Below are 115,343 nucleotides of genomic sequence, written 5' to 3' on the forward strand. Positions count from 1 at the left end.
GTGGGCGTGGCCTTCTCCACCGGCGAGGAGTTCGACGCCTCCTGGAACCGTGGCACCCCGCTCGAGTTCCAGCTCGGCGTCGGCCAGGTCATCAGTGGCTGGGACAAGGGCGTGCAGGGCATGAAGGTCGGCGGCCGCCGCCAGCTGGTCATCCCGGCGCACCTCGCGTACGGCGACCGCGGCGCCGGTGGCCGGATCGGCCCCGGCGAGACGCTGATCTTCGTCTGCGACCTCGTCGCGGTCTGAGTCGCCGTCTGTCTGAGTCGCCGTCTGATCGACAGAGTCGCGGGTCGAGAGAGTCGCCGTCTGATCGTCGTACATCATCTGGCGAGGTCTGACCGGACTTGATCATCTGGGGCCCATGCCTGTCCGGGCATGGGCCCTCGGCTTTTGCCACGACACTCCGGAGCGGTACGGTCATCGGTCGGAAGCACCATAGGAAGGGCGTCGATGGCCATTGCCAAGGCCGAGCGGCTGATGAACCTGGCGCTGTGTCTGCTCGGGACACGGCGGCCGCTCAGCAAGCGCGAACTTCGCGAGTCCATCGAGGCCTATCTGGAGGCGAGTTCGGACGACTCCTTCAACAGGATGTTCGAACGGGACAAGGACGATCTGCGCGAACTCGGCCTGGTCATCGAGACGGTGGAGAACCTCGACGGTGAGGTCGGCTATCTCGCACGCCGGGACAGCAACCGGCTGCCGGCCATCACGCTCGACGCCGAGGAGGCCGCCGCCCTCGGCCTCGCCGCCAAGGTCTGGCAACAGGCCCGTCTCGCCGGTGCCGCGAGCGGCGCTCTGCAGAAGCTGCGCGCCGCGGGCCTGCCCGAGGACGTCGACCCGTACGAGCCCCATGGCGCCCTGGAACCGTACATCCCCGTGCACGAGGCCGCCTTCGAGCCGCTGATGCTCGCCTGCCGCGACCACCGCCCGGTCGCCTTCGACTACCGCAAGGCCACCGCGGTGCGCCCCGAGCCCCGCCATGTCGAACCGTGGGCCCTCGAATGCTGGCGCGGCCACTGGTACCTGGCGGGCTGGGACCGCGACCGGGGAGCCGAGCGCGTCTTCCGGCTCTCGCGGATCACCGGCAAGGTCCGCACCCGGGCGGGGCGGTACACCGCCGACGTGCCCGACGTCGTCACCGTGCGCGAGACCGTCGCGAGCTGGGCCGGCGAGATCGCCGACCGCTCCGCGCTGATCCGGCTGCGTACCGGCGCCGGCTACCCGCTGCGGGCGAAGGCCGTCTCCGTACGGGAACTCGGGGGCGGGTGGGACGAGTTGGAGATTCCGTACGGGCACGGTCTGGACGCCTGGCTGGTCGAGTTCGGGCCCGACGTGGTGGTCCTGGAACCGGCCGAGCTGCGGGCGGACGTCGTGGACCGGCTGCGCGCCGTGGCCAAGGGCTGAGGGGAAAGTTAAGAAAGTGGCAGGAAAACCGGCCAGGCCCACGAACGCGATCGACCAGACCCGGCGGATGCTCTCGCTGGTGACGTATCTGCGTGAGCGCCCCGGCGCGCGCGTCAGCGACGTCGCCCGGGCCTTCGGGATCACCGAGGACGAGCTGATCTCCGACCTCGACGTACTGCCGTTGTGCGGGACCAGCTTCCGCGGCGGCGACCTGCTCGACATCGACACCGACGGCGACCGGATCTGGTGGCGCAACCCCGGTGCCCTCGGCGCGGACGCGGCCGAGCCGCTGCGGATCGCCGCCGACGAGGCGACCGCGCTGCTGGTGGCCGCCCGCGCGGTGTCCACGCTGCCCGGCCTGCGCGAGGGCGACCGGCAGGCGCTGCTGCGCGCCACCGCCAAGGTGGAGGCCGCCTCCGGGGAGGCGGCCGGGGCCAGCTCCCGGCTCTCGGTCACCTTCGAGTCCGAGGGCGGGGTCTTCGCGGACGTCGACCGGGCCATCTCGGAGCGGCGCCGGCTGTGGATCCGCTACTACTCGCCCTCGCGCGACGAGCTCTCCGAGCGCGAGATCGACCCGATCCGCCTGGTCAGCGTCGGCCACACCTATGTGGAGGCCTGGTGCCGTCGCTCCGAGGCGCGCCGCACCTTCCGGCTGGACCGGGTAGCCGAGATCCGCATCCTGGACGAGCCGTCCGCGCCGCCCGAGATCGAGATGCGGGACCTCTCCGAAGGGCTGGTGCAGCCGGCGGCCGATGACCCCGAGGTGGTCGTGGAGGTCGGCCCCGGCGGACGCTGGGTCGCCGAGTACTACCCGCACGACAGTGCGGACGAGCTACCGGACGGCGGACTGCGGATCACCTTGCGGACCCCCGATCCCACCTCGCTGCGAAGACTGGCGCTGCGTCTGGGCCGCGACGGCCGGATCGTCTCACCGCGGGACCTCGCGGACAGCGCCCAGCAGGCGGCCCGCGAGGCACTCACGGCCTACGACGGGCCCCAGGGAGCTCAGGACGGGTCGTACGACAGGCAGGAGCAAGGGCTTTGAGCACGTCGACGATGTCTGGTGTGCCCGAGAGGACCGGCGTGGCGGATCGGGCTGCCGGTGCCTCTGCGGGCGGTCCGGAGGTGTCCGCCGTCACCGCCTTCGCCGGGATGAGAAGGGTGGTCGAGACGGTCTTCAGAGCCGGTTGTCCCGACTGCCGGGCCGCTTTCGAGCTCCGGGCGAGCGCCCTGATGCTGGCCATCGGCGCGTCGAGCCGCACCACCTTCTACTCCTTCACCTGCCCGGAGTGCGGCGCTGCCGTCCGCAAGCCGGCCGGTGAGCGCATTGTCGAACTCCTCACCGGGGGCGGGGTGCGGACACTGCGCCTGCACAGCTCCTAGGCCTGCACAGCTCCTGGCACAGGACCTGGGTCTGCACAGGTCCTGGGGGATGGCCGAGGGCGGTCCCCGGGTCAGCCGGGGTCGTCTAGGGTCGTCGTCATGTTCTGGCCGATGTTTGCGATCGCTGTGGGTTTTCTGGGAATCGCGGTTCTCGGTGTGCTGTCGGTCCGTGTGTTCCTCGAAGCCGAGCGTCTGGGCAGACAGGTTTCCGATTCCGCACAGCGCATCAACAGGGCCGCCGAGGATCTGGAGCGCGCGGCCGTGACCACGGCGCGCTCCGTGGACGCGTTGTAAGTCACGGGTTCGCCGCGCTTTGAGTGGCTTTCGCCCTGTCACCTTTGCGGGAACGGCAGGTACGCTGCTGGTCGCGGCCCCGATAAACGAGGCGCGGGTCGCGAACTGGGAGTACGCACAGGGATTGCCCCGCGTTTACCCCTGAGCGTTACGATCGCTGTCAGCGCGACGCTCGGACACATGTCCGATCGATCGGACAGCCCCCAATCCATGCCGCCTCGGTGAGAAGGTAAAGACTTATGTTCGGAAGGCTCGGAGCTCCCGAGATCATTCTCATCCTCGTCGTCATCATCCTGCTGTTCGGCGCGAAGAAGCTTCCGGACATGGCGCGCTCCCTGGGCAAGTCGGCGCGCATCCTGAAGAGCGAGGCCAAGGCCATGAAGACGGAGGGCCAGGACACGGCCGCCGCTCCGGCCGCCCCGCCGGCCACCGACGAGCAGCCCGCGGCTCAGCGCACCATCCAGGCCGCACCCGGCGACGTGACCAGCTCCCGCCCGGTCACCGAGCCGACGGACTCGACGACCAAGCGCTGACGCAGGGCCGGTGACCTCCGGCCCGCCGCACGAGATGGGAACGTGGGTTGCTGAAGCCTGCCCGCCAGAAGGAGAAGGATCCCGAGGGGCGCATGCCCCTTGCGGAACACCTTCGTGAGCTCCGCAACCGGCTTGCGAAGGCCATGCTGGCGATCATCGCTATCACTGTCGTCGCCGCCTTCTTCTACAACGACATCATCAATCTCATCACCAAGCCGATCCTCGACTCGGTCGGTTGCAAGCAGAGCTTCGAGCAGTTGGCGAAGTCGTCGTCCGCCGCGCCGTGTGCGCAGATCACCATCAACGGTCTGCTCACCCCCTTCACGCTGGCACTGAAGGTGTCGCTGACGGCCGGTGTCGTGCTCGCCTCGCCGGTCTGGCTCTACCAGCTGTGGGGTTTCGTCGCCCCCGGTCTGCACCGGCACGAGAAGAAGTACGCCTACGCGTTCGTCGGCACGGGTGCCCCGCTCTTCCTGGGCGGCGCCTACTTCGCCTACACCGTGCTGCCCACCACGGCGAAGGTGCTGCTCGAATTCACGCCGGAGAGCACCTCCAACCTCCTGCCGCTGGACGATCTGCTCGACCTCGTCACGCGCATGGTGCTCGTCTTCGGGCTCTCCTTCGAACTGCCCCTGCTGCTGGTCTTCCTCAACCTCACCGGCGCGATCACCGGCAAGCGGATGCTCGGCTGGTGGCGTGGCATGATCATGGGCATCACGGTCTTCGCGGCCGTGGCCACGCCCAGCACCGACCCGCTGACCATGCTGGCGCTCGCCGGTCCGATCTGGGTCCTGTACTTCGGCGCGGTCGCCTTCTCGCTGCTGAACGACCGGCGCAGGCGTCGGCGCGAGGCCTCGGGACCGGCCGACGACGAGGCCTCCGAACTGGACCTCACCCCCGAGGCCATCGGCGAGGTCGAGGCGGTGTCGGCCGGCCGGGCGGCCCTGCCCGAGCAGGCGAGCTCGGAGCGCGTCAACGGTTATGACGACGTGACCTGACCACGCGCGCAGAGATCATGGGGTCGGGCTCGTGACCAGCGAGATCACCCTTTTCGTCAACCCCACCGCGGGCCGCGGCCGGGGCGCCCACGCGGCGCAGCCGGCCGCTTCCGCTTTGCGGGCGGCGGGATTCTCCGTCCGTGCGGTCCTTCCCGCCGGGACGCGCACCCCGCTCGGCCTGGTCGCCGTGGGCACCGGGAACGACTTCGCGCGGGCCCTGAGCCTGCCCGTAGGCGATCCGGCGGCCGCGCGCGGATGATCGCCGAGACCCTCAAGAGCGCACGGCTGCGGGACGTCGACCTGGGCAGGTCGGCGGCACCTGGTTCGGCATCGTCCTCGCCTCCGAGTTCGACTCACGGGTCAACGACCGTGGCAACCGCATGCGTTGGCCCACCGGCCGCTTCAAGTACGACCTCGCGACGCTCGCTGAACCGGCCGCCCTCAAACCCGTCCCCTACCGGATCACGCTGGGCGACTACTAACTGTTCGATGTGACGGTGGTGGGGCCTCTTGCCTGAGCTGCGGGGACCTCCGGGTTTCGCGGGTGTGGATCCGGATATTGATCGTTGTGTTGTCAGTGGCTGCCGGTAGTCTCAAAAGCACGATGACAGAGGAACTCTCTCCGGCCGAGCGGTACGCGGCAGCACGGAAGCGCGCTGTCGAGCAGGCCACCGCTCTCGCCGGCTTCCGCGAGATGTACGACTTCGGCCTCGACCCCTTCCAGATCGAGGCCTGCCAGGCGCTCGAAGCGGGCAAGGGTGTACTTGTGGCCGCGCCCACCGGCTCCGGCAAGACGATCGTCGGCGAGTTCGCCGTCCATCTCGCCCTCCAGCAGGGCAAGAAGTGCTTCTACACGACGCCGATCAAGGCACTTTCCAACCAGAAGTACGCCGACCTCTGCCGACGTTACGGCGCGGACAAGGTCGGCCTGCTCACCGGCGACAACAGTGTCAACTCCGAGGCTCCCGTGGTCGTGATGACCACCGAGGTGCTGCGCAACATGCTGTACGCGGGTTCGCAGACCCTCCTCGGACTCGGCTACGTCGTGATGGACGAGGTGCACTACCTCTCCGACCGGTTCCGTGGGGCCGTCTGGGAAGAAGTGATCATTCACCTTCCCGAATCGGTGACCCTGGTGTCGCTCTCGGCGACGGTGTCGAACGCGGAGGAGTTCGGTGACTGGCTGGACACCGTGCGCGGTGACACCCAGGTGATCGTCTCCGAGCACCGGCCCGTGCCGCTGTTCCAGCATGTACTGGCCGGACGGCGGATGTACGACCTCTTCGAGGAGGGGGAGGGCCACAAGAAGGCGGTCAACCCCGACCTCACGCGGCTGGCGCGGATGGAGGCGAGCCGCCCGTCGTACCAGGACCGCAAACGGGGTCGCGCGATGCGCGACGCGGACCGGGAGCGCGAGCGCAGACAGCGCTCACGGGTGTGGACGCCGAGCAGGCCCGAGGTCATCGAACGGCTGGACGCCGAAGGGCTGCTGCCCGCCATCACGTTCATCTTCAGCCGCGCGGCCTGCGAGGCCGCCGTCCAGCAGTGCCTGTACGCGGGCCTGCGGCTGAACGACGACGACGCGCGCGTGAGGGTGCGCGAACTCGTCGAAGAGCGCACGGCCGCCATCCCCACCGAGGACCTGCACGTCCTGGGCTACTACGAGTTCCTTGAGGGCCTGGAGCGCGGCATCGCGGCCCACCATGCGGGCATGCTGCCGACGTTCAAGGAGGTTGTCGAGGAACTCTTCGTACGCGGCCTGGTGAAGGCGGTGTTCGCGACCGAGACCCTGGCGCTGGGCATCAACATGCCTGCCCGTTCGGTGGTGTTGGAGAAGCTCGTCAAGTGGAACGGCGAGCAGCATGCCGACATCACACCCGGTGAGTACACCCAGCTGACCGGCCGCGCGGGGCGCCGCGGCATCGATGTCGAGGGCCACGCGGTGGTGCTGTGGCAGCGCGGCATCAGCCCCGATCACCTGGCGGGACTCGCGGGCACCCGCACGTACCCGCTGCGCTCCAGCTTCAAGCCGTCGTACAACATGGCCGTCAACCTGGTCGAGCAGTTCGGGCGGCACCGCTCGCGCGAGCTGCTCGAGACGTCCTTCGCGCAGTTCCAGGCCGACAAGTCGGTCGTCGGGATCTCCCGGCAGGTGCAGCGCAACGAGGAGGGTCTCGACGGCTACAAGGAGTCGATGACCTGCCACCTCGGGGACTTCGAGGAGTACATGCGGCTGCGCCGCGAGCTCAAGGACCGTGAGACCGAGCTGGCCAAACAGGGTGCGGCGCAGCGGCGCGCGGAGGCGGCCGTCGCGCTCGAGAAGCTCAAGCCCGGCGATGTCATCCACGTCCCGACCGGCAAGTACGCAGGTCTCGCACTGGTGTTGGACCCCGGGCTGCCCGCCGGGCGGTCCAACGGCCACCGGGGGTTCGAGCAGCACGACGGCCCGCGCCCGCTGGTGCTCACCGCCGAGCGCCAGGTGAAGCGGCTGGCCTCGATGGACTTTCCGGTGCCGGTCGAGGCGCTGGAGCGGATGCGGATCCCGAAGAGCTTCAACGCGCGTTCGCCGCAGTCGCGCCGCGATCTGGCGTCCGCGCTGCGTACCAAGGCCGGGCACATCGTCGCCGACCGGCACCGCAAGAAGCGGGCCGAGGCCGCCGACGACCGCGAGATCGCCCAGCTGCGTACGGCTATCCGGGCGCATCCCTGCCACGGGTGCAACGACCGTGAGGACCACGCCCGTTGGGCCGAGCGCTACCACCGGCTGCTGCGGGACACCTCACAGCTGGAGCGGCGTATCGAGGGCCGGACGAACACCATCGCCCGCACCTTCGACCGGATCGTCGCGCTCCTCACCGAGCTCGACTATCTGCGGGGCAACGACGTCACCGAGCACGGTAAGCGGCTCGCGCGCCTGTACGGCGAGCTCGACCTGCTCGCCAGTGAATGTCTGCGGGCCGGCGTCTGGGAGGGGCTCAGTCCGCCCGAACTCGCCGCCTGCATCTCGGCGTTGGTGTACGAGTCCCGGGTCGCCGACGATGCGATGGCGCCGAAGGTGCCGTCCGGCAAGGCGAAGGCCGCGCTCGCTGAGATGGTGCGGATCTGGGGGCGCCTCGATGCCCTGGAGGAGGACTTCGGGATCACCCAGACCGAGGGTGTCGGGCAGCGCGAGCCGGATCTGGGGTTCGCGTGGGCCGCTTATGAGTGGGCCTCCGGCAAGGGGCTCGACGAGGTGCTGCGGGAGGCGGAGATGCCTGCGGGGGACTTTGTGCGGTGGTGCAAGCAGGTGATCGATGTGCTGGGGCAGATCTCGGCCGCTGCGCCTGTTTCCGGGGCGGCGGCCGGCTCTACGGTCGCGAAGAACGCGCGTAAGGCGGTGGATGGACTGCTGCGGGGGGTGGTGGCGTACTCGTCGGTGGGGTGACTTTTGGTGGGGGCGGGTGGGATCTGGCGGAGCGGGTGGGTGGGGGAGGGAGAGCGGGGGAGTTTTTCGCCCCCTCCGCCCCTGCCCTTCCCGTTCCTCTGGGGCGCTGCCCCAGGCCCCGCCAGGGGGCGCTGCCCCCCTGGACCCCCGCCAGGGGCTGCGCCCCTTGGATCCCTGCCTAGCGGCGCTGCCCCTTGGACCTCCGCCAGGGGCTGTGCCCCTTGGACCCCTGCCAGGGCTGTGCCCCTTGGACCCCTGCCAGGGGCTGCGCCCCCTTGAACCCCCGCTCCTCAAGCGTCGGAGGGGCTGAAAATTTCAGGTGTGGGCCCGGAGGTAAGAGCGCCAGCCTCCGTACCTGGTGATGTCCTCGGCTCCATCGAGCGCCGATGGTTCGCACAGGAAGCCGGGGACGTGACCGCCGTCGGCCAGTTCGACGCGGCCGAGGGTCATCGGGCGGGGCAGTTCGGCGAGCAGGCGGCCGAGGCCCTCGGCGGGGAGACGCCACACTTCGGCCTCGATGGCGGCGCCGCCTTCACCGATGTGGACCAGGCCGGGCTTGGGCGGTGTGGTGGACAGTGCGTGCAGGCGGTAGGCGGGTGCCGTGGTTGTCGTACGTTCCCACTCGGCTCCCAGGGTGAGGAGTTGGCCGTTGAGGGGCTGGCCCGACAGGTGTGCGCCCACCACCGCGATCCGGAGCTGCGGCTGGAGCAGGCGGGCGATTCGCGCGAGGCGCTCGTCGGTGAATGCCGGGCCGATCAGCATCACGCCGAAGGGCAGTCCGTCCACGGTGCCGGCGGGTACGGCGACCGCCGCGAGGTCGAAGAGGTTCGTGGAGTTGGTGAAGCGGCCGAGGCGGGCGTTGGCGCCCAGCGGGTCGGCGGCGACCTCGGCGAGGGTGGGGTGGCCCGGGGCCGTCGGCAGCAACAGGGCGTCTGCCTCGGCGAGTTGGGCGAGGGCGCGGGTGCGCAGGGCCGCCAGACGGTCCTGGTCGGCGTACAGCTGGTGGGCCGGAATGTCCCGGGCGCGGGTGATGATCCCCGCGACCGTCGGATCGAGACCCTCGCCACCCTCGCTGATCAACTTGTCGACAAAGCCCCCTACGGCGGTGTAGCGCTCGGCCACGAACGCGCCCTCGTACAGCATCGCGGCCGCCTCGGTGAAGGGGCTGAGGTCGATGGTGTGCAACTCGGCTCCCGCCGAGCCGAGTTGGTCGGCCGCCCTCTCGTACGCCGTCGCCCAGCCCTCGTCCAGCTCGCCGAGTTGTGCCGGGGTGGCGACGGCGATACGCCATGGGCCGGGCGTCCGCTGGGGGAGTGCGGGCAGGTCGCGGTCCGGCGGCGAGGTCATGTGCGCGAGGGCCTGCTCGGCCTCCGGGAGCGTACGGGCGAAGACGGTCACGCAGTCGAGGGAGGCGCAGGCGGGGACCACGCCGGTCGTGGGGACCAGGCCGCGGGTGGGTTTGAGGCCGACGATGCCGTTGAAGGCGGCGGGGACGCGGCCTGACCCCGCCGTGTCGGTGCCGAGGGCGAAGTCGACGATTCCCAGGGCTACGGCGACGGCTGATCCCGAGCTGGAGCCGCCGCTGATCCTGGCCGGGTCGACGGCGTTCCGTACGGCGCCGTGGGGGGAGCGAGTGCCGACCAGGCCGGTGGCGAACTGGTCGAGGTTCGTGGTGCCGAGGACGATCGCGCCGGCCGCGCGGAGGCGGGCGACCACCGGGGCGTCGCCCTCCGGGGTGTACGCGTATGCCGGGCAGCCGGCGGTGGTGCGGAGGCCCGCCACGTCGATGTTGCCCTTCGCGGCGAAGAGCTTGCCTGCGAGGGGGAGGCGGTCGCCTGTGGCGACTCGCTCGTCGATGACGCGCGCCTCCATCTCGACCTCTGCCCGGGGGCGCAGGTCGATCCAGACCTCGGGGCGGTCGGTTGCCTCGATGCGGGCGTAGGCCCTGTGGACTCGGGTGAGGGTGGGGGTGGGGGACGACATCGGTGGTGCTCCTTGGCTGGGGTCTCGTGCTCGACTGCGGGCCGGTGGGTGGCGTGTGCCCACCCGTTCCGCCCTGCGGAACGCCTGCCCACACGCCGTGCGCGGGATTAAGGGTCTGCCCGCACGCCGTGGGCGGGATTCAGGGTGCTGCCCACCCGCCGTGCGGGGGATTCAGGGTGCTGCCCACACACCACACCCAGGGGGACTTCAAGACACTGTCAGACTCGCCGGCGCCAGGACCATCAGAGCCGTCCCCGCCTCCACCTGGTCCCCCGGTTTTGCCAGGATCTCTGCCACCACGCCGCTCATCGGGGCGGGGACTCTGGACTCCATTTTCATGGCCTCCAGGGAGAGGAGGGGCTGGCCGAGGGTCACCTCGTCGCCGGGGCGGACGTTCAACTGCCATACGGAGGCGGCGAATTCGGCCTCGATGAGGCGGCCGCCCGCGGGGACGGTCACCTCGGTGGCCGGAGATGCCGGAGCCGACACGGCCTCCGCCCGGGTGAACTCGCCGGCCGCCTCCCAGGCGTCCCGCTCCGCGGAGAAGGCGCCGCCCTGCCGGGCCCGGAACTCCGCGATGGAGTCGGCGTTCTCGGTGAGGAAGGACTCGTACGCGGCGAGGGAGAACTCGCCCTCCTCGATGCGTGGGACGAAGCGGCCGGAGAGGATGTCGGCGCGCAGGTCGAGGAGTTCGTCGGGCTCGACGGGGTACCACTTGACGCGGTCGAAGAAGCGCAGCAGCCAGGGCGAGCCCGGCTCGAACGCGCCGCGCTGCTGCCAGGGCGACCACACCTGGGTCGTACGGCCGACGAACTGGTAGCCGCCGGGACCTTCCATGCCGTAGATGCAGAGGTAGGCGCCGCCGATGCCGACCGAGTTCTCGGCGGTCCAGGTGCGTGCCGGGTTGTACTTGGTGGTGACGAGACGGTGGCGAGGGTCCAGTGGCGTCGCCACGGGGGCGCCCAAGTACACGTCGCCGAGGCCCAGTACGAGGTATTCGGCGTCGAAGACCGTGCGGTACACGTCGTCCACCGAGTCGAGGCCGTTCACACGGCGGATGAACTCGATGTTCCACGGGCACCAGGGCGCGTCGTCGCGGACGCCCGTCATGTAGCGGGCGATCGCCTCACGGGTGGCGGGGTCGTCCCAGGAGAGGGGGAGGTGAACGGTGCGGGAAGGGACCACCAGTTGGTCGCTCGGCGGGAGGTTCTCGACGATCTGCCGTACGGCCGCGAGGAGTTCGCGCTGTGGCAGGCGTCGCGGATCCAGCTGGATCTGTAGGGAACGGATGCCCGGGGTGAGGTCCGTGACGCCGTCCAGTGCGGCTTCGGCCACCGCCTCCATGAGGGCGTGCACGCGCATGCGCAAGGCCAAGTCCAGCTGCATGGGGCCGAATTCGACCAGCAGGTTGTCGTCGCCGCTGCGCCGGTACGTCACGTCGCCGTCCCGCGCGAGGACGCCGCCGTCGACGATCGCGGCCCGCGTCGAGCCGTCCTCGGCGACCGGCGCGAACCGTACCGTGTCACCGGGGCGCAGCTGCCCCAGCTTCCAGCGTTCCGAGCCGGCGACCGTCGCCGGGCAGACGAAGCCGCCGAGCGAGGGGCCGTCCGGGCCGAGCAGCACCGGCATGTCACCGGTGTAGTCGACGGCGCCCACCGAGTAGGGCGTGTCGTGGATGTTGGACGGGTGCAGGCCCGCCTCACCGCCGTCCTTGCGTGCCCAGCGGGGTTTCGGACCGACCAGCCGTACGCCCGTGCGCGCCGAGTTGAAATGGACCTTCCAGTCGGCGGCGTAGAAGTCGTGGATGTCCTCCTCGGTGAAGAACTCCGGTGCGGCGTGCGGCCCTTCGAGCGCGCCGACGTGCCAGCGCGCGCCGAAGACCGGTCGGTCGGCAGCCGGCACCGGAGTGCCCGGGACCACCGAGCCCCCGTGCAGCACGTCGCCCGTCCGCAGCGCCCGCCCCCCGTGGCCACCGAACCGGCCCAGCGTGAAGGTGGAGGCGCTGCCCAGGAACGCGGGCACGTCCAGGCCGCCGCCCGCGAGGAGAACGTACGTGCGCAGTCCGTGTTCGGCGGGAGCGCCGATCTTCAGGACGGCCCCCGCAGGCACCGTGACCGGCTCCCACTGCGCAACTGCCTTACCGTCCACGGTGACCGGCGCCGGAGCGCCCGTCACGCACACGGTCGTGGCGTGGGTGAAGCGCAGGGCCGGCCCCTGGAGCGTGCACTCCAGACCGGGTGTGCCCTCGTGGTTGCCGAGGGCCCGGTTGCCGAGGCGGAAGGACAGGTCGTCCATCGGTCCGCATGGCGGCACGCCGACCTGCCAGTAGCCCGTGCGGCCCGGCCAGTCCTGGACGGTGGTGAGCGTTCCGCCCGAGACGACCTCGACCCGCGGGGTCGGATCGGCGATCTCGGCGAGCGTCGCCGTCGAATGCGTGGCGGCCCGGAAGGACTCCTGCGACAGCGCCGCGCGCACCAGCCCGAGGTTCGTCTCGATACCGTCGACCCGGGTCCTGGCCAGCGCCTCGTCCAGCCGTTCCAGCGCGTGCGCCCGGTCCGAGCCGTACGCGATGACCTTCGCGAGCATCGGGTCGTACGAGGTGGTGACCTCCGTCCCCGTCTCCACCCAGCCGTCCACGCGGACGCCCCCGGGGAACTCGACCCGCGTCAACAGGCCCGCGCTGGGCCGGTGTTCACGCGTGGGATCCTCGGCGTACACCCGCGCCTCGACGGCATGACCGCGCGGCGCCCCGGGTTCCCGTACGACATCCGACTCCCCGCGCGCCAGGCGCAGCATCCAGGCGACGAGGTCGACCCCGTAGATCTCCTCGGTGACCGGATGCTCCACCTGGAGACGGGTGTTGACCTCCAGGAAGTACGCCTCCTCGCGGACGGCGTCGTACACGAACTCGACGGTGCCGGCCGAGCGGTAGTCCACCGAAGCGCACAAGTCGCGTGCTGCCGAGGCGAGTTGCTTGCGCACGGAGGGAGGGAGGCCGGGTGCGGGGGCCTCCTCCAGCACCTTCTGGTTGCGGCGCTGGAGCGAGCAGTCGCGGTCGCCGAAGGTGACGACGCGGCCCCGGCCGTCGCCGAAGACCTGCACCTCGACATGGCGGGCGCGCTCCACGAGCCGCTCCAGGAACACCCCTGCCGAGGAGAAGGAGGCCGCGGCGACGCGTTGCACGCTCTCCCAGGCCTCGGCCAGCTCGTCGGCCGAGCGACAGGCCGACATGCCGATGCCACCGCCGCCGCCGGTGGCCTTGAGCATCACGGGATAGCCGATGCGCCCGGCCTCGCGCAGGGCCTCGGCCAGGTCGGTGAGCAGCCCCGTGCCCGGCGCCAGGGGCACTCCGGCCGCCTGCGCCGCCGCACGGGCCGTGTGCTTGGCCCCGAACAGCTCCAGCTGCTCCGGCGTCGGGCCCACGAAGACGATTCCCGCCTCCGCGCAGCGCCGCGCGAAGGCCGCGTCCTCGGAGAGGAAGCCGTAGCCGGGGTGGATCGCCCCGGCGCCGGTGTCCTTCGCCGCCCTGAGGACGAGTTCGGCGTCGAGGTACGACTCCTTGGCGGGCGCGGGTCCGAGCCGTACCGCCTCGTCCGCGAGCCGTACGTGAGGTGCCGAGCGGTCCGGGTCGGAGTACACCGCCACCGTGCGCAGGCCGAGTTCGCGCGCGGTCCGGATGATCCGGACCGCGATCTCGCCCCGGTTGGCGATCAGCAGCGTGTCGAAGGTCATTCCGAAGCCCCAAGGGTCATCTGGACCGCGGTCGGCTCGAAGCCGTTGCAAGGGTTGTTGATCTGGGGGCAGTTGGAGACCAGCACGAGCACGTCGCGCTCGGCGCGCAGGGTCAGTTTCAGGCCGGGGGCGGAGATGCCGTCCACGATGCCGAGGGTGCCGTCCTTCTCGACCGGCACGTTCATGTACCAGTTGATGTTCGAGACCAGATCCCGCTTGCCCAGGCCGTACTTGGCGCCCTCCGCGAGGAAGTTATCCACGCACGCGTGCTGCGACCAGGTGTGATGCCCGTACCGGAGGGTGTTCGACTCCTTGGAGCAGGCGCCGCCGACCGTGTCGTGCCGGCCGACCTCGTCCTCGACGACGGTCATCAGCGGGGTGTGCTCGTTCGACATGAGCACGCTGCCGGTGGTGAGGAAGAGGTTGCCCTGCGCGTGGATCGTGTCGGGCGCGCTGTAGCGGACGGCCGTGTCGTGGGCGTCGTACACCAGGAAGTCGACGGCCTGGTTGCCGTGCAGGTCGGTGATGGTGAGCGTCTCGCCCTCGCGCAGGACGGCGGACCAGGCGGCGCGGGCCGGTACTTCCACGGTCTTCATATGAGCCCCCTCGCGGCAAGGAATTCGGCGGTGTTCAGGAAGGCCCGGCGGCCCTCGGGTGTGGCCTCCCACAGCGGATCGCCCGGCTTGGTCGCCTCCGAGCGCCAGGCGAGCACCTCCAGCGGTGAACTGACGTACTCCGCACGCGGATCGGCCGGGTGCGGCACGTTCGCCAGCAGCACGGTGACGTCCTGCTCGGCGCGCAGGGTCATGCTGCCGCCTTCACCGGCCGAGCCGGTGAAGTCGAGGGAGCCGTCGTCGCGTACCTCCACGCCCTGGAAGAAGGAGAGCGAGGGCGGCAGATCGCGCGGTTCGAGTCCGTTCTTGGCCGCGGCCAGTTTGAACAGCTCGCGGCCGGCCGGGGACGCGGACTGCGGCGCCCCGTCCCCGTACCGCTCGGTGTTGCGTACGAGTGTGGAGGTGCCGCACAGCGCGTCGTGCCGTCCGGAGGTGTCGGCGATCAGCGAGGCGAGCACGCGGCCCTGGTCGGACAGCAGGAGCTGTCCCTCACCCAGGTACGCGTTCCACTGGACCTTGACCGTGTCCGCCACGTTCAGGCGCTCCCACGGGCGGTCGGCGACGTACAGGAGCAGATGCGCGCAGGCATCGCCGGTCAGGTCGGTGAGGCGCAGCTCGGTGCCGCGGGCCAGCACCCGGTGCGTGTAGTTGCCGCCCGCCACCGTCTCCGCCCACACCAGATGGCCCGCCTCGCAGGGCGGCGCGGGCCAGCCGCTCGCCGGGACCACGGGCATGGCCTCGGTGCGGGTCCCGTCCTGGGAGCGGGCGTGGGCGCGTGCGCCGTGTGGGGTTGCTGTCGCCATCGCGGGCCTCCGGCTCCGGTGTTTCCTTCGGTCGACGATCTCTGGTGTTTCTGTCGGTCGAAATCATTTCTGTCGCTCGACAGAAATTAGGAGCGGGGAGGGTCGGCGCCGTGTCTCATGCGTTGCCGTCCGGTTACCGATCCCTCACGATGATGGCCGCGTGACCCGGTGTGCGAGGATCGAACACATGGGAACCGGTGGTGGACGACGGGTCGGCCGACCGCGGGCGGATCAGCGGCCGGACAGTGGTCTGTCGCCGCGCGACGAACTGCTCGACGCAGCCGCCGAGTTGTTCACGACCCGGGGATACGCCGCCACGACCACGCGTGCCGTCGCCGAACGGGCGGGCATGCGCCAGGCGTCGATGTACCACTACGTCTCCGGCAAGGAGGAGCTCCTCGCCGAGCTCCTGGAGTCCACGGTCACACCCTCGCTCGCCCTCGCCCGGGAACTTCTCGCGGACGACGCGATCCCGGCGGAGGGCCGCCTCTGGGAGCTGTGCCGCACGGACGTCGAGTTGCTCTGCGACGGCCCGCACAATCTGGGCGGGCTCTATCTGCTGCCCGAGGTGCGCACCGAGCGCTTCGCCGGCTTCCATGCCGTACGGGCCGAACTCAAGGACACCTACCGGCAGTTGCTCGCGGCCACGGCGGCCGGGGGGGTGCTCGCCAAGGGTGAGCTGGACCTTCGGACGGATCTGGTGTTCGGCCTCATCGAGGGCGTGATCCTCGTGCACCGCTCCGATCCGGAACGACCGGTGTCCGCGTTCGCCGAGGCCACCGCGGACGCGGCGCTCCGCATCGCCGGAGTCTGACCACTCGGGACGCTCGGCGTGCGGTTTCGTATGCCCGTACGTCGTCACACGCCGTGTTCGAATGGACCCGTAGCGTGTAAATGGAGCCGAGAGTACTCCAGTCCCGAGGGTGATTTCAGGTGCTTGCTGAATATGACACGGCGATGATCCGGTCGGACTAAGCTCGCCCGCAGCGCACCGAGTTGAGATGTATTCGTGCGCTTGTTCCCAAAAGTTACGAAGATTCGGTTTGACCCATGCCGTTTTACCGGCAAACCTCCCCGATTCCCCAGTCGACTTGTCTCAGAGGGCATACATGGTGAGTGTTCAATCGCCTCCCGGTGGCCGCGAACTTCCCTACGCGCGCGTGCTGTTGCTGCCGGCCATAGTGATGGCCGTGGCGACCGGAGCCGCCGTCGCCGTGGTGACGGATCCGGCCCGTGCCGCCGTCGGCTGGTGCGGAGCCATCGCGACGCTCCTGGTCATCGCGATCGGCGCCGAAGCCGTCCGGCGCGGCCGCGTCGCCCGCGATCTGCGCGCGGATCTGGCCCGGCGCACCGCATACCTGCAACAGCGCATCGCCGCCCATGACCAGGAGATCCTGTTCTTCACCCACGAGGTGCTGCCCGTCGGGCTCGCCCGGCTGCACGCCGGCGCGAATCCGGCGGAGGTTCTCCGCACCCTGCACGAGACCGATCCGGACCTCGGTGAACTCCCCGGGCCGCAGCGCGAGTTGCTGAAGACCGTGCTCAAGATCATCGACCGTGAGGAGGCGATGCGCGACTCCGCGCAGCGCGCCTTCGTCAACATCGCCCGGCGCGTCCAGGCGATCGTCCACCAGCAGAACAAGGAACTCCGCGAGATGGAGGAGGACCACGGCCGCAACCCCGAGGTCTTCGACGACCTCCTGCGCATCGACCACGGCACCGCGCTGATCGGCCGCCTCGCCGACTCCATCGCGGTGCTCGGCGGCGGCCGTCCAGGACGTCAATGGCCCGAGCCCGTACCGCTGTTCAGCGTGCTGCGCGGCGCGATGTCACGCATCCTGGAGTACCGCCGCATCGAGCTGCACAACGTCGTCGAGGTCGCCGTCAACGGCGTGTCCGTCGAACCGCTCATCCACGCCGTCGCCGAACTCCTCGACAACGCCACGCGCTACTCGCCGCCGCACACCAAGGTGCACGTCACCGCCCTGGAGGTGCAGACCGGCATCGCCATCGAGATCGAGGACGGCGGCGTCAGCCTCAGCGACGAGGCCCGCGGCAAGGCCGAGGAGATGCTCCGGCAGGCCGCCCTCGGCGTCGACATGGACTCCCTCGGTGCGAACCCGCGGCTCGGCATGGCCGTCGTCGGTCGCCTCTCCAAGATGTACAACCTGCAGGTCTCGCTCAGGCAGTCCGCGTACGGCGGTGTCCGCGCCGTCCTCGTCGCGCCGCGGGTCATGCTCACCACCGACGACGCCCCCGGTCTCGCGCACGGCATCGGCATCGCCTCCGTCCCGACCATGGACACCGACGGAGTCGAGGGCCCCAACCGCAAGCCCAAGAAGCGCCGCCCGACCACCGGCCCCCGGGTCTCCACCCCGCTCGGCGCCATGGAGGACGACGTCCCGCAGGTCACCGAGTGGACGGCCAACGGCCTGCCGCAGCGCCGCAGTCGGGTCAAGGTCTCCTTCAGTCAGCGGATCGCCGAGGCCCGGGCGGACGCCGAGGCCGCGGAAGCGGCCGCCGCGGCGACGCCCGCGTGGGCGGCCGCACCCGTGCCGGAGGAGAAGGAGCCCGAACCCGGCCTGTGGGTCGAGGCGTTCATGGAAGGGCTCAAGGGCGACCCGGACCCGGCGGCCGCATCCGGCACGAACACCAAGCCGGCCCCTGTGGAGGCCGACGACGAAGGGGACCTCAAGTGATCCAGCAGCGCGCCAACTTCGACTGGATGCTGAAGGAACTCGCCGACGGCGTACCGGGGGTCCAGCAGATCGTGGTGCTCTCCGCCGACGGACTGCGTATCGCCCGGTACGGCGGTGACCCGGACGCTGCCGACCGCGTCGCCGCGGCCTGCGCGGGCCTGCAGAGCCTGGCCGGAGCCGTCGCGGGCGAGATCCCCAATAGCGACGGCCGGATGCGCATGGTCATCATCGAGATCAACGGCGGCTATTTCTACCTGATGTCGGCAGGGCCCAACGCCTATCTCGCGGTCCTCGCCAACCAGACGGCCGAGCCCGGACTGATGAGCAACCGCATGCGCGACCTGGTCGTCCGGATCGGAGCCCATCTGACGAGTCCGCCACGGCGCAACGGGCAGACCGTATGACTCCTCCGCAACGCCGACGGCGCTACCCCAAGGAAGAACCCGTTGGACCCCCCGGCGAGGGACTCCCCAGCGAGGATCCCTCGCAGGGGGGACCCCCGAACGAGGGATCTCCGCAGGAGGGCCAGGACCCGAAGAACCCCGAGCGCTTATATCTGCTCACGGGCGGGGCCGAGGGTGGCGACCGGGCCGCTCTCGACCTGGTCACGTTGATCGTGGCGCGCGCCGAGGCGCCGCCGCCCAACGCCCAGCCGGAGAAGTCGGCGCTGGTCCGGCTCTGTACGGCCCCCCTGTCCGTGGCCGAACTCTCGGCCTATCTCAACCTGCCGGTCAGCGTGGTGACCGTGCTGCTCACCGAGTTGCTGGCGGCCGAACTGGTACAGGCGCGCGCCCCGATCGTCCGCTCGGCGCTCCCCGACCGTTCCCTCCTCGAAGCGGTGATGCATGGACTTCAAAAGCTCTGACACCATCACGGGCCCTCGCGCCGAGGACCATCTGCCGCACACCACCCAGGCAGCCGTGAAGATCGTCATCGTCGGCGGCTTCGGAGTCGGCAAGACGACCATGGTGGGCTCCGTCAGCGAGATCAAGCCGCTGACCACGGAGGAGACCATGACACAGGCCGGGATCGGAGTCGACGACAACTACGGCTCCGAGACCAAGACGGCCACCACCGTTGCCATGGACTTCGGCCGTATCTCGATCACGGAACAGCTGGTGCTCTACCTCTTCGGAACGCCGGGCCAGGAGCGCTTCTGGTTCCTGTGGAACGGCCTCTTCGAAGGAGCGCTCGGCGCGGTCGTCCTGATCGACACCCGCCGTCTGGAGGTCAGCTTCGACGTGATCGGCCGCCTGGAGGAACGCGGTGTGCCGTTCGTCGTCGCCATAAACACCTTCCCGGACGCCCCCGACTACCCGATCGAGGACCTACGGGCCGCACTCGACCTGGCCGAGGAGATCCCGATCGTGCAGTGCGACGCGCGCCGCAGGGCCTCCAGCCGGGACGTCCTGATGACGCTGATGCGCTTCCTGCACTCGCTGGCGATGACCTCGTCGAGCGCCTGAGCCCCGTACGGAACCGACAAAGACGCGCCCCCGCACCGGCACGTACACCAACTCCCAAGACACCGGATCCACTTCAGCTTCGGAGCGATCACCGTGACGCCTGAATCCCACTCCCCGACCGGTATGTCCCCGACCGGCACGGACGACCTCACGCTCGACCCGCCGCCCGGCTGCCCCGCCCACGGCCTCGGTCCCGGCGGGCTGCGCCGGCTGTACGGACCCGAGGCCGAGGACCTGGGGGCCCTGTACGAGAAACTCCGCGCCGAACACGGTGCCGTCGCCCCCGTGCTGCTCCACAACGACCTGCCGATCTGGGTCGTGCTCGGCCACGGCGAGAACCTGCACATGGTGAGCACCCCCTCGCACTACGCGCGCGACAGCCGTCTGTGGACCGCGGTCCAGGACGGCACGGCGGGCCCCGACCATCCCCTCGCGCCGCACATCGCCTGGCAGCCCATCTGCTCCCACGCCGAGGGCGACGAGCATCTGCGGCTGCGCGGTGCGGTCACCGGCGCCATGTCGACCATCGACCACCGCAGTCTGCGGCGCCACATCAACCGTGCCACCCAGCGTCTGGTCAACGAGTTCTGCGAGCAGGGCAGGGCCGACCTGGTCGGCCAGTTCGCCGAGCACCTGCCGATGGCCGTGATGTGCGAGATCCTCGGCATGGCCGAGGAGTACAACGACCGCATCGTGCAGGCCACCCGCGACCTGCTCAAGGGCACCGAGACGGCGATCGCCAGCAACGAGTACGTCCAGGGCGTCCTGGCACGGCAGACAGCCCGCCGCCGCGCCCAGCCCGAGGAGGACTTCACCAGCCACCTCATCAACCACCCGGCGCGGCTCACCGACGACGAGGTCACCCAGCACCTGTGGCTCGTGCTGCTCGCCGCGTACGAGGCCACCGCCAACCTGATCGCCAACGTGCTGCGCATGGTCCTCACCGACCCGCGTTTCCGCGCCCAGTTGAACGGCGGGCAGATGACGGTGCCCGAGGCGGTCGAGCAGTCCCTGTGGGACGAGCCGCCGTTCAGCGCCGTACTCGGCTACTTCGCCAAGCAGGACACGGAGTTGGGCGGCAAGCACATCCGCAAGGGTGACGGACTGCTCTTCGGGATCGCGCCGGGCAACGTCGACCCGAAGGTACGCCCCGACCTCGCCGCCAACATGCAGGGCAACCGGTCCCACCTCGCCTTCGGCGGCGGCCCCCACGAGTGCCCGGGCCAGGACATCGGCCGTGCCATCGCCGACGTCGGTGTCGACGCGCTGCTGATGCGCGTACCCGACATCCAACTCGACTGCGACGAACACGAGTTGCGCTGGCGGGGGTCGATGTCCTCGCGCCACCTGGTGGAGCTGCCGGTGCGCTTCGAGCCGAAACCCCCGCAGGACGTCACGCAGTTGCCCGCCCTCCACGCGATGCCGCGTCAGCGGCCGAACTGGCAGGTCACGACGGAGAGCACGGAGTCGCCCGCGCCGCAGCCGGTGGCCCCGCAGCCCGCGCCGGCACCGGAGCCCGCCCACCGCCTCGGCGCCTGGCAGCGGTTCCTGCGCTGGTGGCGGGGTTACTGAGCCGACTCCGCCAGGGGGCCCGGGGACGCCCAGTCGTCGTACGAGGCCCAGGCCTTGAGCACCCGCCCGCTGACGAACCGGTGCTCGTGCCCCGTGACCGGATCGGTGAACTCCAGCCTCCGCGCCAGCAGTTGGAGCGGACGCCGGAAGTCACCGGACGGCACGGGGCCGGTCACCACCGGGTAGAGGGGATCGCCGAGGATCGGCACGCCCAACGCGTTCATATGGACCCGGAGTTGATGGGTCTGCCCGGTGCTGGGCGTCAGCCGGTAGCGCCCGACGCCGTCGCGACGGTCGCGCAGCTCGACCCGGGTGACGGCGTTCGGCTCGCCCTCGACCTCCCGGGCGGCCATCACCCCGCGCTCCTTCAGGATCCGGCTGCGGACGGTACGTGGCAGAGCGAGGCCGGGGGAGTACGGGGCGAGGGCCTCGTACTCCTTCCTGACCAGCCTCGCGCCGAACAGCGACTGGTATGCGCCGCGCTCCTCGGGCCGCACCGTGAACAGCAGGAGTCCGGCCGTCAGCCGGTCCAGGCGGTGTGCGGCGCCGAGCGCCGGGATACCGAGGTCCACTCGCAGCCGGGCGAGGGCGGTCTCCCTTACGTGACTGCCGCGCGGATTGGTGGCGAGGAAGTGCGGCTTGTCGACCACCACGATGTGCTCGTCGCGGTACACGACGTCGAGCGCGAACGGCACCCGCTCCTCGTCGGGGGGCTCACGGTGGAACCACACGAACATCCCCGGCTCATAGGCCGTGTCGCCCGTCACCGGCCGCCCGTCCGCGCCGACGATCAGCCCGTCCGAGAGCATCCGGTCGACCACCTCGGTCCGCGGCGCGAGCCGTTCCACCAGATGCTCCCGGACGGTGACCCACCCCCCGGTCTGCGGCAGCCTGATCCGCACGGGGTCGACCCCGTCTCGCTGCGGCAGGGGGGAGGGCGGGATCCGGGATTTGCGTCTCACCTGGTCAAGCGTACGAGGCCGGAACCGCGTCGTACGGCCGAGGGCGCTGCCGCCGCTACGGAGTGTCGCCTGTCGTCGGCGTCGTGTCGGCGAGGAAGTCGAAGGCCAGGCCGCTGGAGCCCTCACCGCGGCCGATACCGCGACTGGCGCTGAGCCAGACGGAGACCCGGCCGTCGTGCCAGCGCGTGCGGTTGTAGGAGACGGAGATGCGGGTGCCGGACTGCGGCACCTCCTCCTCGTTGACGAAGTACTGCTCTCCGGCGTCGAAGCCCTCCCGCAGCAGGCCGGTGCGGGGGTGGACCGGGTTGCCGTCGACCACGCCGGGCATGGCGGCGCGCTGTAGGCGGATGGCGCGGTCCTGGTCGGGGACGTGCACCGGGATGAAAGGGATCCAGTTGTCGGGGACGGAGTTCATGGCCTCGTAGGCGACGGGGGCGACCGGGTCCAGGGGCCCGGTCGGCGGGCTGAGGCGGAGGCGGTGGGCGAGGATCTCCGCCGCCACCTCGCTGCCGCGGCGGGGTTCGCCGGTGGGAAGGCGCACGGTCGTCTCCACGCCCCAGACCATGTTGGCCATCTCGTCGCGGATGAGTGCGACCTCCTCCAGAGCCGGACCGTCCGCGACCTTCGGCACGCTGGGCGGCAGCAGCAGGCCGGTGTCCGCGGGGACGTCCGCCGAACCGATGGTGTCCAGGGTGAACATCGACCAGCGCTGCCAGTCGGCGTCGCTGCCCGTACCGGCCGGCGTGATCCACACCTGCTCGCCGAACACATCGGTCATGGCCAGGCCCTGGATCGAAGCGAACGTCCCCGCGGGCAGGTCGCAGGGCAGCTGGAACCAGTCGTTGCTGTAGACGAGCGCGAACTCCAGGAAGACCAGCCGGGCCAGGTCCGTGCTGTCCGGCCGGACGGCGGCGAAGTTGGTCGCGCCGTCCTCGACCGCCCACCACCGCGGCAACGGCATCCCGGAGTACCGGATCGGAGCGGGGAAGACCGTGCGGTGGAACGAGGCGGAGGTCGGGTCCACGCCGCCGAGCGGAGCGCCCGGGTCGATGGAGAAGGCGTGCCAGTCGAGCGTTCCGCCCGGGTATTCCTGCACGGTGAGGACCTTCTCACCGCCTTCGGGCGTGGCGGCGCCGACCGAGAAGCGGTGCTCAAGACGCTGGGGATCCCAGGTGGCGTTGGTGGCGTGTGTGTCGGGGTCGACGGTGGGCTGGTCGATGAGCTGCCGGTCGAACCAGGTCACCAGTTTGGCGCCCAGTTTCACCAGTTCACCCCGGAGCAGGAGGGCCGGGATGAGGCCGGTGAGGCCCTCGTACGCCAGGTGACCGGCCTTGAGACGCAAGTAGAACTCGTACCCGTCCATCCGTCGTCCCGCGACCGCCTGCATCGTCGACCAGACCTCGGGGTGCGCCACCCGCGGTGTGTCCGCTTCCGCCGTCGGGTCGGGCAGGGCGATCGGATACAGGGCGATGTACTGCTGACGGATGTTCAGGCCGAGCACGTTGAGCAGCGTGTTCTGGCCGATGAGCTTCATCCAGCGACGGCCGATGGCCAGCCGCAGGTCGAAGGAGATCTTGTCGGCGCCGAAGGCGAACGGAAGTGCGCGCCGCTCGGCGACCGTTTCCAGCGGCCGGTCGTCCGGCAGATCCTCGACCGCGCCGTCGCCGGCCGGCTTGAAGCGGCTCGGGGAGACGGTACTGACCGAGTACGTCGCGGTCACCGGCGACCCGGCGTCCGCGCCGCGGAACTCGCCGAGTTGCCACTGGCGGGTGAGCATCCACAGCGGGTCGCGCACCTCCACCCGTAGCGCCCTGTCGAAGTCGGTGGTGCGGGGCCTGCCCTCCAGCCGGTTCCACACGCCGACCGCAGGGGGCTCCCGGTCGTCCAGCGCCTTCTTGAGGTCTTCGATCCGGATCTCGGTCATCGGCCCAGGCCTTCCACACGGAGCGTACGGGGCACGCGGGGATCAGTCATTGGCCTCGGCCTTCCACCGCAGGTTGGCCACCGCAAGATCGGTGGACAGCGTGACGGGCTGCCGGACCGCGGACATCACGGTCGCCGGCAGGAGTTGCGCGTAGGCGGTGTCGTCCAGGTGCCCGGGCTCGACGCCCCGCAGCTTCGCCAGCTCGAAGGTCTCGTGGACGGCGGCGACGAGGTCGTCCAACTGCCAGCCGCCCGGGCGCCGCACCGGCGGGACGACGAGCAGCATCGCCTGCGGGGGTTCGGAGTCGGGCCGGTCGAAGTGCACGGCGATCCCGGTGGTCTCCTTCGTGGCCGGGATGACTTCGGTCCACTCGTCGAAGAGCAGGCCGCAGCGGTTCGCGGAACCGAGCAACGGCTCGGCCGCGTAGTGCGCGGTGAACAGCAGCCGGTCCTCGGTGATCTCGGTGCCCGCCTTGAACTCCATCGCCAGCCAGGCGTCATCGGGCCGGTAGGGCAGCTGGACCGGGGTCAGCGGGGGCTCCTGCCAGCCGACGATGTTGCTCAACAGGCCGCCCGGCCCGCGCAGGGCGTCGCCGAGCGCCACCGCCTTCTCCCACAGCCGCGGCTTGTCCCGTACCCGGGCGATGCCGTGCACCCAGTCATCCACGGGGAAGTCGCGCTTGACGACCTGGGTGAGGTGGGTGGTCAGCTTGGCGCTGTCGTTGCGTGCCTTCCGCCAGTCGTCGGCGAGCTGCTGGGCGGGGGTGAACTCCGGGACGACCAGCACGTCCGTTCCGATCATCGCCTGGAGCGCGTCGGTGGCGGCCTGCACCTTGTCGGGACCGGTCACGGCCGCGTCGTACGCCTCGAAGGGCTTGACCGTGGCGCCGATCCGCCGGGTGATCCCGGCCGCCAGGGCCTGGGTACGGGTGAGCAGATCGCGGCCGTAGACGACGATTCGATCCTCGTACGGAGTCAGGTCCAGGCCGGTGGGGTCGAAGTCGCCGAGCGGCAGCAGGGCGCGCACCTTGGTGAGCAGACCGCTGAGCGTGGTCTCGGTCGTCCTGGCGATCGCCACCAGGGCCCGTAGGCGGTTGTCGAAGGCCGACCGGCGCAGCGTGACCGTCACCCTCAGCTGCGACGGACGGGCCGGACGGGGGCTGGTCGGCCTGGTGGTGAGGAGCTGTTCGGCCTGTTCCAGGAGCTTGAACCGATCCTCGTCGGGGGTCGCGGACGGCAGCGCGTCGTACTGGGCGATGAGGACGTCGGCCGCCGCCAGTGAGCGGCCCATGCGGGCCGCGGTGTCGGCGACCGCGGCCAGCACCTCGGTGAACACCCCGCGCCGCCAGGCGGTGAGTTCGCCCCACCCGCTGCGCACCATGCCGAAGCCACCGGCAGTGGTGATCAACTCGGCGTACTCGCTGAGAAATCCGTCGATCCCGGCCAGCACTTCGGCCCGCTGTGGGGTGCCGGGGTCCGGCGGATAGAGCGGGGTCAGGTCGGTCAGCAGGTCGTTCACCGCCTCGCCCAGGTCGGTCAGGGCGTCGCGTACGGCGACCGGTCGTTCCTTGGGTACGGAGACGGCCTCGTCGGCAGTCCGGTCGAGGGCGGTCGTCCCGGCGGCGGCCACCAGATCGCTGGGACGCAGCGGGCGGGACGCGGTGAGCAGCGTCCGCAGCGCGTCCACCAGCGGAGAGAGCTCAAAGAGGGTGATCTTGCCGTTGACGCGCTGGGTGTAGCGGATGGTCAGCACCGCGTCGGGGCGCGGGTGGTCGCGGTCGATGACGACGCCGATGATCCGGTCGTCGAGGTCGGTCATCGCGGACTCGCCGACCGGGCGCAGCGCCCACAGCAGGTCGATCGGCTGAAGCCCGAGGTCGGCCTGGGTGACCAACCGGCTGCGCGTCTGCCCGCTGACCGGGTCGGTCCAGCCGACCAGGACGACCACGTCCTGCTGGGCCGGCAGCAGCGCCGGCAGCCAGGCGTTGACGGCGGGCTCGGCCTGGGCGCGCGGGCCGTTGCCGCTGAACAGGCCGGAGCCGTGGTTGGGGGTCAGCCCCGGGGTGAGCTGTAGGCCGAACCGGTGGGTCAGGGTGATACCGCTGCGTGGGGTCTCCACCACGGCGGGCGCGGGCGGGAAACCCTCCTTCGCATAGGCGTCGAAGGTCGCCGAGGCGCGTTCGGGGTTGCCGAGCAGGGCCTGATGGGTGCCCTCGGCGACGGCGAGGTCGGCGAGCGCGTCATGGAGGTTCAGCAGGTTCCGCACCTCCTGGTTGATGGCGTCCTGTTCGGCGGGAAGGGGGTCGGGTCCCATGCCCGTGGCGCCGAAGGGCCACTCGGGAGTGCCACCGCGGGTCGCGCGCTGTACCAGTTCCAGACCGTCGACGACGTTGCGGGCCTCGACGATCTCGGGCTCGCCGTCCGGGTCCTGTACGTTCGACAACTTGCCCGAGCGCAGCGGGAACGCGGCCCGCAGCACCGGAAGGTACTGGTCCAGCTCGATCCCGGGGTGGTTCTCGTGCAGGCCCCGCTCGAAGCGGTAGCCGAGGAGCGCGCTCAGCGACTGCCCCTGGCGCAGCCCGTCGAGCAGGGTGAGCGCCATCCGGACCCGCTCGGAGCTGAGGTTCACCGCGAAGGCGTTCTGGTTCTGCGGGGAGCCGTTGGCGAGGTATCCGGCGCGCAGCACCGCGGCGGTACGGGCGTGGGCCGGCGAAGGGGTGTGCAGGTAGCCGCCGTTGAGGGGGTCGTGCGCGATCGAGTCGGTCTTGAAGACCTCGGCGAGCTTGCCGGTCAGGGGGACCTGGGTGAGGTTCCTGGTCTTCGGCCGGACCTCTTCGAGCCAGCCGTACGCGCCGATGTGCAGCCCTCGTTGTGGGGTGCCGCTGCCGTCCGCGCCGTAGCGGAGCTGGGCGAGCCGCTCGTTGGCCTGGCCCAGCCGCCAGGCGTCCAGGCGGTAGGTCGCGCAGTCCAGGTGTTCGGCGAAGACCCGTTCCAGACGGGCGGTGGGCAGGCCGGCGAGGAGGGCGGCGGCGTCGATCTGCTCCTTGAGCGGGGCGGTCTGCGGACCGGTGTCCAGGACGTCGGGGATGTACTGGTGGACCAGCCGGTCAGGGTCCCCGGTGATCGCGGGGTCCGGCGCGTACAGCTGCCGGTAGCGGCTCTCGCTCGGCGGCAGTTCGGTCTCGTCCCCCCGCAGCCTGCGGAGGTGCAGGAAGAGCGGGTCGGCGAAGGACGCGGGCGGGTGGCCCGCGGTGACGGCGAGGCGGCGGCCCGCGTCCTCCCAGCCGAGCAGCAGGGCGTGCCGCAGCAGCAGGTACAGCAGCGCGGCCGGCGGGCGGCCGTCGGTGAAGCCGTTCTCCAGCCGGAGGGTGTCCAGGTCGGTCCGCGCGCTCTGCACCAGCCACTGGAGGTAGTTGAGTTCCTGGGGCTTGGGGGTGTACGCGCGGACCGGGTCGGTCTCGGAGAGCGGGCGGTCGTCGATGAGCGGACCGAGCAGCGGGTACTGCGTGCCCACGAACAGCCGGCGGACCAGGTCCGGGTCGGGCACGTCCGGCGGGTTCGCCGGGTACCCGAACCGGGCCAGCAGATCCCGGATGGGCTGCGGCATCCGCAGCTCCGTCTCCAGGATCTCCGTCACGCGGGGGCCGTCGGCGCCGAGGTTGCGCCGGTTGTAGAGGTCCTCCACGCTCTCCGCGTACCGCTGGTGGAACTCGGCCGAGGTCGGGTGCAGCGCCAGGATGTCCAGCAGCTGCTGATGCGGGTCGCCGGGGACCGGCACCGGGTTCCGCGGGTCCGCGGGTGCCACGAAGGCGACCTTCCCCTTCGCCTTGTCCCAGTCGGCCTGCGCCGCGTCCAGCACCCGGTGCAGCGCGCGCCGGTGCTTGGCGGTGTCCGACTGGTCGTCGGCCGGCCAGGCCAGGCGGGAGAAGGCGGTGGTCGGCAGGATCCCGTACGGCTGCCGGCCGATCTTCACCGCGGGCAGCGGGCCGCGTCCGGAGACGTACGAGACGAAGAACGCCCGGGTCTCCTCCACCGCCTGCGGCGACAGGACGGGATGCAGGGTGGTGCGCAGGAAGTTGCCCCAGGTCGCGGGCCACAGGGCGGTGTGCGCGGCCCGGGCTTCGCGCTGGTCGGTGCGGTCGGCGTTCGGCAGGCCGGTCAGCACGGCCGTGTCCAGGCCGAGGAGTTCGGCGAACCACTGACCGTCCGTCTTCGCCGTCCAGTCGGCGGTCGCCGCCGCGGCGCGCAGCCCGGAGCGGACCCGCAGTCCGGCCGCGGCCTCCTCGGTGGGACTCTGCCCGGCCGGGGCCTGAGTGGTGTTGTTGGTCGGAGTGCCCTGCGGCAGCAGGCTGTAGCCGGCTGGGCTCTGCGACTGCCGGGTGATCAGCGCGGCCAGTTCGGCGGCGGAGACGTCCGCGGTCTGCTGCTCCCGCAGACCGATCACGACCAGCCGCTGTACGCCGTCGCGGGTCCGGTCCTCGAGTGGGACGCGCACGCCCATGCCGACCCGGACGGCCTCGTCGAAGTCGGTCAGCCAGAGCAGGGCCGCGGGGACGTTCAGCACGCCGGTGTCCTCGTCCAGCTCCAACTGGTCGCTCTCGCCGGGGTCGGGGCTCACCGCCAGGTCACCGGTGATCGGCGCACCGGTCGCGGTCAGCACCTGCTCCCCGTTCACGTACCCCATGAACACGAAACGGTCGGGCAGCAACTGTGCCTTGGCCGGTTGCGTCCAGGAGTCCGAGGCGATGGCGGCCGGGCGGGGCAGCACGAGGAAGGCCAGCACCACCGCGTCGGAGGAACTGAGCGGTGCGCCGTCGATCCCGGTGGGCAGCACGCCGCGGATGGTGGCGGCGCGTTTCGCGCCCACCGAGACCAGCAGGGCGTTCTCGGCGGCCCGCAACCGGGCCCGGTCGCCGTGCGCCCGCCAGACGGCGGTCCAGTACGTGACAGTGGGGGCGCGGTCGGCCGCGGTCGGCGCCGCGGCACCGGCGATCACCAGGACAGCGGTCCCGTCCTGCACGTTCGCCGGTTTCTCGCCGGGGTTGGCGGGCGGGTAGGTGTTCGTCAGCCAGGTCGCCCGGCCCACCGCGACCCGTCCGGTGAACTCCTGCCAGGCCGCCTGCTCGGCGAGCGGCAGACCGGCGGCCCGCCACAGCGCGGTCCAGTACGCGCGCAGCGCACCGAACTCGGCCTCGCTGGGGTGCGGTTCGGACTTGTCGATGGCCCACTCGTCGGGGAACACCCGAACCAGCAGTTCGGTCTCGGTGAAGCGGGTCTCCAGCCGCACCGGGCCGAGCAGTACCGGGAAGTCGTCACTGAGTGACATCGCGCAGCATCTCCTGTGCGTGTACGGCGATCAGGACGGGCGCCTGAAAGAGCATGTAGGCGATGTCCGCGGAACTCAGCTTGTCGTGCCAGGAAGGCAGTTCGATGTCCTCACGCCGCTGCTCCTCCTTCTCCTGGTCGTCCTCCGAGCCGTCGAAGTCGTGCAACGGGACGACCACGGCGGGATCCAGCCGGATGAAACGGGTTTCCAGCGGGTCCACGTCCTTCCAGGACAGGTCGTTCCACACTTCGACCAGATCGGTTCCCTGGCCTTCCTCGTCCACCCCGAACCGGGGGTCCCCGGGGCGTTCCTTGATCACGAAGAACCAGCCAGGGTCGTCGGGAATGTGCCCGCGCGCCACGTCGGCGGTCAGGTCGAAGCCGAGCAGGGTGATGTCCGGTTCGACCTTGGCCTCGTAGATCGGCAACTTGACCAGGTCGGGCGGCGGATGCTCCTGGTCCGGGACGGTCGCCAGCACGCGCTCCCGCTCCGGAAGGGGGGCGCCGTCCTCATCCCGGTCCCAGTCGGCCCTGTGCGCGTAGATCGCCGCGGTCGGGTACTTCTTCAGCAGGTCCCCGCGGATCACCAGGACGAGTTCCTCCTGCTGGTTGCCGGCCGCGTCCCGGTTGTCGTGGTCGCCGAGGACCGACCCGGGAGTCCAGTCGGCGATCCGCGTGATGTCGTAGAGCCGTTCGGTGCGCTCGGCCGGCTGCTCGCCGGGCAGGGAGAGCGCGGGGCGCGGATCCCAGAACTGGCGGAAGGGGGTGCCCCGTTGGTCGGTCGGGTACTCCCGCCACAGCAGTTCGCGGGCCATCTCCTGGTTGAGGCCGACCATGAACGCCTCGATGAACTCCTGGTCGGTCGCCAGCAGCGTGATGGTGTTCTGCGGCACCAGATCCAGCCGGGGCACGAAGGTGTCGACCGAGATGTCGATCAGCGACTGGAACATCGGCAGGTCGATCACCGGGTACGCCATCGCCTCCAGGAACCGTGCGGCGAACGGCTGTAGCCGCTCGGGCAGTTGCACCGAGCCGAGCAGGTTCTTCGGCACCGTGGTGTCGGACTTCAGTCCGGTCAGCAGCTGGTCGGTGGTCTGCGCCACTCCGAGTTGCCCGCGGACCTCCGTCCGCCCGCCGACGTTCGCGTCCAGCGCGCTTCGGTAGTTGTCCCGCAGGCCGTCCTTGAACCGGAGTGCCTCCAGGCTGTCGCCGCCGCCGGTCGCGGGGACGATCCCCTCCTCGGGCAGGCTGATCACGAAGGCCGTGCTGGTGGGCAGGTCCTTGGTCGGGTCCTCCTCGGGGTCCCCGGCCGCCGTGGCCGGGGCGTCCGCGCCGACTGCCTCCGGCGCCGCTCCCGGTCCGGCGGGTCGGCCGAGCCGGTCGGTGAGTTCCCTCACGGTGACCACCGCGGACGGGGTGGCCTTCGCCACCGCCGCGGTGACCGCGCCGGACGTCCCGGCCGGGCGGTCCATCTTCGGCAGCAGCTCGTCCGGTGATCCGTCGCCGAACGGCAGCGTACGGATCAGCCGCGAACCCGGCCGGAGCATCCGCCGCATCTCCGGCGAGACCGGCGCCGCGGCCACCTGGCTGCTCGCCACCTGGAACCCGACCGCGATGTTCTCGGCGGCTTCGGCCAGGGCCGCCGCCGGGGACGGCAGTTGGGTCACGCGGGAACCGGCGGGCGCGGCCAGGCGCAGTGCCCTCGCCGCGGCGGTGTCGGCGGCGCCGGCTGCCACGCCCTGGGGCGCGGGCGGCGGATCGAGGTGCTTCTGCTGGAGCACCAGCCCCACCTCCAGCGCCAACTGGGCCGCCCGGATCCGCTTGTTCGCCTCCAGTACGTCGCCCACCTGCTGCCAGGCCGCCGCCATGAACTCCTCCTGGCGGGCCTGCACCACCTGGGTGCCGAAGTTCGCGGCGATCCGGAACCGGGGGTCCAGGTTCAGCCGGTGCACCCAGTTCTTGTTCACCGGCTCGGGGATCGGTGTGCCGTCCGCACCGGTCAGCAGCCGGGAGGTCCGTGCGTGCCATTTCCCGTACAGGGGTGGGGTGATGACCGGGTCCACCTCGCCTGCCAGCGTCCGCACCTCGGGCGCCCCGGCCGCGGCGGCCAGCGAGGCGTGCGCCACGGCGGGCGCAGTCTGCTGGTACTCCTCGGCCAGGTTGACCAGCCCCGCCAGCGCCCACTGGAAGGGGTGCGGATACGGCGGCAGGACGGGCGCGGGCGGCGGCAGGGGGAAGCGGCCGTCCCAGTCGTCCCAGATGTCGAGGGGCCGTTCGGGTACCCGCAGCGCCCCGCCGAGCTTCAGCACCCCGCCGAGTTCCGGCGGCTCGGTGATCCCGGGAAGGTTGCCGCCGGGCGGGTTGCGCACGTCCACATCGCGCCGGGCCACCTTGTCGTCGGCCTTGCGCGGTTGCAGCAGCCGGACCAGGTACTCGAAGTCGCCCGCGCTCCCCGTGCCGAAGAACCAGCGGTAGTAGTACGGCAGTTGCCCGGCACCCTGCCGACCGTCGTAGTTCTCGCCCCAGCTGGAGTACAGCGCGTCCTTCCCGGCCGCGGCGACCAGACCCGGGTCGTAGCCGAGCCCGGCCAGCCGCCCGGTCTCGAAGGCCGGTACCAGGAAGGCGTGGTAAGGCCGGTTCGGCAGCAGGTGCCGCGGGCACATCAGCCGGGCGCAGGCGTTGTCCGCGTTGGTGCGCAGCACCTCGCGCAGGCCGTCCAGGGCACCCGCCATCCGCCCCTCGTCCGATACGACCGAGTCGTCGATCTGGCCGTTGACGTGGACGTGCGCCCACGCGCCCAACTGCGTGGCGTCGGGCAGAGTCGAGGCCGGGTCGGCGACGGTGATGAACGGCAGCGGCCGGTCCGGGAGCGCGCCCTCCTCGAACTCACCCGGCTGATCGTCCCGCGGCCCCTCCAGCACGATCAGCGCGAGCCACGGCAGCAGTCGGCCGGTCACCGGGTCCGGCGCCGCCGGGCTGTAGCGCCAGGGGAAGTTCTCCTCGTAGAACTCGATGTGCGCCAGGTAGTTGGGCTCCACATTGGTGATCCAGGGGCGCGGTTCGGTGCGTGAGATCGCCCGCGGGTCGATGCCCACCACGTCGCCGGGCCCGTACAGCTGGACCGGCTGCTGCACCGGCTTGTCGATCCGGTCGCCGCCGGCCAACGGGTCCGCGGAGACCAGCAGTTTGACCGGGATGGTGGCGCGGGTGGACGGGGCGACCGGTGTGTCCTTGATCTTGGTGGAGATGCCGGAGCGCAGCCAGGGCAGGAAGGAGTACGCGTTCGCGGTCACGGCGTGCCTCCGAGGGTGAACACCTCGGTGGTGGCCGCCAGTTCGGCGCTGTCCGGGTCGGCGGCGGCGATCCCCGCGGCCAGGGTGCCGCCGGTGACGAGCACCTTGCCGGCGGCCAGCGCGAGGGCGCCGAAGGCCCAGCGGCCGTCGGTCGGTCCGGTCGCGGCGCTCCAGGACTTCGCGGACTCGTCGTAGATGAGCGCGCTCTGGTAGCCGGCGCCGTCGCGGTCGTCGGCGGTACCGCCGATCACCAGGAACTGACCGGAGCCCAGTGCCACCACCCGGTGTTGGGCCCGGCCGCCCGGCGTCAGCGGCGGGCCGACCGCCGGCAGCGGCGCCCACTTGCCCGCGCCCAGCTCGAACCGCTCGCCGGTGAGGCCGCGGTACGGGTCGAAGGTGCCGTCGCCGGCGAGGCCCGGGGTGGCGCCGCCGATGACCAGAGCCGTGGTGTCCGAGGCGAATACGGTCTGGTGGCCGCTTCTGGGCTGTAGCAGACTCCCGGTCGGCGTCCAGGTCCCGGTGGTGTCGTTCGGCGTGTACAGCTCGCAGAAGGCGAGCGAGGTCCCGCCGGTGGGCGAGACCGGCGCGGTGCCCCCGGCCACCAGGACCTGACCGCCCTTGAGGACCACCGCGCTGTGGCCGCTGCGGGCATCGGTCATCGGGGCGGCGCCGGTCCAGGTGCCCGCGGCGACGTCGTAGATCTCGGCCGAGGCGAGCGCTCTCACCGAGTCCCCGGAGCGGACCGTGGTCCCGCCCGTGACCAGCACCCTCTTGTTGTCCGCGAGCAGGACGGCGCTGTGGCCGTAACGGCCTTCGCGCAGGCTGGTGACCGTCTTCCAGGAGCCGCCGGTGTCGCTCGGCGTGTACAGCTCCACGGAGGTCAGCCCGGCGGAGGTGGGCGAGGAACCGCTGGTGCCGCCGGTGACCAGGACCTTCCCGTCGGCGAGCAGGGTCACCGTGTGCAGCCGCCGCGGGGACTGCATCCGGGGCCCGGCCGTCCACTTCGGGGTGGTGCCGGTCTGGTCGAACAGAGCGGTCTTGTTGGTGGCGGCCGAGGCGGCGTCGCTGCCGCCGACGAGCAGGACCTTGTTGTTCTTCAGCAGGACGGGGCCGTCGTGCTGCCCGTACCAACTGGCGGCGGCGGGCAGATCACCGGCCTTCGTCCAGGCTCCGGTGGCCGCCAGTGTGGGACTGGTCATCGCGTCGAACCTCTCCTGGGGCTGCCCGTGGTCATGGGGTGAAGATCTCGGTGGTGGTGGTCAGCACATCGATTCCGCCGGGTGCCGCGGCCCCGGACCGTACGACCCCGCCGACGGCCAGCACCCGGCCGTCGGCCAGTTCCACCGCGGCGAAGTCCCGGCGTCCGGTGCCGAGGCCCCCGACGCCGGTCCACGCGCGCGTGTCCGGGTCGTAGACCGTCGCACTGCGGTATCCGGTGGTCCCGGCGGGGCCGGTGGCGCCGCCGAGGAGCAGGACCCGTCCGGTGCGCAGCGGCACGGCGCGGTGTCCGGTCCGGCCGCCCGCCGGGGCGGCGGCCCGGGTCCAGCTGTCCGCGCCCGGGTGGTACGACTCCGCGGCGGCCAGCGCTGCGGGATCGAACCGTCCCGCGGCCCCGGTGGCGGTCGCCTCGCCACCGGTGACGAGGACCGAGCCGTCGGCCAGGACGGTCGCCTGGTGGCCCCTGCGCGGGGTGGCCAGGCTCGCGGCCGGCGTCCAGGCGTTGGCGTCCGGTTCGTACAGCTCGCAGTACGCCAGCGCCGTCTCGCCGCCACCCGTGGCGAGGGCGCCGCCGGTGACCAGGACGCGGCCGGAGTCCGGTAGCAGTACGGCCCGGTGGCCGGCGCGGGCCTCGGTCATCGGCGGCGGCTGCTTGGCCGGGTCCGTGACCCATGCCCCGGTGCGCGGGTCGAAGAGTTCCGCCGTGGACAGCGAGCGCTCACTGTCCGCCGAGCGGGTCGCGGCGCCGCCGGCGACCAGGACCAGGCCGTTGCCCAACTGGGTCGCCGAGTGCCGGTGGCGGGCCGTCGCCATGGGCTCGGCCACCGCCGTCCAGGCGCCGGCCACCGGGTCGTACAGCTCCGCCGAGTCCAGGGGTGCCCCGTCCGCCCCGCGTCCGCCGGTGACCAGGACACGGCCGTCGGCGAGCAGGGTGACGGCGTGCCCGTGCCGGGCGCTGCCCAGTTCCGGGGCAGCCGTCCAGGTGCCCCGGACCGGGTCGAAGACGGCCACCGCGGCGAGTGCTTCGCCGGTCGGCCCCCGTCCGCCGGCGATGAGCACCGCGCCCCCGGCGAGCCGGACCGCGCCGGTGTCCGCGGCCTCGAAGGGCGCCGGGTTCGCGGCCGTCCAGGTGCCCGGGGCGGTCAGCGGGGCCGCGACCTCGGCCTCGCGGATGACGTGCAGCTTGCCCGCCAGGCTCGGATCCGCCGCGACCCACTCGTCGAGCGCGTCGGCGGCGGTGGTCTGGCTGCGGAAGGTGGTCGCTCCCCGGGCCACGCCGGCGGTCGGCGGGAGCGCCTGGAGGTTGTTGCGTACGTACGCCACCACGAACCGCTGCGCGGTGACCTGGACGGTGTCCTCGGCCGCGAAGTGCTGTTTGCGCCGGGCCTCCTGCTGGGAGAGCGGCGAACGGCTGGTGGAACTACCGCTGAGGAACTGGTTGAAGACCGCGCTGCTGACGTTCTGGAACCGCTTGGGGGTGCTGGACGTGCCTGCCCCGACCGGGGCGGCAGCGGCGGTGGCGCTCGTGCCCGGTGCGGCGGCAGCCTTGGTGCGACTGTCGAAGACGTGCGTCTCGTAGCGGGCGCTGCGGCGGACCACGCGGGGTGAGCTGAGTGCTTCCAGCTGCGCGCTGAGTTCGAGACCGGCGTCCTGGTCCTCGTACGCGGGCTTGGACAGCTTGGCCGCGTCGTCCATGTCCTGGAACTGGGCCATCGCGAACTTCTCGTCGGGTACGGAGAGTTGCACCAGGCCGCTGTCCGGGTCCGGGGCGATGGTGAACCGCTTGCCGTCGCTGGGCTTCTGGGAGCCCACCCGGTCGACCCGCACCCCGAGCGGGATGCTCCGCTGCCGGACGAAGAGGGTGCCCAGCGGGTGCAGGACCAACTGGTCGGTGTCGGGCAGGGGGCGCAGGTTGACCAGCGGGTTGGTGCCGCCGGTCGGCAGCCGGGTCTGCCAGCCCTCGGTCTTGGCGACCTCGGCCGCCAGCAGGGGCAGCACCTCGACGGGCGGGAGCGTGGTGTTGTGGTCCTCGCCCCAGCCGATGTCGAAGTCGGCGGAGATCTCGAAGAACAGCAGCGAGATGGAGCCGCGCCCCTGCGCCCGCCACGGCGACGGTCCTTCCAGCTGGAATCGCAGGTCGATACCGAACAGGCCGACGCCGAACGCCTTCAGCGAGACACTGGCGGAGATGCCGATGACGAACGCGAACGGCGAGAACCGGAACAGCGCGTCGAAGCTGAGGTGCCCCTCGATGCCGAAGTCCGAGAATCCCAGGCGCAGTTCCGCGGCGGCCCCGAACTGGGCGGTGTTGCTGGTGACCGCGAAGTAGCCGGAGACCCGGATCAGCGCCACGGACGTGTGGATGATGTCGATCGACAGCCGGGGAGGCATCGGGAACGGCAGCGCGGGCGGTGTGAACGACGGATGGAATCCACCGACTGTCAGCACCAGGTCGGGGTTGTCCCCCCAGGCGACCAGGAGCCCCATGCCGCCGTCGATCGACATGGTCAGGATGCGGGAGTCGAAGAGCTGCGCGTAGAACCAGAGCCGCGACTTGTCGAACTCGATCGCTCCGATGAAGGCGACCTGGATGACGACCAGGGGCAGTTCCTTGGTGGGCAGGATGCACTTGAGGACGCCGAGGACGGCGAGATTCCCGGGAATCTCGATGATGACGCCGAGCGAGACGCTGATCAGGGTGGGTGTGCCCCAGCCGATCTTCGCCATCGGCCCGATCAGGAACTTGCCCTGTTCCGGCGGGAAGAACAGTTGCAGGTCGCTGATGATCCGCGGCGCGTTCGCGACGACGTCCTGCGGGAACATCACCGATTCGATCCGGCCGGTGCGGACGCCTTCGGTCAGCATCCGCAGGTTCATGCTGCGGTTCAGGCCGATCAGACCGCCGACAGCGAGCAGTGTGAATCCGTACCCGAGCTGGATACCGCCGCCGCCGAACTCGGCGGTGATGATGATCAGCAGCGAGAACCCGTCGCTGCCGTCCGGCATCCGCGTACTGATCAGGCCGATCGCCTTCAGCGAGAGGAAGCCGGCGAACTCCAGCTCCAGCGCCCCCGCGTACTCTCCCCGGTCGGAGTCGACCTTCAGGTACCCGCCGCCGGAGATGACGCCGGCGTCCACCGCGAGCCCGACCCCGTCGGGCGGTTTGAACGCGAAGTCGAGATCCAGCGGCCCGAGGTTGCCGCCGTCGCGGAACCTCGCGGAGACGATCAGGCCGACCCGGTCGACGGACGCCGTGATCGGGCCGAGTTCCGCGGTGAAGGCGCCGGAGATCTCCAGCGGCAGCGCGCCGCCGGAGCCGATCCCGGCGCTGATGTACAAGGTGGTGATCTCAACCGGCCCCAGCTCCAGATGGACCGGGATCGCGAGGTCGAGTGACCCGCTGCCCTCCAGCCGGAGCCCGGCCGAGGGTGCCCACAGCGCCCGCAGCGCGAAGTCCGACTCGATCTTCCCGCCTCCCGTGATGGTGGCGATGAAGCCGTCCCCGGAGGAGAGGTCGATCAGCAGGTGGCCGCCTTCCAGGGCCAGTTGGGCGGAGGGCTCGGCGGTGACGCTGCCGCCGGCGTTCGCCGTCGCCGCCAGCCCGAGCGTCACCGCGAAACGCTGGAACTCCAGGCGGGAGGCCCCGGCCTGGCCGAGCAGCAGGACGGGGGTTTCGTCGGCGTGTTTGGCCTCCAGGCCGAGCGAGACGTTCAGGGCCAGTGCGGCGGCCGACTGGAGGGTGATGTTGAGCGGCGGGGCGAGGTGCGCGGTCGCCTCGGAGGTGACGGTGGCGCTCGCGTCGAGGAGGAGGGTCCACAGGGGGCTCAGCTCCGTCCTGCGGGAGATCGTCTCCCCCTCCATCACATGGAGTTCCGCGGTGAGGCCGGGCGGGCTGACGGACGTGTCGGCGGTCATCCGCGCCAGGTACATGTCCAGCGTCGGCGGGGTGTCGGGGGTGTCGGGCGGCCCCTTGTAGAAGTAGTTCTGGTCGTGCTTGAGGAACTGGTCGGCGAGCAGCCGGAACAGCTTCATGCCGTCGAACGCGGTGCTGCCGAAGTCGAAGACCTCGCTGAGCAGTTCGGCGGGATCGGTGAAGAGGGTGAGCAGCCGGTCGAGGTGCAGCACCTTGCGCCGTACCGGCAGCACGGTGAAGTCGTTGGGGTCGAAGAACGCCGGAAGGTCCTCGATGATGCCCACCATCGTGAGCGCCTCGACCACGCCGGTGCTCTTGCCCTCCAGATAGGTGATCAGGACGTAGTCCAGCAGCCGCTTGGGCAGCTGCTCCATCTCGGCCCGCAGGCGGGTCCGTTGGGCGTCCGTCAGGGCGGACGCGTTGGCCACCGCCGTGTCCAGCGCCGGCCTCAGCTCGGTGATCGCGGTGAGGACTTCCTTCAGGGCGCCCAGGAGGGCGCCGCCCTCCTGAATGATCGGGCCGGGCTGGCCACCCTGGATCGCGGCGCTGAGCCGCAGGATGATCGGTGACAGACCGGCCGCCTGGACGGCCACCGTGCCGATCGCCCCCGCGGCGTCGTCCAGCCCCCCGGGCAGCCACAGACCCAGATCCTGGAAGAACTCGATCCGCCGGTCGGCGCTCAAGTGCTGTTCCAGGGGCTGCAGAGCGGTGGCGATCTCGCACGCCACCAGTTCCACCGTCCCTGCCCGGCTCGCCGTCATGTCAGCTCACCCGCATCTGCTGGTCGAGTTCGGACAGCCGCGCCCCGGGCAGGGCCAGCGTGAAGTCGCGGTGCCTGGCGATGTCCGCCCGCAGCGCGGGACTTGCGACCCGTGCCAGTTCTTCCAGCAGCGCGGCCAATCCGTCCGCCACGGAGATTCCGCCGAGCCTTTTGGGCACCGGCACGTCGGGATCGAGATCGCTGAGCAGTACCAGCCGCAGGACGAGCGGCCCGTTCATCCGCTGCCAGGCCGCGGCCACCTGCTCCTGCGTTGCCACCAGCCGCCCCACCTCTTCGTGGTGCGCGGTGATCAGTGCGACCGCCAGTCGCCCCGCCGCACTCTCCTCCACCCGCTCGCGCAGGACCCGCAGCCGGGTGGCCCGCGGTACGTGGGCGGCCGGGTACGCGGCCTCGGGCAGCACGTATGACTCCTCGTCGGCGCTGGCGGCGGGGCCGGGAGGCGGGGGTTTCACCGCGTCGACCGCCAGCTTGGGACAGACCGGGCCCGCGCCCCAGCCGTCCTCCAGGGTGCGGGGCAGGGGCAGTTTCGTTTTGTCGCAGGTGGCGATAAGCGCGGCGAGGATGGCGCCGTTGTCGAGGTTCTCGTTCATCTGGAACATCAGCGCCACGACGCCCGCCACATAGGGCGTGGCTTGGCTCGTACCCCACATCAGCGTCCAGGGGGCGGACGTCCCCCCGCCACTTTTCGCCGATCTCACCGCAACGCCGGGCGCGCACACGTCCGGTTTGGGTTGGAGATCGGTGCTCGGTCCCCGGCTGGAGAAGCCGGCGAGTTGGTAGTTGTTCCCGTCGTACGCCCCGACGGTGATCACGTGGCGTGCGGCGCCGGGGGTGTTGATGGTCCGGCCCTGGTACTGGTCGGAGCGGATGAACCGGGCGGGCGGATCCGGTGATTCGTGGCCGAGCCAGATATCGAAGGGCGTCTCGAAGCCTGCGGTCTCGTGGAGCGTGATCGTCCAGGTCCCCTTGGTGATCGCCGCGCCGGTCGGCGGTTCCAGGTTGAGCATGAGGCGCCGTTTGCCGCTCGGGGCGACGGACTGCGCGTAGTCGTACCACACCGTGTGGCCGTTGGTGCCGCCGAGTTTCACGCTTTTGTACTGTGGCAGGTCGTCGCCGCCCGGATTGTTGGCAGGGTCCGGTTTGAGCACGAACGGTAGCGACGGGCCCACGGTCGGTGCCGGCGCGCCCGGCGCGGTGGGCGGCGCGGCCAGGTCGACGCTGAGACTTCCGGCGCCGGAATACCAGAGGTAGAACCAGTCGCCGCGCAAGTCGTTCTGTTCGATGTTGAAACGGATCCGCACGGCGTTGTCCGTTGGCCCCGGTGCCGGCGCCCTGCCGAACGCGTGTTGCCCGCCGCGTACCTGCGGCGGCGGGGGCACGGGCAGCGGTGGGGACGGGGTCGGCGGGGAGGGAGGAGGGGCCGACGGCGTGTAGAAGGCTCCGTCATTGCCGGCGGCTACGACGATCGACCTCCTGGTCGTGCCGACCAGTAAGTCGTCCAGCATGATCTCCATGGGGTCGGTGCCGTCATGTGCGGTGCTGGAGTCGCCGACGCTGAGGTTGACCACGGCGCATTTCTTCGGTGTCCCCGTGGCAAGCCACGGCTGGTCGAAGATGTGGTGCGCCCCTTGCAGGTTCTGTGCGGTCTGCAGGTCCGAGTGGACCACGACGAGATCCGCCTCGGGGGCGATCCCCAGAGGCTGGGCCGCCGTGCCGATTCCCGCGGCGATGCCCGCGACATGGCTGCCGTGGCCGTTCACGTCACGGGAGATGAAGGGCGCGGGCGTCGCCGCCTGGAGTGCGGTGTTGATCTCGGCCTGGGTGATCATCCGGCCCCGCCTGATGAGCGCCTTGGGGTTGGTGCCTCCGGTGAGGGTGGGGATCGGGCGGATGGCAGCGATTGTCGCGCTGTCGATGACAGTGCTGTCGTACTTTCCGGTGAAGTCGATCTGGATCGGGGTCCCCGGGAGCGGTCCGCCCGTCACGTTGACGTCTCCAGGGGCGATCGAGTTGAACCCTTGCAGGGCGGTCTGCACCGTGGCAGCGGTCAGCGGGAGGTTGAGCGGCCCCGTCGTCTCGTCCGGCAGCGCCGGCGCCTGCCACTTCAGTTCGACGGCGCCACCGGTGGGGTTGCCCTGGAATTCCAGGGTCTGCCGGAGCGTCGCATCGAACAGGGAGGTGATGCGGGTCTGCGGGGGGATGGTGCCGGTACCGGTGCCGGGCTGGATGAACGCCGGGTGGAAGATGTCGATCCCGGTGTCGATGATGCCGACGACCACGCCCTTCCCGGTGAATCCCGCGGGCAGCGGGGGGAGTACCTGGGCCTGGAGAGTGTCCGGGCCGTCGGTCGTCCCGGTGCTTTCGTTCAGTCGCATTCGTCGGTTGCCCTGGATCGACACCACGTCCGCGACCGCGGCGACCCGTTCGAGATCGGCCACCTCGATCGTGCCGACCGCGGCCCGTGCGGTGTGGAACTCGGTGCAGAATCCGGCCGCTTCGACTGCTTCGAGATTGCCCTCGAAATGCAGGATGACCTGGACCGGCTCCCGCCGCTCGGACTCCACGGCCCGAGCGGCATCCGCAGCCGCGACCCCCTTGGCGCCCTCCGGGGCTGCTGCGGCTGCGACAGCTTCCTCAGCGGCGCGGGTGAGTTGCTTCAGCGCATGCACACGCATTGCCAGCGGCCCGTCGAATTTGCTGCTCACTTACCCGAACCCCCCATGCCCAATTCACCTGATCTCGGATCAAATGTTTTCGGACAGAAATTCGACTGACGTTCCGGGTGGTCGACCGGAACGCGAAATGCGGCGAGGGGAATATGCCGCAAGCTTCCCGTCATCGCAAAGCCGACCTTGGGGCTCACGAAGTCGGGTGTCAACGCGTCGGTAGAAAGTGCCGTGTGGGTGCATCGCGGACTGGACACCAGGCCTGACCGGCCCAGACGCGGTCAGCCATTACCGCGGCGTTCCGGTGAGTGGAACACTCACCCATTGGAGTCAATTGCTTTGGCGGATTTATCTTCGCTTCCGCAAAATCGGTGTACACTCTGCGCGCTTGTCCCGTTGCGCACCAGAAATCTCACCGTGTCACTCGAAAAGGTGGCGCAAAATCTTCCCTCGCGCGGCGCCGCTTCGGCCTCTTTTCCTGGCGGCTCAGGTCCCCCCTCGGGCGAGGAGGGACCCGACCACGCCGGCTATCGAATCGGTTCCGGAAGAGCGGGAACGGGTTCTTCGGCCGGGTGCGCGCGTTGTGCGCTCCGCCACCGGTACAGGGCCCCGGCACCTACGGTGACCAGCAGGAACAGCACGGTGAACCACTGGAAGTACCAGTGCCCGCCCGCCGGGTCGTACACCGCGGCGCGGGGCCAGGCGAGGTTGACGGTCATGAAAAGGCCGTAGACGAGAGCGATCGCGTTGACCGGGACACCCCAGCGGCCGAGGGAGAAGAGGGGGCGGCCCTCCTCGTCGACGCCGTCAGGGCCCGGGAACTGCCCGCGCAGTCGTCGCACAAGGAGTGGGCCGGTGACCATCGCGTATGCCAGGTACAGCATCACGATGCAGGTGGTGCCGATGGCCAGAAAGGCTTCCGGGGAGGCGAAGTTGAGGAGCAGTACGGCGGCGGCGAGGACGCCGACGACCAGGGCCGGGGCGTTCGGCATACCGGTGCGCGGGTTGACCTTGGCGAGGCGGGCGGAGAAGGGGAGTCGGCCGTCGCGGGCCATGGAGAACAGCATGCGGGAGGCGGCCGTCTGGATCGCCAGGGTCGCCACCGCGATGGCCACCACCACGTCGGCGAGCAGGGCGCGGCCGACTCCGTCGCCGAGGGTGCTCGTCAGCACGTAGCTCAGGCCCTCCACCCCGAGGCGGCCGTCCGTGAGGCTCGGGGCCGCGAGCAGCCCGCCGAGGACGATCAGCCCGCCGAGCAGACCCGCCGCGCCGAGCGCGGTGAGGATCGTACGGGGCGCCGTACGGCGTGGATCGCGGGTCTCCTCGCTCATCTCTCCCGCGCTGTCGAAGCCGATCATCACGTACGCCGCCATGAAGGAGCCCACCATCAGTGCCCCGAACAGACCGGTGCTGCCCTCGGCGGTGTGGAAGGTGATGCCGGGGGAGCGCTCGGAGTGGGTCAGCAGCAGCACGATGATCAGGACCGCGCCGATGATCTCGGCGGTCACGCCGACCCGGTTGACCAGGGACATCACCCGGTTGTCGAGCAGGTTCACCAGCGTGGTCAGGACGAGCAGGATCACCCCGAAGACCGCCGCGTTGGCCGCGCCGTCGGCACTGGTGGGCGTCGGGTCGCTGCCCACCAGCTGGAAGCCGGACCAGATCGCGGGCAGCACCATCTGCAGCGCGAGCGCCGCCGCCGCGACCACCACGATCTGTCCGATCACCATGATCCAGCCGGCGAACCAGCCGAAGGAGAGGTTCGAGAGCCGCGAGGACCACTGGTAGATCACGCCCGAGATCGGATAGCGGGCGGCCAGTTCGGCGAAGCATGCGGCCACCAGCAACTGGCCCACCAGGACGGCCGGCCAGGTCCAGAAGAAGACGGGGCCGCCGAACGCGTACCCGAAGGCGAAGAACTGGAAGACGGTCGTCAGTACGGAGATGAAGGAGAACCCGGCGGCGAACGAGGCGTACCGGCCGAGACTGCGGTGCAGTTCCTGGCGGTAGCCGAACTCGGCGAGGGATTGGTCGCCGGGGGACTCGGGTGGGTCCGGGCGTACGTCGGAGGGGGCGGTGGTGGTCACGGTGGCACCTGCCTTCGGCGCGGAAGGGTGGGCGGGCGGTAGTCCGGCGGTATTCCTGTCGGGTGACAGAAATTAGGGAGGGCCTGTTTCGCTCGCGTGACGCGGCCATGTCCGCGGCGGGCCGAAGTCCTCACGGCCTTGCGGGTGGCCTGGAATCGCGATACATCGTGTGTGTTGACGGGTTCACTCAGTCGCGATATGTTCGGCTACGGATATTCGGAGACGAGGTGAGGGTGTCATGGCGATGAAGCGGCGCAAGCTGAGCAACCCGCTGGCGCTTGCCGTGATGACGACCCTCTTGCAGAAGCCGATGCATCCCTACGAGATCGCCCAGACGCTGCGCCGCCAGGGCAAGGACACCAGCACGAAGATCAATTACGGCTCGCTCTACACCGTCGTGCAGAACCTGGAGAAGCACGGCTTCGTCGAGGTCACGGACGTGGAGCGGCAGGGCAATCGTCCGGAGCGCACGGTCTACGGCATCACCGCGGCCGGGCGTGAGGAGATGACCGAGTGGCTCTCCGACCTGATGGCCGTCCCGGCGCGGGAGTATCCGATCTTCGAGTCCGCGCTCTCTCTGATGGGTGCGCTGCATCCCGACGAGGTGACCCGGCTCCTCGAAGAGCGGCTCAACTCCCTTGACGTGCAGGCCGCGAGTGGCCGGGGGGCGCTGGAGAAGCTGTACGAGACGCTGCCCCGGATCTTCCTTGTGGAGACCGAGTACCAACTGCACATGGTGCAGGCGCAGGCGGAGTGGGTCCGTGGCTTCCTGGGCGAGCTCAAGGCGGGCGCCCTGTCCGGTGTGCAGGCGTGGCGGAGCTTCCACGAGACCGGCGAGATGCCGTCGGAGTTCCAGGAGCTCCAGGAGCCGCATGAACTCCAGGGCTTGGAGGGCCGACCCATCGACGAGTGACCCAGACACGAACGGACCCCGGCAGGGCTGTTGGAGCAGCCCCGCCAGGGTCTCGAACCCCGGACCGGACCCGCGGTGAAGCAGGCCAGGCGATCGAGGTGCGGCACACCCAGGATAGCCCGGCGCTCTTCACACGGATCGGTCCACATCCGCTGCCTGCGGATGTGTTGTCATCCGCTCACAAGGAGAGCAGTCGTCATGAATACCCGTGCGCCCGCAGTGGAGGCGCGTCAGCTGATCAAGACCTACCCCGGTGGTGTCACCGCGTTGCGCGGCATGGACGTCACCGTCGAGGCGGGCACCGTCTTCGGACTGCTCGGCCCGAACGGCGCCGGAAAGTCCACCACCGTCAAGATCCTCACCACCCTGGCCCGCCCCGACTCAGGCACTGCCACCGTCGCCGGCCACGATGTGCTGCGCCACCCGGACCGGGTGCGCCGCGCGATCGGTGTGGTTGCCCAGAGCTCGGGCGCCGACCCGGTGGCGACGGGCCGGGAGAACCTTCAACTCCAGGGCAGGCTCTACGGGTTGAAAGGCGCCGGCCTCGACCGCCGGGTGGACGAGCTGCTCGACCGCTTCAAGCTCGCGGACGCGGCGAAGCGTCCGGTCAAGGGCTACTCGGGCGGCATGCAGCGGCGCCTCGACGTCGCCCTCGGCCTGGTCCACCGTCCCGAGGTGCTCTTCCTCGACGAACCCACCACCGGCCTCGACCCCGAGGCGCGCACCGCGATGTGGGACGAGATCGCCCGCCTCGCCGGGGACGAGGGCCTGACCATCCTGCTCACCACGCACTACCTCGAAGAGGCCGACCGGCTCGCCGAGCGCATCGCGATCGTCGACCGCGGCCGGGTGGTCGTCGAGGGCACACCCGACGCCCTCAAGGGCGAACTTCGCGGCGACGCCGTCCACTTGGAGTTGCGGGAAGCGGTTGGCGAAGCCGGTCGTACGCTGTTGAGCGGTGCGCTGACCGGCCTGCCCGGTGTGCACGAAGCGCTGGTCGACGGTCGCCGGATCAGTGTCCGTGCCGACGACGGCGCGGCCGCGATGCCCGCGCTCCTTGCGGCACTTGACCGCGCCGGGGTCGGTGTCGCCACCGCGACCGTCGCGCGGCCCTCCCTCGACGACGTCTACCTCCGCTACGCGGGCCGCCGTTACTCCGAGGCGGAAGCGCCAGGTACCGAGGGCCTCGTCCTCGCCGGAGGTGCGCGATGAGCACAGCCGTCTCCCAGACCTGGTACATGACCCAGCGGCAGCTCATGGTGTTCGTGCGGCAGCCGGCGTTCCTGCTGATCACGCTGATCCAGCCGGTGGTCTGGCTGTTCCTGTTCGGCAACCTCTTCAAGAAGGTCGTCGAGCTGGGCGGCTTCGGCACCACCTCGTATCTGGACTACCTCGTCCCCGGGGTGGTCGTGATGAGCGCGCTCAGCTCCAACATGTGGGCGGGCATGACCACGCTCGACGAGATCCAACGGGGCACGCTCAACCGCTTCCTGACCACGCCGGTCAGCCGGGCGGCCCTGATGAACGGCAATGTCGTCAACAACGGTCTGGTGACCGCCCTTCAGTCGGTCATCATCGTGCTGCTCGGGCTGCTGGGTGGCGCGGACTACCCGGGCGGGATCGGCGGCGTCGCGATCCTGGTCGTCGCCTCCGTGCTGCTCGGCACGGTCTTCGGGGCCTTGTCCAACGCGCTGGGCATGCTGGTCCGGGAGCGTGAGTCGATCATCGGCATCAACACGTTCCTGCTGCTGCCGCTGACGTTCCTGTCCTCGGCGTTCATGGCGCCGTCCCAGATGCCGGGCTGGATGCGGCACGTCGCGGACTTCAATCCGCTCAACTGGGCGATGGTCGCGGGGCGTTCGGCACTGTCCGAGAACCCCCACTGGAGTGACGTGATCGGCAGGGGCGGTGCGCTGCTCGCGCTGGCGATCGTCGCGGTGTGGCTGTCGATCCGGACGTTCAGGTCGTACCAACGGTCGGTGTGACCCGACCGGAACGTCAGGGGGCGGCCTCGCGTGACGCGTGGCCGCCTTCCGCCGTGCATGCCTCCCTGCGGTCAGGCGGACGTCTCCTGCTCCGCCTCCACCTGCGCGTTCCACTCCCGCTTCGACGCCTGCCAGCCGTCCTCGTTGTGCCCGAGCCGCCAGTAGCCGGAGATCGACAGGTCCTCGCGCGGGAACTCGTGCTCGACCCGCAGCAGCCGGCGCAGCTCCTTCACGAAGCCCGCCTCGCCGTGCACGAACGCGTGTACCCGGCCCTCGGGGAACTCCAGGGCGCGTACGGCCTCGACGAGCGCCTCGCCGACGGGCCGCTCTCCCCGGTGCAGCCAGACGACGTCCACATCGGAGTCGATCTTCTGCTCCTCGTCGGGGTCCGAGATCTCCACGAAGGCGTGGGCCACGGAGCCCGCGGGCAGCGCCTCCAGAGCGGCCGCGATCGCGGGCAGGGCGCTCTCGTCACCGGCGAACAGATGCCAGTCCGCGCTCGCGTCGGGGGCGTACGCGCCGCCGGGGCCGTTGAACCGTACGAGCTCGCCCGGTTGGACGTTCGCCGCCCAGGGCCCGGCGAGGCCCTCGTCGCCGTGCACCACGAAGTCGAGGGTCAGTTCGCGGTGTTCGGGGTTCCAGTGGCGCACCGTGTACGTGCGGGTCACGGGCCACTGGTCGCGCGGGAACTCCTCGCGGATGACCTTCATGTCGAAGGGCTCGGGATAGGTGACGCCCTCCACGCCGAACAGCAGCTTCACATAATGGTCGGTGCTGGAGCCCGCCGTGAATTCGGCGAGGCCCTCGCCGCCGAGGACGACCCGCTGCATGTGCGGGGTCAGTCGCTCGGTCCGCACGACCCGCGCGGTGTGCGGCTTCGGAGTCCTGCGTTCCGGACGCTCTGCCATGACGGCCTCCCATTCAGCGAGCTAAGGCTTACCTAAGCTAGCACCTCTCTCCAGTTAACACCTCAAACCTGAAGAGTCGAGAGCAACCTTTGCAACGAACCGCCCAAACCCCACCGTACGGCCAGTTCGTCCAGCGCGGCCGGGTTGCGCGGCGCGCGCGGCAGCGCGGTGTCGACGTCCGGCAGGGGGACGTCACCGGCGACCTTGACAACCGTGGGCGCCACGGCGACGTACGGTCGTGACTCGTCGAGGCGCTTGCGCTGCGAGGGAGTCAGCCTGGCCTTCGGGTCGTCCACCGCCGCCATGATTCCTGCCAGGTCACCGAACTCGGCGAGCAGCTTGGCCGCCGTCTTCTCCCCGATGCCGGGAACGCCGGGCAGTCCGTCGCTGGGGTCGCCGCGCAGCAGCGCCAGATCCGCGTACCCCGGGCCGTCGACGCCGTACTTCTCGCGCAGCCATGCCTCGTCGGTGAGTTGGAGCAGGCCGACGCCCTTGAGGGGATAGAGGACGCGGATCTCCCGCTTGTCGTCGACCAGTTGGTACAGGTCGCGGTCGCCGGTGACGATGTCGACCGGACCGGTGGCGCGTCCGGTGAACGTGCCGATCACGTCGTCCGCCTCATAGCCCGCCACTCCCACGCGCGCGATGCCCAGCGCGTCGAGGACCTCCTCGATGACGGGCACCTGCGGGGACAGGGTGTCGGGCACCTCCTCCTCGTCCGGTCCTGTCTCGGTCTCCACGGCGACGCGGTGCGCCTTGTAGGACGGGATGAGGTCGACCCGCCACTGCGGGCGCCAGTCCGCGTCCATGCAGGCCACCAGGTCGTCGGGGCGGTGGTCCTTGACCAGGCGGTCGATGAACTCCAGCAGCCCGCGCACGGCGTTCACCGGCGTGCCGTCCGGGGCCTTCACCGAATCGGGGACCCCGAAATAGGCCCGGAAGTACAGGGAGGCGGTGTCGAGCAGCATCAGGCGTCTGGTCACGTCTCGCATCATGCCGTACGGCACTGACAGCGACTGCCTCCGACAGTGACCTGAACCACTCTTGCGTTTGCTCCGCATAAGCGGGGGCAGGGGCCGCCTCTGAACAAAGCCGGTTGCGTCTTCAATCGTCGTTCGACCGACGTTCGACCGACGTTCAGCGGATCAACCGTTCAAGCGCTCCACCGCCGAAGCGCTCAAACTGTCCCGACGAGAGGCACACGTGTCATCCAGGCTAGAAGCCGAGCACCTGTACAAGGTGTTTGGCAGACGACCCGAAGAGGCGATGGAGCGGCTCCATCAGGGAGCGGACCGTGAGGAACTCCGCGCCGACGGCACCACCGCCGCGGTGATCGATGTCTCCTTCACGGTGGAGCCCGGCCAGACCTTCGTCGTCATGGGCCTGTCCGGTTCCGGAAAGTCGACGTTGCTGCGCATGCTCAACGGACTACTGGAGCCGACCGGCGGCCATGTGCGTTTCGACGGTCAGGACCTGACGCAGCTCAGCGCCCGCGAACTGCGCGAGGTCAGGGCGAGGAAGATCAGCATGGTCTTCCAGCACTTCGCGCTCTTTCCGCACCGCAGCGTCCGTGAGAACGCGGCGTACGGCCTCGAAGTGCAGGGCGTGCCGCGCGCCGAGCGCAACGAGCGCGCCACCAGGGCCCTGGAGCTGGCCGGCCTCGCGGGCTGGGAGAAGTCCTGGCCCGACGAACTGTCCGGCGGTATGCAGCAGCGCGTGGGCCTGGCCCGCGCGCTCGCCACCGATGCCGACCTGCTGCTGATGGACGAGTCCTTCAGCGCCCTCGACCCGCTGATCCGCCGCGACATGCAGGACCAGCTGATCGAACTCCAGAAGAAGCTCAAGAAGACCATCGTCTTCATCACGCACGACCTCAACGAGGCCATGCGGCTCGGTGACCGGATCGCCGTGATGCGCGACGGCCGCATCGTCCAGATCGGCACCGCCGAGGACATCCTGGTGCGCCCCGCGGACGACTACGTCGCCTCCTTCACCCAGGACGTCGACCGCTCCCGCGTGCTGACCGCGGAGTCCGTCATGGACACCGACCTGAACGGCGACGAGGCGAACTGCGCCTGCGAGACCGCCACGTCAGACACGCCGTTCAACGAACTCTGCGCGATCAGCGCCCGTGTGCCGCACGCCGTCGCGGTGCTCGACAAGAAACAGAAGCTGGTCGGTGTCGTCGCGAGACAGCGGCTCGTCGGCTACCTGGGCGATGAGCAGGGGCCCCCGGTCCCCTGTGTCACTCCGCGCGACGAGGCGGTGAAGGCCGGTGCCTAGGATTCCGTTCGGTGACTGGGTCAACGACACCGTCGACTGGCTGCTCAACCACATGGCGTGGTTCTTCGACTTCCTCAAGACCGTGTTCGACGGTGCCTACGACGGCGTCAACGCCGTTCTCCAGGCCCCCGAACCGCTTCTCCTCGCGGCCATCCTCGCCGTGATCGCGTTCTGGCTGCGCGGCACCTCCGCCGGTGTCCTCACCTTCGTGGGATTCGCCTTCATCGACTCCCTCGAACTGTGGGACGACGCGATGGTGACCCTCTCGCTCGTCCTCGTGGCGACCGTCATCGCCCTCGTCATATCGGTGCCCGTGGGCATCTGGGCGGCGCGCTCGGACCGGGTCAGCAGCGTCGTCCGGCCCGTGCTCGACTTCATGCAGACGCTGCCCGCGATGATCTACCTCATCCCGGCCATCCTGTTCTTCGGCACCGGCGCCCCCGCGGGCATGGTCGCCACCCTGATCTTCGCGTTGGCCCCCGGCGTCCGCATGACCGAGCTGGGTATCCGCCAGGTCGACAAGGACCTGGTCGAGGCCGCGGACGCGTTCGGCACCACCCCGCGCGACACGCTGCTGCGCATCCAGCTGCCGCTGGCCCTGCCGACCGTCATGGCGGGCGTCAACCAGGTCATCATGCTGGGCCTGTCCATGGCCGCCATCGCCGGCATGGTCGGCACCGGCGGCCTCGGCGGCGACGTGAACCAGGCCATCGGCCAGCTGAACGTCGGCCTCGGCTCCGAGGCGGGCGTCGCCATCGTCATCCTGGCGATCTACCTCGACCGGATGACCAGCGCGCTGGGCACCCAGGTCTCGCCGCTCGGCCGCCGCACCGCCGCCAGGCTGCGGGCCGCGCAGGGCCTGAAGCTCTGGACCTACCGCCCCCGGCCGGTCGTGGCTGTCGTCGGCGTCGTCGTGCTCGCGCTGGTCGCGGGCGGCATGGGGATCTTCGGTGGCAGTGCCGCCACGTCCACCGCCGCCGACGGCAAGGACGTAGGCCAGGGCAAGAAGATCAGCATCGGCTACATCCCGTGGGACGAGGGCGTCGCCTCCACCTTCCTGTGGCAGGAGATCCTGGAGGAGCGCGGCTACGAGGTCGAGACGAAGCAGCTCGACGCAGGCCCCCTCTACACCTCCCTCGCCCAGGGCGACATCGACTTCGAGACGGACTCCTGGCTGCCGACCACCCACGAGCAGTACTGGAAGAAGTACGGCAAGGACCTCGACGACCTGGGCTCCTGGTACGGACCGACGTCGCTGGAGCTGAGCGTGCCCTCGTACATGAAGGACATCAACTCCCTGGCGGACCTCAAGGGCAAGGCCGACGAGTTCGGCGGCAAGATCACCGGCATCGAGTCCAGCGCCGGAATGATGAGCCTCCTCAAGACCAAGGTCCTCAAGGAGTACGGGCTCGACAAGGAGTACAAGGTCGTCGACAGCTCCACGCCCGCGATGCTGGCCGAGCTGAAGCGCGCGTACGCCAAGAAGGAGCCCGTCGTCGTCACCCTGTGGTCGCCGCACTGGGCGTACAGCGACTACGACCTGAAGAAGCTCAAGGACCCGAAGGGCGCCTGGGGCTCGGGCGACGGTGTGCACACGCTCTCCCGCAAGGGCTTCGCCCAGGAGAACCCGGTCGTCGGCGACTGGCTCAAGAACTTCAAGATGACCGAGCAGCAGCTCACCAGCCTTGAGTCGGAGATCAACAAGGCCGGCCAGGGCAAGCAGCAGGACGCCGTGCGCGCCTGGCTGAAGAAGAACCCCGGGCTCGTCGACAAGCTGGCCCCGGTCAAGACCACCACGGCCAGTGCCGAGACGAAGCGTGCGCTGGACGTCGCCTGGTTCCCCTGGGACGAGGACGTCGCCGTCACCTATCTGTGGAAGAACGTCCTGGCACGGCGCGGCTACACGATGAACCTGAAGCAGATGGACGTCGGCCCCGTCTACACGGGACTGGCCTCCGGGGACCTCGACCTCAACTTCGACGCCTGGCTGCCGTACGCCCAGTCCAACTACTGGGATCAGCACAAGAACGACCTGAGAGACCTCGGCACCTGGTACGAACCGACCTCCCTGGAGATCGCCGTCCCCTCGTACGTGAAGGACGTCAAGTCCCTCGCGGATCTCAAGGGCAAGGGCAGCACCTTCGGCGGAAAGATCATCGGGATCGAGCCGGGCACCGGCGAGATGAACCTGCTCAAGACGAAGGTGCTGCCCGGCTACGGCCTGGACAAGGAGTACAAGGTCGTCGACGGCTCCACACCCGCGATGCTGGCCGAGCTGAAGCGCGCGTACGCCAAGAAGGAGCCCGTCGCGGTCGTCCTGTGGTCGCCGCACTGGGCGTACAGCGAGTACGAGCTCACCAAGCTCGCGGACGACAAGAAGTTGTTCGGCGAGGGCAACACGATCCGGACGATCTCCAGCAAGAACTTCCCGGAGCAGTATCCGCAGCTCACCGAGTGGATCAAGAACTTCAGGATGAGCGAGAGCGAACTCGGCAGCCTGGAGGCCGAGATCAAGGATCAGGGCCAGGGACATGAGGAGGACGCCGTGGCCGCGTGGCTGAAGGAGCACCCGGACATGGTGGAGCGGATGACTCCGCAGTAGTCCGCAAGGAGTTCCCAGGTGGTTCGGCGAGGGGTGGACCCTCGTCACGCGGGTCGCGTCTCCCGTGTGGCGAAGGCCACCCCTCGCGGAGTTCCCGGAGCCCGTGACTCGTCCGTACGCTCGGCTCCCCTCCTCCCTGCGTTCCTGTGAGACCCCGTGCGATCCCTGCTCCGCCCCGGCCGCTTCGTCGGCCTCCTCGTGGTGCTGCTGACGGCTGTGCCGCCGAGCGCGCACGCGGAGCCCGCGTCCGCCGTCACGGCGCGGCTCGAGTCGCTGGCCGGGGATGTGCGCGAGGCCGACGGCTACGCGTACGGCCTGCGGGACGACTCCGGCCACACCATGGACACCGCGGAGATCACCCAGGCGCCGGACGGCACCTATCTCGCCGTCTACCACTCGACCCTCGCCGACGGCCGCTTCCACTCGGCCCTCGCCACCTCCACGGATCTGCTGACCTGGACCCGCCGCCACGACTTCGGCGCGGGCACCAGTCAGCCCACACTCGCCGCCGACGGAGCCGGTGGGTACGTACTGGCGTACGAGAAGGATCCGGACAACCACATCGCCGTACGCGGCTACGCCGATCTCACCGCCCTGCTGGCCGGGGACGCCGACCACGCCTACGACGCGCCGCGCACCCTCTCGCGCTGCGCCGAGGGCACGCCGGACATCACCTCCGTGCAGGACGGCACGGTGGAACTCACCGGCCACTACCGGGCGGGATGCGACACCGACCGCCAACTCCGGGCCACCCTCACGGACTTCACGACCTGGCGGGCCGAGCCCGACCAGCGCCTGGACCGGGCGCTGGAGGGCTGGGGGAACAGCGGAAACATCGGCGACCGCTCGTCCCTCGAACTCGGGGGAGCGGAGCTGGTGTTGATAGAGGGGCAGCGGTGGCGCGAGGACTTCGGGAGCTGGCGGACGTATGCCTACGATCCGGCGACCGGACGGGCCGAACGGCTGACTCTGCGCACCCACGGCGGCAGCCGGGCCTTCGCCAACCCGACGGCGACCCTTCTCACCGACCCGCAGGGGCATCCGGCGCTGCTGGTCAGCCTTTTCGTCCCGAGCGAGGGCGCGGCGCCCGGCGAAGCGGGCCAGCTCCTCTATTGGCGCGAACTGTAACCCTCACCCTCCTTCTGCGTGTCAACGATGTGACGGGTGCGTGAAACGGTTTGCCGAACATGCGTAGGGTGCAAACAACTCTTCAGAAGTAGTGGGCCAAAGCGCTTGCTGTAGTAGGGACCGACGACGCAAGGGAGGGAGCCGAAGCGATGGGCGACCACAAAGAACAACCCCTTCGGGTGGGCGCGGCAGTACGGCGCCGCCGCCGTGCCCTGGACCTCACCCTCGCCGTCGTGGCCGAGCGCAGCGGCCTGTCGGTGCCCTTTCTCAGCCAGGTCGAGAACGAGCGCGCCCGGCCCAGCAAGAGCTCCCTGGAGAGGGTCGCCGACGCGCTCGGCACCACCGCCGTGGAACTGCTCGCCGCGGCCGACCCGGCGTGCAGCGTCGATGTCGTGCGCGCGGAAGCCGCCGAGTACGCCCCCGACGCACGGGTGCGCCCCCTGGTGCGCGGTCACCACCAGCTGCACGCCACCGAATTCACCGGCGACCACGACGAGGGGCGTGAACTCCAGCTCCGCAACGACAAGTTGATGTACGTCGTCGACGGCGCCGTCGAGGTCGAGGCGGAGGGCCGTGCCCATCGCCTCGGGCGCGGCGACACCATGTATCTGACCGGCGGCGTGCGGCACCGGTGGCGGGCGACCGTGCCGGACACCCGGGTGATCGTGGTGGAGGTCGCCGACCACATCGACGCGGTGGAGGACCGCCACAACTTCGGCAGGCGCTGACGCCGGGGCTGACCCGGCCGTGACCGGTCCCCGTTCCGGGTGCCGCTGACGCCGGGGCTGATCTGTCCGTGACCGGTCCCGGTTGCGGGTACCGCTGCGATACTGACCGCATGTCCGGTACCTCCGGTTACGCCTTCGACAACACCTCTGAGCACGCCGGCGGGCGCTTCGACGCCCTGGAGACCTGCTACGACCCGGTGACCTTCGCGCGCCTCACCGAGCTGGGCGTCGGCGTGGGGATGCGCTGCCTGGAGCTGGGCGGAGGCGGTGGCTCCGTCGCCGGCTGGCTCGCCGACCGGGTCGGCCCGACCGGCTCCGTCCTCGTCACCGACATCGAACCGCGCTGGATGGACGGCCTCCCCGAGCGCGGCAACCTGCACGTCCTGCGGCACGACATCAGCACGGACGAGCTGCCGGAGGACGAGTTCGACCTCATCCACGCCCGGCTCGTCCTGCTGCACGTGCCCGAGCGTCTGGCGGCCCTCGACCGGCTGGTGCGGGCGCTGCGGCCCGGCGGGTCACTGGTCCTCGACGAGTTCGACTGCGGGTATGTCCCCGTGCTCGCGTCACCCTGGCCAGGGGCGGCCGAACTGTTCGAAAAGATGCACGACGCGGTCATGGGCGTCGTCACGCGGGCGGGCGCCGACATCCACTGGGGGCTGCACGCGTACGCGGCACTGCGCGGGGCGGGGCTCGTCGGCGTGGCGTCGTCCACGTACGCCGAGTCCTGGCGCGGCGGCTCGCCCGGCTCCCGGCTGCACCAGGTCAATATGCGCCAACTGGAGGGCCGGCTGGTCGAGGAGGGCCTGACCGAGGAGCAGCTGGACCGCTGTCTGCGCCTCCTGGACGACCCCGCCTTCGCGGTCAACTCCTATCCGCTGATCACGACGTGGGGGAGGCGCCCGTGATGCGTGTGGTGTCTCTCGTACCGTCGCTGACGGAGGCCGTGGCCGTCTCCCTGCCCGGCGCCCTGGTCGGCGCCACCGACTGGTGCAGCCATCCGGCGGACCTCGACGTCGCACGGATCGGCGGCACCAAGAACCCCAAGGTCGACAGGATCGTCGAGCTCGCCCCCGACCTGGTCGTCGCCAACGAGGAGGAGAACCGCGAGCCCGACCTGACGGCCCTGCGCACGGCGGGCATCGAGGTCCTGGTCACCGAGGTACGGGACGTGCCGGAGGCCATCCGCGAGTTGGGGCGGGTGCTGGGCGCGTGTGGCGCGAAGGCCTGGCCGCGATGGCTCGACGAAGCGGAGAGCGCCTGGCAGGACCCACCGGTTCCGGACCGTCGTACGACCGCGATCGTGCCCGTCTGGCGGCGGCCCTGGATGGTCCTCGGCCGTGACACCTTCGCGGGAGATGTGCTGGCGCGCCTGGGTGTGGACAACGTGTACGCGCACCACGAGGAGCGCTATCCGCGCATCCCGCTGCCCGAGCTCAAGGCGGCGGCCCCCGAACTCGTGGTCCTGCCCGACGAGCCGTACCGCTTCACCGCCGACGACGGACCCGAGGTGTTCGAGGGCGTGCCCTGCGCGCTCGTCGACGGTCGCCTGCTCACCTGGTACGGGCCCTCGCTGGCGCAGGCTCCGCGGCTGCTGGGCGAGGCGCTGCGAGCAGCTTGCCGCTGACGAGGCCGCGGGCCGTGTGGACGGCTGCCACCGACCAGGCGGCCACGAGCAGGACGTACAGCGCGACCGCGAGGACGTCGAAGGCGACGAGGCCGGTGTGCCGCGCCAGGCCCTCCGCGCCGGTGACACAGGTCCCCACCGGGAAGGTGAACGCCCACCACGTCATCGTGAAACCCATGCCGCGACGGCGGGCGCGCAGTACCAGCGCGGCGGAAAGGGCGAGCCAGAGCAGCGCGAAACCCATCACGGGGACGCCGTAGAGGACGGCGAGATCGCTGAAACCCTGGGCGTACGGGGCGGGCACCACGCCGGGCGCGACGTCCGCGAACTTGCCGACCGCGGTCGTGGACTGGCCCAGCGGACCGAGCACCAGGAACAGGGCCGGAGTCAGGGCGAGCGGCAGCGGACCACCGGTGATCAGCCGGGCGAAGATCAGCGGCAGCATCAGCGAGGTGGCCAGCAGGCTCAGCCCGAACATCGCGAGGCAGCCGAGGAGGAGGGTCTCCTGCGCCTGGCCGGCCGGGAGATACGGGACCAGGAGCGGGCCGAGGGCCGCGGACACCATCGGGGCAACGACCGGGAGCAGCCATACGGGGCTCGCCTGCCCGGGTTCGATCCGGTGCCGGACCACCATGAGGTACGGGATGGCCACGGCGCAGGTCAGGCCGATGACCGTACCGGCGCTGAACAGGACCGCGTCCAGCGCGACCGCCGCTTCCAGGCCGATCCAGTCCTGGCCCACGACCAGGGCGCCGCCGCCCACGGCCAGCAGAGCCATGGGCAGACAGCCGTAGAACGGGGCCGTCGCCGGATCGAGGAAGCCGGCGCGCGCCTGCTCACGATGGTGCGTCCAGTGCAGGGCCCGGGCGGCGAGCAGGACCACGAGCATCGCCAGCGACAGCGCCCACACCGTGGCGCAGACGGTCCGCAGGCCCGGCACGGCCCCGGGGAGTCCGGCGCCCGCCGTGGCCACGATCGCGGTGCCCATCACCGCGGCGTACCAGTTCGGGCCGAGGTACCGGAGGGTGGTGCCGTGCCGGGTACCGGCCTGGGGGAACGCTGTGGCGGGCTGGACTGCGGTGACCATGCTTCCAAGGTCCCGCCGCGACGCGCTGCCCACCAGGGACTGCCGCCCTATGAGGGCATAAGCTGGGGTTATGAGTGGTAAGGCTGAGGAGCGGACGGGGATCGCGCACCGGGTGCCGGATCTGGGGGCGATGGAGCTGCTGCTCGCGGTGGCCCGGCTGGGAAGTCTGGGGCGGGCCGCGCGGGAACTGGGGATCAGCCAGCCGGCCGCCAGCGGCCGGATCCGCTCGATGGAACGCCAGCTGGGCGTGGCCCTCGTCGACCGCTCACCGAGCGGGTCGCGCCTCACTGACGCCGGGGCGCTCGTCACGGACTGGGCGCGGCGGGTGGTGGAGGCGGCCGAGGCGTTCGACGTGGGCGCGCACGCGTTGCGGGACCGGCGGGACTCGCGGTTGCGTGTCGCGGCGAGCATGACGATCGCCGAGTATCTGCTGCCGGGCTGGCTGATCGCGCTTCGCGCGCAGCGCCCTGACACGGCGGTGTCCCTCCTCGCCGGCAACTCTGCGGCCGTCGCCGAACGTCTCCTCGCCGACGAGGCCGACCTCGGTTTCGTCGAGGGGCTGTCCGTGCCTGCCGGCCTCGACGCGGTGGTCATCGCCCATGACCGGCTGATCGTGGTGACGGCGCCGGACCATCCGTGGGCGCGTCGTCGATCGCCTCTGTCCGGTGCGGAGTTGGCGGCGACGCCACTCATTCTCCGGGAGGAGGGGTCGGGCACTCGGCAGGTCCTCGACGCGACCCTCGGCGGCCTTGCCCGTCCGCTCATCGAGCTGTCCTCCACCACGGCGGTCAAGGCCTACGTCGCCAGTGGCGCGGGCCCCGCCGTCCTGAGCGAACTGGCCCTCGGCGAGGAACTCTCCGCCCACCGGCTGGTCAGCATTCCGCTGTCCGACGTCCAACTGCGGCGGTCCCTGCGGGCGGTGTGGCCCACGGGGCATCGGCCCACGGGGCCGGCGCGGGATCTGTTGTCGTTGACGCGGGGGGTTTGAGGGGATGCCCGCGGCGGAGCCGCTGATGGATGCAGCTCGCCCCCGTTTCAGCCCGTCCGGCGTTTGAGGACGAGGCCGTTCAGGCCGACAGCGGGGGTCTGGGGGCGGTAGCCCCCAGGAACAAGGGACGGGTAGGGGCGGAGGGGGCGAAAAACCGCTGGCGCTGCTAAGCGCACCCCCGCACCATGCGGGACATGACCCCGACCGCTCCGCCCGCCGCAGGCGTCCGCACCCCATGGGGAGACCTGCCCCAGCCAGTCCGCGACGCAGTCGCGCGGCTGCTCGGTGCCCCCGTGACCGAGGCGGTCACGCAGCCCGGCGGTTTCTCACCCGGCGTAGCCGCCCGCGTCACCACGGCGGACCACCAACGCGCGTTCGTGAAGGCGGTCAGCGCCGACATGAACCCCCAAAGCCCCGAACTCCACCGCAGGGAGGCGAGAAACGCCGCCGCACTGCCGTCCGACACCCCCGCACCCCGCCTCCTCGGCACCTACGACGACGGCACCTGGGTTGCCCTCGTCTTCGAGGACGTCGAGGGCCGCCAGCCACATGTCCCGTGGCGCGCAACCGAGTTGAGGCTGGTCCTGGACGCCGTGGGCGAGCTGAGCCGCACGCTCACCCCGTCACCGGTGGACGCGCCACCGGTGACGAAAGCCATGACGCATTCCTTCCGCGGCTGGCAGCACATGATCGACGCGGGCGACACCGGCGACGGCCTCGACCCGTGGACCGCGGTTCGTCTGCACGAGCTGGCCGAACTCGCCGCTCCCTGGGGCGAGTTCGCCGTGGGCGAGACCCTCGCGCACAGCGATCTGCGCGCGGACAACCTGCTTCTCACGGCTGACCGTCGGGTGGTCTTCGTCGACTGGCCGCACGCCACGAGGGCAGCGCCCTGGTTCGACCTGCTGGTGATGCTGCCGTGCGTCCGCGCCCAGGGCGGCCCGGACCCGGAATCGGTGTTCGCCACCCACCCGCTGGGCAGTGGCGCCGACCCCGAAGGCGTCACCGCCACATTGGCGGCCCTGGCGGGCTTCTTCATCCAGCAGTCCCGGCAACCACCGCCCCCGGGTCTGCCGACCCTGCGCCCCTTCCAGCGCGCGCAGGGCGACGCCGCACTGGAATGGCTCAGGAAGCGGCTTGGACCAGCCCCCGCATGACCCGCAGATCCTCCCCCATCTCCGGATGCCACTGAACCCCCAACACCCACCCGGGGCCGGGAAGTTCGATGGCCTCCACCGTCCCGTCCACCGCGTGGGCGGAGGCCAGTAGCCCCGCCCCGACCCGGTCCACCGCCTGGTGGTGATACGTAGGCACGGCGACCGGCTCCGGCGCGAGAGCGGCGTACAGACTCCCCGGCACGGGAGTCACGTCGTGGCGCCCGAACACGCCGACGTCCTTCACATGACCGTCAAGGTGCTGGACGAGCGTCCCGCCCAGGGCGACGTTGAGGAGCTGCATGCCACGGCAGATGCCGAGGAGCGGCGTGCCGGAGGTCAACGCGGCCTCGATCAGGGCGAGTTCCCAGGCGTCGCGCTCCGGAGCGGGCGGCCCGGTGCGCGGCGAGCGCTCGGCGCCGTAGCGGGTGGGATCGACGTCCGGCCCACCGGCGACGACGACCCCGTCGAGGCGGGCGACGGCCTCCGCCGCGCACGCCGGATCGTCCGGCGGCAGCAGCACGGCCAGCCCGCCGGCCCGCTGCACGAGCCGCGGATAGCCGACCGGCAGCAACGCCGCCTCCAGCTCCCACACGCCCCAGCGCGCCTTGGACTCCAGATACGTACTCACACCGATCAGCGGTCTGCCGCCCACGCTGCCTCCTCCTCACTCAATGGAATATCCGCATACCTTTGCGGGGGCCTCACGTCAGGAACCCCCGAAGCAGCGCCGCCGTCCCTCCGCAGTGCTCCCGCATCATCTCCCGCGCCCCGTCCGCGTCCCCGTCCAGGACCGCCTCGACCAGCGCGCCGTGCTGCAGCTGGGAGTGCTCCAGGTTGCGTACGAGGAGCGGGATGCAGTCGAGGAGGTCGTTCACGGAGGCGCGTACGGCCGCGTACTGGGCGGTGAGCGAAGGGGAGCCGCACAGTTCGGCGAGGGTGAGGTGGAGCCTGGTGTCCAGGCGGCGGTAGTCGGCCAGCGGAGCGTCCTGGGTGCGGGCGAGGGCCTCGCGTAGCCGGCCGGCCTGCTCGTCGTCGAGGCCGTGCGTCGCGCACAGGCCGGCCGCGCCCACCTCAAGGACCTCGCGGAAGCGCAGTACGTCCTCGACGTCGACCTCGGCGACCCGGCGCCGCAGCTCGTGCTCGCCGGGAGCGTCGGCCCTCGGCAGCACGAACGTGCCGCCGTACCGGCCGCGCCGCGACTCGACGAGTCCCTGGTCCTGGAGCACCTTCAGCACCTCGCGCAGCGTCACCCGGCTGATCCCGAGCCGCTCCGCCAACTCCCGCTCGGCGGGCAGCCGTTCACCGCCCGGCACCAGGCCGAGCCGGACGACCTGGAGGATCTGCTCCAGCGCCTCCTCGAAACCGTTGCCCGCCCGGACCGGCCGCAGCACCGGCGTCAGCCGGTCGTCCGTCCCGCCGTCGGTTTCCGCCCAGGTCATCTCGTCGCGCCCCCTTCCCAAGCAATGGTTCTCAGCAATACCTTATGACTCTCGGCTGACCCAAGGAGGCTTTTCCGGTGGCAGACCGCACACCCCCGCTCACCGTCGAGGACTTGCGCAGCCTGGTCGCGGGCGGCGAGATCGACACGGTCGTCCTGGCCTTCCCCGACATGCAGGGACGGCTCCAGGGCAAGCGGTTCGCCGCGCGCTTCTTCCTCGACGACGTCCTCGAACACGGCACGGAGGGCTGCAACTACCTCCTTGCCGTCGACACCGAGATGAACACGGTCGACGGGTACGAGATGTCCTCCTGGGAGCGGGGATACGGCGACTTCGCCATGCACCCCGACCTGAGCACGCTCCGCCGGGTGCCCTGGAACGAGGGCACGGCGCTGCTGATCGCCGACCTCGCCTGGAGCGACGGCTCCCCGGTGGTGGCAGCGCCCCGCCAGATCCTGCGCCGCCAGCTCGACCGCCTCGCCGAACTCGGCCTCACCGCCCAGGTCGGCACGGAGCTCGAGTTCATTGTCTTCAAGGACACCTACGAGCAGGCCTGGGACGCGCGCTACCGCGACCTCACCCCGGCGAACCAGTACAACATCGACTACTCGGTGCTGGGGACGGGCCGGATCGAGCCGCTCCTGCGCCGTATCCGCAACGAGATGCAGGCGGCGGGCCTCATCGTCGAGTCCGCCAAGGGCGAGTGCAACCCCGGCCAGCACGAGATCGCCTTCAAGTACGACGAGGCCCTCGTCACCTGTGACCAGCACGCCGTCTACAAGACCGGCGCCAAGGAGATCGCCTCCCAGGAGGGCGTCTCGCTCACCTTCATGGCGAAGTACAACGAGCGCGAGGGCAACTCCTGCCACATCCACCTCTCGCTCGCGGACAAGGACGGCACCAATGTGATGGCCGGCTCCTCCGACGACCCGGGCGGCATGTCGGAGATCATGCGGTACTTCCTCGCCGGGCAGCTCGCCGCGCTCCGCGACTTCTCGCTCCTCTACGCCCCGAACATCAACTCCTACAAGCGGTTCCAGCCGGGCTCCTTCGCCCCGACCGCCGTCGCCTGGGGTTACGACAACCGCACCTGCTCCCTCCGTATCGTCGGCCACGGCCGTTCGATGCGCTTCGAGAACCGGCTCCCCGGCGGTGACGTCAACCCGCACCTGGCCGTCGCCGGACTCGTCGCGGCCGGCCTGTACGGCATCGAGCAGAAACTGGAGCTGCCGGACGTGTGCGCGGGCAACGCGTACGCCGCCGACTACGAGCACGTCCCCACCACCCTTCGCGAGGCCGCCGAGCTCTGGGAGAACAGCCCCATCGCCCGGGCCGCCTTCGGTGACGAGGTGGTCGCGCACTACCGCAACATGGCGCGCGTCGAGCTGAACGCCTTCGACGCCGCGGTGACCGACTGGGAGCTGCGCCGCTCCTTCGAACGTCTGTGAGGCCCTTCTTGTCGCACGAGCATGAGCTCCAGGTACTCAACCCGGCGACCGAGGAGGTCATCGCCACCGTCCCCGGCGCCACTGCGGAGGACGTCGACACCGCCGTCGTACGGGCGGGAAGGGCACAGGCCCGATGGGCCGCCCTCGCTCCGGGCGAGCGGGCCCGGCTGCTGCGCCGCTTCGCCGTCGTCGTCGACGAACACCTCGAAGAACTGGCCCGGTTGGAGGTCCGCGAGGCCGGTCACGTGATCGGCAACGCCCGCTGGGAGGTGGGCAACGTCCGTGATCTGCTCGACTACGCGGCCGGGGGAGTGGAGCGGCTGACCGGTCGCCAGATCCCGGTCTCCGGCGGCCTGGACATCACCATCCTCGAACCGCTCGGCGTCGTCGGGATCATCGCCCCCTGGAACTTCCCCCTGCCGATCGCCGCCTGGGGCACCGCACCGGCCCTCGCGGCCGGGAACGCGGTCATCCTCAAGCCCGCCGAGACGACACCTCTGACGGCTCTGAGACTGGCCGAACTGGGCCTGGAGGCCGGTCTTCCCGAGCACCTCTTCCAGGTACTTCCTGGCGCGGGTCCCGTCACGGGCAACGCGCTGGTCGAGCACCCCGGCGTTGCGAAGATCGTCTTCACGGGATCAACGGCCGTGGGCAAACAGGTGTTGGCAAAGGGTTCGGCCCTCCTCAAGCGCGTCACCCTCGAACTCGGCGGCAAGAGCCCGAACATCGTCTTCGCCGACGCCGACATCGAGGCCGCCGCCGCTGCGGCTCCCATGGCCTTCCTCGACAACTCCGGCCAGGACTGCTGCGCCCGCACCCGCATCCTCGTCCAGCGCTCCGTGTACGACCGCTTCCTCGAACTCCTCGCCCCGGCCGTCGCGTCCGTCGTCGTCGGCGACCCGTCCGACGAGCGCACCCAGATGGGCCCGCTGATCTCCAAGGTCCAGCTGGAACGCGTACGTTCGTACGTCGCCGCCGACGCGCCCGGCATCCACGGCAAGGCCCCCGAGGGGCCGGGCTTCTGGTTCCCGCCCACGGTCCTCACCGATGTCGAGCCCCGCGCGCGCGTGGCCGTCGAGGAGGTCTTCGGCCCGGTCGCGGTCGTCCTCCCCTTCGAGGACGAGGCGGACGCGATCCGGCTCGCCAACGCCACCGAGTACGGCCTGTCCGGCTCCATCTGGACCCGTGACGTCGGCCGCGCCCTACGCGTCTCGGGGGCCGTCCGCGCCGGGAACCTGTCCGTCAACTCCCACTCCAGCGTCCGCTACTGGACCCCGTTCGGCGGCTTCAAGCAGTCGGGGATCGGCCGCGAACTCGGCCCGGACGCCCTCACCGCCTTCACCGAAACCAAGAACGTCTTCATCAGCACGGAGGGCCCCGCACAGTGACCGCAGACACCCCTGACATCATCTGCCGCCGCCTGGTCGGCCGTACCGCCGTCATCACCGGCGCGGGCAGCGGCATCGGCCTCGCCACCGCACGCCGGCTAGCCTCCGAGGGCGCCCATGTCGTCTGCGGCGACGTCGACGAGACGAGCGGCAAGGCGGCCGCCGAGGAGGTCGGCGGGATCTTCGTGAAGGTCGACGTCACCGACCCCGAGGAGGTGGAAGCCCTCTTCAGGACGGCATACGACACCTACGGCTCCGTCGACATCGCCTTCAACAACGCGGGCATCTCACCACCCGACGACGACTCCATCCTGGAGACGGGACTTGAGGCCTGGAAGCGGGTCCAGGACGTCAACCTCACCTCCGTCTACCTGTGTTGCAAGGCCGCGATCCCCTACATGCGGCGCCAGGGCAAGGGCTCGATCATCAACACGGCGTCCTTCGTGGCCCGGATGGGCGCGGCGACCTCGCAGATCTCGTACACGGCCTCCAAGGGCGGTGTGCTGGCCATGTCCCGTGAACTGGGCGTGCAGTTCGCGAGGGAGGGCATCCGGGTCAACGCCCTGTGCCCCGGACCGGTCAACACCCCGCTGCTCCAGGAGCTGTTCGCCAAGGACCCCGAGCGGGCGGCACGTCGGCTCGTGCACATCCCGGTCGGCCGGTTCGCGGAGGCGGACGAGATCGCCGCGGCGGTCGCGTTCCTCGCCAGCGACGACTCCTCCTTCGTGAACGCCAGCGACTTCCTGGTGGACGGCGGAATCTCGGGCGCGTACGTCACGCCGCTGTAGCGGACGCCGTGGGCCGGACACCGTGTACTGATCTTCGACGTACGTCCTAGAGTGCCGGGATGAGCATGACGCCTCCGCCCGGCTGGTACCGCGACCCGTCGTACCCGCTCGTCGAGCGCTGGTGGGACGGGACCGCGTGGACCGACCACCGACGTCAGCCCGAGGCGCTCCAACAGCCCTTGGCGCGGCCGGAGTTCCCCGACGGGAGCTCCGGGCGTGCCAAGGCCGTCGCCCTCGTCGTCGCCGGAGCCGTGCTGGTCTCCTCGATCGTCACAGGCGCCGTACTCCTCGGCCGGAACGACGACACCGCCGACGCGGCGACCAACACGGCTCCGACCGCCCCGTCGCAGCCCGAGCCGACCCCCTCCGAGTCGCCGACCGACGATCCGGCGTTCGTCGTGGACGAGCTCAACGGCATCACCCTTCCGCTGCTCGACGGCTGGGAGGGGCCGGAGAACGTCGTCGAGGACGATGTCGTGATGACCACTCCGGGGACGTACGACTGCCCCGGCGACCCCGGTCTCTGCCACCACGGACGGGTCATCTCGCGCACGGTCACCGGGGACGACGAGAAGTCCCCGGAAGCCCTCGCCCGGAAGGACATCGGGGACGCGGCGGACAGGGCGTACGACCGCGACCTCCTCGACCGGCGCCCCTACCACGGCATCGACTCCCACAAAGAGGTGAAGGCGGGTCCGGTCGCCGTCGCCGGGCGTGCCGGGTACTTCGTGCGCTGGCAGGTCAAGACCGCCGCGGGGCCCGGGGGTTACGTGCAGTCGCTGGCGTTTGCGTCCAGCGTGGGTTCTGAGGCACTGGTCATCGTCCGCTTCGCCTTCGACGCGGGTGGGGACGGGCCGCCGCTGTCCGACATGGACCGCATCACCAAAGGGATCCGTCCGGTGGACGACGCGGACACCGGTGGGGGTGTGGGCAGCAGCATCGGCCCGTCCCGGTAGACGCTGGACGCCCGGGGCGTCAGAGGAAGGTCTGCCCCTCCCCGCGATACGTCGGGACGGCCGCCGTCACCGAGTCGCCCGCCACCAACTGGAGCGTGTCGAACCGCTCGCACAACTCCCCGGCCTTGGCGTGCCGGAACCACACCTTGTCGCCGATGAGCAGGTCGTCCGCGGGGGCGCCGATCAGCGGCGTCTGCACCTCGCCCGGACCCTCCTGGGGGTCGTACTTCAGCCCCTCTGGGAGATAGGGCACGGGCAGCCGGTCGGGACCGGCGGCGCCCGAGGCCGGGTAGCCGCCACCGAGGACGGTCACGATTCCGACGCCCGGGCGACGAACGACGGGCTGGGCGAAGAGCGCGGCCGGACGCCCGCTGAACGAGGTGTAGTTGTCGAAGAGCCGCGGTACGTACAGTCCCGACCCGGCCGCGATCTCCGTGACCGCGTCCTCGGCCGCCGTGTGCTGCACGCTGCCGGTGCCGCCGCCGTTGACGAACTCCAGGTCTGGCTCCACGGCCCGGACGGCGCGGACGACCTCGGCACGCCGCTGGACGAGTTCCTTGCGGGCCGTGGCCTGCATCAGGCGGACGGCACGCGAACGGAAGGGCCGCCCGTCGACCGAGTCGCCGACGCCGGCGATGTGACCCTCGTACGCCATGATTCCCACGAGCTTGAACCCGGGCCGCCGGGTCACCGTACGGGCCATTTCGGCGAGTTGGGCGGGGGAGCGCAGCGGCGAACGGAGGGCGCCGACGCGGACGCGCCCGCCGAGCAACTGGAGTGAGGTGTCCAACTCCAGGCAGACGCGCACGACTTCGGTGCCGCCCTGGCGTGCCTCGTCGATGAGGTGGAGCTGGGCCGGGTCGTCGACCATGACCGTCACGGCGGCGGCGAGCTTGGGGTCGGAGGCCAGCTCGGCGAAGCCCTTGGTGTCGGCGGACGGGTAGGCGAGCAGGATGTCCTCGAAGCCGGAGCGGGCCAGCCAGATCGACTCGGCGAGGGTGAAGGACATGATTCCGGCGAAGCCGTCCCGCGCGAGGACGCGTTCGAGCAGGGCGCGGCAGCGGACGGATTTGCTGGCGACGCGGACCGGTTTGCCACCGGCCCTGCGGACGAGATCGTCCGCGTTCGCGTCGAAGGCCTCCAGGTCCACGATCGCGAGGGGGGCGTCGAGGTGAGCGGTGGCCCGGTTGTAGCGGGCCCGGTCTGCGGCGCGGGCAGTCATGACCGAAGCCTGCCAGACGGGATTACCGCTGGGTAGGGGGACGATCCGGGCAGATCCCCCGGGCCTGCGGACTGGTTCCCTTCGGGCCCACGTCAACCCGTAGAGTGACGCGCACGCAGGGAGGAACGACCTTGCCCGGGCGGGGTGCGCCCGGGGTGACGGCCCCCCGGTGCGGGTATGCGTGCCCGTGGCGGGCGACCCGGACGGACGCCCTCCCCGCAACAGCTACGACGGCCCGGAAGAGCTCCGAGGCGAGCCGATGGCCCGGGTACGAGGGAACGGGGGGTGCATGAGCACGGAAGCGCGCCGCGCCTCAATTCCCCCACGCCCGCCGGCCCCACCTCGCCCGGCAACCCCTCCCCACCCGGACCGGCCGCCGACTCCGGACAACCCGCAGACCCCGGACGAGCCTCCGATTCCGGACAACCTGCGAACTCCGGACCAGCCTCCGAGCCCGGACCACTCACCGCCTCCGAACCAGGCACCGACGTCCGGTCCCGCGACGTCCGGCCAACCGCAGAGGCCGGACGGGCCACCGACGTCTGGTCAGTCCCCGATGTTCGGTCAGCCCTCGATGTCCGGTCAGCCGCCGAGGTCGAACCAGCCGCCCAGGCCGGACCGACTGCGGACTCCGGACCAGCCCCCGAGGTCTGGTCATCCGCCGAGCCCGGAGCAGTCATCGGCGGTCGGTCAGCGTCCGACGGTCGGTCTGTCACCGACGGCGGGTCAGTCGGCGAGGCACGACCAGCGTCCGACGGTCGGTCAGTCGTCGAGGCCGGATCAGCGTCCGACGGCCGGTCAGTCACCGATGGTCGGTCAGTCGTTGAGGCCGGACCAGCCCCCGAGGGCCGGTCATCCGCCGAGTCGGGACCAGTCGCCGGAGGTCGGTCAGCGTCCGACGGCTGGTCAGCGTCCGGCGGTCGGTCAGTCACCGACGGGCGGTCAGTCGGCGAGGCCGGACCAGCGTCCGGCGGTCGGTCAGTGGTCGAGGCCGGATCAGCGTCCGACGGCCGGTCAGTCACCGACGGCTGGTCAGTCGGCGAGGCCGGACCAGCGTCCGACAACCGGTCAGCCGGCGAAGCGGAACCAGCCCCCGGCGGCCGGGCAGTTCCCGATGCCGGGTCAGTTGCCGTCGGCGTCGGGCGGGTCGGGGACTCCGGGTCGGCCCTCGTCGTCGGGGCGGCCCGCCGTGCCGGAACGCAGCCCTGCGCAGGGGGCGGTTCCTTCATCTGGAGGCTCGCCTTCCAGGGCGGACGCCCTGCCGCCCACCCGTACCCAGACCCCGCCGTGGGGACGCCCCCCGACGGCCGGGCGCCGTCCGGTGCCCTCGCAGCCCGGCGATGCCCCGACGCGCCCGCCCCGCCCGCAGGTGCAGCCGGTGGGACCGACTTCGGCCGGGAACGGGATCGGCTCAGCCCCCGCGCAGCCGGAATCGCAGCCCCGGGAGGACGACGGCGGCCCCCGGTCGTCCGGGGTGGACGCGGGCGCAGGGCGCGGTCCTCGCGTACCGTCGCCGCCCAAGTCGTTCGACTTCTTCGACTTCTCTGCCGACACCGATGCCGATGTCGATGCGGAGGCGCAGCCGCCGACTCCGGACGCGACACGGGCCCCGTCGCCGGCGCAGTCGCCCGGCGAGGCTCCTCACCGCGAGGAGGGGAGCCGGCGATTCCCGGGCCTGCGCCCGCCCCGGCGGCCCGGCCCGGTGTCCCCGCCCCCGCCGGCGGCCTCCGCACGGTTCCCCGACGCGCCCCCGGCGTCCGGTGAGGGTCGGCGTACCACCGTGCCCGAGGAGAGCGCCACGGAGACCACCAGGCGGCTCCGGCCCATCCCGGCCGAGGAGACCCCCGCACGGCCCCCGGTCCCCGCACCCCCGTCGGAAACCCCGGTCGTGGAGCGCCCGTTCGTGTCCTTCGGGCAGCCGGAGACGTTCGACGACACGGTGCGCGTACGCCCGCACGGTGGACGCACCCGACCCCGGGCGCTGGCCGCCGCGGCCTGCGTCGTGCTGGGCCTCGGCCTCATCGGCGGGGCGGTGACCGGGAGTTGGCTGACCGGGGAAAGCTCGGCCGGCTCCGACGCGCGGACCGAGTTCGTGGCGTCCGGCGAGCTCTGGCACAGCGTGCCGGTGGACCAACTCTTCCCGCCCACCGTGCAGGGCGAGGGCGCCGGACCGGGCGGCGCCGACCGCACCTGGACGCGGGTCGCCGTCGCCCCGGACACCGACTGCGCGAACGCCTTCGACCCCCTCCTGCGCGAAGCCCTCGCGCCGGTGGGCTGCCTGCGCCTGCTGCGCGCCACGTACACGGACGCGACCCGGAGCCTCGTCACCACCGTCGGCCTGCTGTTCACCAAGGCGGACGCGACGGCCATGACCTCTCTGAAGACCCGCTTCCAGAAGGACGGCCTGGACCGGCGCACCGACCTGATGCCCCGCCCGTACGCGGTCGAGGGCACCGTCGCGGCCGGCTTCGGCGACGACCAGCGTGCGTCCTGGACGGTGTCGGTCCTCACCGACGCCCCCGTCGTCGTCTACGCCGTCTCCGGCTTCGCCGACGGTCGCGCCGTCACCGACCCGCAGGCCGCCGAGGACGCCATGGAGCCCGGCGCGACCACGGCTCCGGCCCAGGCCGGCCTCGGCCACGAGGCACAGGGCCTCGCCGACCGCGTCGAGCGAGGCTTCCGCAAGACCGTCACCTCGGCCACGGAGAAGCCGTCATGACCCGCCGGGCGGCAGACCGCACAAGGATCCGCAGGGCCGGGCTCCTCAGCGTCCTGCTGGCCGCCTCCCTCGCCCTGGTCCCCTCCACCACCGCCCACGCCGACGGCATCCGCGCCCAGCAGTGGGCCCTCGACGCGATGCACACCCAGGAGGCCTGGCAGACCACCAAGGGCCAGGGGATCACCGTCGCCGTCCTCGACACCGGCGTCGACGACCAGCACCCGGACCTGGAGGGCAACGTGCTCACCGGGAAGGACATGGTCGGCTTCGGAGCGGCCCGCGGCGACCGGGCGTGGGCCAGGCACGGCACCGCCATGGCGGGGATCATCGCAGGCCACGGACACGGGCTCGACGACGCCGACGGCGTCATGGGCATCGCTCCCGAGGCCAAGATCCTCCCCGTCCGCGTCATCCTCGAAGACGGCGACGACTCCCGTACGAAGGCCCGCAACACCCGCGGCAACGCCCTCGCCGACGGCATCCGCTGGGCCGCCGACAACGGCGCCGACGTCATCAACCTCTCCCTGGGCGACGACTCCGCCTCCGCCCACCCCGAACCCGCCGAGGACGAGGCCGTCCAGTACGCCCTGAAGAAGGGCGCCGTCGTCGTCGCCTCGGCAGGCAACGGCGGCGAGAAGGGTGACCACATCTCCTACCCCGCGGCCTACCCGGGCGTGATCGCCGCGACCGCCGTCGACAGCAACGGCACCCGCGCCTCCTTCTCCACCCGCCGCTGGTACGCCACCGTCAGCGCCCCCGGTGTCGACGTCGTCATCGCCGACCCGGACGAGAAGTACTACGAGGGCTGGGGCACGAGCGCGGCCTCCGCGTTCGTCTCCGGCGCGGTCGCGCTCATCAAGGCGGCCCATCCGGACCTCTCCCCGGCCCAGATCAAGCAACTCCTGGAGGACACGGCCCGCAACGCCCCCGCAGACGGCCGTGACGACTCACGCGGCTACGGTTTCATCGACCCTGCGGCCGCCATCAAGGAAGGCGGCCTGCTCAAGCCCGAGGGGCTGCGGGCGGCGTACGGCCAGGAGTACTTCGGACCGGGCCCCGACACCTCCGACGACGACACGGATCCCGCCGGCTGGGTCGGCCCGCTCGCGGGCGGTCTCGGCGCGGTGCTGCTCGCCGCGGCGGTCGTCCTGTGGCGCGGCCGCAGACGACCGCGCGGCTACGACCACTTCTGACCGGACGGTTTTCGTCCGCACCAACCGGACGCCTTCGTACGAACTAGTCGGTGGCCGTCGCCGTAACGCTGGGATCGGCGCTTGTGTCCTGGAACACCGACACCGCCGCCTTCGCCACCGACTCGACCAGCGAGATCCCCTTCGTCTTCGTCGTGGTGCCGTTGGACAGCACCGCGACCAGGTAGTCGTGGCCGTCGACGGTGACCCGCCCGATGCTGTTGATGTCCCACAGACCGGTCGTACTGCGCGCCAGCCACCCGTTCTTCAGGGCCCAGTCGGAACCGTCGGCCGCGGCCGACACACCCCAGTGCTGATCGACGGCTATCTCACTCATGAGCCCCTGCATGTACGTCCGCGAGGCCTCGCTGAGTTTCGCTTCGTCGTCGCCGAACACCTGCTGCAACAAGGTGAGTTGATCGGCCGCCGTGGTCTGCGTCAGCCCCCACAGCGCGCCGTCCCCGCCCGCCGTCCCCGTCAGCCCGAAGCTCTTGTTCGCGCTGTTGAGGCCGTCCGCCTGGCCGATCTCGTTCCACAGCGTGGTCGCGGCCGTGTTGTCGCTGTTCTCGATCATCAGGGTGGCGTTGGCCTTCTCCGTCGCCGTCAGCTGCCGGTCCGCGTCCTGCGCCTGGAGCAGCAGCGTGGCCAGGATGTCGACCTTGACGATGCTCGCGGTGTCGAAGGCACCCTTGCCGTACGCGGCGCTCTCGCCGGAGTCGACGTCGAGGACGGACGCCGAGGTCTCGGCGCCGCTGGGGACCGTCACGGACTTCAACGCCTCGGCGAGCAGCGCGTCCCGGTCCACCGCGGGTACCGTGACGGGTTCCACCGACGCCTCCTCGCTGACGCTCGGCGAGGCCGAGGCCGAGGCCGAGGCCGAGGCCGAGGACGGAGAGGACGACGATATGAGGTCCTGGCCGTCGTGCGCCTGGGCCTTCATATATACGGCCCCGGCCGCCGTACCGCCCACGAGGATGACGGAAGCCACCGCGGCGTAGACGAAGGGCCTGCGGCCGGACGGGCGGGCGCGGCGTCGACTGGCTCTGTGACGGTCCATTCCGCGATGCTGGGCGCCGGGCCTGTGCCCATGGTTAGACGCATGTGAAATCTGCGTCAGGGATGTATGAGAATTCCATGAGACCTGTCAAGTCCATGTTTCAGGGGCCGCACAAGCCCAACTGCATCCCACCGATAGGGTCAGGGACCGTGGCGAACAAGAACATTCCCGACTCCGGCTTCTCCGACGACGACGGCTCCGCCGATCCCCGGCTGAGCGCGGCACTCACCGCCTGGGCCGAGGACCGCACCGCCGTGGGGCCGGTCCTGGAGGCCCTCAGGGGCGCCCGGCTGCTCGTGCCGGTGGTGGCCGTGCTCGGCGAGGTGGAGGAGGACGAGAACGGGCTGCGCCACGAGAAGACCAGCGACATGGCCGTGCCGACCCTGAAGGCCGGGAACCGTACCGCCCTGCCCGCCTTCACCTCCACCGAGTCGCTGGCCCGCTGGGATCCCGAGGCCCGCCCCGTGGCCGTACCCCTGCACCAGGCCCTTCAGGCCGCCGCGCACGAGAAGGCCGACACCGTCGTCCTCGACCTGGCGGGTCCGGTGCCGTACGAGCTGACCGGCCCTGCACTGCTCGCGCTCGCCGAGGGGCGTACGAACACGGATCCCCTCGCCGATCCGGCCGTCACCGAGGCCGTCCGCGCGGCCGTCGCCGCCGAGCCGGCCGTGCTCCGCGCGCATCTCGGCCCGGGGCAGGCGGACGGCACGCTGGCCCTCGTACTGGGCCGGTCCGCGTCTCCCGCCGAGACCGCCCGCGCGATCGCCGAACGGCTGGCGGCCGACGAGACACTGAGGGCCCGCCTGGTGCGCGGCCTCGACCTGGCACTTCTGCCGGCCGGGGCGACGCCGCCGGGCGAGCCCTTGTACGTACGAGAGGTGTGAGTCGCTCGTCGACCGGCGAAACGGCCGCGGACCGGGTGAGTCAGCCGTAGACCGGGCCCGTGTACTTCTCGCCCGGGCCCTGGCCCGGCTCGTCCGGGACGATCGACGCCTCGCGGAACGCCAGCTGGAGCGACTTGAGACCGTCGCGCAGCGGTGCCGCGTGGAAGGAGCTGATCTCGGTCGTGCTCGCGTCGAGCAGCCCGGCCAGCGCGTGCACCAGCTTCCGCGCCTCGTCCAGGTCCTTGTGCTCGTCGCCCACCCCTTCTTGCGGGGCCAGGCCGAGCTTCACTGCGGCGGCGCTCATCAGATTGACGGCGACCGTGACGATCACCTCGACCGCGGGGACCTCGGCGATGTCGCGGGTCATGGTGTCGTAGTCGGGCGTCTGGGGAGGGGTGTCACTCATGGCCTCCACGATAGGTCCCGGGCGGGGGCCGACCCCCGTTGGCCTCGGTTAGCCCTTCTCAGTCCTAGCTGCTAACCTTGTGTTACGACCGGTCGGACGCGCCAAGAAGTATGTCAGCGTGCCCGGCCCACAAGTGGAGGCTCCGATCTCCCACCTGACTGTCCTCCGGGACGGCGGGTCACCCGGTCAGGCGGTCACCATCGTTCCGTACGGACGATGGAGTCGCCCGATGTGCGCCCCGCGGTTCACCGTGGCGGTGCTCCGGTAATCCTTGGAGCCCTGCCTGTGTCCCGTCCGGGGCATTTTTCATGTCCCGCGGTGGTTGGTCCAACTGTCATCAGAGACATACGCGGTGGTCCGCCAGACCGCCGTGTGGTGCTACCGAGGAGGATCCATCAGCACCGAGCCCCGCATCAACGACCGGATTCGCGTTCCCGAGGTCCGACTTGTCGGTCCCAGCGGCGAGCAGGTCGGGATTGTTCCGCTTGCCAAGGCCCTGGAGCTTGCGCAGGAGTACGACCTCGACCTGGTCGAGGTGGCGGCGAGCGCTCGTCCGCCCGTCTGCAAGCTCATGGACTACGGGAAGTTCAAGTACGAGTCGGCCATGAAGGCCCGTGAGGCGCGCAAGAACCAGGCGCACACGGTCATCAAGGAAATGAAGCTCCGGCCGAAGATCGACCCGCACGACTACGACACCAAAAAGGGTCACGTCGTCCGGTTCCTCAAGCAGGGCGACAAGGTCAAGATCACGATCATGTTCCGTGGTCGCGAGCAGTCCAGGCCGGAACTCGGCTACCGACTGCTGCAGCGTCTCGCCACGGACGTCGAGGACCTCGGGTTCATCGAGTCGAACCCGAAGCAGGACGGCCGGAACATGATCATGGTTCTCGGTCCGCACAAGAAGAAGACCGAGGCCATGGCCGAGGCCCGTGAGGCCCAGGCGGCTCGCAAGGCCGAAGCGAAGGCCAACCCGGGCAAGTCGCAGAACCACGCGGGCGACGACATCCCCGAGGTGGACGAGGTGGACGGGGTCGACGAGGTGGACGAGGCCGACGAGGTCGACGCCGAGACCGCCGAGACTCCGGCCGCGGCTTCCGCCGAGGTCTAGACCCCAGGGCGAACGCCCCGGGAGCCCGGGACGAGAGTCCGGGGAGTCCCGGGACAACCGTCCAGGGATGCCAAGCAATGGATATGACGTTCCACCGTGCCCGGTTTCACGACCGGGCACCGGAACGCCACTGACGAGGAGAGAACGGCGCTATGCCGAAGAACAAGTCGCACAGCGGTGCCAGCAAGCGCTTCAAGATCACCGGCTCCGGCAAGGTGCTCCGTGAGCGTGCCGGCAAGCGCCACCTGCTCGAGCACAAGTCGTCCCGCCTGACGCGTCGCCTCAGCGGCAACGCCGAGATGGCCCCGGGCGACGCCAAGAAGATCAAGAAGCTTCTCGGCAAGTGACGCATCGGCGCCTGATCATTCGATCGCCGCGCGCCGTACGTCAGGACCGGGACCCCATCGATTTCGGGCCGTGTGAGTCCCACCACGGCCCCGCTACAAGGAGTTAACAAGTGGCACGCGTCAAGCGGGCAGTCAACGCCCACAAGAAGCGCCGGGCGATCCTCGAGGCCGCCAAGGGCTACCGCGGTCAGCGTTCGCGTCTGTACCGCAAGGCCAAGGAGCAGGTCACCCACTCCCTGGTCTACAACTACAACGACCGCAAGAAGCGCAAGGGCGACTTCCGTCGGCTGTGGATCCAGCGCATCAATGCCGCTGCCCGCGCCAACGGCATCACCTACAACCGCTTCATCCAGGGTCTGAACGCGGCCAACATCGAGGTCGACCGCAAGATCCTCGCGGAGCTGGCCGTCAACGACGCCAACGCGTTCGCCGCGCTCGTCGAGGTCGCGCAGAAGGCGCTGCCGTCGGACGTCAACGCGCCGAAGGCCGCGTGACGCTCGCGCTGGCTTGAGCCGGATGTACATCGGACCCGCAGGCCTCCACGGCCTGCGGGTCCGTTTGCTTACGGCTATGGCTACGGCCATGGCTGCGGCAACTGCTCCGGGTTCGGCGAACGCCCGGCTGTCCTGCGGTCGGCGTGAGCTGTGAACCGGAAGAGCGGAGAGCGGCGGACTCGCACGCCGGCCCGGGCTGTGGCTCCGGGGCAATGCTTCGCGGCCCGTCTCCGTCCGTGGCGCGTCGATTCCCACGCTGCGCGCGGGGCGGTCGAGCCGGCACCGCCGTAAGCCGCCGTCACGGCCCGGCAGCGTCGCGGCGCACACCACGGCAAGGGCCCGGTACCGTCGCGGCGGAAGCCACCGCAAGGCCGGTACCGGCCCGGCGGAAGCCACCGCTCCCCATCGCGGGGAACGGGAAGCGGGTTTCCCCCCGCCGTCCTGGGCCCGTCCCCACCCCGAAGCGGAGGGCGGTGCCGTTCCGCCGAGGCCGTCGCCCCCCGTGGCGGACGAGAACACCCCTCCGTAACCCTCTGAAGGTGGCCGCATGTCCTCCGCTCCCGAGCTGATCTCCCCACGTTCGTCCCGCGTGGCTGCCGCGCGGCGGCTGGCCAGGCGGAACTTCCGGGGGAAGGAGCGGCTGTTCCTCGCCGAGGGGCCGCAGGCCGTGCGGGAGGCGGCGGCGCATCGCCGCGAGGGGACCGCGACCCTCGTCGAGCTGTTCGCGACGGTCGAGGCCGGGGAGCGGTACGCCGACATCGTCGCGGATGCCCAGAACGCCGGCGCGCGGGTGCATCTCGCCGCCGAGGAGGTCATCGCCGACATCTCGACGACCGTCACACCGCAGGGGCTCGTCGGGATCTGCCGCTTCTTGGACACGCCCTTCGAGGAGATCCTCAAGGAGAGGCCCAAGCTCGTCGCCGTACTCGCGCACGTGCGCGACCCCGGGAACGCCGGCACCGTGCTGCGCTGCGCGGACGCCGCCGGTGCCGAGGCCGTCGTACTCACCGACGCGTCCGTGGATCTCTACAACCCCAAGGCCGTACGGGCCTCGGTGGGGTCCTTGTTCCACCTTCCCGTCGCCGTGGGCGTGCCCGTCGAGCGGGCCGTACAGGGGCTCAAGGACGCCGGTGTACGGATCCTCGCGGCCGACGGCGTCGGGGCGGTCGACCTCGACGACGAGCTGGACAAGGGCACCATGGGCGGCCCGACCGCCTGGGTGTTCGGTAACGAGGCGTGGGGGCTTCCGGAGGAGACGCGCGCGCTGGCCGACGCCGTCGTGCGCGTACCCATTCACGGAAAGGCCGAGAGCCTGAACCTCGCCACCGCCGCGGCCGTATGTCTCTACGCGTCCGCCCGTGCACAGCGCGGCTCCGGAGGGTGCCGCTCCGTCACCGAGAGCTAGTAGGGTGACCTGCTCGGGGCCCACTGCCGGATGAGAGGTGGGAGACGGGGATGAGTGTCGGCACGAGTGGTGCGCACAAGGCACCGCGAGCACGGGACGTGCGCGGTACACCCGCGTCCCGGCGCGGTGACGCCGCCGAACTCGGAGCCGAGCAGGAAGCCGCTCAGGGAGCCGGGCTCCTGGCCGGCCTCGGATCCGGTCTCGGCATCGACCCCGACGACCTTCCCGACGGACTCGTCGTCGCCGACGAGCGCGGCCGGGTGATCTGCTTCAACGCCGCCGCCGCCCGAATCGCCGCCGTGTCCGCCGCTGACGCGCTCGGACACCCGCTCGAATGGGCGCTGCCCTTAGAGGACCTCGAAGGGCGCAGATGGTGGCAGCTGACCGACCCGTACGGCGGTCTCGCCATCCGGGTCGGACAGCCCGAGCGGAATCTGCTGCTCCCCGGCGGGCGCGAGGTGCTCGTCTCCGCGCGGTACGTGCGCACGCGTCCCACCGGCCCGGTCCAGCGCGTCGTCGTCTCCCTGCGCGACACCGAGGCCCGCCGCCGCACCGAGCGCAGCCACGCCGAGCTCATCGCCACCGTCGCCCACGAACTGCGCTCGCCGCTCACCTCCGTCAAGGGCTTCACCGCCACGCTGCTGGCCAAGTGGGAACGGTTCACGGACGACCAGAAGAAGCTCATGCTGGAGACCGTCGACGCCGACGCCAACCGGGTCACCCGGCTCATCGCCGAGCTGCTCGACATCTCACGCATCGACTCCGGCCGGCTCGAAGTGCGCCGCCAGCCCGTCGACATGGGCGCCGCCGTCGGCCGCCACATCCAGGCCTACGTCGCCTCCGGCCAGTCGGCCGACCGCTTCCTGGTGCGCATCGAGCATCCGCTGCCCGCCCTCTGGGCCGACCCCGACAAGGTCGACCAGGTCCTCAGCAACCTGATCGAAAATGCGGTGCGCCACGGCGAGGGAACCGTCACGATTGACGTCACGCCCTCGGCCTCCCCGCGTGAAGGGGAGGACGGCAGGAACGCGGCCACATCGGTCACGGTGAGCGACGAGGGCACCGGCATCCCGGAGGAGTCCATGAACCGCGTCTTCACCCGCTTCTGGCGGGGCAGCAAGCGCGGCGGCACCGGCCTCGGGCTGTACATCGTCAAGGGCATCGTAGAAGCCCACGGCGGCACCATCACGGTCGGCCGCGCCCCCGGCGGCGGCGCCGAGTTCCGATTTACGTTGCCCGTGGGCACCCCGGCGTATCTGCTGTAACGCCGAGCGAGGACCCACGGGCGCATTCCTCCACTTCACCCCCCGTTAGACTCGGCCTCTGGCACCTTTGCGTCTCCATTTCAGGGACGCTGCGTCTCCGAGTCGTAGACGGGGACCCCAGCCAGCCAACCGGAAGCACGGGAAGAGATGTCGGCACCGAATAAGTCGTACGACCCTGTAGAGGTCGAGGCCTTGAAACCGGAAGAGATCGAGCGCATGCGGGACGAGGCGCTCGCCGCCTTCGCGGCCGCCGGTGACCTCGACGCGCTCCAGGAGGCCAAGGTCGCCCACACTGGCGGCACCTCCCCGCTGGCCCTCGCCAACCGCGAGATCGGCGCCCTGCCCCCGCATGCCAAGGCCGCCGCCGGCAAGCTCGTCGGCCAGGCCCGCGGCGCGGTGAACAAGGCGCTCGCCACCCGCCAGGCCGAGCTGGAGGCCGACCGCGACGCCCGGGTACTGGTCGAGGAGGCAGTGGACGTCACGCTGCCGTACGACCGTGTACCGGCCGGCGCCCGGCATCCGCTGACCACCATGATGGAGCGGGTCGCGGACGTCTTCGTGTCCATGGGATACGAGATCGCCGAGGGCCCCGAGGTCGAGGCGGAGTGGTTCAACTTCGACGCCCTCAACTTCACGCCCGACCACCCGGCCCGGCAGATGCAGGACACCTTCTTCGTCCAGGGGCCGAAGGGGACCGAGGGCGACGAGTCCGGTGTCGTACTGCGCACGCACACCTCACCGGTGCAGGCCCGCGCCATGCTCGACCGCGAGCCGCCGGTCTACATCGTGTGCCCCGGCCGCGTGTACCGCACCGACGAGCTGGACGCCACGCACACCCCGGTCTTCCACCAGATCGAGCTCCTCGCCATCGACGAGGGCCTGACCATGGCCGACCTCAAGGGCACCCTGGACCACATGGTCCAGTCGCTCTTCGGCGCCGACATGAAGACCAGGCTGCGGCCGAACTACTTCCCCTTCACCGAGCCGTCCGCCGAGATGGACATGCTCTGCTACGTCTGCAAGGGCGAGTCCGTCGGCAACCCCGACCGCCCCTGCCGGACCTGCTCCTCCGAGGGCTGGATCGAGCTGGGCGGCTGCGGCATGGTCAACCCGCGGGTGCTGATCGCCTGCGGTGTCGACCCCGAGAAGTACAGCGGATTCGCCTTCGGGTTCGGCATCGAGCGGATGCTGATGTTCCGCCACAACGTCGAAGACATGCGAGACATGGTCGAGGGTGACGTCCGGTTCACCCGGCCGTTCGGGATGGAGATCTGATGCGGGTCCCGCTTTCTTGGCTGCGGGAGTACGTCGACCTGCCGGCGACGGAGACCGGGCGCGACGTCCAGGCCAAGCTCATTTCCGCCGGTCTCGAGGTCGAGACCGTCGAGCAGCTCGGCGCCGACCTCAAGGGCCCCCTCGTCGTCGGCAAGGTGCTGACCATCGAGGAACTGACGGAGTTCAAGAAGCCCATCCGCTTCTGCACCGTCGACGTCGGCACCGCCAACGGCACCGGCGAGCCCCAGGAGATCGTCTGCGGCGCCCGCAACTTCACCGTCGGCGACAAGGTCGTCGTGGTCCTGCCGGGCGCCGTGCTGCCCGGCAACTTCGCGATCGCCGCGCGCAAGACGTACGGCAGGACCTCGCACGGCATGATCTGCTCCGGCGACGAGCTGGGCATGGGCGACGACGGCAGCGGCGGCATCATCGTCCTGCCGCCGGAGGCCGAGGTGGGCACCGACGCGATCGAGCTGCTCCAGCTCGTCGACGAGGTTCTCGACATCGCCGTCACACCCGACCGCGGTTACGCGCTCTCGCTGCGCGGGGTGGCCCGCGAGGCCGCCATCGCGTACGGCCTGCCGCTGAGCGACCCGGCGCTGCTCGACGTACCGGCCCCGAACGCGTTCGGGCACCCGGTGCAGGTGTCCGACCCGTTCGGCTGCGACCGCTTCACCGCGCGTACGGTCACGGGTCTCGACCCCGAGGCCCGCTCCCCGATCTGGCTGCGCCGCCGCCTCCAGAAGGCGGGCATGCGCCCGATCTCGCTCGCCGTCGACATCACCAACTACGTGATGCTGGAGCTCGGTCAGCCCCTGCACGCGTACGACCGCACCCGTATCCAGGGCGCGATCGGTGTGCGCCGGGCCGAGCAGGGCGAGAAGCTCACCACGCTCGACGGCGTCAAGCGCACGCTGGACGCCGAGGACCTGGTGATCACCGACGACCGCGGCCCCATCGGCCTCGCGGGCGTCATGGGCGGCGCGAACACCGAGATCGACGACGCCACGGGCACCACCACCGAGGTCGTCATCGAGGCGGCGCACTTCAGCGCGCTGTCCATCGCCCGCACCGCCCGCCGGCACAAGCTGGCCTCCGAGGCGTCCAAGCGCTTCGAGCGCGGAGTCGACCCGCAGGCCGCGTCCGCCGCGGCCCAGCGGACCGTCGACCTGCTCGTGATCCTCGCGGGCGGCTCCGCCGACGCCGGCGTCACCGAGGTCATCGCGCCCTCCGCGCCGCACACCATCACCATCCCGGCGAACCACCCGGACAAGGTGGCCGGTGTCGACTACGGCCGCGAGACCGTCGTACGCCGTCTCCAGCAGGTCGGCTGCGACGTGTACGGGCAGGACGAGCTGATCGTCACCGTGCCGTCCTGGAGGCCCGACCTGACGGACCCGAACGACCTGGCGGAGGAGGTCATCCGCCTTGAGGGCTACGAGAACCTGCCCTCCACCCTGCCGAAGCCCCCGGCGGGCCTCGGCCTGACCGACAGGCAGCGGCTGCACCGCCGTGTCGGCCGCGCACTCGCCGGTGCCGGATATGTCGAGGCGCCGAACCACCCCTTCATCGGAGAGCACGTCTTCGACCAGCTCGCGCTGGCCGCCGACGGCCCGAAGCGCAAGGTCGTCAAGCTGGTCAACCCGCTCTCCGACGAGGAGCCCGCGCTCCGTACGACGCTGCTGCCGGGCCTGCTCGGCGCGCTGCGCCGTAACGACGGACGCGGCAGCCACGACCTCGCGCTCTTCGAGACCGGCCTGGTCTTCCACCCGCGCGAGCAACTGCGCGTCGCCGGACGGCTGCCCGTCGACCGCCGTCCCACCGACGAGGAGATCGCGTCGCTCACCGCCGCGCTCCCCGTCCAGCCCCGGCACGCCGCCGTCGTCCTCACGGGCGCCCGTGAGCAGGCCGGCTGGTGGGGCAAGGGCCGCCCGGCCGACTGGGCCGACGCGATCGAGGCAGCTCGCTCGCTGGCCCGCGAGGCGGGGACCGAACTCCTGGTCCGCGGCGGGCAGTACGGGCCGTGGCACCCGGGCCGCTGTGCCGAGCTGGCCGTCATCATCGACGGTGCGGACAAGGTCATCGGGTACGCCGGTGAGCTGCACCCCGGCGTCCTGAAGACCCTGGGTCTGCCCGCGCGCACCAGTGCGATGGAGCTGGACCTGGACGCGCTGGAGCAGGCGAGCTCGGGCGTCCCGAAGGGTCCGAAGATCTCCACCTTCCCGGTGGCGACCCAGGACGTCGCCCTGGTCGTCGACCGGTCCGTGCCCCACGTGGCCGTCGAGGCGGCGTTGCGCGAGGGCGCGGGCGAACTGCTGGAGTCCATCCGGCTGTTCGACGTCTACGAGAACGCCGAGCAACTCGGCGAGGGCAAGAAGTCGCTGGCCTACGCGCTGCGCTTCCGCGCCGCCGACCGGACCCTGACGGTCGACGAGGCCTCCGAGGCCCGGGACGCGGCGGTGGCCCTCGCGGGCGAGCGGACCGGGGCGGTCCTGCGCGGGGTGTAGTGGACGGCTGACAGGCCGGCTGACGGCAGCTGAGGGGTACATCCGTGGCACTGGATGTGCCCCTCACTCCTTCGGGTGACAAGGCTGGGCGATCTGGCCCGATCGGCCCATGCGGTCGACAGAATCGGACCGGCCTCGCGGAGGCCCTCTGCGCTGTCAGGGCCTATTGGGGGGCCAATCGGCATGATCCATATCAAGGCTGGTGGGGCTCCCTACAGGGCGACGCCCCGTACACATGCGCGGGTGCTGGCCCGGGCGGTCCTCCCCGTGGTCGGCCGGGGAAACGGTCTGCGGGCCGGGCTCTTCCGGGCGGTGCGCGCAAGGAGACCTCGGCCGGTCAGAAGGCGTGGCCTTCGGGTGGGACTCGGCCGGGCGGTCCGCAGGGCCGACCGGCAGCCGCTGCGGCGGGCCCTGGGCTTGGGGCTGCCCATCGTCTGGGGCGCGACGGCGATCACCTACAAGATGGTCTGCCCGCTCGCCCAGCAGAACGGGTTCTGTGCCCGCATCGTCACCTGCGCCGTCTTCTTCGCGGTCGGCACGGGGCTGATACTCCACGTCAGAACGGCGCTACTGCGCGAGCTCCGGCAGATCCGCAGGGTCGCGGGCGCCGCCCAGAGCGTGCTGCTGCGACCGCTGCCCCCACGGATCGACGGGCTGAATGTCGCCGCGGCGCAAGTCTCCGCGGATCGCGGTGCGAGCATCGGTGGTGATCTGTACGAGGTGATCGCCACCGAACACGGTGTGCGGGTCGTCATGGGTGACGTCCGCGGGCACGGTCTCGGCGCCATCGGAACCGTCGCCGCCGTCCTCGGCAGCTTCCGCGAGGCCGCGCACGACGAGCCCGAACTGGGCTGCGTACTGAGAAGACTTGAGCGGGCGCTGGCCCGGCATCTGCGGGAGCGGGCCCGCGCCGAGCACCCCTCGTCCGGCCTCGATCCGGACAGCCCGGTCGCCGAGGAGTTCGTCACCCTGCTGCTTCTGGAGATCCGCTGCGACGGCGCGGTGTACGCCGTCAACTGCGGTCATCCGTGGCCCTATCTGCTACGCGGCCATGCCGAGCCGACCGGTGTGCGCGGCCGGGTCGAACGATTGTCCTGCGCCGAACCGCTGCCCCCGCTCGGGCCGTTCCCCCTCCCGGCCGAGCTGCCTGTGCTGCGCCACGGCCAACTGCTGCCCGGCGAGGGGCTCTTCCTGCACACCGACGGAGTCGAGGACGCGCGCGACGCACAGGGCAGGTTCTTCCCGCTGCGGGCCGCTCTCACCGACGCCGTCCGCGTCCAGCCGCTCTCACCGCAGGCCGTCCTGAGCGCGGTGTTCGGCCAAGTCCTGAGCCACACGGGCGGGATGCCGACCGACGACATGGCGCTGCTCGTCCTCCGCAACGACCGCAAACGAGTCCCGGCGCAAAAATCCCACCCGGTGGCCCATCACGTCACGTGAGCGCTGGCTTTTCAAGGGGCACGACGAACCGCGCGACCAACCACAACGCACCGGCAGCGCTCCGGCGACACCAACGGAGTGCCGCCGTCCGCCCCGCCACGGAGTGTCGGGCAGGCAGCTGGGCGGACGGCGCGGGATCGGGCCGCCGCACTGTACGAGGGGGAGCCGGCGGCCCGGCCGGCCTCTTACGAGGCATCTCAGTCAACCGGCCGGGAACGCTCTGCGACAGCGCGTGTACTGCCCGGATGCGAGCACTCCGTTCACACCCCGTGTGAAACGGGACCTACTACTCTTACGGCACGGTCGGCACCGAGCCACCCGGGGGGCCTCCTATGCAGCCCAATACTCTGCTCGACGCGATTCTCGACGAGGCGGGCATCTCGCACGCGGGACTCGCCGCTCACGTCAACCAGGCAGGGAGAGCGCGCGGACTCGCGCTCAGGTACGAACACACCGCCGTCGCGCGGTGGTTGAAGGGGCAGCGGCCACGCGGCCAGGTGCCCGACCTGATCTGCGAAGTGCTGGCGGGCAGACTCCACCGGCCCGTCACGCTCGACGACATCGGTCTCGGAGTCCCCGGCGAGCCGGCCACCCCGCACGGCACCTCGCTCTCCGGCTTCGTCGAACGGGCCACCGCCCTTTGGCGCTCCGACGAACAGCAGCGCCCGCACATCCTCGGCGCACCGGCCGTTACCGGAACACCCGCCGTGATGCCGGTGTGGGAGTGGGAGAACCCGCCCGAGGACGTGGACGTCTCGCGCGGCGGACGCCACCAAGTGAGCATGGCCGACATCGAGATGCTCCGCGCGGCACGCGCCCACTACGAGCAGATGTACCGCAAGGCGGGCGGCGTCGCGACCCGCACCCGGATCGTCGGCTTCCTCAACTCCGAGACGGCGCCGTTGCTGCGCGGCAGCTACACCGACTCCACCGGACGCCAACTCCACCGCGCGACCGGCGGATTGGTGGCCATCGCGGGCATCTGCGCCTACGACTCCGACGCGCACGGCCTCGCCCAGCGGTACTTCCACCAGGCGCTGCGCCTGGCAAAGGCCAGCGGGGACAGGGGACTTGGGGCGTATGTCATAGCCCTCCTGGTCAACCAGTCGCTGTTCATGCGGGAGCACCGGCAGGCCGTCGCCTTCGCCGAGGCCGCGCTGCGCGCCGCGGGGCGGCAGATCACTCCGGCGCTCGCCTCCGACCTCTACGCGATGCAGGCCAAGGCGTACGCACACCTCGGCGACGGCAGCAGCGCACTGTCCTGCATCCGGCGTGCCGAGCAGGCCGCCGAGCGTATCCGGCGTGGTTACGAGCCCGATGAGACCGGCTATGTCCAGCCGGGCCTGGTCAACGTACAAGTGGCGGAGGCGCTGCTCAGCCTCGGCGACCTGATGGCGGCGGACGAGCACGCCGTGGCCGCCGTCGACAACCCCGCCCACGACCGCGGACGGGTGCACCGGCTCGCCGTGCTCAGCCAGATCGAACTGCGCCAGGGCAACGCCGACAAGGCGGTCGCCACCGCACTCCAAATGGCCGAACAGGCCCGGGGGATGGAGTCCCAGCGGCTGCGCGACAGACTGCGCGCGGTGCGCGAGCACCTGGTGGCCAGTGGATGCGCGGGCACCTCCGAGGCCGCGGAACTCATCGACGGGGCACTGCGCGTACCGCTGTAGAACACCGACCGATCACCGACCGAACGTCGACCCGCAGCCGACCCGCTACCGAACCGTGTGCCGCTGTGCGCCTGCTGTCAGAACGTTCCTGCTGCCATATTGCCATCTATTCGGCGGAAGGTGGCAGAACCGTGCAGTGGACGAAACTGAACGAACAAACTGTGTATGAAAACCGCTGGTTCAGCGTCAATCTCGCAGACGTTGAGCTGCCGGACGGCCGACACCTCGATCACTTCTTGATACGGCTGCGCCCCGTGGCCGTGGCGACCGTGGTGAACGCGGCCAATGAGGTGCTGCTCCTGTGGCGGCACCGTTTCATCACCGACAGCTGGGGATGGGAGCTCGCGGCGGGCGTCGTCGAGGACGGCGAGGACATCGCCGTCGCGGCCGCCCGCGAACTGGAGGAGGAGACCGGCTGGCGACCAGGACCTCTGCGCCATCTGATGAGCGTCGAGCCCTCCAACGGACTCACCGACGCCCGGCACCACATCTTCTGGGCCGACGAAGGCGCCTACATCGGCCACCCCGTGGACGACTTCGAGTCCGACCGTCGGGAATGGGTTCCCCTCAAGCTCGTCCCCGACATGGTCGCCCGCGGCGAGGTCCCGGCCGCCAACATGGCTGCCGCACTGCTCCTTCTGCACCATCTCAGGCTCGGGCAGGACGCGTTGCCCTGATCCATCCCCCCACGGCGTCCGGGGACCTAGTGGCCCAGAGCCTGCCAGACCGCCACGGCCAGTGCGCCCACGGTCGCGACGACCGCGAGGGTGGGCAGTGGCCAGCGGGTGTGTTCCAGGGCGACGATCCGTGCGCTCAGGTCGTCGAGATCCTTGGCGGTCTGGTCGTCGCGCTGAGTGAGTAGCGCCAGTCCGCCCTCGATGCGGGTGAGACCCACCTCGATGGACTGGCGTAACTCGGCGAGTTCCCTCGGTGCCGCGGGATGCTCGGGGTTGGCGGTCACGAGTCGGCTCCTTTCTGTAGTCGTCACAGCCTTTACTTGCGCACGGAAAGTCAACTCGCCTGGTGGGTGCGTGGGGAGCGTGTGCGAGCGGCATATGCGGGCCCGGCGCGCACACGGCGTGTGAATGCCGCGGGCCCGGCACCGAAAGGGGTGCCGGGCCCGCGTGAGCCTGAGTCTGACGGTGCGTAATCAGGGGTAGGTGTAGAAGCCCGAGCCCGACTTCCGGCCCAGCCGGCCCGCGTCCACCATGCGCTGGAGCAGCGGGGGAGCGGCGTACAGCGGTTCCTTGTACTCCTCGTACATCGAGAACGCGACCGAGGCCACCGTGTCGAGGCCGATCAGGTCGGACAGCTTGAGCGGGCCCATCGGGTGGGCGCAGCCCAGCTCCATGCCGTTGTCGATGTCCTCGCGACTCGCGATGCCCGACTCGAACATCCGGATCGCGGACAGGAGATAGGGGATCAGCAGCGCGTTGACCACGAACCCGGAGCGGTCCTGGGCGCGGATCGCGTGCTTGCCGAGGATCTTCTCGACGAGTGCCTGCGCCCGGCTGAGGGTGCCCTCGGACGTGGTGAGCGCCGGGATCAGCTCGACGAGCTTCTGCACCGGCGCCGGGTTGAAGAAGTGGATGCCGATGACCTGGTCGGGACGCGAGGTGGCGACGGCGAGCCTGACCAACGGGATCGAGGAGGTGTTGGAGGCGAGGATCGCGTCCTGCCGGGTCACCACCTGGTCGAGGACCTGGAAGATCTCCGTCTTCACCTGCTCGTTCTCGACGACGGCCTCGATCACCAGGTCACGGTCGGCGAACTCGCCGAGGTCCGTGGTGAAGCTGAGCCGCGCCAGCGTCTCGTCCCGCTCCTCCTCGGAGATCTTCCCGCGCTCGGCCGCCTTGGAGAGGGAGTTGAACAGCCGGGTACGGCCGATCTCTAGGGCTTCACCGGTGGTCTCGGCCACCTTGACGTCAAGACCGGCGCGGGCGCACACCTCGGCAATGCCCGCTCCCATCTGGCCGCAGCCCACCACTCCGACGCGTTCGATGTCGGTCACATCGTCCCTTTCCGCTGATCATCGGCCTTGGCAGGTTGCCCGTTGTGAGGGGCCTGCTCCGATCGTGCACGTTACTCCCAAGTATCGATGATCGATCGTGCGGGTCGGGCATGCTGTGCGGGGAGACGATCCGTGACGAGGCGGATCCACTGGGTAGGGAGTGCGGGGATGGGGCGACTGTCACGCCGGGCGTTCACGCTGGCCGCGGCGGCGATGCTGTCGGGGCTCGCGACGGGGGGAGATGCCGCGGCCGCTCCTGGCAGGCCCCGCGCGGAGGGGGAGATGCGCGGGATGTGGCTGGCGACGGTCGCCAACCGTGACTGGCCCTCGCGCACCGGACTGACCGCCGCCCAGCAGCGCACCGAACTCCTCGCCCATCTCGACACGGCCGTACGCCGCCGTCTTAACGCCGTGATGTTCCAGGTGCGCCCCACGGCCGACGCGATGTGGCCCTCGCCGTACGAGCCGTGGTCCCAGTACCTCACCGGCGTCCAGGGCAGGGACCCCGGCTGGGACCCCCTGGGCACCGCGGTCACGGAGGCCCACGCGCGCGGCCTGGAACTGCACGCCTGGTTCAACCCGTACCGGATCGCGAACCACACCGACCCGACGCGGCTCGTGGCGAGCCACCCGGCCCGCGAACATCCCGACTGGGTCGTCCCGTACGGCGGGAAGCTCTACTACAACCCCGGCCTGCCCCAGGTCCGCGCCTTCGTCCAGGACGCCATGCTCGACGCGGTGCGCAGGTACGAGATCGACGCCGTGCACTGGGACGACTACTTCTACCCGTACCCGGTCGCCGGGCAGGTCTTCGACGACGACGCGGCCTATGCGGCGTACGGCGCGGGCTTTCCCGACCGGGCGGCCTGGCGGCGCGACAACATCGACCGGCTGGTGCGGGAGACGGCGGCCGGTATCAAGCGGATCCGGCCCAGGGCACGCTTCGGCGTCAGCCCCTTCGGGGTGTGGCGCAACGCGACGACCGACCCGCTCGGCTCGGCGACCCGGGCCGGCGTGCAGACGTACGACGATCTGCACGCCGACACCAGGAAGTGGGTGAGGGAGGGCTGGATCGACTACATCTGCCCGCAGCTGTACTGGAACATCGGCCTGGCCGCCGCCGACTACGCGAAGCTGGTGCCCTGGTGGGCCGAGGTCGCCGAAGGCAGTGGCGTGCAGCTGTACGTCGGGGAGGCCCTGTACAAGGCCGGTGATCCGGCGCAGCCCGCCGCCTGGCAGGACCCGGCCGAGCTGTCCCGGCATCTCACCCTCGCCGGGGACTACCCGCAGGTGGGCGGACACGTGTTCTTCTCGGCCAAGGAGGTCGGGGCCGACCGGATCGGTGCGATGGCACGCCTCGTCGCCGACCACTACCAGCGGTCGGCACGGTCCATGCGCTGAGCTACACGCCCGCGCCGGTGTCCTTGTGCCGGATCTCGGAGTCCGGGCCCGGCGAGCACACCGTCTCGTGCCCGTCCTGGAAACGCACGCGGTACGGGGGAGCGCCCTCCGTACCCATGACTTCGACGATCTCCGCGATCTTCTCCTGCTGTCCGACGACCCTGCCGTGCTGCACCAACTGGTCGCCCTTGACTGCGTGCATCTGAACGGCCTCCTCGTTCCGTACGGGAGTGGCGGTCCGTGGTCCCAAGTCTACGACCGATGGCGCCGGTTGGCCCGGCCTGGGGCGGAGCCCACGGGTACCGGACTGCGGCGGGGACGGAAAACCGCTCGACCCCCGGCAGGGCGAGCTGCGACTGTCCCCATATGACCGACACACAGAGCCTGCCCGAGGGCTATGAGATCTCCGCCGACTCCACCCGCGTCGACGTCGACCGCGTGCACCGCTGGCTCTCCACCGACGCGTACTGGGCTCTCGGGCGTTCACGTGAGAAGCAGGAGCGCGCGATCGCGGGATCGCTCAACTTCGGGGTCTACGACGCGACGTCCGGGGAGCAGGTGGCGTATGCACGCGTGGTGACCGACGAGGCGACCTTCGCGTGGCTCTGCGACGTCTACGTCGACCCGGCGGCCCGGGGCAAGGGGCTCGGCACCGCCCTGGTCGCCGCCGTACGCGGGTACGTCGAACCGCTCGGCGTACGCCGGGTGCTGCTCGCCACACAGGATGCGCACGGTGTCTACGAGAAACTCGGATTCAAGGCGCTGGACCGGCCGGACCAGTGGATGGCGCTCATCCTGCGGTGATGTCACGTGTACCCTGCGTTACCCCTCTTGACCTGCGGAGTTCCGCGTTCCACGATCTCGGCATGCATGTTCGGGTCACGTTCGTCGCCGCGGCGCGCAGCTCCACGTTGCTTGCGGAACGTTTCGAGGACGACCGGCCGCTGGACCAGGCGGGCTGGGCGGAAGTGCAGCGTGCCGCACACGAGCTGGTGCCGCTGGCCGTGGCCGAGCTGCGCTACTGCGCACCGACGCCGCGCAGTCGGGCCACCGGGGACGCGCTCGGCTACGCGCCCCTGGTGCAACTCGCTCTGCGCGACTGCGACATGGGCCGGTGGCGGGGGCTCACGCTCGGCGAGGCGATGGCCCGCGAGCCCGAGGCCGTCGACGGCTGGCTCGCCGACCCGCGCTCCACGCCCCACGGCGGCGAGTCGCTGCTGGCCTTCATCGCCCGTGTCGGCAACTGGCTCGATACCCGGCCCGCCGACGACGGCGGCCGAATCGTCGCCGTGGCCGAACCGGCCGTGGTCCGCGCCGCCGTCGTCTACGCCCTGAAGGCGCCGCCCTCGACGTACTGGAACGTGGACGTACGCCCCTTGTCGACGATCACCGTCACGGGTGTCGGGGGGCGCTGGAACCTGCGCTTCGAAGGGGCGTTCTCTCAGTCCTCGGGCCTGTAGGCGGTGTCCTGGCGGGTGTGGTCCGTGTTTTGGCGGGTGTAGTCCGTGGTGAGTACGAGGTCCTTCGCGGGGCCTGCCACGCACCACACGGTCCGCCAGTGGTGCTCGTCGAGGACGGTGAACTCGCCCCGGTAGAGGTCCGCCGAGCAGGGGTGGTCGGCGACGTACCGCCCGGAGGTCAGGTCCAGATCGTGGAAGGGGCGGCCGTCGGAGAACCGTACGTCCGCGGTTCCCGGGCGTTGCCCCGGCAGGAACCGCAGTGTCCGTTCGGCCGGCCGGGGCGTGCCCTGCCATATGAAGGTGCCGGACTCCTGGTGCAGAAGACCGGATTCCCGCAGTGGTCCGAGGCCGGTGTCCTCAAGGGGTTCGAAAACCGTCGTCCCCGTGAAGTGTCCCGCCGCGCCGCTTGCCAGGTCCCGCACCGCGCGCTCCACCCGCCAGCTCCCGGCCAGGTACGCCAGCACGTCGCTCACCGGCCGGAACTCGCCCATTCTGTCCCGCTTCCCGTCACTTTCCAGGACCTTTAAGAACGGCCGCGGGGCTTGCCGCGCTTGCCGCCCTTGGTGCCGCCGCTGCCTCCGCTGCGAGAGCTCTTGCCGGTCGCCTTGCCGGTGGTGGGCTTTCGCCGGGCGCCGCCGCTTGCCTCGGGACGCTTGGCCTTGGTCTTCGGATCGGCCGGGGCGGATGCGGGAGTACGTCCGCGGGTGCTGTTGACCGTGCGGCCGCGGACGATTCCGATGAAGTCCTCGACCAGGTCGGTGGTCTTCTCCTCCGGCCAGGAGAGGGCGACGCGTGACTCGGGGGCGTCCGTGACGGGGCGGTAGGTGAGGTCCTTGCGGTGGTGCAGGCGGGCCAGTGACTGGGGGACGACGAGGACTCCGATGCCGGCCGCCACCAGTTCGACGCCGTCCTCCGTCGTGGCGGGACGCTCGATCGCGGGCTGTCCCGGCAGACGCTCCCAGCCGAGGGTGTCGTCGAGGGGATGCAGCACGATGTCGTCGGCGAGATCGTCCGTGGACACCTCGTCGACCGCTGCCACGACATGATCCTGGGGGACCACGACCACCGAGGTCTCGGTGTAGAGCGGGATCGCGCTGAGGTCCGAACGGTCGACCGGCAACCGTACGAAACCGGCGTCGGCGCCGCCGCTGCGCAGGACGTCGAACGCCTCCGCGGCGGACACCGCGACGAGCGTCAGGGGGACGTCGGGCAGTCGCTCGTTCCAGATCCGCACCCATTTCGCGGGCGTCACCCCCGGGACGTACGCGAGCCTGAACGACGGGGATGCTTCGGATCCGGTCACTCCGCCAGGTTACCGGCCGTGGCCCGGTGGCAAGGCACCGCGGTGGGCCGAGGGGCGGCGGCCCCGCCCACCGGAAGCCGCCCGCAGCCGTGCTGGTCGGAGCCGGTCCATACGCTCGTTACCCTTGACACCATGACGCCGCACCAGAACACCCAGACGATGAAGCCCGCCACCGCGGCGAAGAAGCTGGGTGTGTACCTCGAGGCCACCCCCGCCGAGTTCCAGGAGGGTGTCGTCTCGCGTGCCGAGCTGGCTGCGCTGCAGGCCGAACCGCCCCAGTGGCTGCGGGAACTGCGGGACAACGGCCCGCACCCGCGGCCGGTCGTCGCCGCCAAGCTGGGCGTCTCCATCGCCGGGCTCGCGCGCGGCGGGGTCACCGAGGCCCTCACCACGGAGCAGATCGAAGCGTTGAAGTCGGACGGCCCCGAGTGGCTGCTGCGCGAGCGCGCCACCCAGGCCGAGGTCCGCAAGGAAGCGGCGCGCATCAAGGACAAGAAGGCCGACGAAGCCGATCAGTCCCGGGGCGCGCGTTCCTGACCTGATCTCCCGCAAAGCCCCGTAGAGCGGCGTCGGGGCTCGGCCACACCGAATTTCCCTCAGTGCCGCGTCGGGAGCTCGGCCACCCCGACGATGAAGTCACCCAGCGGCCGGACCTCGGCGGACCAGCCCAGCGCTGCGAGTTCGCCGGTGAGCGCCGAGGGCTCGTGGTAGATCTTCACGATCCGGTACTCGCTGCCGTCGTCGAGGCTGCGCACCTCGGAGGTGACGCCCTCAAGGGCGGGCTCGGCGCCCTCGTCGACGAAGACGGCTCTGCCGTGCGGGACGAGCGCGGCGGCGACGGTCTCCCAGAACTCCCCGAACCGGGACGCCGGGACATGGGAGAGCCAGAAGGCGAAGAAGACGGTGTCGTAGCGGCGCTCCGGCCGCCACGCGAACACATCGGCCTGGACGAACTCCACGTTCGGTGACCCGGCGCGCCCGCGCGCGATGCCCAGCACCTCCGGCGCCGAGTCCACCGCGGTCACCGAGCGCGCCCGCGCGGCCAACGCACCGGTCCACTGACCCGTACCGCAGGCCAGCTCCAGCACGTCCCCGGCGATGGGGACACCGTCGAGCGTGGCCACCAGCTCCCGCAGGTCCGCGCGCTCGGCGTAGACCCGGTCGTACTCGAAGGCGCGGGCCCGGTAGTAGGCAATCTGCTCCGCCAGAAGGGCATCGTCAGAAAGTGACATGAGACCGACGGTAGTTGACGTGCCGCCGGACCGAGGGCGAGATGTCACAGACCCCGTGGACCGGGCGGACCGGGTGGACCGGGCGGTTCAGCCGGTCTTGCGGGCCACGCCCCCGTAGAAGCCGATCTCGGCCGAGCGGGCCGGTGGCTCGGTGTCCGGGCGCCAGAACGGGACCTGGGCCAGGCCGGGTTCGAGCAGCTCGAAGCCGTCGAAGAAACGCTCGACCTCGGCGCGTGCGCGCAGGTTCAGCGTGGCGGTGGCCTTGTTGTAGACGGCCCGGGCCGCGGCGCGGTCGGCGAAGTCACCGGTGGCGTGCGAGAGCACCAGGAAACTTCCGGCCGGCAGCGCGTCGCGCAGGGTGGCGACGACCTCGCCGGGCTTCTCCGCGTCGGTGAGGAAGTGGAGGACGGCGACGAGGACCAGGGCGACCGGCTGTTCGAAGTCGATGATTCGGCGGACGTCGGGGTGGTCCAGGAGGGCCCGCGGGTCGCGCAGGTCGCTGAGTACGACGCTGGTGCCTTCGGAGTTGCCGAGCAGGGCGTCGGCGTGCACCTTCACTATCGGGTCGTTGTCGACGTACGCGACGCGCACGTCGGGGGCCACTTCCTCTGCCGTCTCGTGCACGTTCGGCGGGGTGGGCAGCCCGGTGCCGATGTCGAGGATCTGACGGACACCGCTGCTGACGACGAAACGGACCGCGCGCTGTAGGAAGGCACGGTTGGCCCGTACGCCGATCCGGGCCTCGGGTGCGGCAGCGACGAGTTCGTCGGCCGCCCGTTGGTCGACCTCGTAGTTGTCCTTGCCGCCCAGCAGATAGTCGTAGATCCGCGCAGGATGTGGCCTGCTGGTGTCTATCTTTGTCTGCTCGGGACGGTAGCCGTCCTGCCTCACGCGACGCTCCTCTCGACGGCCGCCACGCTCCTCCTGCCCGCGAGCGGCTGACGACAGCTTCCCATATCAAGTGCCATGCCCAGGCCTCCAGTTACCGGCGTCGGCGGCCGATGACGTAGTGGGCGGGGATGAGGGTGAGCCAGAACCACATGGCCGCTTCCGTGTTGACGAAGGCCAGGGGAACGGAGAGCCCGAAGATCAGGACGCTGGAGCCGAGTTGGGCGGTGAAGTGGCGGCGGGCCGCGGCGTCGGATGCCGCGGGAGAGGGGTGCAGTTGGCGTTGCGTGAGCAGCAGCAGGCTTGCGTGGACGGCATGGATCGCGGCCATGGCGCCCGCGTAGAGGGCGACCGCCTCGGGCTGGGAGGCGTACGCGGCCAGGAGTCCGGTGGGGAAGGGCAGCAGGGCGACCAGTCCGAGGCCGAGGAGGATCAGGCGGGTGACCAGGGCCGTCTCGGTGGGCAGGGCGGTGAGGATGCGGCGGTGATCACGCCAGAACCCGGCGATGAGGGTGAAGCTGAGGGCGAAGGCGCCGAGGTTGGGAAGTGCGTCGCTCAGGGCCTGGTGGAACGCGGTGTCTTCCAGATGTGCCGGGATCGCCACGTTGATGACGAGCAGTGTCATCGCGATGGCATAGATCCCGTCGGACAGACCGATCAGGCGTGCCGCGCCCGGCTCGTTCTCGTGGGGGTGCGTCTGTGCCACTGGCTCCGTCATGCCGATGACAGTAGGGCGTTGTGTCCGGGTTGGGACGCATCGGCCAAGGCTTGCTGAAAGCCGGTCCCGGCGCCCCTGGGTGGGCCCGAGTGCCGGGGCGTTGTCAAGGCTCCGCGTCAGGAACGGGCGAGGACGCAGAACTCGTGGCCCTCCGGGTCGGCCAGGCATGTCCACGGGACGTCGCCCTGGCCGACGTCGAGGTCGGTGGCGCCGAGGGCCCGCAGCCGGGCCACCTCCGCCGCTCTGTCGTCACCGGGGTCCGGCACCAGGTCGAGATGGATGCGGTCCGGGACGGTCTTCACGCCGGGCGTGCGGAGGAATTCGAGATACGGGCCTACACCCGTGGCGGAGCGGAACACTGCATGATCGTCCGTCGCCTCGTGCAGGGTCCAGTCGATCGCCTCGTCCCAGAAGCGGGCCATGGCCCGCGGATCCTCGCAGTCGACCACCACCGTGGCGATCGGCCCGGTGTCCCGGTAGACCTCCCGAGGCTCCAGCACACAGAACTCGTTGCCCTCCGGGTCGGCGAGGACCGTCCACGGCACATCATCGCCCTGGCCCACGTCGGCGGGCGTCGCGCCGATCGCCTGGAGGCGCGCGACCAACTCCGCCTGATGGGCCGCGGAGGTGCTGGCGAGATCGATGTGCACCCGGTTCTTCACCGCCGTCTTGGGTTCCGGGACGGCGATGACGTCGACGCACAGGCCGGCCGGGTCCAGCCGGTCGAAGCCGGCGGGCTTGACGCCGGTCACGCCGGGTTCCGAGCTGGACACACCCCAGCCGAGTACCTCCGCCCAGAACCGGCCGACCGCAGAGTCGTCAACGGCCTTGATGTTCACCTGAACCGGTCGCAGTGCCATGCCGACGATCCTATGGGTGACCGAGAACTTTAGTTGGCGAATCATGGACTGAGACGCGCAGGTCGGGAGCGCGTGGAGAATCCTTGTTGGCAAATCATGAGAGGCGTAGTTGGCGAATCATGAGCTTGGATGCTCACTGTGAGTGAGTGACGGGGTGAGCCGGTTCCTCGTCGGTGATGCCGAGCGCCTGGTGAACTCGATCCTGTAGGCGTCGGACGTTCGGGGTGGGGAAGAGGCGTCCGTTGTCAGTCCTGGGCGCTACCGTGACGCACGGAGGCGCTTGTTGCTGGGCGCAGTGAATTCTTCGGCTGCATCAAGAATCGTCCGCCAGCCCTAGCCTCGATCGTTCATGAGTCCTCGTCGGTTCGCTGACGGGGACTCCGCGTTTGTGTGGTGCGGTCTTTTCGGGGTTGGGGCAGGGCGAGGGTCCGGCTCTCGCGTCGGATGGGCGCCGGGTTCCACTTCACCGGTGTGTGGTGGAGCGGGTCGTCGGGACGGTCGATGTGGCTGGTCAGCCGGGGTTCGGCAGGGCGTGGAGCCTGACGATCGCGTGGCTGATGACGGCGGTCCAGAGCCATTTGGTGGGCAGGCGGAGCCAGCGGCGGCGGCCGGTGTTCACGAGCTGCGCGGGGGCGGAGAACAGCCGAAGCCGGAGCTTCTTGGGCTCCCAGCGGCGGGCATCGCCGCTCAGTGCGAGCATCTCCATCCAGGCGAGGAGGTCGAGTGCGGGGGAGACGCTCTCCAGCCAGATCCGGTTTTGTGCCGTGTCGTGCAGGGGCAGATTGCGCAGGCCTGTGGCGCGGGCGCCTCGGATGCGGTCCTCGCAGCGGGGCCGCCTGCGGTGACGCAGTTCGAGGTCGGCGAGCTGGCCGCCTTTGGTGTTGGTCGCGAAGCAGGTGAGCCGCAGTCCGTCGAGGTCGGTGAAGCGCAACTGGGCACCGGGGTGCGGGCGTTCCTTGCGGACGATCAGTCGCATGCCCGTGGGCCAGGTGCTCAGGTCGGGCATGGCGGTGATCTCTGCGACCCAGGCTCCGGGCCGTTCGGTGCCGCCCGCGTCGTAGGCCGGTGTCCACGCCTTCTTCGGGATCTTCAGGACGGCCTGGTGGATGGCGTCGGTGATGGTCATTCCGACGGAATACGACAGCCACCGGCCGCACCGGGAGAGCCAGTCGAGGAAGGCGTGGGTGCCGCCGCCGGAGTCGGTGCGGATCAGCGTCTGCCGTCCCCGCCGCAGGCGTTGGGGCATCTGGGCCAGGGCGAGTTGGGCGGTCTCGATGTGATCGGCGGCGGTGTTGGAGCACGCGTTGCCGGGCCGCAGCAGGGCCGCCACCGGCTCTCCTGACCCGGCTGGGCCGTGTTCGACGAACGCGACAAGCGGGTGATGGCCGAAGGTCTTCTTCCAGGTCGCGGTGGCGTCTTGTTTCTCGGAGTGGGCGAGGAGCAGCACGCCGTCGATGTCCACGATCACCTGGCCGTCGGCGGCCGGACTGCTTGCCCCGGCCAACTCCCAGACGCGCTGACGCACTTCGGAACGTGCGCCGCGGATCGCTGCAAGAGCTTTCGGGCCGGACGCGGCGAGCGCGTCGACGAGGCGGGAGACGGTCGGATCGGAGGCCACCGGGCCGAACACCGCCGGCTCGGCCCGCAGCATGCCGACGTCGGCCAGACAGTCGCCGCCGAGTGCGACGGCCAGGGCCACATCCAGCAGGATCTTGCCCGGATCGTGCACGGCCCGCCGCTTGCGCCACGGCGCCAGCGCCGCGGATATCGCGGTGTCCAGGGCGGACCTGCGGACCGTCTCGACCAGCAGCACGGCCCCGGCCTGGGCAACAACTCCACGGCCGCCGCCCTCGACACGGACACGCGGGTACGACCCGCTACTCTTCTTCACCTGGTGAGTGCTTCTTTCCTTGCAGCTGACAGGACCCTCGACAAGTCCCATCGTTGCAGGTCAGCAGCACTCTCCATTTATTTGATCAAGTCTCGGACAGACCCACTCGCGAAAGCGCGAGGCTAGCTGGCTCGCCGCTCTGGCCCCCGCCCCGGTCGGCCATGGCCTTGCGGTACCAGCCGCGCAGGGACTCCGAGCTGATGCCGAGTTCCCGGGCCACCGCGGTGACCGTCTTGCCCGAGGAGTCGACGAGCGCGATCGCGTCCCGCTTCGTGTATTTGCTTCCCACCTGGTGCTACTCCCTCTGGAACCTCAGGTCCCAGTCTCCAGGTGTCCACGATCAAAGGGAAGCTTCACTGCTACCAGGTCGAGGAATGGGGCCAGGGCCTCCCAGCAGCCCGCGGGTCCCGAGGCACAGCCGACCGGTCACTACCGGTCGGCCGCCGCCGTGTTCGTCCCGCCGCCGTACGCCTCGGCGACCAGCCGCAAGGGGTCCGACCGCACGCCGAAGCGGTCGCGCAGTGCACGCCGCGCGGCGTGCACTCCGCACATCCCGTGCACCGCCTGGCCCGGTGGGGTGGAGGCGGAGCACAGATAAACGCCCGGGAGCGGTGTCCGGTAGGGGTCCCAGCGGGCGGCCGGTCGCATCACCAGTTGCCAGGCGGTCGTCGCGCCGCCGGAGATGTCGCCGCCCACGTAGTTGGGGTTGTGCAGGCCCTGCTCGGCCGCGGTGACCACGTGCTCGGCGAGGATCAGGTCCCGGAAGCCGGGGGCGAACCGTTCCACCTGTTGCTTGATCTGTTCGCTGACGTCTCTGGTGGACCCGTTCGGTACGTGGGCGTAGGTCCAGAGCACATGCCGTCCGGCAGGGGCACGCCCCGGGTCCACCACCCCCGGTTGTACGGCCAGCACGAACGGACGCTCGGCGTGCCGGCCGGCCGCCACGTCGGACTCCGCCCGTACCGCCTCGGCGCGTGAACCCACCAGGTGCAAGGTGCCCGCCTTCGCGCAGTCCGGTGCGGACCACGGCACCGGACCGGACAGGGCGAAGTCCACCTTGCACGCCGCGCCGCCGTGCCGGAAGCCGCGCAGTTGACGGCGGTACCGTTCGGGCAGTCGTGGGCCCGCGATCTCCAGCAGTGCACCCGGTGCGACGTCCAGGAGAACGGCCCGCGCGGGTGGCAGTTCGTCGAGCGACCGTACCCGGTGGCCGGTGACGATGCGGCCACCGTGCTCGGTCAGCTGCCCCACCATCGCGTCGACGATGGCCTGGCTGCCGCCGATCGGCAGCGGCCAGCCGACGGAATGGGCGAGCGACCCGAGGAGGAGGCCCACGCCGGCCGAGGCGAGCGTGCGCGGCGGCGCGATCGAGTGGCACGCGACGCCCGTCAGCAGGGCGGGGGCGAGATCGCCGCGGAACCGGGCGTTCCACCACGGCGACGCCTGTTCGGTGACGCGCAGCCCGAGGCGTGCGAGGGCCGTCACCTGCGGGGGGATCCCGCGCAGGTCGGACATCGCCGCCTCCACCAGCGGTTCCGTCCGATCGACCAGCGGGCGGAGCAGGCGGGACCAACTGGATCCGTCCGGTCCCAACCCGGCGGCGGTACGGTCCAGGTCACGCCACGCCACCGCGGCCCGGCCGCTGTCCAGCGGGTGGGCGTACGACGCCTCCGGCCAGGCCATCCGGACACCCTGGGAGGCCAGATCGAAGGCGCGGAAGAACGGGGACGCGACGGCCATCGGGTGCACCGCCGAGCAGACGTCGTGACGGTATCCCGGCAGGGTCAGTTCCCGCGTGCGGACGCCGCCGCCCACGCTGTCGGCCGCCTCGTGGACCTGGACCCGCAGCCCGGCGGCGGCCAGGACCAGGGCGGCCGCGAGCCCGTTCGGGCCGGAGCCGACCACGACCGCGTCGATGTCGTTGTCGCCCACACCATCTCCGATCCAGGGTTGATCCGAGGTTGATCCGATACAAGCCGTTCGAGCGCGACGTTCCCGGCCGGCCGGCCGGGAACGTCGGCGGCTACCCGCTCACCCGCCCGATCGCACGCGTGCCGCCATCGTGCGCACGGTGCGGACCTCGTGCATCTGGGCCAGCGGGATGGTCACGCCGAAGCGCTTGCGCACCTCGCTGAGGAGCCGGATGGCGGTCAGCGAGTCGGCGCCGAGGTCGTACAGGTCCGTCTCCGGCGTGACCGGGGGCACGCGCAGGATGCGGGACCACACGTCCGCCAGCTCGGCCTCCACGGACCCGCCCGCCGGGAGCCCGTCCGCTGGCGTCGGCTCCGCCGGGACCGCCGGCTCCGCCGGGACCGCCGGGACCGCCGGAGCGGCCGGTTCGGCTGGTGTCGGCGGCTCCGGCTGGATCGCGGTGAGCCGGCCGCGGTCGACCTTGCCGTTGCGGGTGAGCGGCAGCGCGTCGTGCCAGACCACCACGGTCGGGATCATGTAGCCGGGCAGGTGCACGGCCAGCCGCGCGCGCAGCTCGTCCAGTCCGGGGCGGTTCGCACCGGCCGGGACCAGGTGGGCCGCCAGGCGGTCGCCGTATGTCCCGGCCTGTCGCACCACGACGGCCTGCTGGATCTCGGGCAGGGCCGTCAGCCGCGTCTCGACCTCGCCCGCCTCGATCCGGTAGCCGTTGACCTTGATCTGGAAGTCGCTGCGGCCGAGAATCTCGATCGACCCGTCCGGCAGGAATCGGCCCAGGTCACCGGTGCGGTACAGCCCGTCCGCGAAGCGGTCCGCGGTGCGCGCGGGGTCGCCGTGGTAGCCCTGGGCCACGCCGGTGCCACCGGCCCAGATCTCTCCGGCCACCCAGTCCGGTCGGTCCCAGCCCTCGGGGCCGCGGACGTGGGCGGTGTTGTTGCGGTTCGGCCGCCCGTACGGCACCGGCCGACTGCCGTCGTCCTCGGCGTCCACCGGGTGGAGGATGTTCCAGATCGTCGTCTCGGTCGGGCCGCCCAGCGAGACGACCTCGAGGTCGGGCTTGAGCCGGAGGAGCGCTGCGGGGAACTCCGGCGGGATCCGGTCGCCGCTCATCATGACCAGCCGCAGCGCGCCGATCCGGCCCGGCGCCGACTCGGCCTCCTCGCTCAGCATCGCCATGATCGCCGGCACCGAGTTCCACACCGTCACGCGGTGCTCCGCGCAGAGGTCCAGCCAGTGGGCGGGATCCGCCGCCCGGTCCGCGTCCGGCAGCACGATCGCCGCGCCGGCCGACAGCGCGCCGAACACGTCGTACACGGACAGGTCGAAATTGAACGCGCTGATGCCGAAGAAGCGGTCCGTGGCGTCGACGCCGAACCGGGCCGTGCAGTCGGCGACCACGTTCGCGACGTTGCGGTGACTGACCATCACGCCCTTGGGCTGTCCGGTGGTACCGGAGGTGTAGAGCACGTACGCGAGGTCGTTGGTGGTCGCCCCGGCGGCCGGCTCCACCGGCTCGACGGGCACCACCGGCCGCGCCGCGTCGAGCAGCAGCGTGTCCGGCTCCGTACCGGGCGCGCCGCTGCCGGGCACGTTGGCGGACACGTTGGTGAGCACGCACCGCGCCCCGCCGTCGCGGAGCAGGTACGCGCGTCGCTCGTCGGGCAGGTCCGCGTCGACCGGCATATACGCGGCCCCTGCGAGCAACGAGGCCAGGATGCCGATGATCTGCTCCGGCCCGCGCCGCATGACCAGCCCGACCAGGTCGCCGCGGCCGACCCCGCGCTCCCGCAGCCACGCGGCGGCGCCCTGCGCGCGGTGGAGCAGTCCGCCGTAACTCACGACGCCGCCTGTGGTGATCACCGCCGGGGCGTCGGGACGCGCCGCGGCCTGTGCGACGGCGTCCTCCCACAGCATGCGCGTGGGCAGCGGGGCCGCGGTGTCGTTGGTCTCGGCCCGCCGCCGCCGCTGCTCCTCGGGCAGCAGGTCGTGCGTGGTCTCCGTCCAGCCCGCCGCGTCGCAGAGCTGGTCCAGCAGCTGCTGGAAGCCGGCGACCAGGGCGACCGGAAGCCCGGCCGGGAACAGCCGGTCCGCCGAGTCGACCCGCACGACCAGGTCGCCCGCCTGCTCCATCGCGAAGACGTCGAGGTGGGTCCGCGGAGCCTGGCCGACCGAGAAGACCTCCCGGCCGAACAGCTCGAGCATGGCTCCGTCGAGGCCGGAGCGCTCGTGCCCGATGGCGGAGGTGAACGCGTACGGCGCCTGCGGGTACGCGGTGCCGGACCCGGCTGCGGACCCGGCCGCCTGGCGGGACGCGGCGCCGAAGGCGTGCCCGTGCTCCGCGGCGGCGCGCATCCGCTGCCGCACCGGCGCACAGCGCTGCGCGAACGTGGCCGCCGGGTCGATGGCGACCTCGACGGGCAGGACGTCCGAGAAGCCGCCGATCGCGCCGCGGGGCGGCAGGGGACTCCCGGCGGTGCGCTCCACCGTCGTGGCGATCGTGAACCGCTCGCCGCCGCCCCAGTACGCCAGCACCTGGCCGTAGGCGGTCAGCAGCGCCGCGCTCGGCGTGATGCCCAGGCGGAGCGCGTGCGCCTTGAACGCGGCCCACCGCCCGGCGGTCAGCCGTACCTGACGCTGCGTGAACCGCGGCCGGGCCACCGGGGGATTGGGGGCCAGCGGCAGGTCGGGGGCGAGCGCGAGGTCATCGAGCCGTTCGCGCCAGAAGGCCAGGGAGCGCTGGGCCTCGGCGTCGTCCCGGGGGCCCTTCGGTTCCGCGACCTCGCCGGGGAACGCGGTCTCCGCCTCCGTGGGGGCGTCGCCCTGGTACGCGCGCCACCATTCCCGGAAGAACAGGAACATGCTGCCGGCGTCCATGGTCAGCCGGTCATGGTTGACGTGCAGCACCATCCGATCGTCGGCCAGGACGCCCACCTCGACGTGCACCGACGGCGCCCGGTCCGGTGGGGCGACCCGGTGCGAGGCGCGCTCCCGGTAGGCGGCCCGCGCCTGGTCACGTGCCCGGCGCGGCAGTTGCCGCAGGTCCCGGACCCGGACGTGCACCGGCACGTCGTCGTGCACCACCTGGCACCCGTCGGAGGCGAACGTGGTGCGCAGCGCCCGATGCCGCGCCACCACGGTGCGCAGCGCCGCCTCCAGCCGCGCCACGTCCCAGTGCCCCTCGATCTCGTGGTAGACGTTGCCGGCGCTGCCCGGTTCGGGGTCGTAGCTGGTGAGGATCATGACTGACCTTTCGGAGTTACGCGGGGGCGGCCTGTTTCGCCTGGCCCACTTACGCGAGGGCGGCCTGCTTTCGAGTGGCCCACTTGGTGGTCGGCACGGCCACCAGCCCCGCTCCCAGCAGCAGGAGCCCCAGGACGATCCAGCCCGCCGTGCCGACGGTCAGGCACAGCGCGGTGACCAGGGCCTGGGAGGCGAGGCGTCCTATCGCCGTGCCGTTGGAGAGCAGCCCGAGGTACTCGCCCTGTGCCTCCGCGGGGGCCAGGCCGAAGCTCAGCTCGTAGACCGATGCGGTCGACCAGATCTCCCCGAGGGTGTACACGACGATGGCGACGATGAGGGCGACCGTGGCCGGGGCCGCCGACATGTGCCCCAGGAAGCCGATCAGCGCGAGCGAGGCCAGGAAGGCGAGCCCCGCTCTGACCATGACCCGGGCTGCCGAGAGCGGAGACTCCATCCCCTGGGACAGCCGTATCTGCAGGAGCACCACCAGGACGGTGTTGAGCGGGACCACCAGCCCCACGACCCAGTGCGGCACCTGGGTGTGCAGCGTGATCCACAGTGGCAGGACCAGGGTGAGGACCGGGAATTGCTGCATGATCACCGCGTTGATCCCGATCAGCGTCAGGTACGGGCGGTCGGTGAAGACCCGCCACCGCCTGCTCGCGGTGCTGGTGGCCTTGGTGCCCGGCACGCGCGGCGTCCTGAGCGTCATCAGCGCGCACACGGCGAACGACAGGGCGTCGCAGGCGATCATCGACTGGTAGGCGAGCGGGCTGTCCACGTTGATGGCGACCGCCGCCACCGGGCCGACCAGGGTGATGCCCAGGTTCATCGCGGTGCGCAGGCGGGAGCGCAGCTGGGCCGCCCGCTCGCCTCCGGCGGCGCGGACCAGCGGCCCGCGCGAGGAACTGCTCGCCGAGGCCGCCAGGAAGGCGACGGTGGTGACGGCCACGAACGAGACCAGCGAGCGGGTGAGCAGCAGGGCGCCGGTCGCGAGTGCCTCCGCGACCAGCGACACGACGTAGGTCTCGCGCGGTCCGTGGCGGTCGGCGAAGCGGCCCACGGGGACGCCGGCCAGCATGCCGATCAGGCCCGAGACCGTGAGCCAGAGCCCGACCTCGGCCGGCGTCAGGCCGACGCAGCGCACGAAGTAGAGCGAACTCGTGGTCAGGAACAGGCCGTTGCCCGCGGAGTTGATCAGCGTGGTCCAGTAGAGGTTGCGCCCCGGGCCGGGTTCCGGCAGCACGGACGTCAGTGCGCGGCGGATCGCGGCCCGGGCCGACGTGGCTGTCTGCGTCACACCGTTTCCGGGGCTCGCACGGTCACGGCCTGCGAGAACCACGCGGCCGCGGCGAGGGTTCGCTCGCGGACCTGCTCCTCGCTGTCGCCGACGATGATCACGGCGCCGGCCTTCATGTTCGACGCCGCGCTGAACGACGGGATCTGCGAACCGGGGCCGATGCTGATGGCGGCCTCCACGCAGCCGGGCTGCGCCAGGAGCTCCGACTCGTCGGGCACGTGCTCCGCCACGCCGGCCGGTGCCTGGAGGTGGACCCAGCCGCACTGCTCCTTGCCGGGCTCGGCCGGCTCCCCCGGGGGCAGGCCCAGCGCCGCGCGGGCCCACTCGTCGGACAGGTCGACGCCGAAGCGGCGCAGCACGATGTCCTGGACGACGCCGCCGCCCAGGCGGCCACCGACCTCGCTGAACGTGAGCTCGCCGTCCTTCTCGAAGGCCTCGGCGTGGAAGATCCCGTCCTCGTGGCCGAGGGCGTCGAGGACCCCGGTCAGCAGGGACTGGGCCTTCGAGTAGAGGTCCGGGTTCTCGTTCGGGTCGAGCAGGACCGATCCGACCAGTCCGCCGGACTTGATGTCGATCACGTTCTGGAAGTAGCGCGAGACCGAGAGCGCCCGGACGACTCCGGCCCGCACGACCCCGTCGAGGTGAAGTTCCTCCCCCTCCACGAACTCCTCCACCAGCCAGGGGCCGCGGGGAGGCTGCTGGTAGGTCTCGACGAGGGAGGCCAGCTCGGCGGCGTCGGAGACGACGTGGGTGTCCTGCGAACCGGCGCCGGTGAGCGGCTTGATGACGATCGGATAGGTCAGCTGCTCGCCGTCCAGGTCGGACAGGAGGTCCGGTATCTGCGCACCGGCCACGGGAAGTCCCGCCTCGCGGACGAGGCGCTTCTGAACGAACTTGTCACGCAGGGCGATCGCGGCGGAGAGCGTCATGCCGACCGCCTTTCCGTGCTCGGCGAGCAGCGCCGCGGCGACGATCGGCCACTCGCCGATCGTGCACACGAAGTCGAACTCGTCGATTGCGATCTCGGCCCTGGCCAGGCTGGCCAGGATCTGCTCCACATCGCCGTCGTCCGGCACGACCACGTGGGTCGCGTCGGGGGCGTGGGACTTGGCCCTGCGCACGTGCCGGGGAGCGATCACGGACACCACATCGGCATGGTGCTCCTTGAGCGCCAGGAACGCCGGGGTGTTCCAGCCGATCATCAGAACTTGGGGAGAAACGGTGGTCGACATTTGTGCACGCCTATCCATAGGTCGTTGACCGGCCGCCCGCGCCGCCGAGGGCAAGGGGGATCGGTTTGTTCGCCGGCTCAATCAGGGCGGCACGGCGAACACAGAATTTTGCTGGGGAATGTGCGCCCCCGGTACTGCGGCAGGTCTTCGCTTTCGATGCCGGCCGTCGCCGCTTCATCCCGGACAGGCATTCCATTCAGGGAATCTTCTATCAGCCTGCTGGTGATCACGTCAAAGGATAAAAACGCCGGGACAAATTCCTTCGATATGCCCCGAAGGTGGCTTTTGCCGCCCCCGCTTCGAGGGGTGGCCGAGCGTCTCGCAAGTAAATAGATCTTGAAGATTTTGAGCTGCACATGCGGGTGCTTACGTAGCAGAACAGGGCGAAACGGTCAGTGCGGAACGTCATCAAACGCCCATTTCGCGCCTTGCTTCGGTCACGAAATCCCTGCGTCGGCCCTGACGACCTGCGATCGTGTGTTTTAGTCTTTTTCCAGTGCGGCATGGGCATGACTTGGGAGCGTGTGCATCGAGCCTCACCCCGATTGGAACGAAGCCAATTTGCTCGTGCGGGAGTGGCGCAGGCCCGATGTACCGGGTCGATCGATTTCGAAATCGGGGTTTTCACCCTGTCTGGCCGGGGGGCGGGACGATCCCCAGCCGGCCGTATTGTGAATGCGATCTAGAAGGGGTGGACTATGTCTGCGGACGGGGGCGTCGCGATTGCCGAGGAGATCCCGGTCATGGCACGCGATGTAGCGGTCATCGGGATGGCCGTCCGGATGCCGGAGGCCGACGATCTGTCGCAGTTCCTGGCGAATCTCCAGGACGGCCGCGACAGCGTCCGGGAGCTGTCCGGCGAGCGCCGTAGCCGTACGTCACTGTCGATCGACGCGCGGTACCAGCTCAACGGCTACATCGAGGACATCGACTCGTTCGACGACGCGGTCTTCGGGTTCTCCCCGGGCGAGGCGCGGAACATGGCGCCGGAACACCGGCTGCTCCTGCAGAGCGCGTACCAGGCGCTGGAGAACGCCGGATACGATCCGACCTCGCTCGACGGCACCCGGACCTCGGTCTACGTCGGCGACACCCGGCTGGTCTACCAGCAGCTCGCCCGCCAGGTCGAGCCGACCATGGTGATGGGCACCCACGCCGCGGCCACCGCGGGCCGGATCGCACGGTTCTTCGGGCTCCGCGGGCCGGCCGCCATGGTCGACTCGTCCTGTTCGTCGGCCCTGCTTGCCGTCCACCACGGCGTGAACGACCTGCTGCTCGGCGACGCCGAGCTGGCCCTGGTCTGCGGCGTCAACCTGAACCTCTTCGGCGACCCGAAGGACGACGAGGACGAGCTGGACCTCGGCATCCGGTCCGCGGACGGCAAGACCCGGGCGTTCTCGGCGGATGCGGACGGCACCGGCTCCGGCGAGGCCGTCGTCAGCGTCCTACTCAAGCCGCTGGACCGGGCGCTGCGCGACGGGGATGTCGTCCATGCCGTCATCAAGGGCACCGCGGCCAACAACGTGGCGGGCCGCTCCGGCAGCCTCACCGCGCCGGACAGCTCGGCGCAGGCCGAGGTGATCGAGCAGGCGTGGGCGAAGGCCGCCGTCGACCCCACCACGATCTCCTACATCGAGGCGCACGGGACCGCCACGCGGCTCGGCGATCCGATCGAGATCGAGGCCATCGACCTGGCGTTCAGCCGCGTGACGGACCGCAAGCAGTTCTGCGCGCTCTCCTCGGTGAAGAGCAACATCGGGCACACCTGGAGTGCGTCGGGCCTGGCCGGCCTGGTCAAGGCGGTGCTCGCACTGCGGAACCGGCAGCTTTTCCCCAGCCTCCACGCGCAGACGCCGAGCCCGCTGATCGACTTCGCGAACTCGGCGGTCACCGTGACCATGGAACTGACGCCGTGGGAGCCGGCCGCCGGCGTCCGCCGGGCCGGCGTCAGCGCGTTCGGCGTCATGGGGACCAACGTGCACGCCGTCCTGGAGGAGGCGCCCGCCCGCGAGGAGCCGGGCCCCTCCTCGAACACCGGCAACTGGATCCCCGTTTCGGCGAAGACCGCCACGGCGCTCGCCGCCAATGTCGAGGCCCTGCGGTCCTGGCTCGTCGAGCACCCGGACCTGCGCATCGAGGACGTCCAGCGCACCCTGGTCACGGGTCGGCAGCACTTCCCGTACCGGGCCTGCGTCACCGCGGCCGATACGGCCGGGCTCACCGCCGCGCTCGTCGACCCCGCGACGACCGGCCCGGAGAGCAGCGCAGCGGTCACCGTCATCCTGGTCTCCGGACGGTGCACGGCGTCGGCCTCGCTGACCGCCTCCCTGCGTCGCGCGCACCCCGAGTTCGACCGGCTGTACGTCCAGGCCGAGCAGGCCGCCGGTGCGCACGCCGGAGACCCGAAGGCGGGCGGGTTCGCCTTCCAGTACGCGATGTACGGCCTGCTGGGGCGGATGGGCGTCGAGTCGCGCCACGTCGTCGGGGAGGGCGTCGGCAAGCTGGTGATCGACGCGAGCCTCGGCCGGGTCGAACTCACCGAAGCGGTACGGCAGGCGGTGAACGCCGAGGACGCCGACGCCGGTGACCTGGACGCCCGCGTCAACCGTCTGCTCGCCGCGCTGGGCGACCAGCGGGTGCTGTTCGTCGAGGCCGGCCCCATGTCGACGGTCTCCTCGGCGGTCGCGGGCCGCGGTGGCGCCGCACACTCTTTCGTGGCGCTCGCCGAACGCCCCGATGCCTTCGAGGCCTTTCTGTGTGACATGTATCTGGCAGGGGCCCGCTGGAGGTGGGCGGAGACCGCCGGCGACGGCCGCAGGATCGAGCTGCCCTCCTATGAGTTCGACCGCACCCGCTGCTGGCTGGACCCCGCCAACACGGTGGCGCCCGCCCCGCAGGTCGGCGAAGCGGTCACCGGCGCGACGGTCGCCGCCGACCCGGCCCAGGCCGTTCAGCCCGCCGATGTGCTCGGGTCGGTCCTAGCGGCCTGGCAGGGCGTGCTGGGCATCGAGACCATCGCTCCCGACGAGTCCTTCTTCAACCTCGGCGGCGACTCGATCGGCGCCACCCAGGTGCTCAACCGGCTCCAGACGGTGTACGGCGTGGAGCTCGACTCCTACGCGATCTTCGACTACGAGACGCCGGCCGAACTCGCCGCCTACCTGGAGAAGTTGGCGGACGTCACCACTTTCGCCACCACGACGCCCGCCGTGCAGGGCGCGCCGCCGGACCTCGACGCCGCGCCGACCTCCGCGGAGCAGCTGAACGTATGGCTCGCGGCCGAGTTCGCGAGCGGCTCGGTGGCCTTCAACCTGATCCGCAGCTTCGAGCTGACCGGGACCGTCAACACCGAGGCGCTGCGGCGCGCCCTGGACGCCCTGGCCGCACGGCACGACGCGCTGCGGGCCGTCTTCTCCTACACGGACGAGGAGTTGACCCAGCGGATCACCCCGGCGGCCGGATTCATCGTGCCGCTGGAGCTGCTGGAAGCGCCGCTGGACGGGGACGCGCACGGCGCCGTGGACAGCGTCGCGCTGGCCAAGGCCTTCGCCTCCCGTCCGTTCGACCTCGCGAAGGGCCCCCTGCTGCGGGCCCAGTTGGCGTCCATCGGCGCCGACCGCCACCTGCTGACGCTCTGCACCCACCACGTGGTCGTCGACGGGTGGTCGCTGGGGCTGCTGGTCCGGGACCTGGGCGCCTACTACGCCCACTTCGACCGCGGCGCGGCCCTGGACCTGCCGGAGATCGGCATCGGCTACGGCGAGCACTACCGCAAGCTGGCACAGCAGGCCGGCGGCCGCCACGACGATGCCGCCGCCTACTGGCTCGACCGGTTCGGCACCCCGGTGGCGGCCCTCGACCTGCCGGCCGCCCCCGTCGCCTCGGAGGGCCTCCCCTCCTACTGCGGCGCCTACCGGCACTACGAGCTCCCCGTGCCGCTGTGGCAGCGGCTCAAGTCGTTCTGCCACGCCGACGGGGTGACGGTGTTCACCTCGATGCTGAGCGCCGTCGCCGCCGCGCTCCACGGGTACAGCCGGGACGGCGACCTGGTCATCGGCACCCTGATCGCGGGGCGCAACAGCGAGTCGCTGGAGCAGCTGGTGGCGATGCTGATCCGGTCCCTGCCGCTCCGACTGAGGGTCGACGCCGACGGCAGCTTCGAGCAGCTGTCGGAGACGGTCCGCACCACGTTCGTCGACGCCCTGCGCAACAGCGACTACCCGTACGAGGAACTGGTGGAGGAGCTGCAGCAGCGCGGCCTGCTCCAGGCCTCGGGCCTGTTCGACGTCATCGTGGCGTTCCAGCAGTTCGGCGAGGACGGCGAGGCGCCGCACAGCGCTCTCGCGGGCCCCGGCCTCACCGTCCGGCCGGTCGAGGTGAACCTGGACACCAGGGACGTTCCGATCAACATCATGATGGCGGAGGAGGAGGGCACGGTCCGCTCGGCCATCCGCTTCGACAGCGGCCGGTTCACTGCGGAGATGATCGACCGGCTCTGGGCGGACATCAGCCGCCTGCTCGACCGGGCGCTCGACGACCCCTCGGCCCCGATGCGCCTCGCCGCGAGCCCGGCCGACGGCACGACGGCCGAGCCGGCCACTGCAGCCGCCCCCGCCCCCGCCCTCGCTCCGGCCGGAGCACAGGGGCCCTCCGATGCCGTCACCCAGGACCTTGCGGGGATCTGGTGTGAGGTGCTGGGCGTCTCCGACGTCACGGAGGAGGACCGGTTCTTCGATGTCGGCGGCAACTCGCTGCGCGCCATCAAGCTGCTGGCACGGGTCCAGAGCCGACTGGGCGTCACGCTCGACCTGAAAACGTTCTTCGTCAGCCCCACGATCGCCGGCCTCGCCGAGGCCCTGACCGAGGCCCAGCGGCAGGTGGTCGCACCGATCCCGAGCCTGGGCGGCCCGGGGGAGTACGAGGGCGCCTGCACGCAGGACCTGCTGATGGAGATCGACCGCGGGAGCGCCTACCCCGGTGCCTTCCACCGCAACGACCTGCAGGAACTGCGCGGCCCGCTCGACCCGTCGCTGCTGCGGCGCGGCTTCGAGCTGCTGGTCGAGCGGCACGAGAGCATGCGGACGACCTGCGACCTCGTCGACGGTCGGACGGTGCAGACGGTGCACGCGCCGGGTGCCCTCCCCCTCAACTACCGCTTCCACGACATGACCGGCAGCTCCGGGGAGCAGGTCCACGAGTTCGTGGCCGCCCGCAAGGACGAGCCGTTCGAGACGGCGCGGGAGCCGCTGGTTCGGGCCGACCTGATCCGCCTCGACACCGACACCCACCTGCTGCTCACGTCGATCCACCACGTGTTCGCCGACGGTTCGTCCGCGCGGGTGCTCTTCCGCGATTGGCACGAGCTGTACGAGGCACTGGTGGCCGGACGCGCCGCCGACCTGCCGGAACTCCCGATCCAGTACAAGGACGCCGCGGCCTGGCGCAACGACCGGCTGACCCCCGAAGTCCGCAGCGAGCACCGGGAGTTCTGGAGTCGGGAGCTGAGCGGGCTGGCAGTGCCGGTACCGCTTCCGGCCGATCTGCCGCGGCCCGAGGTCAGCGCGCTCGCCGGCGACCGGCTGTACCTGACCCTCCCGACCGACCTCGCCGAGCGGTTCGGGGCGCTCGCCCGGCAGCACTCGGTCACCGAGTTCACCGTCGGCTGGTGCGCGGTCGGGCTGCTCCTCGCCACCACAGGGGTCACCGACTCCCTGATCGGGACGTACTCCCTCGGCCGGGACCGTCAGGAGTTCGAGGATCAGATCGGCACCTTCATCGGCACCGTCCCGCTGCGCCTCAAGGTGGCCGCGGACGACGAGGTGCCGGCGCTGCTCGCCCGGGCCCAGCAGACGATCCTGCGGGCGTTCGAGCACGACGAGTACCCGTACGGCGAGATCATGCGCGACCTGGGCTGGCAGCGGGGCCCCGAGCGCAGCCCGCTCTTCGACGTCGTGGTCAACCTGGATCATATGGAGTCCGGCTGGGACGCGGCACCGGTCGGGGCGACCGTCGCCTTCGTTCCGAAGGACATCAACCGGCGCGCCAAGCAGGCCGACCTGCAGTTCGTCTTCCAGCGCTACGCCGACGGCCTGGTCCTGGCGATGAGCTACAACACGGAGGTCTTCTCGCCGGACCTGGCGCAGCTGATCCTGCGGCGCCTGCAGGCGGTGCTCGACGGCATGACCACCGCACGACCCATCAGCGACATCTTGACCCAGGAGGAATTCCCCCATGACCGGTCTCCCCAGTAAGAACTTCCTGGCCGCCCTGGACCACGGGCGTGCCGCCACGGGTGAGCGGGCCGAACACGGCGGCGTGGTGCGCGAGTTCTCGGAGGACCGCTCGTCCTGCCAGATCCGGTTCTCCCGGCTCTCGGCGGACGAAGCCGACGCCGTGATCGAGGCCGAGAAGGCCCTGGCGGACAAGGGCGGCTACGAGCTGGAGTGGAAGCTCTACACCCACGACGCGCCCTCCGACCTGGCCGCGCGCCTGGAGGCCGCCGGCTTCGTCGCCGACGACCGGGAGCAGGTGCTGGCCCTGCCGCTGGAGGCGGAGACGATGGCGGTCTTCGACACCAGCGCCTTCGACGTGCGCCGTGTGGTCGACGAGGAGGGCCTCGCCGACTACGCCGAGATCGCCCGGGAGATCGGCCGCAAGAACGCCGACTCGGAGCGGCGCCGGCTGTGGGCCTGCCTGCAGGAGACGCCGGACGTGATGAGTGTCCACGTGGCCTACGTGGGCTCGGAGCCCGTGGCCGGCGGGCGGGTGCACTACCCCGAGGGCGCCGCCTACGCCGAACTGGCCGGCGGCCGGACGAAGACGACGCACCGGCTGCGCGGCATGTTCACCGCGGTCGTGGGCTCCCGGCTGGCGGAGGTCTCCGCCCGGGGACTCGACCTCGTCTTCACCGACGCCCTGCCCACCTCGGAGCCGATCCTCGCCAAGCGTGGATTCCGGACCGTGGTCGGGACGCAGCCGTTCGTCTATACGCCGTCGTCCTGACCCACCGGGCAGCCGTCCTCGCCCCTGACCGCGGCCCCGATCGACCAGCCGTCACGCACCGATCGGCCGCGCAGCCCGCGGCGATGACGTGGTCCGGGTCGGCACGGCCGGGTCGTTCACACCGCCGGTTCGCCGGATCGCCTGAATTCCACGATGAGATCGCACGCCGCCGCTGAGCACGCGTGCGGGAGGAAGCTGTGAAGACAACGAACGAACGCGCCGCCACCCTGGTCGAGCTCTTCGCCGACTCGGTGCGGCGCCACGGGGGACGGTCGGCTGTCGGAGACGGCACGACGACGCTCACCTACGAGGAGCTGGACCGCAGGTCGGACGCCGTGGGCGCGCTGCTCAGCAGCCACGGGGTGGGCGCCGAGGACCGGGTCGGGGTCTACCTGCCCCGCTCCGTCGACTTCGCCGTCGCGGTGCTCGGCGTCCTCAAGGCCGGAGCGGCCTACGTCGCGGTGGACCAGCGCTACCCCGACGCCCGCCGGGACCGGATGCTGCAGGACAGCGGCGCGAAGGTCGTCCTCAGCGACCAGGCGTCGGCCGGCTCGCTGACGGCGGTACCCGCTGAGGTCGTGCCGATCGGTGACTGGGCCGGGTTCGACGGCCAGGGAGCGGGCGCGGCACCATTGCCGGAGAACGCGGCGAGCGTCCTGTTCACCTCGGGCTCCTCGGGCCGGCCGAAGGCGATCGTGCTGGAGCACCGGAACATCGTGTCGTTCGCGACCAACCCCGGCCTGCCGCAGCTCCACCCCGAGGACCGGACGGGGCAGATCTCCAACGTCTCCTTCGACGCCTTCCACTTCGAGATGTGGACCACCCTCGCGGCCGGTGCCCAGATAGTCGTCCTGCCGCCGGCACCGGAACTGCTCGCCGCGGGCTTCCGGCGGCAGATGGAGGAGTACGGCGTCTCGGCGATGCTCGTGCCCACCATGGTGGTCAACCACGTCGTGCGGGAGGACCGGGACGCGTTCGCGTCGCTGCGAGTGCTCTGCGCCGGCGGTGACGTCCTCCAGCCCTCCGCCTGCCGCGACCTGCTCGCGGGCCGCTTCCAGGGACAGCTCTACAACCTGTACGGGCCGGCCGAGACCACCACCGCCTGTACCGCGCACCTGGTGACCGAGTCGGATGTGCGGTCCGGCACGGTGCCGATCGGGACGGTGCTCGCCGGAGTGACGGTCCGGCTGCTCGACGCGGACCTGCGGGAGGTGCCCGCGGGCGAGCGCGGGGAGATCTTCGTCGGCGGCCCGGGCCTGGCCCGCGGCTACCTCGACCGCGCGGACCTCACCGCCGAGCGCTTCGTGACGGTCACCGTCGACGGCGCCCCGATGCCGATGTACCGGACCGGCGACCTGGCACAGCTGCGTGCGGACGGGGCGCTGCTGTTCATCGGCCGCGCCGACGACCAGGTGAAGATCCACGGCTACCGGGTGGAGCCCGGCGAGGTCGAGCAGTCGCTCCGGCACCACCCCGAGGTGCAGGACGCCGTCGTGCTCGCCGAGGGCGAGGGCGACGACCGCCGACTGGTCGCCTTCGTCGTGCTCGGCGAGGAACTGGACATCGCGGAGCTGCGCGCCCGGGTGGAGAGGGACCTGCCCGACTACATGGTGCCGAGCAGCTTCATCGTCCAGAGCGAGATCCCGTACACCCAGCACGGCAAGCGAGACAGCGCGGCCCTGCGGGAGGCGCTGGCAGGGCACGACGCCCACGCCGCGGAAGACTTCGCGGAACCGCTCGGCGAGACCGAGCACTACGTGGCCGCCCTCTGGGCGGACCTGCTCGGCGTCGAACGGGTGGGCCGCGACCAGGACTTCTTCGCCCTGGGCGGGCACTCCATGCTCGCCTTCCGGATGAGCCACCGGATCAACCGCGAACTCGGCACCCGGCTCGCCTTCTCGGTCGTGCTGGACCACACCACCGTGCAGGGCCTGGCCGAGCAGCTCGACCTGGTACGGACGCCGGCGGCGGGCAAGTGAGTACGGCAGCCGACGTCCACCGCGCCCGCCGGGGCGCTGCCCCGCCCGATCCGTACGCCCACGGCGAGCGGATAGAACTCGTGGTCGCCCACCACGCCCGGCTCCGTCCCGACGCCGTCGCGGTCCAGCAGGCCGAGGAGACGATCAGCTACGGCTCGCTCGTCGAACGGGCCGAGGCCGTCGCCGCGCAGCTGCGCCGCCGGGGCGTGCCCGTCGGCGCCCAGGTCGCGGTGGCGATGGACCGCTCGATCGACCTGGTGGCCACGCTGCTGGGCGTCCTGCGGGCCGGTGCCGCCTACGTGGCCGTCGACCCGCAGTGGCCCCGGCTCCGGATCGCGGACGCGGTGCGCGGAACGGACACCTGTCTCCTCGTCACCGACGACGGCGAGCTCGCCGGGGAGGTGGGTGCCGGGACGGACGTCCCCGCCGTCACGCCGGGCGAGCTGTTCGCCGGCGACCCCGCCGCCGCACCCCCCGCGGAGACCGACGGCACGCGCACGGCGAGCGTCTTCTACACCTCGGGCTCCACCGGCCGGCCCAAGGGCGCGCTGTCGCCGCACCGCGGCACCCTCCGGACGGTCGTCGACTGTCCCGCGATCTCGGTCGGCGCCGACACCGTGTTCCTCCAGGCGTCACCGCTGCCGTGGGACGCGTTCTCGCTGGAGCTGTGGGCGCCGCTGCTCAACGGCGGCCGGAGCGTGCTGCTGGACCGCGGTGCCGCCGCCCTGGACGCGGAGCTCCTGAAGGCCGGCGTCCGCCGTGGCGTCAACAGCGTCTGGCTGACGAGTTCGCTGTTCGCCGCGCTGGCCGAGGACCGGCCCGATGTCTTCGAGGGGCTACGCCTGGTGCTGACCGGCGGCGAGCGGGTCCCGGTGGCCGCCGCACGGCAGGTCCTCGCCGGCTTCCCGGAGCTGCAGCTGGTCAACGGCTACGGTCCGGCGGAGTCGACGATCTTCGCCACCCACCACGTCGTCCGGCCGGGCGACGTGGCCGAGGGCAGCACCGAGATCCCTATCGGCACGCCCCTGCCCAGGACCGTGGTCCGGCTGCTGGACCCGGACGGCCGTCCCGGCGCCGCCACGGGCGAGTACGAGGGCGAGATCGCGGTCGGCGGCGACGGCGTCGCCCTCGGCTACGCCGGAGACCCGGAGGAGACCCGGCGGCGCTTCTTCGACCTCGAGGGCGAGCGCTACTACCGCACCGGCGACCTCGCCCAGCGGGACGCGGACGGGCTGCTCCGCTACCGCGGACGCATCGACGACCAGATCAAGGTCCGCGGGATCCGCATCGAGCCCGGCGAGGTGGAGGCCGTCCTCGAGACGCACCCCTCGATCACGCAGGCCTGCGCCGTGGTGGTCGACTCGCCGTCGGGGAGCCGTCGGCACCTGGTGGCCGGGTACACCACCGCCGACCGGCGCCCCCTGGACCCGCCGGAGCTCAGGGCCTTCGCGGCGACCCGGCTGCTGGACGCCATGGTCCCCACGCTCCTCCACCACGTGGACCGGATGCCCCGCAACGCCAACGGCAAGACCGACCGCCGGGCGGTGGCCGCGCTGATCCAGGAGCACCTGGCCGCAGCCGAACCCGGCGGAGACGACCGGGCCGCAGGCGTCGGGGCGGTGGGCGAGGCCCCCGGCGGTCCGCTGGCGGAGGTGCGCGCACTCCTGGGCACGGCCCGGCTGACCGCCGCCGACGACCTCCTCGAAGCCGGGGCGAACTCCCTGGACGTCATCCGGCTGGCGGCCCGGCTGGGCCGACGGCTCGACGCCCGGTTGACCGCCGCCGACGTCTACCGGCTCCGTTCGGTCGAGGCGATCACCGCCTACTGCGCCGGTGCGGCGCGGGCCGACGAACTGCCGGAAGCAGTCGACGAGGAGAGCGACGGCCCGCTCTCCCACGCCCAACAGCGCTTCTGGCTCGCCGAGATGGCCTCGCCGGGAGCGGCGGACAACACCATCGTGCTGGCCTACCTGCTTGCCGGTCCGCTCCGGCGGGACATCCTCGCCGAGGCACTCGCCGAGTGCCTGCGGTCGCACGCGGCATTGCGGACGGTCTACCTCTGGGGCGACGAGGGCCCGGTGCAGCGGATTCTGCCGCCCGAGCCGACCGGCAGAATCCTGGAAGAGGTCGAGCCGCCGTCCGACGCCGTCGGGCGCGAACCGCAGGAACTCGCCGAGGCGCTCGTCGCCGACTGGTGGGACCGGCCGTTCGCGCTGGACTCGGAGATCCCGGTGCGGTTCAGGCTCTGCCGCATCGGTGACGAACGGCACCTGCTCTGCCTCCAGGTGCACCACATGTCCTTCGACGGAAGCTCGGAGCACGCCTTCGTGGCCGACCTGCGGGCCGCCTACGAAGCCCGCTGCGCCGGACGGCCCGTCCCGGCGCACGAAGGGCGGCTGAGCTACCGGCGCTACGCCGCCTGGGAGGCGCACCAGCTCGCCGACTGGGCCGACCGGGACCTCCCCTACTGGTCCGACCAACTGCGGTCGGCTCCCGAGCCGTTCCTGCCGGCGCCCACCGGTGGTGCCGCCGAGGCGGCCCGACGGGAGCTCGCCACCCGCGTGGACGCCGAAACGGTGACAGCCCTGGCGGCGGTCTGCGCGGGTCTGGGCGGACCGGTCCTGACCGGACTCATGGCCGCGGCCGGGCTCGCCCTGGCACGGACCTTCGGGATCGCCGACCCGGCGCTCGGAACCGTGACGGCCAGCCGGTTCGACCCCGTCCCGGAGTCGACCGTCGGCTACTTCGTCAACCCGTTCGTCGTCCGCCTGGCGGCGAAGCCGAAAGAGGACGCGAGCACCGTACTCGCCCGTGCGGTGCGGCTGGTCGTGGACGGCCTCGACCACGCGCGCACGCCGTTCGACGACGTGGTGGGCGCACTGGCACCCGCCCGAGGGCGCCATCCCTTCTTCCAGACCTTCGTCGTCCTTCAACTGCCACCGCCGGCCGACGCTCTGGGCGCCGGTGTCGAGCTGACGCCCATACGGATCCGGCCGCCGCGCACCGCGATGGAGCTCGTGATCGAGGCGATTCCCGGCGCAGACGGCTCCTGGACGGTCGTCACGCAGTGGCGGGAGGACGGCGTCAGCGCCGACGCTGTCGCCCGTGTGGACGTGGAGCTGCGTCGCTGCCTGGCCGAGATGGCGGGTCAGGCATGACCACCGACACCGGGTCCCGCGCCGGGCGATGGCTGTGCAGGTTCCACCCGGCACCGAGGCGTCCGACCTCGCGCCTGTTGATGCTGCCGCACGCCGGCGGCTCCGCCAGTTTCTACTTCCCGTTCTCGGAGGCGTTGTCCGGCGACGTGGACGTGCTGGTGGCGCAGTATCCAGGTCGGCAGGAACGCCACAGGGAGCCGTCGATCACCGACATCCGGGAGCTGGCGGTCGCGGTGCTCGCCGCGCTGA

87 protein-coding genes and 1 pseudogene (2 of these 88 cut by a window edge) are annotated in these 115,343 nt (G+C 70.9%); 52 read left to right on the plus strand and 36 right to left on the minus strand.

Features of this window, described 5'->3' with window-relative positions; all coding sequences use genetic code 11:
• The 9 genes and pseudogenes from ACIPC1_RS26200 to ACIPC1_RS26240 form a co-directional block, all read left to right on the plus strand.
• On the plus strand, positions 1–246 hold the 3' portion of the coding sequence (locus ACIPC1_RS26200; protein WP_385736092.1) for an FKBP-type peptidyl-prolyl cis-trans isomerase. 126 nt of this gene lie to the left of the window's left edge; 246 of the gene's 372 nt are visible here — the last part of the coding sequence; its start codon lies beyond the left edge, outside the window; its stop codon occupies positions 244–246.
• 204 nt (positions 247–450) lie between these two features.
• Positions 451–1,404, plus strand: a complete 954-nt coding sequence (locus ACIPC1_RS26205) for a helix-turn-helix transcriptional regulator (protein WP_384379956.1) — start codon at positions 451–453, stop codon at positions 1,402–1,404.
• 16 nt (positions 1,405–1,420) lie between these two features.
• On the plus strand, positions 1,421–2,449 hold the full coding sequence (locus tag ACIPC1_RS26210; RefSeq protein WP_402520960.1) for a helix-turn-helix transcriptional regulator: 1,029 nt from the start codon (positions 1,421–1,423) through the stop codon (positions 2,447–2,449).
• A 107-nt stretch (positions 2,450–2,556) separates the two neighbouring features.
• Positions 2,557–2,787 carry a hypothetical protein gene (locus ACIPC1_RS26215; protein ID WP_384380239.1) on the plus strand — a complete coding sequence of 77 codons (231 nt, stop codon included), beginning with the start codon at positions 2,557–2,559 and terminating at the stop codon, positions 2,785–2,787.
• Between the two features lie 99 nt (positions 2,788–2,886).
• Positions 2,887–3,081, plus strand: coding sequence for a hypothetical protein (locus tag ACIPC1_RS26220; protein ID WP_384379961.1), 195 nt, complete (start codon positions 2,887–2,889; stop codon positions 3,079–3,081).
• Between the two features lie 239 nt (positions 3,082–3,320).
• The gene (gene tatA / locus ACIPC1_RS26225) at positions 3,321–3,614 is read left to right on the plus strand and encodes a Sec-independent protein translocase subunit TatA (protein WP_402520962.1); all 294 of its coding nucleotides are present in this window, start codon (positions 3,321–3,323) and stop codon (positions 3,612–3,614) included.
• A gap of 47 nt (positions 3,615–3,661) precedes the next feature.
• Positions 3,662–4,612, plus strand: a complete 951-nt coding sequence (tatC, locus tag ACIPC1_RS26230; protein WP_402520964.1) for a twin-arginine translocase subunit TatC — start codon at positions 3,662–3,664, stop codon at positions 4,610–4,612.
• Between the two features lie 31 nt (positions 4,613–4,643).
• Positions 4,644–5,088 (plus strand): annotated as a pseudogene (locus ACIPC1_RS26235) (diacylglycerol kinase family protein); the annotation flags it as partial.
• Between the two features lie 83 nt (positions 5,089–5,171).
• Positions 5,172–8,036, plus strand: coding sequence for a DEAD/DEAH box helicase (locus ACIPC1_RS26240; RefSeq protein WP_402520966.1), 2,865 nt, complete (start codon positions 5,172–5,174; stop codon positions 8,034–8,036).
• A 315-nt stretch (positions 8,037–8,351) separates the two neighbouring features.
• On the opposite strand, the gene atzF is transcribed toward ACIPC1_RS26240, so the two are convergent.
• From atzF to ACIPC1_RS26260, 4 genes are all read right to left on the minus strand, one after another.
• Positions 8,352–10,019: an allophanate hydrolase gene (atzF, locus tag ACIPC1_RS26245; protein ID WP_402520968.1), complete on the minus strand. Its 1,668-nt coding sequence runs from the start codon at positions 10,017–10,019 to the stop codon at positions 8,352–8,354.
• A 207-nt stretch (positions 10,020–10,226) separates the two neighbouring features.
• Positions 10,227–13,751: a 5-oxoprolinase/urea amidolyase family protein gene (locus ACIPC1_RS26250; protein ID WP_402520970.1), complete on the minus strand. Its 3,525-nt coding sequence runs from the start codon at positions 13,749–13,751 to the stop codon at positions 10,227–10,229.
• Positions 13,748–14,347, minus strand: a complete 600-nt coding sequence (locus ACIPC1_RS26255) for an urea amidolyase associated protein UAAP2 (protein WP_402520972.1) — start codon at positions 14,345–14,347, stop codon at positions 13,748–13,750. Before ACIPC1_RS26255 ends, ACIPC1_RS26250 begins: the two co-directional genes overlap by 4 nt.
• The gene (locus tag ACIPC1_RS26260; RefSeq protein ID WP_402520974.1) at positions 14,344–15,168 is read right to left on the minus strand and encodes an urea amidolyase associated protein UAAP1; all 825 of its coding nucleotides are present in this window, start codon (positions 15,166–15,168) and stop codon (positions 14,344–14,346) included. Before ACIPC1_RS26260 ends, ACIPC1_RS26255 begins: the two co-directional genes overlap by 4 nt.
• A gap of 187 nt (positions 15,169–15,355) precedes the next feature.
• Here ACIPC1_RS26260 and ACIPC1_RS26265 point away from each other — a divergent pair, with 187 nt between their 5' ends.
• From ACIPC1_RS26265 to ACIPC1_RS26290, 6 genes are all read left to right on the plus strand, one after another.
• Positions 15,356–15,982, plus strand: a complete 627-nt coding sequence (locus ACIPC1_RS26265) for a TetR/AcrR family transcriptional regulator (RefSeq protein WP_402520976.1) — start codon at positions 15,356–15,358, stop codon at positions 15,980–15,982.
• A gap of 295 nt (positions 15,983–16,277) precedes the next feature.
• Entirely contained in the window at positions 16,278–17,867 is a 1,590-nt protein-coding gene (locus ACIPC1_RS26270; RefSeq protein WP_402520978.1) for a sensor histidine kinase, read from the plus strand.
• A complete protein-coding gene (locus ACIPC1_RS26275) occupies positions 17,864–18,271 on the plus strand; it encodes a roadblock/LC7 domain-containing protein (protein ID WP_365434670.1) in 408 nt (135 codons plus the stop codon). The genes ACIPC1_RS26270 and ACIPC1_RS26275 overlap by 4 nt, the downstream gene beginning before the upstream one ends.
• Positions 18,268–18,732: a DUF742 domain-containing protein gene (locus tag ACIPC1_RS26280; RefSeq protein ID WP_402520981.1), complete on the plus strand. Its 465-nt coding sequence runs from the start codon at positions 18,268–18,270 to the stop codon at positions 18,730–18,732. Before ACIPC1_RS26275 ends, ACIPC1_RS26280 begins: the two co-directional genes overlap by 4 nt.
• Positions 18,713–19,333, plus strand: a complete 621-nt coding sequence (locus ACIPC1_RS26285) for a GTP-binding protein (protein ID WP_402520983.1) — start codon at positions 18,713–18,715, stop codon at positions 19,331–19,333. Before ACIPC1_RS26280 ends, ACIPC1_RS26285 begins: the two co-directional genes overlap by 20 nt.
• 123 nt (positions 19,334–19,456) lie before the next feature.
• Entirely contained in the window at positions 19,457–20,905 is a 1,449-nt protein-coding gene (locus ACIPC1_RS26290) for a cytochrome P450 (protein ID WP_402521421.1), read from the plus strand.
• Here the strand turns inward: ACIPC1_RS26290 and ACIPC1_RS26295 are convergent.
• The 8 genes from ACIPC1_RS26295 to ACIPC1_RS26330 form a co-directional block, all read right to left on the minus strand.
• Complete coding sequence (locus ACIPC1_RS26295) at positions 20,899–21,867, minus strand: RluA family pseudouridine synthase (RefSeq protein WP_402520985.1); 969 nt, start codon at positions 21,865–21,867, stop codon at positions 20,899–20,901. The genes ACIPC1_RS26290 and ACIPC1_RS26295 overlap by 7 nt on opposite strands.
• Positions 21,868–21,922: 55 nt before the next feature.
• A complete protein-coding gene (locus ACIPC1_RS26300) occupies positions 21,923–23,791 on the minus strand; it encodes a hypothetical protein (RefSeq protein ID WP_402520987.1) in 1,869 nt (622 codons plus the stop codon).
• Positions 23,792–23,833: 42 nt separating this feature from the next.
• Positions 23,834–29,116, minus strand: coding sequence for a hypothetical protein (locus ACIPC1_RS26305; protein WP_402520989.1), 5,283 nt, complete (start codon positions 29,114–29,116; stop codon positions 23,834–23,836).
• Complete coding sequence (locus ACIPC1_RS26310; RefSeq protein WP_402520991.1) at positions 29,103–32,408, minus strand: hypothetical protein; 3,306 nt, start codon at positions 32,406–32,408, stop codon at positions 29,103–29,105. Before ACIPC1_RS26310 ends, ACIPC1_RS26305 begins: the two co-directional genes overlap by 14 nt.
• Complete coding sequence (locus tag ACIPC1_RS26315) at positions 32,405–33,607, minus strand: Kelch-like protein 17 (protein WP_402520992.1); 1,203 nt, start codon at positions 33,605–33,607, stop codon at positions 32,405–32,407. The genes ACIPC1_RS26310 and ACIPC1_RS26315 overlap by 4 nt, the downstream gene beginning before the upstream one ends.
• 31 nt (positions 33,608–33,638) lie before the next feature.
• Positions 33,639–38,300, minus strand: a complete 4,662-nt coding sequence (locus ACIPC1_RS26320) for a DUF6603 domain-containing protein (protein ID WP_402520994.1) — start codon at positions 38,298–38,300, stop codon at positions 33,639–33,641.
• Between the two features lies 1 nt (position 38,301).
• Positions 38,302–41,025 carry a S8 family serine peptidase gene (locus ACIPC1_RS26325; protein ID WP_402520996.1) on the minus strand — a complete coding sequence of 908 codons (2,724 nt, stop codon included), beginning with the start codon at positions 41,023–41,025 and terminating at the stop codon, positions 38,302–38,304.
• Between the two features lie 488 nt (positions 41,026–41,513).
• Positions 41,514–43,073: an amino acid permease gene (locus ACIPC1_RS26330; RefSeq protein WP_402520998.1), complete on the minus strand. Its 1,560-nt coding sequence runs from the start codon at positions 43,071–43,073 to the stop codon at positions 41,514–41,516.
• Between the two features lie 238 nt (positions 43,074–43,311).
• On the opposite strand from ACIPC1_RS26330, the gene ACIPC1_RS26335 reads away from it, so the two are divergent.
• The 3 genes from ACIPC1_RS26335 (at position 43,312) to ACIPC1_RS26345 (ending at position 45,971) form a co-directional block, all read left to right on the plus strand.
• On the plus strand, positions 43,312–43,986 hold the full coding sequence (locus tag ACIPC1_RS26335) for a PadR family transcriptional regulator (protein WP_402521000.1): 675 nt from the start codon (positions 43,312–43,314) through the stop codon (positions 43,984–43,986).
• Between the two features lie 198 nt (positions 43,987–44,184).
• Entirely contained in the window at positions 44,185–45,198 is a 1,014-nt protein-coding gene (locus ACIPC1_RS26340; RefSeq protein WP_402521002.1) for an ATP-binding cassette domain-containing protein, read from the plus strand.
• Positions 45,195–45,971, plus strand: coding sequence for an ABC transporter permease (locus ACIPC1_RS26345; RefSeq protein ID WP_402521004.1), 777 nt, complete (start codon positions 45,195–45,197; stop codon positions 45,969–45,971). The genes ACIPC1_RS26340 and ACIPC1_RS26345 overlap by 4 nt, the downstream gene beginning before the upstream one ends.
• A gap of 71 nt (positions 45,972–46,042) precedes the next feature.
• Here the strand turns inward: ACIPC1_RS26345 and ACIPC1_RS26350 are convergent, their stop codons facing one another.
• Together ACIPC1_RS26350 and ACIPC1_RS26355 are read right to left on the minus strand one after the other, a co-directional pair.
• On the minus strand, positions 46,043–46,879 hold the full coding sequence (locus tag ACIPC1_RS26350; protein ID WP_402521006.1) for a siderophore-interacting protein: 837 nt from the start codon (positions 46,877–46,879) through the stop codon (positions 46,043–46,045).
• A 62-nt stretch (positions 46,880–46,941) separates the two neighbouring features.
• Positions 46,942–47,871 (minus strand): 5'-3' exonuclease H3TH domain-containing protein, encoded by a 930-nt coding sequence (locus ACIPC1_RS26355; RefSeq protein WP_402521423.1) that lies wholly within the window; start codon positions 47,869–47,871, stop codon positions 46,942–46,944.
• Between the two features lie 211 nt (positions 47,872–48,082).
• Between ACIPC1_RS26355 and ACIPC1_RS26360 the strand changes: the two genes are divergently transcribed.
• From ACIPC1_RS26360 to ACIPC1_RS26385, 6 genes are all read left to right on the plus strand, one after another.
• Positions 48,083–49,162 (plus strand): glycine betaine/L-proline ABC transporter ATP-binding protein, encoded by a 1,080-nt coding sequence (locus ACIPC1_RS26360; RefSeq protein WP_384380020.1) that lies wholly within the window; start codon positions 48,083–48,085, stop codon positions 49,160–49,162.
• Entirely contained in the window at positions 49,155–51,764 is a 2,610-nt protein-coding gene (locus tag ACIPC1_RS26365; protein ID WP_402521009.1) for an ABC transporter permease/substrate binding protein, read from the plus strand. The genes ACIPC1_RS26360 and ACIPC1_RS26365 overlap by 8 nt, the downstream gene beginning before the upstream one ends.
• Positions 51,765–51,920: 156 nt before the next feature.
• The gene (locus tag ACIPC1_RS26370; protein WP_402521011.1) at positions 51,921–52,892 is read left to right on the plus strand and encodes a hypothetical protein; all 972 of its coding nucleotides are present in this window, start codon (positions 51,921–51,923) and stop codon (positions 52,890–52,892) included.
• Positions 52,893–53,041: 149 nt separating this feature from the next.
• Positions 53,042–53,620: a helix-turn-helix domain-containing protein gene (locus ACIPC1_RS26375; RefSeq protein WP_384380028.1), complete on the plus strand. Its 579-nt coding sequence runs from the start codon at positions 53,042–53,044 to the stop codon at positions 53,618–53,620.
• A 110-nt stretch (positions 53,621–53,730) separates the two neighbouring features.
• A complete protein-coding gene (locus ACIPC1_RS26380; RefSeq protein ID WP_402521014.1) occupies positions 53,731–54,528 on the plus strand; it encodes a class I SAM-dependent methyltransferase in 798 nt (265 codons plus the stop codon).
• On the plus strand, positions 54,528–55,247 hold the full coding sequence (locus ACIPC1_RS26385) for a helical backbone metal receptor (protein WP_402521016.1): 720 nt from the start codon (positions 54,528–54,530) through the stop codon (positions 55,245–55,247). The genes ACIPC1_RS26380 and ACIPC1_RS26385 overlap by 1 nt, the downstream gene beginning before the upstream one ends.
• Here ACIPC1_RS26385 and ACIPC1_RS26390 read toward each other — a convergent pair.
• Entirely contained in the window at positions 55,174–56,334 is a 1,161-nt protein-coding gene (locus ACIPC1_RS26390; RefSeq protein WP_402521018.1) for a TDT family transporter, read from the minus strand. The two genes, ACIPC1_RS26385 and ACIPC1_RS26390, sit on opposite strands and share 74 nt — an antisense overlap.
• 70 nt (positions 56,335–56,404) lie before the next feature.
• Here ACIPC1_RS26390 and ACIPC1_RS26395 point away from each other — a divergent pair, with 70 nt between their 5' ends.
• Together ACIPC1_RS26395 and ACIPC1_RS26400 are read left to right on the plus strand one after the other, a co-directional pair.
• On the plus strand, positions 56,405–57,322 hold the full coding sequence (locus ACIPC1_RS26395) for a LysR family transcriptional regulator (RefSeq protein ID WP_402521020.1): 918 nt from the start codon (positions 56,405–56,407) through the stop codon (positions 57,320–57,322).
• A gap of 194 nt (positions 57,323–57,516) precedes the next feature.
• Positions 57,517–58,479, plus strand: a complete 963-nt coding sequence (locus ACIPC1_RS26400) for a phosphotransferase family protein (RefSeq protein WP_402521022.1) — start codon at positions 57,517–57,519, stop codon at positions 58,477–58,479.
• Here the strand turns inward: ACIPC1_RS26400 and ACIPC1_RS26405 are convergent.
• Both ACIPC1_RS26405 and ACIPC1_RS26410 read right to left on the minus strand, forming a co-directional pair.
• Positions 58,448–59,116: a gamma-glutamyl-gamma-aminobutyrate hydrolase family protein gene (locus ACIPC1_RS26405; RefSeq protein WP_402521426.1), complete on the minus strand. Its 669-nt coding sequence runs from the start codon at positions 59,114–59,116 to the stop codon at positions 58,448–58,450. The two genes, ACIPC1_RS26400 and ACIPC1_RS26405, sit on opposite strands and share 32 nt — an antisense overlap.
• Before the next feature lie 64 nt (positions 59,117–59,180).
• On the minus strand, positions 59,181–59,918 hold the full coding sequence (locus ACIPC1_RS26410) for a FadR/GntR family transcriptional regulator (protein ID WP_402521024.1): 738 nt from the start codon (positions 59,916–59,918) through the stop codon (positions 59,181–59,183).
• Between the two features lie 77 nt (positions 59,919–59,995).
• Between ACIPC1_RS26410 and ACIPC1_RS26415 the strand changes: the two genes are divergently transcribed.
• The 4 genes from ACIPC1_RS26415 (at position 59,996) to ACIPC1_RS26430 (ending at position 64,498) form a co-directional block, all read left to right on the plus strand.
• Positions 59,996–61,366: a glutamine synthetase family protein gene (locus ACIPC1_RS26415; protein WP_402521026.1), complete on the plus strand. Its 1,371-nt coding sequence runs from the start codon at positions 59,996–59,998 to the stop codon at positions 61,364–61,366.
• 8 nt (positions 61,367–61,374) lie between these two features.
• A complete protein-coding gene (locus ACIPC1_RS26420; RefSeq protein WP_402521028.1) occupies positions 61,375–62,754 on the plus strand; it encodes an aldehyde dehydrogenase family protein in 1,380 nt (459 codons plus the stop codon).
• Positions 62,751–63,542, plus strand: coding sequence for a 3-oxoacyl-ACP reductase (locus ACIPC1_RS26425; protein ID WP_384380058.1), 792 nt, complete (start codon positions 62,751–62,753; stop codon positions 63,540–63,542). Before ACIPC1_RS26420 ends, ACIPC1_RS26425 begins: the two co-directional genes overlap by 4 nt.
• A gap of 65 nt (positions 63,543–63,607) precedes the next feature.
• A complete protein-coding gene (locus ACIPC1_RS26430; protein WP_402521428.1) occupies positions 63,608–64,498 on the plus strand; it encodes a DUF2510 domain-containing protein in 891 nt (296 codons plus the stop codon).
• Between the two features lie 19 nt (positions 64,499–64,517).
• On the opposite strand, the gene ACIPC1_RS26435 is transcribed toward ACIPC1_RS26430, so the two are convergent.
• Positions 64,518–65,720, minus strand: coding sequence for an amino acid deaminase/aldolase (locus ACIPC1_RS26435; protein WP_402521031.1), 1,203 nt, complete (start codon positions 65,718–65,720; stop codon positions 64,518–64,520).
• Positions 65,721–67,098: 1,378 nt separating this feature from the next.
• Here ACIPC1_RS26435 and ACIPC1_RS26440 point away from each other — a divergent pair.
• The gene (locus ACIPC1_RS26440; protein ID WP_402521033.1) at positions 67,099–68,439 is read left to right on the plus strand and encodes a hypothetical protein; all 1,341 of its coding nucleotides are present in this window, start codon (positions 67,099–67,101) and stop codon (positions 68,437–68,439) included.
• On the plus strand, positions 68,436–69,632 hold the full coding sequence (mycP, locus tag ACIPC1_RS26445) for a type VII secretion-associated serine protease mycosin (protein ID WP_402521035.1): 1,197 nt from the start codon (positions 68,436–68,438) through the stop codon (positions 69,630–69,632). Before ACIPC1_RS26440 ends, mycP begins: the two co-directional genes overlap by 4 nt.
• A 43-nt stretch (positions 69,633–69,675) precedes the next feature.
• Here the strand turns inward: mycP and ACIPC1_RS26450 are convergent, their stop codons facing one another.
• Positions 69,676–70,686, minus strand: a complete 1,011-nt coding sequence (locus ACIPC1_RS26450; protein WP_402521037.1) for a serine hydrolase — start codon at positions 70,684–70,686, stop codon at positions 69,676–69,678.
• A 149-nt stretch (positions 70,687–70,835) separates the two neighbouring features.
• Between ACIPC1_RS26450 and ACIPC1_RS26455 the strand changes: the two genes are divergently transcribed.
• Positions 70,836–71,570 (plus strand): SseB family protein, encoded by a 735-nt coding sequence (locus ACIPC1_RS26455; protein ID WP_402521039.1) that lies wholly within the window; start codon positions 70,836–70,838, stop codon positions 71,568–71,570.
• Between the two features lie 40 nt (positions 71,571–71,610).
• Here ACIPC1_RS26455 and ACIPC1_RS26460 read toward each other — a convergent pair whose 3' ends face one another.
• On the minus strand, positions 71,611–71,976 hold the full coding sequence (locus ACIPC1_RS26460; RefSeq protein WP_384380075.1) for a DUF1844 domain-containing protein: 366 nt from the start codon (positions 71,974–71,976) through the stop codon (positions 71,611–71,613).
• A 370-nt stretch (positions 71,977–72,346) separates the two neighbouring features.
• On the opposite strand from ACIPC1_RS26460, the gene infC reads away from it, so the two are divergent.
• From infC to ACIPC1_RS26510, 10 genes are all read left to right on the plus strand, one after another.
• Positions 72,347–73,084, plus strand: a complete 738-nt coding sequence (gene infC / locus ACIPC1_RS26465) for a translation initiation factor IF-3 (RefSeq protein WP_402521431.1) — start codon at positions 72,347–72,349, stop codon at positions 73,082–73,084.
• A 152-nt stretch (positions 73,085–73,236) separates the two neighbouring features.
• Positions 73,237–73,431, plus strand: coding sequence for a 50S ribosomal protein L35 (rpmI, locus tag ACIPC1_RS26470; protein WP_161700734.1), 195 nt, complete (start codon positions 73,237–73,239; stop codon positions 73,429–73,431).
• Positions 73,432–73,541: 110 nt separating this feature from the next.
• Positions 73,542–73,925, plus strand: a complete 384-nt coding sequence (rplT, locus tag ACIPC1_RS26475; protein WP_365434577.1) for a 50S ribosomal protein L20 — start codon at positions 73,542–73,544, stop codon at positions 73,923–73,925.
• A gap of 547 nt (positions 73,926–74,472) precedes the next feature.
• Positions 74,473–75,330 carry a TrmH family RNA methyltransferase gene (locus ACIPC1_RS26480; protein ID WP_402521042.1) on the plus strand — a complete coding sequence of 286 codons (858 nt, stop codon included), beginning with the start codon at positions 74,473–74,475 and terminating at the stop codon, positions 75,328–75,330.
• A 50-nt stretch (positions 75,331–75,380) separates the two neighbouring features.
• The gene (locus tag ACIPC1_RS26485) at positions 75,381–76,595 is read left to right on the plus strand and encodes an ATP-binding protein (RefSeq protein ID WP_402521044.1); all 1,215 of its coding nucleotides are present in this window, start codon (positions 75,381–75,383) and stop codon (positions 76,593–76,595) included.
• A gap of 147 nt (positions 76,596–76,742) precedes the next feature.
• Positions 76,743–77,870: a phenylalanine--tRNA ligase subunit alpha gene (gene pheS / locus ACIPC1_RS26490; RefSeq protein ID WP_384380086.1), complete on the plus strand. Its 1,128-nt coding sequence runs from the start codon at positions 76,743–76,745 to the stop codon at positions 77,868–77,870.
• Positions 77,870–80,377, plus strand: coding sequence for a phenylalanine--tRNA ligase subunit beta (pheT, locus tag ACIPC1_RS26495; RefSeq protein ID WP_402521047.1), 2,508 nt, complete (start codon positions 77,870–77,872; stop codon positions 80,375–80,377). The genes pheS and pheT overlap by 1 nt, the downstream gene beginning before the upstream one ends.
• 462 nt (positions 80,378–80,839) lie before the next feature.
• Complete coding sequence (locus ACIPC1_RS26500; protein WP_402521433.1) at positions 80,840–81,817, plus strand: PP2C family protein-serine/threonine phosphatase; 978 nt, start codon at positions 80,840–80,842, stop codon at positions 81,815–81,817.
• A gap of 332 nt (positions 81,818–82,149) precedes the next feature.
• Complete coding sequence (locus ACIPC1_RS26505) at positions 82,150–83,490, plus strand: transcriptional regulator (protein ID WP_402521049.1); 1,341 nt, start codon at positions 82,150–82,152, stop codon at positions 83,488–83,490.
• A 131-nt stretch (positions 83,491–83,621) separates the two neighbouring features.
• Positions 83,622–84,167, plus strand: a complete 546-nt coding sequence (locus tag ACIPC1_RS26510) for an NUDIX hydrolase (protein ID WP_402521051.1) — start codon at positions 83,622–83,624, stop codon at positions 84,165–84,167.
• Between the two features lie 26 nt (positions 84,168–84,193).
• Here ACIPC1_RS26510 and ACIPC1_RS26515 read toward each other — a convergent pair whose 3' ends face one another.
• Together ACIPC1_RS26515 and ACIPC1_RS26520 are read right to left on the minus strand one after the other, a co-directional pair.
• Positions 84,194–84,451 (minus strand): hypothetical protein, encoded by a 258-nt coding sequence (locus tag ACIPC1_RS26515; RefSeq protein WP_402521053.1) that lies wholly within the window; start codon positions 84,449–84,451, stop codon positions 84,194–84,196.
• A gap of 189 nt (positions 84,452–84,640) precedes the next feature.
• Positions 84,641–85,501 carry a 3-hydroxybutyryl-CoA dehydrogenase gene (locus tag ACIPC1_RS26520; RefSeq protein WP_402521055.1) on the minus strand — a complete coding sequence of 287 codons (861 nt, stop codon included), beginning with the start codon at positions 85,499–85,501 and terminating at the stop codon, positions 84,641–84,643.
• Between the two features lie 168 nt (positions 85,502–85,669).
• Here ACIPC1_RS26520 and ACIPC1_RS26525 point away from each other — a divergent pair, with 168 nt between their 5' ends.
• Positions 85,670–86,902, plus strand: coding sequence for a glycoside hydrolase family 10 protein (locus ACIPC1_RS26525; protein WP_402521057.1), 1,233 nt, complete (start codon positions 85,670–85,672; stop codon positions 86,900–86,902).
• Between the two features lies 1 nt (position 86,903).
• On the opposite strand, the gene ACIPC1_RS26530 is transcribed toward ACIPC1_RS26525, so the two are convergent.
• Positions 86,904–87,104: a DUF1918 domain-containing protein gene (locus ACIPC1_RS26530; RefSeq protein ID WP_402521059.1), complete on the minus strand. Its 201-nt coding sequence runs from the start codon at positions 87,102–87,104 to the stop codon at positions 86,904–86,906.
• Positions 87,105–87,268: 164 nt separating this feature from the next.
• Between ACIPC1_RS26530 and ACIPC1_RS26535 the strand changes: the two genes are divergently transcribed.
• Positions 87,269–87,706 carry a GNAT family N-acetyltransferase gene (locus ACIPC1_RS26535; protein ID WP_402521061.1) on the plus strand — a complete coding sequence of 146 codons (438 nt, stop codon included), beginning with the start codon at positions 87,269–87,271 and terminating at the stop codon, positions 87,704–87,706.
• Between the two features lie 62 nt (positions 87,707–87,768).
• Positions 87,769–88,362 carry a histidine phosphatase family protein gene (locus tag ACIPC1_RS26540; RefSeq protein ID WP_402521063.1) on the plus strand — a complete coding sequence of 198 codons (594 nt, stop codon included), beginning with the start codon at positions 87,769–87,771 and terminating at the stop codon, positions 88,360–88,362.
• Here ACIPC1_RS26540 and ACIPC1_RS26545 read toward each other — a convergent pair.
• Positions 88,344–88,853 (minus strand): DUF6314 family protein, encoded by a 510-nt coding sequence (locus ACIPC1_RS26545; RefSeq protein ID WP_402521065.1) that lies wholly within the window; start codon positions 88,851–88,853, stop codon positions 88,344–88,346. The two genes, ACIPC1_RS26540 and ACIPC1_RS26545, sit on opposite strands and share 19 nt — an antisense overlap.
• A 32-nt stretch (positions 88,854–88,885) precedes the next feature.
• On the minus strand, positions 88,886–89,665 hold the full coding sequence (locus ACIPC1_RS26550) for a LysR substrate-binding domain-containing protein (protein WP_402521067.1): 780 nt from the start codon (positions 89,663–89,665) through the stop codon (positions 88,886–88,888).
• Positions 89,666–89,797: 132 nt separating this feature from the next.
• On the opposite strand from ACIPC1_RS26550, the gene ACIPC1_RS26555 reads away from it, so the two are divergent.
• Positions 89,798–90,202, plus strand: coding sequence for a DUF5997 family protein (locus ACIPC1_RS26555; RefSeq protein WP_402521069.1), 405 nt, complete (start codon positions 89,798–89,800; stop codon positions 90,200–90,202).
• A 59-nt stretch (positions 90,203–90,261) separates the two neighbouring features.
• Here ACIPC1_RS26555 and ACIPC1_RS26560 read toward each other — a convergent pair whose 3' ends face one another.
• The 11 genes from ACIPC1_RS26560 to ACIPC1_RS26610 all read right to left on the minus strand — a co-directional run bounded on the left by ACIPC1_RS26560 (position 90,262) and on the right by ACIPC1_RS26610 (position 103,311).
• Positions 90,262–90,897, minus strand: a complete 636-nt coding sequence (locus tag ACIPC1_RS26560; protein ID WP_402521071.1) for a class I SAM-dependent methyltransferase — start codon at positions 90,895–90,897, stop codon at positions 90,262–90,264.
• An 87-nt stretch (positions 90,898–90,984) separates the two neighbouring features.
• Positions 90,985–91,788 carry an SAM-dependent methyltransferase gene (locus ACIPC1_RS26565; protein ID WP_402521073.1) on the minus strand — a complete coding sequence of 268 codons (804 nt, stop codon included), beginning with the start codon at positions 91,786–91,788 and terminating at the stop codon, positions 90,985–90,987.
• A 91-nt stretch (positions 91,789–91,879) separates the two neighbouring features.
• Positions 91,880–92,503 (minus strand): TMEM175 family protein, encoded by a 624-nt coding sequence (locus ACIPC1_RS26570; RefSeq protein WP_402521076.1) that lies wholly within the window; start codon positions 92,501–92,503, stop codon positions 91,880–91,882.
• A 116-nt stretch (positions 92,504–92,619) separates the two neighbouring features.
• Positions 92,620–93,363 (minus strand): VOC family protein, encoded by a 744-nt coding sequence (locus ACIPC1_RS26575; protein ID WP_402521078.1) that lies wholly within the window; start codon positions 93,361–93,363, stop codon positions 92,620–92,622.
• A gap of 511 nt (positions 93,364–93,874) precedes the next feature.
• Positions 93,875–95,254, minus strand: coding sequence for an IS1380 family transposase (locus ACIPC1_RS26580; protein WP_402521080.1), 1,380 nt, complete (start codon positions 95,252–95,254; stop codon positions 93,875–93,877).
• 85 nt (positions 95,255–95,339) lie between these two features.
• Complete coding sequence (locus ACIPC1_RS26585) at positions 95,340–95,543, minus strand: transposase (protein WP_402521082.1); 204 nt, start codon at positions 95,541–95,543, stop codon at positions 95,340–95,342.
• Between the two features lie 140 nt (positions 95,544–95,683).
• Positions 95,684–97,186 carry a phytoene desaturase family protein gene (locus ACIPC1_RS26590; RefSeq protein WP_402521084.1) on the minus strand — a complete coding sequence of 501 codons (1,503 nt, stop codon included), beginning with the start codon at positions 97,184–97,186 and terminating at the stop codon, positions 95,684–95,686.
• A gap of 99 nt (positions 97,187–97,285) precedes the next feature.
• Positions 97,286–100,423, minus strand: coding sequence for an amino acid adenylation domain-containing protein (locus ACIPC1_RS26595; RefSeq protein WP_402521086.1), 3,138 nt, complete (start codon positions 100,421–100,423; stop codon positions 97,286–97,288).
• 49 nt (positions 100,424–100,472) lie between these two features.
• Positions 100,473–101,723, minus strand: coding sequence for an MFS transporter (locus ACIPC1_RS26600; RefSeq protein WP_402521088.1), 1,251 nt, complete (start codon positions 101,721–101,723; stop codon positions 100,473–100,475).
• Positions 101,720–102,955: an ATP-grasp domain-containing protein gene (locus ACIPC1_RS26605; protein WP_402521090.1), complete on the minus strand. Its 1,236-nt coding sequence runs from the start codon at positions 102,953–102,955 to the stop codon at positions 101,720–101,722. The genes ACIPC1_RS26600 and ACIPC1_RS26605 overlap by 4 nt, the downstream gene beginning before the upstream one ends.
• 77 nt (positions 102,956–103,032) lie before the next feature.
• Complete coding sequence (locus ACIPC1_RS26610) at positions 103,033–103,311, minus strand: hypothetical protein (RefSeq protein ID WP_402521092.1); 279 nt, start codon at positions 103,309–103,311, stop codon at positions 103,033–103,035.
• 342 nt (positions 103,312–103,653) lie between these two features.
• On the opposite strand from ACIPC1_RS26610, the gene ACIPC1_RS26615 reads away from it, so the two are divergent.
• The 5 genes from ACIPC1_RS26615 to ACIPC1_RS26635 all read left to right on the plus strand — a co-directional run.
• Positions 103,654–109,206: a condensation domain-containing protein gene (locus tag ACIPC1_RS26615; RefSeq protein WP_402521094.1), complete on the plus strand. Its 5,553-nt coding sequence runs from the start codon at positions 103,654–103,656 to the stop codon at positions 109,204–109,206.
• Positions 109,187–109,957 (plus strand): hypothetical protein, encoded by a 771-nt coding sequence (locus tag ACIPC1_RS26620; RefSeq protein WP_402521096.1) that lies wholly within the window; start codon positions 109,187–109,189, stop codon positions 109,955–109,957. The genes ACIPC1_RS26615 and ACIPC1_RS26620 overlap by 20 nt, the downstream gene beginning before the upstream one ends.
• Positions 109,958–110,154: 197 nt before the next feature.
• Positions 110,155–111,936, plus strand: coding sequence for a non-ribosomal peptide synthetase (locus ACIPC1_RS26625; protein WP_402521098.1), 1,782 nt, complete (start codon positions 110,155–110,157; stop codon positions 111,934–111,936).
• The gene (locus tag ACIPC1_RS26630) at positions 111,933–115,094 is read left to right on the plus strand and encodes an amino acid adenylation domain-containing protein (protein WP_402521100.1); all 3,162 of its coding nucleotides are present in this window, start codon (positions 111,933–111,935) and stop codon (positions 115,092–115,094) included. The genes ACIPC1_RS26625 and ACIPC1_RS26630 overlap by 4 nt, the downstream gene beginning before the upstream one ends.
• Positions 115,091–115,343 carry the 5' end (the start) of a thioesterase II family protein gene (locus ACIPC1_RS26635; protein WP_402521102.1) on the plus strand. Its footprint extends 566 nt past the window's final position, so only the first 253 of its 819 coding nucleotides appear in the window; the start codon lies at positions 115,091–115,093; the stop codon falls past the right edge of the window. Before ACIPC1_RS26630 ends, ACIPC1_RS26635 begins: the two co-directional genes overlap by 4 nt.

The sequence above is a fragment of the Streptomyces sp. NPDC087263 genome (assembly GCF_044744645.1).
Taxonomy (GTDB): Bacteria; Actinomycetota; Actinomycetes; order Streptomycetales; family Streptomycetaceae; genus Streptomyces.

Coding starts and splice junctions, on each gene's coding strand:
- ACIPC1_RS26215 (WP_384380239.1), top strand. CDS start 2,557: ATGAGAAGGGTGGTCGAGACGGTCTTCAGAGCCGGTTGTCCCGACTGC.
- ACIPC1_RS26410 (WP_402521024.1), bottom strand. CDS start 59,918: ATGACCTGGGCGGAAACCGACGGCGGGACGGACGACCGGCTGACGCCG.
- ACIPC1_RS26255 (WP_402520972.1), bottom strand. CDS start 14,347: ATGAAGACCGTGGAAGTACCGGCCCGCGCCGCCTGGTCCGCCGTCCTG.
- ACIPC1_RS26335 (WP_402521000.1), top strand. CDS start 43,312: ATGGCGATGAAGCGGCGCAAGCTGAGCAACCCGCTGGCGCTTGCCGTG.
- ACIPC1_RS26615 (WP_402521094.1), top strand. CDS start 103,654: ATGTCTGCGGACGGGGGCGTCGCGATTGCCGAGGAGATCCCGGTCATG.
- ACIPC1_RS26560 (WP_402521071.1), bottom strand. CDS start 90,897: ATGTCACTTTCTGACGATGCCCTTCTGGCGGAGCAGATTGCCTACTAC.
- pheT (WP_402521047.1), top strand. CDS start 77,870: ATGCGGGTCCCGCTTTCTTGGCTGCGGGAGTACGTCGACCTGCCGGCG.
- ACIPC1_RS26300 (WP_402520987.1), bottom strand. CDS start 23,791: ATGACCGAGATCCGGATCGAAGACCTCAAGAAGGCGCTGGACGACCGG.
- ACIPC1_RS26525 (WP_402521057.1), top strand. CDS start 85,670: ATGGGGCGACTGTCACGCCGGGCGTTCACGCTGGCCGCGGCGGCGATG.
- ACIPC1_RS26265 (WP_402520976.1), top strand. CDS start 15,356: ATGGGAACCGGTGGTGGACGACGGGTCGGCCGACCGCGGGCGGATCAG.
- ACIPC1_RS26450 (WP_402521037.1), bottom strand. CDS start 70,686: ATGGACCGTCACAGAGCCAGTCGACGCCGCGCCCGCCCGTCCGGCCGC.
- ACIPC1_RS26340 (WP_402521002.1), top strand. CDS start 44,185: ATGAATACCCGTGCGCCCGCAGTGGAGGCGCGTCAGCTGATCAAGACC.
- ACIPC1_RS26260 (WP_402520974.1), bottom strand. CDS start 15,168: ATGGCGACAGCAACCCCACACGGCGCACGCGCCCACGCCCGCTCCCAG.
- ACIPC1_RS26570 (WP_402521076.1), bottom strand. CDS start 92,503: ATGACGGAGCCAGTGGCACAGACGCACCCCCACGAGAACGAGCCGGGC.
- ACIPC1_RS26485 (WP_402521044.1), top strand. CDS start 75,381: ATGAGTGTCGGCACGAGTGGTGCGCACAAGGCACCGCGAGCACGGGAC.
- ACIPC1_RS26285 (WP_402520983.1), top strand. CDS start 18,713: ATGGACTTCAAAAGCTCTGACACCATCACGGGCCCTCGCGCCGAGGAC.
- ACIPC1_RS26220 (WP_384379961.1), top strand. CDS start 2,887: ATGTTCTGGCCGATGTTTGCGATCGCTGTGGGTTTTCTGGGAATCGCG.
- ACIPC1_RS26540 (WP_402521063.1), top strand. CDS start 87,769: ATGCATGTTCGGGTCACGTTCGTCGCCGCGGCGCGCAGCTCCACGTTG.
- ACIPC1_RS26435 (WP_402521031.1), bottom strand. CDS start 65,720: ATGACTGCCCGCGCCGCAGACCGGGCCCGCTACAACCGGGCCACCGCT.
- ACIPC1_RS26205 (WP_384379956.1), top strand. CDS start 451: ATGGCCATTGCCAAGGCCGAGCGGCTGATGAACCTGGCGCTGTGTCTG.
- ACIPC1_RS26380 (WP_402521014.1), top strand. CDS start 53,731: ATGTCCGGTACCTCCGGTTACGCCTTCGACAACACCTCTGAGCACGCC.
- ACIPC1_RS26545 (WP_402521065.1), bottom strand. CDS start 88,853: ATGGGCGAGTTCCGGCCGGTGAGCGACGTGCTGGCGTACCTGGCCGGG.
- ACIPC1_RS26400 (WP_402521022.1), top strand. CDS start 57,517: ATGACCCCGACCGCTCCGCCCGCCGCAGGCGTCCGCACCCCATGGGGA.
- ACIPC1_RS26535 (WP_402521061.1), top strand. CDS start 87,269: ATGACCGACACACAGAGCCTGCCCGAGGGCTATGAGATCTCCGCCGAC.
- pheS (WP_384380086.1), top strand. CDS start 76,743: ATGTCGGCACCGAATAAGTCGTACGACCCTGTAGAGGTCGAGGCCTTG.
- ACIPC1_RS26555 (WP_402521069.1), top strand. CDS start 89,798: ATGACGCCGCACCAGAACACCCAGACGATGAAGCCCGCCACCGCGGCG.
- ACIPC1_RS26530 (WP_402521059.1), bottom strand. CDS start 87,104: ATGCACGCAGTCAAGGGCGACCAGTTGGTGCAGCACGGCAGGGTCGTC.
- tatA (WP_402520962.1), top strand. CDS start 3,321: ATGTTCGGAAGGCTCGGAGCTCCCGAGATCATTCTCATCCTCGTCGTC.
- ACIPC1_RS26390 (WP_402521018.1), bottom strand. CDS start 56,334: ATGGTCACCGCAGTCCAGCCCGCCACAGCGTTCCCCCAGGCCGGTACC.
- ACIPC1_RS26375 (WP_384380028.1), top strand. CDS start 53,042: ATGGGCGACCACAAAGAACAACCCCTTCGGGTGGGCGCGGCAGTACGG.
- ACIPC1_RS26345 (WP_402521004.1), top strand. CDS start 45,195: ATGAGCACAGCCGTCTCCCAGACCTGGTACATGACCCAGCGGCAGCTC.
- mycP (WP_402521035.1), top strand. CDS start 68,436: ATGACCCGCCGGGCGGCAGACCGCACAAGGATCCGCAGGGCCGGGCTC.
- rpmI (WP_161700734.1), top strand. CDS start 73,237: ATGCCGAAGAACAAGTCGCACAGCGGTGCCAGCAAGCGCTTCAAGATC.
- ACIPC1_RS26500 (WP_402521433.1), top strand. CDS start 80,840: ATGGTCTGCCCGCTCGCCCAGCAGAACGGGTTCTGTGCCCGCATCGTC.
- ACIPC1_RS26605 (WP_402521090.1), bottom strand. CDS start 102,955: ATGTCGACCACCGTTTCTCCCCAAGTTCTGATGATCGGCTGGAACACC.
- ACIPC1_RS26290 (WP_402521421.1), top strand. CDS start 19,457: ATGTCCCCGACCGGCACGGACGACCTCACGCTCGACCCGCCGCCCGGC.
- ACIPC1_RS26280 (WP_402520981.1), top strand. CDS start 18,268: ATGACTCCTCCGCAACGCCGACGGCGCTACCCCAAGGAAGAACCCGTT.
- ACIPC1_RS26575 (WP_402521078.1), bottom strand. CDS start 93,363: ATGGCACTGCGACCGGTTCAGGTGAACATCAAGGCCGTTGACGACTCT.
- ACIPC1_RS26385 (WP_402521016.1), top strand. CDS start 54,528: ATGCGTGTGGTGTCTCTCGTACCGTCGCTGACGGAGGCCGTGGCCGTC.
- ACIPC1_RS26355 (WP_402521423.1), bottom strand. CDS start 47,871: ATGCGAGACGTGACCAGACGCCTGATGCTGCTCGACACCGCCTCCCTG.
- ACIPC1_RS26250 (WP_402520970.1), bottom strand. CDS start 13,751: ATGACCTTCGACACGCTGCTGATCGCCAACCGGGGCGAGATCGCGGTC.
- ACIPC1_RS26460 (WP_384380075.1), bottom strand. CDS start 71,976: ATGAGTGACACCCCTCCCCAGACGCCCGACTACGACACCATGACCCGC.
- ACIPC1_RS26320 (WP_402520994.1), bottom strand. CDS start 38,300: ATGACGGCGAGCCGGGCAGGGACGGTGGAACTGGTGGCGTGCGAGATC.
- ACIPC1_RS26595 (WP_402521086.1), bottom strand. CDS start 100,423: ATGATCCTCACCAGCTACGACCCCGAACCGGGCAGCGCCGGCAACGTC.
- ACIPC1_RS26620 (WP_402521096.1), top strand. CDS start 109,187: ATGACCGGTCTCCCCAGTAAGAACTTCCTGGCCGCCCTGGACCACGGG.
- ACIPC1_RS26480 (WP_402521042.1), top strand. CDS start 74,473: ATGTCCTCCGCTCCCGAGCTGATCTCCCCACGTTCGTCCCGCGTGGCT.
- ACIPC1_RS26270 (WP_402520978.1), top strand. CDS start 16,278: ATGGTGAGTGTTCAATCGCCTCCCGGTGGCCGCGAACTTCCCTACGCG.
- ACIPC1_RS26430 (WP_402521428.1), top strand. CDS start 63,608: ATGACGCCTCCGCCCGGCTGGTACCGCGACCCGTCGTACCCGCTCGTC.
- ACIPC1_RS26505 (WP_402521049.1), top strand. CDS start 82,150: ATGCAGCCCAATACTCTGCTCGACGCGATTCTCGACGAGGCGGGCATC.
- ACIPC1_RS26350 (WP_402521006.1), bottom strand. CDS start 46,879: ATGGCAGAGCGTCCGGAACGCAGGACTCCGAAGCCGCACACCGCGCGG.
- atzF (WP_402520968.1), bottom strand. CDS start 10,019: ATGTCGTCCCCCACCCCCACCCTCACCCGAGTCCACAGGGCCTACGCC.
- ACIPC1_RS26305 (WP_402520989.1), bottom strand. CDS start 29,116: ATGTCACTCAGTGACGACTTCCCGGTACTGCTCGGCCCGGTGCGGCTG.
- ACIPC1_RS26315 (WP_402520992.1), bottom strand. CDS start 33,607: ATGACCAGTCCCACACTGGCGGCCACCGGAGCCTGGACGAAGGCCGGT.
- ACIPC1_RS26395 (WP_402521020.1), top strand. CDS start 56,405: ATGAGTGGTAAGGCTGAGGAGCGGACGGGGATCGCGCACCGGGTGCCG.